This is a genomic window from Geodermatophilus sp. SYSU D01119 (genome assembly GCF_054049975.1).
In genome coordinates this window covers 1-87,478 of the sequence record NZ_JBJGYL010000025.1, presented here as the reverse complement: position 1 = coordinate 87,478, position 87,478 = coordinate 1, and the positions used below count along the sequence as shown (strand labels likewise).

Sequence of the window (87,478 nt, the reverse complement as noted above, 5' to 3'; positions counted from 1 at the left end):
GTGGTGGCGGTGACCGACGACGGCTCGCCGCGCCCCGGCGCGACCTTCGCGCTGTGGGAGCCGCCGCTGACCGAGCGCACCGGCGAGCACGGCGCCCCGCTGCGCCGCTCGGCCGCCGCGGACGGCGGGGGGGGGGGGGGCGGCCCCGGGGGGGGCGGGGGGGGGTGTGGCGAGCGCGGGCGCGCGCGCCCGCCCGCCGCACCCCGGCGCCCGCCCCCGCCCCCCCCCCCCCCCCCCCCCCCCCCCCCCCCCCCCCCCCCCCCCCCCCCCCCCCCCCCCCCCCGCGGATCACTTCCGGCCGTTGCCGTTGCCGTTGCCGTTGCCGTTGCCGTTGCCGTTGCCGTTGCCGTTGCCGCCGCCGTTGCCGTGACCGGTCCCGGCGGGGGCAGCGGGGGCCGGGGCGGCCTCCTGCGTGGTCACGGCCGGGGCGTCCTCCACCGGCGCCGGGGCCGGGGCCGGGGCCGGGGCCGGGGTGGTGGCGCGGGCGGCCTCGCGCGCGGCCTGGCGGGCGGCGTTGCGCTGGTGGGCCATGTCGCTCACGCGGCTGCCGGTCGCGTAGCCGAGGTGCGCGCCCTCGCTGACCCAGGCGCCGAAGGTCTGGCCGTCCCGCGGGCCCGCCAGCCACTCGGTCTCGCTCACCTCGGGCTCGGCGACCGGAGCGGTCTCCTCGGGGACCTCGGGCGTCTCGGTGACCTGCGGGTCGGTCACCTCGGGCGTCTCGGTGACCTGCGGGTCGGTGCCGACCGGGGTCTCGGTGACCTGCGGGCCGGTCGGCTCCGGCGTCTCCGTCGGCTCGGGCGACCCGGTGACCTCCGGGGCGGTGACCTCCGCGGTCTCGTCCGAGGCGGTGAACAGGCCGCCGTCCTGGCCGGGCAGCGCGCCGGCGGTGGCGCCCGCGGTCAGGGCGAGGGCGACGGCGCCGGTCGCGGCGGCGCACTTGGCGGCGATGCCCGCGGCGGCGAGCTTGGCGGTGATCGTGGTGAGGAGCATGCGGGGTCTCTTCCGTGAGGCCCGGGCGGGACGCCCGGTCGTCCGCGTGGACGGTTCCGACTGGTCGGTGATCAGACCGGTCGCCAGCAGCTCGGCCAGGGCCGCGTTCGGCCGGCCCTGCTCGGTGGCGCAGGCCCGGACCGCGTCGGTGAACGCGGCCAGGGACCGTGCGCCCTCGGGCACGGGACGGCCGGTGAGGCAGGCCTCGAGGGCCGCCTCCGCGGCGCGGTCGTCGGCTGGCGTGGTCATCTCGCCCCCGTCATCGCCGGACGGGCCCGGAGGGGTGCGCGCGGCACCGCCGTCTCCCCCGCCGGGGTGACCCGGGCGGGAGCGAGCTCCTCCTGCAGCCGCCGCAGCCCCCGCCGCTGCAGCGCCTTCACCGAGCCCACCGAGCGGCCCATCACCTCGGCCACCTGCTCGACGGTCAGGTCGGCGAGCACCCGCAGGAGCAGCACCGATCGCTGGTCGGCCGGCAGCCCCGCGCACAGGCGGTGCACGGTCTCGGTGCCCAGCCGGGCCAGCACGTCGTCCTCCACGTCCCCGCCGGGGAGCGCGGCGAGCGCGTCCGCGCCGTCGTCGGTGACCACCGGGCGGCGGCTGCGCCGCCGGTGCTCGTCGACCAGCCGGCGGTGGGCGATGGTGAACACCCACGACCGCAGCGCCGCCTCGTCGCCGCTGAACCCGGGCAGGCCGCGGAAGACGGCGAGGAACGTCTCGCTCGCCGTGTCGTCGGGGTCGGGCGCGCCGTGCAGGCGCAGGTAGCCGGTGACCACCGGGGACAGGTCCCGGTAGAGCACCTCGAACGCCCAGGCCGCCCCCGTGCGCGCGGCCGCGAGGACGTCGTCGAACGCCGGGCCCACCGCCATCCGCACCTCCGTCGCCGTCCCCCGTACGGGGACGACATCGGCAGGTCCGGGACGGAACTGGACCGTCCGTCACCCGGTCAGGGGGCGCTGGTGCCCCGCGCGGCCTCCTGCTCGACGACGAGGGGCAGGTCCCCCAGCCGGTCCAGGCCCTGCAGCGGACGGCGCATGCGCTGGTTGCCGGCCAGCCGCTCGCGGTTGCGCTCCAGGAACGCCCAGTAGCCCGCGGTGTACGGGCAGGCGTCCTCGCCGAGGCGGCGCCTCGGGTCGTAGGGGCAGCGGCCGCAGTAGTCGCTCATCCGGTCGATGTAGGCGCCACCGGCCGCGTAGGGCTTGGTGGCCAGCATCCCGCCGTCGGCGTGCTGGCTCATGCCGACGACGTTGGCCACCATCACCCAGTCGTAGCCGTCGACGAACGTGCGGTGGAACCAGTCGGTCATCTCGCGCGGGTCGATGCCGCGCTGCAGGGCGTAGTTGCCGAGCACCATCAGCCGCGGGATGTGGTGCACCCACCCGTCGCGGCGCAGGTCGCCGAGGACGCCGGACAGGCACGCGGCGTCGACGGCGGTGTCGTCGAGCTCGGCCATCCACCCCGGCACCGGCTCGAGGGCCCGCAGCGCGTTGGCGTGCCGGTAGTGGCGGCCGAAGTGCCAGTAGGTGTGCCAGATGTAGTCCCGCCAGCCCATGAGCTGCCGGATGAAGCCCTCGACGGAGTTGAGCGGCAGCGGCTCGCCGTCGGCGGCGCGGGCGCGGGCGGTGTCCTCGGCGGCGTGCACGACCTCCAGCGGGTCGAGCAGGCCGAGGTTGATCGCCGGGGACAGCAGCGAGTGGGCCATCCAGCGCTCGTCGGCCAGCATCGCGTCCTCGTGCGGGCCGAAGACGCGCAGCCGCGCGGTGAGGAAGTCGTGGAGCCGGGTCAGCGCCTCCTCCCGGGTGACCGGGAACCGCCGCGGGCCGTCGTCTCCGACGAAGGACACCGACCCCTCGGCTTCCCACCGGTCGAGGTCGGCGCGGACCTGCTCGTCGATCTCGTCCTCGGCCGGCCACCACGGCTCGGGCGCCGGCGAGCGGCCGTCGCGCGGGGCGGGCTCGCGGTTCTCGTGGTCCCGGTTCCACTGCCCGCCGAGCGGTTCAGCGCCGTCCATGAGGACCCCGAGGCGCCGGCGGGCGTCGCGGTAGAAGTCCTCCATCAGCAGCCGGCGCCGTCCGCGGCCCTCGGCCCAGCGGGCGAACTCGCCCTGGGAGCTGACGAAGCCGCGGGCGGCGAGCACCTCCACGCCGGGGCGCTGCAGGACGTAGTCGCGGCTGCTCCAGGTGGTGGGCGCGCAGACGCTGATCGGCTCGTCGTAGCGGTCGAGCGCCTCGGCGTAGGTGGTGACCTGGTGCAGGTCGGCCTGGTCGCCGAGCTCGGCGGCGCGGTGGCGCAGCGCGGAGAGCACCAGGTGCGCCTTCTGCCGGTGGAACCGGCGGCGGGCGAACACCGCCTTCGACTCGATCAGGAGGACCGGCTGGTCGGGCCGGTCGAGGAAGTGCGGGCCGAGCTGGTCGGCGAACAGCCAGCGCCGGGTGGCCGGGGACCGCTCGGGGAAGTCGGCGAGCGCGGGGTCGTGCTGCTCGGGACCGGGTCCGCCCGTCGCTGGGCGCTCCATCCGCCTCACCTCCCGGCGGACATGGTGGGTGGACCGTTACGCTCGGCGCATCTCGGGCCACCGGATCTCCGGTGGCCGGCACGTGTTCCCCCGCTGGAGGTCGACCGCTGTGAACCGCGCGAAGCGCGCCGCCGTTCTGGGTGCCCTCGTGGTCACCCCGGTCGCCCTCGGTGCGTGCAGCGCCGGGCAGGTCTCGCAGACCGGGACCCAGGACCGCGACAAGGTCGGCCCCCAGGCGCAGGTCGAGGACATCCTGCTGCGCCAGGTCCTCCTCGACGCCCCCGAGGGCGGCACCTACGAGGAGGGCGACGACGCCACCCTGGTGCTGACGATCGTCAACGCCTCCAACGAGGCCGACACGCTCACCGGCATCGAGGGCGAGGGCTTCTCGGGCCTGCGCGTGGCCGGCACCGGCCCGACGCCGTCGCCGTCCTCCCCCGCCGGCGACCAGCCCACCGGGACGCCGGCGCCGGGCACGACGGGCGCCACCCCGGGCGCGGTGCCGTCGGTGCCGGCCGCCCCCACATCTGCGGCGCCCACGGCCAGCTCCCGGGTCGACCTGGAGATCCCGGCCGACACCGCGCTCTACATCGGCCGCGGCGGTGACGCGACCATCACCCTGCAGGACCTCGAGCAGCCGCTGACCACGGGCCAGTACCTGCCCCTGACGCTGACCTTCGAGCAGGCCGGCGAGATCCAGGTGCAGGTCATGGTCGCCGCCCCGGGCGAGGTCGTCGAGCGCGGCGAGCCCTTCGACTTCCACCAGGGCGAGGCCGGCGAGGCCGAGAACCCGGAGAGCGAGGAGGACACGCAGTCCGAGTGAGGCCTGCCGCGTCCTCCCCGGGACTGTCGGCACCCGCACCTACCGTGGCGGCGTGCCCTCCGGAGTGAAGTCCGCCCGCCCCGCCCACCGCTGCACCGAGTGCGGCTTCTCGTCGGCGAAGTGGATGGGCAAGTGCCCGGAGTGCCAGGCCTGGGGCACCCTCCAGGAGGTCGGCCCGGCCGCGCCCGCGCTGCGTGCGGTCGCCGCGGGGCCGGTCACCGCGCCCGCCCGGCCGATCGCCCAGGTCCAGCTCGACGGCGCCCGCGCGGTGCCCACCGGCATCGCGGAGTTCGACCGCGTGTTGGGCGGCGGCCTGGTGCCCGGCGCCGTCGTGCTGGTGGCCGGCGAGCCCGGGGTGGGCAAGTCCACGCTGCTGCTCGAGGTCGCCCACCGGGTGGCCGAGGCGAACGGGCCCACGCTGGTGGTCTCCGGCGAGGAGTCCGCCGCGCAGGTGCGGCTGCGCGCCGAGCGGATCGGTGCCCTCCACGACCGGCTGTACCTGGCCGCCGAGACCGAGCTGTCGGCGGTCCTCGCGCACGTCGAGCAGGTGGCGCCCTCGCTGCTGGTGCTCGACAGCGTGCAGACCGTCCGCTCCTCCGCGGTCGACGGCACCGACGGCGGCGCCACCCAGGTCCGTTCGGTGGCCACCGCGCTCACCGCCGTCGCCAAGTCCCGCGGGATGACCACGATCCTGGTCGGCCACGTCACCAAGGACGGCGCCATCGCCGGGCCGCGGGCGCTGGAGCACCTGGTCGACGTCGTCATCTCCTTCGACGGCGAGCGGCACTCCACGCTGCGCCTGGTCCGGGCCACCAAGAACCGGTTCGGCCCGGCCGACGAGATCGGCTGCTTCGAGATCGGCGACGGCGGCGTGGTCGGGGTGCCCGACCCGTCGCACCTGTTCGTCTCGCGGCGCACCTCGTCGGTGCCCGGCAGTTGCGTCACGGTGACCATGGAGGGCAGCCGGCCGCTGCTGGCCGAGGTGCAGGCCCTCGTCGCCCAGAACACCGGCGGCGGCTCGCCGCGGCGGGCGGTCAGCGGGCTGGACTCCCAGCGCGTGGCGATGGTCAACGCCGTCGTCGAGCGGCGCGGCGGGGTCCGGCTGGCCGACGCCGACGTGTTCGCCGCCTCGGTCGGCGGCGTGAAGATCGCCGAGCCCGCGGCCGACCTGGCGCTGGCGCTGGCCATCGCCTCCGCGTCGCGGGACACCCCGCTCCCCGAGGGCCTCATCGCCCTGGGCGAGGTCGGGCTGTCGGGTGAGATCCGGCGGGTCGGCGGCACCGGACGGCGGCTGGCGGAGGCCGCGCGGCAGGGCTACCGGCTGGCGCTGGTGCCGCTCGACGCCGGCCCGGCGCCCAAGGGCATGCGGCTCATGGAGGTCCCCGACCTCGGCGCGGCGCTGACCCACCTGTTCCCCGGGTGAGCCGCGCGCCGGAGCGAGCCGGTCCCGTGCCCGCACCCCGCTCGCGACCGGCCGCGACGCGTGCCACGTAGACTCAGCCGCCGAACCGCGTCGACGTCAGGAGCGCCCGTGCCCCCCGCTGTGGACTCCGAGGTCGCCCTCCGCGAACTCCTCGGCCGCATCGCGCACCGGGGACGGCGCTGCGGGACGGCCTGGAGCGCATCCTGGCCGGGCGCACGGGTGCGCTGATCGTGCTCGGCTACGACCGGGTCGTGGAGTCCATCTGCACCGGCGGGTTCGCCCTCGACGTCGCCCTGTCGGCCACCCGGCTGCGCGAGCTGGCCAAGATGGACGGCGCGGTCATCCTGTCCTCCGACGGGCTGCGCATCGTCCGCGCCGGCGTGCACCTCATGCCCGACCCGACGGTCCCCACCGAGGAGTCGGGCACCCGGCACCGCACGGCCGAGCGGGTCGCGGTGCAGACCGGCTTCCCGGTGATCTCGGTCAGCCAGTCGATGCACATCATCAGCGTCTACGTGGCGGGCCGGCGCTACACGCTCGAGCACCCGACCACCATCCTCGCCCGCGCCAACCAGGCCCTCGCGGCGCTGGAGCGCTACAAGCTGCGCCTCGACGAGGTCGCGAGCACCCTGTCCGCGCTGGAGATCGAGGACCTGGTCACCGTCCGCGACGCGATGAGCGTCAGCCAGCGGCTGGAGATGGTCCGCCGGATCGCCGACGAGATCGAGGGCTTCGTCGTCGAGCTCGGCACCGACGGCCGGCTGCTGGCGCTGCAGCTCGACGAGATGCTCGCCGGCGTCGAGGAGGACCGCGCGCTGCTGGTGCGCGACTACCTCCCCGGCGGCGCCGCGCGGCGGCCGCGCACCATCGAGGACGTCCTCGCGGACCTGCGCACGCTGTCGGCCACCGAGCTGCTCGACCTCTCGGCCGTGTCGCGCTGCTACGGCCTGCCCACCTCGGCCGACGCGCTGGACTCCCCCGTCAGCCCACGCGGCTACCGCCTGCTGGCCCGCGTGCCGCGGCTCCCGGCGGCGATCATCGACCGGCTGGTGGAGCACTTCGGCGGGCTGCAGAAGCTGCTGGCGGCCACCATCGAGGACCTGCTGGCCGTCGAGGGCGTCGGCGAGGCGCGGGCCCGCGGCATCCGCGAGGGCCTGTCCCGGCTGGCCGAGACCTCGATCCTCGACCGCTACAGCTAGCGGATCCGCAGCGGCGCGTCCGGGCTGGTCTTCGCGTCCAGCCGCGCCCGCACCACGTAGTCCCCCGGCGCCACCGGCACCCGCGGGGCGGCGCAGGCCGGCTCGCTGGTCAGGCCCGTCCAGGTCAGCGGGAACACCACCTGCTCGCCGGGCTGCAGCGTGCGGGTGTCGCTGCTGCTGGCGGGCTGGCAGTCGTTGCTCCCCCACAGCCGGGCGCCGGCGCCGTCGACCAGCACCATCTCCTGCAGCTGGGCGTCCAGGGCCCGCGTGCACGGCACGGCGGAGGTGTTGGTGACCACGAGCTCCAGGGACACGGCGGCACCGGAGGGCGCCTCGCCGGGGGTGCGCACCTCCAGGGCGATCGAGCCGTCGCCGCACACCCCGCCGGCCTCCTGCTGCGGTGGCGTCGGGGACTGCGGCGCGGGCGGCGTCGTGCTCGGGGCGGGCGTGGGGGTCTGCACGCCCGCCAGCGACGGGACCACGCGGTCCAGCGCCGGGGGCCCGGCGTCGGGCTCGGGGGCCGTCGTGGAGCCGTCAGCGGCAGCGGAGGTGCCCGAGCCGGTCACCAGCGACACGAGGAGCCAGCCCCCGCCGCCGAGGACGGCCAGCAGGAGGGTCAGCACCATCAGCCGCCGCCGCCAGTAGACGGCGGCCGGCAGGGGTCCGACCGGGTGCAGCACGGAGCCGACGGTAGTGCGCCGCCGCGACGGCCCGGCACAGGGCACGCCGCACCCGGCGGGAGGCACACTGGACTCCCGTGAGCAGCACCGCCGGACTCGGGGACGCCCTGGTCGACTGGTACGACACCGCCGCCCGGGACCTGCCCTGGCGGCGTCCGGGCGTGGACCCGTGGGCGGTGCTGGTCAGCGAGGTCATGCTGCAGCAGACCCCGGTGGCGCGCGTGGAGCCGGTGTGGGCCGACTGGATGGCCCGCTGGCCCACGCCCGCCGACCTGGCCGCCGCCTCCCCGGCGGAGGTCATCCGCGCCTGGGGCAAGCTCGGCTACCCGCGGCGGGCGCTGAGGCTGCGCGAGACCGCGGTCGCGCTCGTGGAGCGGCACGGCGGCGCGGTCCCGGCCGACGTGCCGGCCCTCGAGGCCCTGCCCGGTGTCGGCACCTACACCGCCCGGGCGGTGGCCTGCTTCGGCCACGGGCAGCCGCAGCCGGTCGTGGACACCAACGTGCGGCGGGTGGTGGCCCGGTTGGTGCACGGCCGCGCGGAGGCGGGCACCGCGCGCGCCTCCGACCTCACCGACGTCGCGGCGCTGGCCCCGGCCGGCCGCGAGCGGGCCTGCCGGTTCTCCGTGGCCGCCATGGAGCTCGGGGCGCTGGTCTGCGTCGCCCGCACGCCGCGCTGCGCCGTCTGCCCGGTGCGGGACCGCTGCGCCTGGCGGCTGGCCGGCAGCCCGGCGCACGACGGCCCGGTCCGCAGGGTCCAGCGGTTCGCCGGCACCGACCGCCAGGTGCGCGGGCGGCTGCTGGACGTCCTGCGCGCCGCCGACGGCCCCGTGGCGGCCGCCCTGCTCGACGCCGCCTGGGACGACGCGGCCCAGCGCGCCCGCTGCCTGGACTCGCTGCTGGCCGACGGGCTGGTCGAGCAGACCCCCGATGGCCGCTTCACCCTGCCCGCCTGATCCGGCCTGTCCTGGCTCACCGCGACGCGTCCTGGCTCACCGTCGGCGGTGAGGCAGGACGCAGCACGATCAGGCCACCTGATCCCGGCCATCCCCGGACGCGGCGAGGGCCGCCCCCCGCGTGCGGGGGACGGCCCTCGTCGGTCGTGCTAGGCGCTCACTCCTTGGTGAGCGAGGTGGTGCCGCCGCCGTCCTCGTCGTCGCCGACGGTCAGCGCGACCGGGGGCGAGTCGGGCACGTCGATCGGCTTGGCCTCGCCGCGGAAGGTGAACTTCGCGGTCGGGCCCTCGCCCTCGACGTCCACCACGATGATCTGACCGGCGGTCAGCTCGCCGTAGAGGATCTTCTCCGACAGCGCGTCCTCGATCTCGCGCTGGATCGTCCGGCGCAGCGGCCGGGCACCCAGCACCGGGTCGAACCCGCGGGCCGCCAGCAGCTTCTTGGCGTCCTGCGTGATCTCCAGCGACATGTCCTTGTTGGCCAGCTGGCCCTCCACCCGGGCCACCATGAGGTCGACGATCTCGATGATCTCGTCCTCGGTGAGCTGGTGGAACACGACGATGTCGTCGATGCGGTTGAGGAACTCCGGCCGGAAGTGCTGCTTGAGCTCCTCGTTGACCTTGAGCTTCATCCGCTCGTAGTTCGACTGGTTGTCGTTGCCGACCTGGAAGCCCAGGCCCACGGCCTTGGAGATGTCCCGCGTACCGAGGTTGGTCGTGAGGATCAGGATCGTGTTCTTGAAGTCCACGATCCGGCCCTGACCGTCGGTGAGCCGGCCGTCCTCCAGCACCTGCAGGAGCGTGTTGAACACGTCCGCGTGCGCCTTCTCGATCTCGTCGAAGAGGACCACCGAGAACGGCTTGCGCCGCACCTTCTCGGTCAGCTGGCCACCCTCGTCGTACCCGACGTAGCCGGGAGGGGCACCGACGAGCCGCGACACGGTGAACCGATCGTGGAACTCGCCCATGTCGATCTGGATGAGGGCGTCGTCCTCGCCGAAGAGGAACTGCGCGAGCGCCTTGGCGAGCTCGGTCTTACCGACACCCGAGGGGCCGGCGAAGATGAACGAGCCACCCGGACGGCGCGGGTCCTTGAGCCCGGCCCGCGTGCGACGGATCGCCTGCGAGACGCTCTTGATGGCCTCTTCCTGGCCGATGATCCGCTTGTGGAGCTCGTCCTCCATGCGGAGCAGACGGGTCGTCTCCTCCTCGGTGAGCTTGAAGACGGGGATGCCGGTCCAGTTGGCCAGCACCTCGGCGATCTGCTCGTCGTCGACCTCGGCGACGACGTCCATGTCGCCGGCCTTCCACGCCTTCTCGCGCTCGGCCTTCTCCGACAGGAGGGTCTTCTCCTTGTCGCGCAGCGACGCGGCCTTCTCGAAGTCCTGCGCGTCGATCGCCGACTCCTTCTCGCGGCGGATGCCGGCGATCCGGTCGTCGAACTCGCGCAGGTCCGGGGGCGCGGTCATCCGCTTGATCCGCATCCGGGCGCCGGCCTCGTCGATCAGGTCGATCGCCTTGTCGGGCAGGAAGCGGTCGGAGATGTAGCGGTCGGCCAGCGTGGCGGCGGCGACGAGGGCGCCGTCGGTGATGCTGATCCGGTGGTGGGCCTCGTAGCGGTCCCGCAGGCCCTTGAGGATCTCGATCGTGTGCTGCAGCGTCGGCTCGCCGACCTGGATGGGCTGGAAGCGGCGCTCGAGGGCGGCGTCCTTCTCCAGGTGCTTGCGGTACTCGTCGAGCGTGGTGGCACCGATCGTCTGCAGCTCACCGCGGGCCAGCATCGGCTTGAGGATGCTGGCGGCGTCGATCGCGCCCTCGGCGGCACCGGCACCGACGAGCGTGTGGATCTCGTCGATGAACAGGATGATGTCGCCGCGGGTGCGGATCTCCTTGAGCACCTTCTTGAGGCGCTCCTCGAAGTCACCGCGGTAGCGCGACCCGGCGACGAGGGCGCCGAGGTCGAGGGTGTAGAGCTGCTTGTCCTTCAGCGTCTCGGGGACCTCGCCCTTGACGATGGCCTGCGCCAGGCCCTCGACGACGGCGGTCTTGCCGACGCCGGGCTCGCCGATGAGGACGGGGTTGTTCTTGGTCCGCCGCGAGAGGACCTGCATGACCCGCTCGATCTCCTTCGCCCGCCCGATGACCGGGTCGAGCTTGGAGTCGCGCGCGGCCTGGGTCAGGTTGCGGCCGAACTGGTCGAGCACCAGCGACGTGGACGGAGTGCCCTCGGAGGGGCCGCCGGCCGCGGCCGGCTCCTTGCCCTGGTAGCCCGACAGCAGCTGGATGACCTGCTGGCGGACGCGGTTGAGGTCGGCACCCAGCTTGACCAGGACCTGCGCGGCGACGCCTTCGCCCTCGCGGATCAGGCCGAGCAGGATGTGCTCGGTGCCGATGTAGTTGTGGCCGAGCTGCAGCGCCTCGCGCAGCGACAGCTCGAGGACCTTCTTGGCACGCGGGGTGAAGGGGATGTGACCGGACGGGGCCTGCTGGCCCTGGCCGATGATCTCCTCGACCTGCTGGCGGACCCCCTCGAGCGAGATGCCGAGGGACTCGAGGGCCTTGGCCGCGACACCCTCACCCTCGTGGATCAGGCCCAGGAGGATGTGCTCGGTGCCGATGTAGTTGTGGTTGAGCATCCGGGCCTCTTCCTGGGCCAGGACGACCACCCGACGGGCTCGGTCGGTGAACCGTTCGAACATCTGCTGCTTCTCCTCTGACCGGCTGGTCCGGCACTGTCCTCCCCGGAGATGGGGAGGAGCACCCGACGTCCGTCGGCGCGCTGGGGCACCGGTCTTTCCACTGTAGTCACGGACCACGCCGTCCCGTCGGCACTCGGCCGGGGGTCGGGAGGTGGCTGTCCGGTCCAACCGATGGTGGACGAACGGTGTTCCGGGAGGGTTACGCCGACAGCGGACGGCGCGTGGTCCCGGGGACGGCACCGGCCCGGCACCCCGCGGGGTACCGGGCCGGTGACCGCCGACTCCGCCGGCGTGCTGACCGAGACGTCAGTGCGCGGCCTCGTAGGCCTCGACGACGCTGGCCGGGATGCGGCCGCGGTCGCTGACGTCGTGGCCGTTCTTGCGGGCCCAGTCGCGGATGGCGCCGGCCTGCTCTCGGTCCATCCGGCCACCGCCGCCCGTGGCGCGGGAACGGCCGCCGCCGGAGGCGCGACCCCCGCTGCCGCGGCCGACCTTGCGGGCGGCCTGCACGTACCGGGAGAAGGCGTCGCGCATCTCCTTGGCGTTCTTGTCGGAGAGGTCGATCTCGTAGCTCGTGCCGTCGAGGGAGAAACTCACCGTCTCGTCGGCGGGGACGTCCTCGTCGAGGTCGTCACTGAGGATCACCTGCACCTTGCGCGCCATTCGTGTTGCCTTCCTCCTTCTCGGCCCCCGTGGCCGGACGAATTCCACCGCCCATTGTGGGCGGCGCGTCCATTCCACCACGGAACGGCACGCCCGCACCAATTCCGGTGCGGGCGGGTCGCTCTTTCCGGGGATGAATTCCGGCGGAACGAGAACGGCGGGTTTCAGGAAATGGGTCGCACGAGAGGGAAGAGGATGGTCTCGCGGATGCCGAGTCCGGTGAGCGTCATCATGAGGCGGTCGATGCCCATGCCCACGCCGCCGGTGGGCGGCATGCCGTACTCGAGCGCCTCGAGGAAGTCCTCGTCGAGCACCATGGCCTCGGGGTCGCCGGCGGCGGCGAGCAGCGCCTGCTGGGTGAACCGCTCGCGCTGCACGACCGGGTCGACGAGCTCGGAGTAGCCGGTCCCCCGCTCGATCCCGCCGATGTAGAGGTCCCACTTCTCCGCGAGCCCCGGCGTGGTGCGGTGGGCGCGGGTGAGCGGTGAGGTGTCCACCGGGTAGTCGACGACGAACGTCGGCGCCTGCAGCGAGTCCTGCACCAGCGCCTCGAACAGCTCCTCGACCACCTTGCCGGGCAGCCACGCCGGGTCGACGGAGACCTCGTGCCGCTCGGCGAGCGCGCGCAGGTGCTCCACCGGCGTCTCCGGGGTGACCTCCTCGCCGACGGCGTCGCTGACGAGCGAGTACAGCGGCACCTGCGGCCACTCCCCCGACAGGTCGACCTCGGTGCCGTCGTGGTGGCGGGCGGTGTGGTCGCCGAACAGCGCGGCGCAGCACTCCTGGATGAGCTCGCGGGTGGTGCGGGCGACGTCGTCGTAGTCGGCCCACGCCTCGTAGAACTCGAGCATCGCGAACTCCGGCGAGTGCGAGCTGTCGGCGCCCTCGTTGCGGAAGTTGCGGTTGATCTCGAAGACCTTCTCCAGGCCGCCCACGATGCACCGCTTGAGGAACAGCTCCGGCGCGATGCGCAGGTACAGGTCGAGGTCGAAGGCGTTCATGTGGGTGCGGAACGGGCGCGCGGCGGCCCCGCCGTGCACGGTCTGCAGCATCGGCGTCTCGACCTCGAGGAAGCCGCGGCCGGTGAGCCCGGCGCGCAGCGCGGCCATCACCTGGGCGCGCTGGCGCACCGTGCGGCGCGCCTCGTCGCGCACGATGAGGTCGACGTAGCGGCGGCGGACCCGCAGCTCCTCGCTCATCGGCTTGTGCGCCACCGGCAGCGGGCGCAGCGCCTTGGCCGCGAGCTGCCAGGAGTCGGCGAACACCGACAGCTCGCCGCGCCGCGACGTGCCGACCTCGCCCTCGACGAAGACGTGGTCGCCGAGGTCGACGTCGGCCTTCCACGCGTCGAGGGACTCCCCGCCCACCCGGTCGCGGGAGAGCATGACCTGCAGCTCGGCGTCGCCCTCGCGCAGCGTCGCGAAGCACAGCTTGCCGGTGTTACGGCTGAAGATGACCCGGCCGGTGACGCCGACCCGCTCGCCGGTCATGGTGTCCGGCTCGAGGTCGGGGAAGCGCTCGCGCACGCCGGCCAGCGACGCCGTCCGCCCCACCGCGACCGGGTAGGGGTCCGTGCCGGTCTCGCGCAGCCGGTCGAGCTTGGCCCGGCGGACCCGGAGCTGTTCGGGGAGCTCGTCGTCGGGAGGGCCGGGAGGCAGGTCGGTCACGGCGCCCGAGCCTACGGCGGTGGGCCGCGCCACCCCCGGCGTGCTCCTAGCGGCGGCCGGCCGCCTGCTGCCGCTCGAAGGCCAGCCGCAGCCCGTGCACGGTCAGGTCGGGCTCCCGCTCGGCGATGGTGCGGCAGCTGTCGGCCACCAGCGGCGCCAGCCCGCCGGTGGCGACGACGACCGGCGGGGTGCCGAACTGCGCCACCAGCTCGGCGGCGATCCGGCCGACCAGCCCGTCGACCAGGCCGGCGAACCCCAGCACGACGCCGGACTGCAGTGCCGCCACCGTGTTCTTGCCGATCGCCTGCGGGGGCACGGTCAGCTCCACCGAGCGCAGCTGGGCCGCGCGCGAGGCCAGCGCCTCCAGGCTGACCTCCACGCCGGGGGCGAGCGCGCCGCCGAGGAACTGCCCGTCGGGACCCACGGCGTCGACGTTGGTGGAGGTGCCGAAGTCGACCACCACGACCGGCCGGCCGCCGCCGCCGGGCGTGCGGCCGAACAGCTCGTGCGCGGCCAGGGCGGTGACCACCCGGTCGGCGCCGACCTCGCGGGGGTTGTCCACGTGCAGCGGGACCCCGGTGCGCACGCCCGGGCCGATGAGCACCACGGGCACCTCGAGGGAGTCCAGCAGCTGCCGCAGGGCCGGGAGCAGCGCCGGGACGGTGGAGCAGGCGGCGACGCCGGTGACCTCGGTGTCGCGCAGCAGCCCGCGCCACAGCATCCGGATCTCGTCGGAGGTGGCCCGCGGGTGCGTCGTCACGCGCCAGCACCCGACCCGCCGGGCGCCGTCGAAGGTGGCCAGCACGGTCTGGCTGTTGCCGACGTCGACGGTGAGCAGCACGTCAGGCCCGCAGGTCGAGCGCGAGGTCGAGGATCGGCGAGGAGTGGGTGAGCGCGCCGACCGACAGGAAGTCGACGCCGGTCCCCGCCACCTCGCGGGCGACGGCGAGGGTGAGCCCGCCGGTGGCCTCGAGCTCCGCGCGGCCCCCCACCAGCGCCACGACCTCGCGCAGCTGCGCGGGGGGCATGTTGTCCAGCAGCAGGAAGTCCGCGCCGGCCTCGACCGCCTCCACGGCCTGCGCGGGGGTGTCGGCCTCCACCTGCACCGGCACCCGCGGGGCCCGCTCGCGCACCGCGGCGACGGCGGCGGCCACGGAACCCGCGGCGGCGACGTGGTTGTCCTTCACCATCGCGACGTCGTAGAGGCCCATCCGCTTGTTCGACCCGCCGCCGCAGCGCACCGCGTACTTCTCCAGCGGGCGCAGGCCGGGCGTGGTCTTGCGGGTGTCGAGGACGACCGCGCCGGTGCCCTCGACGGCGTCCACCCAGGCGCGGGTGGCGGTGGCGATGCCGCTGGCCCGGCTGGCGATGTTCAGGGCGCTGCGCTCGGCGGCGAGCAGCGCGCGCACCGGCCCGCGGACGGTGAGCAGCACGTCGCCGGGGGTCACCCGGTCGCCGTCGGCGGCACCGGCGGTGAGGGTGGCGCCGGGGGCGAGGCGGGTGAAGACGCGCGCGGCCACGGGCAGCCCGGCGACGACGCCGTCGGCCCGGGCGACCAGGTCGGCGGTGCCGTACTGCGCCGGGGGCACGGTGGCGGCGCTGGTGACGTCGAGGGCGACGGCGAGGTCGGGGGCGCCGGGGAGGACGGCGCCGCCGGCGAGGTCCTCGGCCAGCGCGCGCTCGACGAGCTCGTCGACCCAGGCCTCCGACAGCCCCGTGCCCTCCAGGGACCGCGGGTCGGTACCGCTCACCAGGCCACCCCCACGGGCTCCCCGACCGGGCGGCGGGAGAGCCGCAGCCGGCCGTCGTCGTCCAGGCGGACGTCGAGGTGCACCCGCCACTCCTCCTCGCTGCCGGGGTGGTCCTCCCGCCAGTGGCAGCCGCGGGTCTCCTCGCGGGCCGCGGCGGCCGCGGTGAGTGCGCTCGCGACCGTCAGCAGGCCGGTGGCCTCCCAGCTCTCCACGCCGGGCGCGGCGCCCGGCCCCTCCACCAGCGACGCGGCGAGCGAGGCGAGCACGCCGGTGGCCTCGGCCAGCCCGGCGCCCGAGCGGAGCGCGGCGACGCGGCCGGACGTGGTGTCGGTGACCGTGCGGCGCCCGGCCGGGTCGAGCAGCCCGCCGGTGGCGGGTGCCCCGGCCAGCGCGGGGGCCGACGGCGGCAGGGAGGCGGCGAGGTCGGCGCCGATGCGCGCGGCGAAGACGAGGCCCTCCAGCAGCGAGTTCGACGCCAGCCGGTTGGCCCCGTGGACGCCGGTGCAGGCCACCTCGCCGCAGGCGTAGAGGCCGGGGACCGTCGTCCGCCCGGCCAGGTCGGTGGCCAGCCCGCCGGAGGCGTAGTGCGCCGCCGGGGTGACCGGCACGAGGTCGGTGACCGGGTCGATGCCCTCCTGGCGGCAGCGGGCGACGATCGTCGGGAACCGCTCGGCGAGGCCGGGGATGCCCCGCGCGTCGAGCCAGACGTGGTCGACGCCGTCGCGCAGCTGCACGCGGGTGATGCCCTTGGCGACGACGTCGCGCGGCGCGAGCTCGGCCAGCGGGTGCGCGCCGACCATGAACCGCTCGCCGGCGCCGTCGCGCAACACCGCGCCCTCACCGCGCAGCGCCTCGCTGACCAGCGGCTGCTGGCCGCGGGCGCCGGGGCCGAGGTAGAGCGCGGTCGGGTGGAACTGCACGAACTCCAGGTCGGTGGCGACCGCGCCGGCGCGCAGCCCGAGGGCCACGCCGTCGCCGGTGGACACCGACGGGTTCGTCGTCGAGGCGTAGACCTGCCCCATGCCGCCGGTGGCGAGCACGACGGCGCGGGCGCGCACCGCGCCGACGCCGTCCGCGGTGCCCTCCCCCAGCACGTGCAGGGTGACGCCGGCCGCCCGGCCCGCCGCGTCGGTGAGCAGGTCGAGCACCATCGCGTGCTCGACGAGGGTGACGCCGGGGTCGGCGAGGACGGCGGCGTGCAGCGCGCGCTGGACCTCCGAGCCGGTGGCGTCGCCGCCGGCGTGCACGATCCGGTCGGCCGAGTGCCCGCCCTCGCGGGTGAGCAGCAGCCGGCCGCCGGGGTCGCGATCGAAGGCCGCGCCCCAGTCGATGAGCTGGTACAGCCGCTGCGGCCCCTCGGTCACCAGCGCCTGCACGGCGGCGGGCTCGCACAGCCCGACGCCGGCCACCTCGGTGTCGCGGGCGTGCGCGTCAGGGGTGTCGGCCGGGTCGAGGACGGCGGCGATGCCGCCCTGCGCCCAGCGGGTCGACCCGTCGTCGACGCGCACCTTGGTGACGACGGCGACCGACAGGCCGGCCGCCCGCGCGTGCAGCGCGACGCACAGCCCGGCGACGCCGGAGCCGACGACGCAGACGTCGGCCGACAGCTCCCAGCCCGGCGCCGGGGCGGCCAGGCGGGTGGGCAGGCCGGTGACCGACGGCGTCGTCAGCGAGCTCACCGGACCGGCACGCCCAGGTCGCTGCGCCGCTGGTCGGTCGCGCCGGGCACCGGCGCCGAGGGGTCGCCGCCGAGCTCGACGACCCGGTTGTCGCCGTCGACGTGCACGACCTTCGGGATGTAGCTCTTCGCCTCGGTCTCGTCCATGAGGCCGTAGCTGATGAGGATGACCATGTCGCCGGGGTGCACGAGGTGGGCGGCGGCACCGTTGATGCCGATGACGCCGCTGCCGCGCTCACCGGGGATGACGTAGGTCTCCAGCCGCGCGCCGTTGGTGATGTCGACGATCGCGACCTGCTCCCCGGGGATGAGGTCGGCGGCGTCGAGGAGGTCCTCGTCGACCGTGACCGACCCGACGTAGTGCAGGTCGGCCTGGGTGACCGTCGCCCGGTGGATCTTGGACTTGAGCATCGTGCGCATCATCGGGGCTCTCCCAGCTGGACGGCGGTGTTGTCGAGGAGTCGGGTGCTGCCGGCGCGGGCGGCCAGCAGGAGGCGGGCGGGGCCGGCCGCGGGCGCGGGGCCGAGGTCGGGGTCGGTGAGCGCGAGGTAGTCGGCGACGAGCTCCGGCGCGCCGGCGAGGACCGCGCGCGCGGCGGCGAGGACGGCGTCGGCGCCGTCGGGGCCTGCGTCCGCACCGGACCGCAACGCCCTGTTCAACGTCGCGGCCCGGGCCCGCTCTTCCGGGGTCAGGTAGCGGTTGCGGCTCGACAGGGCCATGCCGTCGTCCTCGCGGACGGTGGGGACGCCGACGACCTCCACCGGCAGCGCCAGCTCGCGGACCATCGCCCGCACCAGCGTGAGCTGCTGGTAGTCCTTCTCGCCGAAGAACGCGAGGTCGGGCCGCGCCAGGCCGAACAGCTTGGCGACGACGGTGAGCACGCCCGCGAAGTGGCCGGGCCGCACCGCGCCCTCGAGGACCGACCCCAGCGGGCCGGGGTCGACGGTCACGCCGAGCGCCCCGGGCGGGTACACCTCCTCGACCGGCGGGTGGAAGACGACGTCCGCGCGCTCCTCGGTGAGGGCGGCGAGGTCGGCGTCCCAGGTGCGCGGGTAGCGGTCGAGGTCCTCGCCGGGACCGAACTGGGTCGGGTTGACGAACACCGAGACGACGACGCTGCCGGCGCGCTCGCGGGCGGCCCGGACCAGCGTGCGGTGCCCCTCGTGCAGCGCCCCCATGGTGGGCACCAGGGCGACCGGGCCGGGCAGGCCGGCGACCAGCTCGCGCAGCTCGGCGGAGGTCTCGGCGACGGCGGGGCGGGTGCTCGTGGTCACCGGGAGCCCGCCGGGTCGGTCGGGGTGGCGGGGTGGGCGGGAGGCACCGCCTCGTACAGCAGGTCGAGCAGCGGAGCGCCCTCGTGCCGCTTGAGCCGGCCCGCGGCCAGCGCCCGCTCGGTGGTGCGCTGCGCCATCGCCACGTAGGCGGCGACGGAGGCCGGCGCCCGCTCGGTGAGCGTGTGCAGGTGGTCGGCGACCGTGCCGACGTCGCCGCGGCTGACCGGGCCGGTGAGCCCGCGGTCGCCGCGGCGCAGGCCGTTGTCGAGGGCGGCGGTGAGCAGCGGGGCGAGCACGCGGGCGGGCGCGTCGACGCCGGCGGCGCGCAGCAGGTCGGCGGCCTCGGCGACGAGGGTGACCAGGTGGTTGGCGCCGGTGACCAGCGCGGCGTGGTACAGCCGCCGGTCGGCCTCGGCGACGAAGAACGGCTCGCCGCCCATCTCCAGCACGAGCGTCTCGGCGACGGGCCGGTGCTCCGGGCGGCTGGTGACGCCGAACGGCGCGCCGGCCAGGCGGTCGGCGTCCTCGGGGGCGCCGGTGAAGGTCATGGCCGGGTGCAGCGCCAGGGGCAGGACGCCGGCCTCCTCCGCGGGGGCCAGGGCGGCCAGGCCGTGCGCGCCGGAGGTGTGGAAGGCCAGCTGGCCGGGCCGCCAGGAGCCGGTGCCGGCGAGGCCGGCGACCAGGCCGGCGAGGATGTCGTCGGGCACGGCGAGGACGACGAGGTCCGCGGCGGCGACCACCTCGTCGGCGGGCAGCAGGGGGACGCCGGGCAGCAGCCGGGCGGCGCGCTCGGCGGAGGCGGCCGAGACGCCGGAGGCGGCGACCACGTCGTGGCCGGCGGCGGCGAGGGCGGCGCCCAGGACGGCGCCGACGCGGCCGGCGCCGACGACGCCGACGCGGAGCCGGGCGGGGGCGTGCGCGGCGGGCGGGAGCCCGGCGGCGCGGGGGTTCCTGCGGGCAGCAGGCATCGCGGTCACCTCTCGTTCCAGTCCCTCCCGGGTACCGGACTCGGTGGCCGGTGCGACGTCGTCGTCGCGCCGGGTGTGCAGGTGGTGCTCTGTGGTGCCGGCGGGGAACTCGCTGCGACCGGGTGTGTCACGCGGGCGACGCGCCGATGGCGAGTGTGTGACGCCCCGGGGCCACCTGCAACGCACCGGGCCTGTGGAGTGGGTCACTCCCCCGTCCGGGCGGCCCGGGGTGGCGGGGTACGGCCCGTCGCACCGGCCCTACGGTGAGCGGCGGCACCGGCGCCGACGCGGTCGCCGGCGGACACGAGGGAGTTCCGTGGAGACGTTCGAGGGACGCACCGCACTGGTCACCGGCGGCAGCCGGGGCATCGGGCTGGCGATCGCCCGCAGCCTGGTCGACCGGGGGGCGCGCGTGGTGCTCACCGCCCGCAAGCCCGAGGCGCTGGAGGAGGCCGTGGCGTCGCTGGGCGGGCCGGACGTCGCCGTCGGCGTCCCCGGCAACGCCGGGGACGCGGCGCACCGCGCGGAGGCGGTGCGCACCGCCGTCGAGCGGTTCGGCAGCCTCGACCACCTGGTCGGCAACGTCGGGATCAACCCGGTCTACGGGCCGATGGTCGACCTCGAGCTCGACGCCTTCCGCAAGATCCTGGACACCAACGTGGTCGGCACGCTCGGGCTGGTGCAGGAGGCCTGGCGGGCGTGGATGGCCGAGCACGGCGGGTCGGTGCTCGTCGTCGCCTCGGTGGCCGGGCTCAAGGCGTCGCCGGACATCGCGGGCTACGGCGTCAGCAAGGCCGCGCTGATCAACCTGGTCACCCAGCTCGCCGTCGAGCTCGGGCCGAAGGTGACGGTCAACGCGGTCGCCCCCGCGGTGGTGAAGACCCGCTTCGCCGGCGCCCTCTACGAGGGCCGCGAGGCCGAGGCCGCCCGCGCTTACCCGGCCGGGCGGCTCGGCGAGCCGGAGGACGTCGGGGAGGCCGCGGCCTACCTGCTCGGCGCCGGCTGGGTCACCGGCCAGACGCTCGTGCTCGACGGCGGCGCGCTCTCCCGCGGGCCGGCCTGACCGGTCGGTACGCCTAGCGGCCGAGGACGCGGGCGAGGACGTCCTCGCCCGCGTCGTCCTCGCGGTAGCGCCGGCGACGGCCGCCGGGCCGCACGCCGCTCTCGGCGAGGATCTGCGCCAGGCGGGCCGCGCCGGGGTCGTCGGCCGCCGGCTCGACGGGCGTGGGGGTGACGACCGGCGGCACCACGGGGACGGCGGTGGCGCCGTGGCCGGCCGCGGCGGCGTGCACCGCGGGCCGCTGCACGGTGGCCTGCTCGTAGGTGGCGGGCGCGGGCAGCGGCGGCGGGTCGGTGCGGCGGCGGTGCTGGGCCGGCGGAACGGGCGCCGCGGGGACGGCGACCGGCGGCACCGCGGCCGGAGGAACGGGAGCCGGCGGCACCGCGGGGCGGTCGTCGATCATGCCGCGGGCGGCCAGCCACTCGCGGGGCGAGCCGGCGGCCGGGCGGCCCGGCGGCGGCACGGGGACCGCGGGACGGGGACGGGGGGCGACCGCGGCCGGGACGGGCTCGGGGCGCGGCTCCGGGCGGACGGCGGGCAGCGGATCCAGGCGTGCCGCGGGACGCGGCTCCGGACGGACCGCCGCCGGCGGCTCGGGCCGGAGCTCGGTCAGCGGCTCGGGGCGGGACGCCTCGACCGCGACGGTGGCGGGCGCCGGGGCGGCCGGCCAGCCGCCGGACAGCCCGCGCGCCACGTCGGCCGACCAGGCGGAGGTGGCGGGCTCCAGCGCCTCGCGGCCGGGGCCGGTGCGCACCGACTGGGCGTGCATGACGACCCGCTCGACGCGCATCTCCCCCGACAGCTGACCCGACAGTTGCCCGGTCAGCTCGGCGCGCAGCCGCCCGACGTCGGCCCGCAGGCCCGTGAGCTCGGCCAGCTCGCCGCGCAGCTCCCCGGACAGGGCGCCGACGGCGGCGACCTCCTGGCGCAGCGCGCCCAGGCCGGACAGGCCCTCGCGCAGGCCGGCGAGCTCCCCGCGCAGCGCGTCGAGCTCGCGGCGCATGGCGTCCTCGGCGTCGCGGCGGACCCGGTCGGTGCGCTCGCGCTCGGAGTCGCGCACGTCGGCGAGCTCGCGGCGGTGGGCGGCCCGCAGGTCGGCCTCGGCCCGTGCTCCCGTGTCGTCGTCGCCGGCGGGCCGGGCGGTCGCGAAGGCGGCCAGCAGGCAGGCCCAGGCCACGGACACGACGGCGATCCGCAGGACCGTGGGGTCGTCGCTCAGGAAGACGACGGCGGTGGCGCCGACGGCGGCCAGGCAGCCGAGCGCCAGGCCGGCCGCCCGCCACGGCGAGGACCCGCTGGTACCGCGACGGGCCGACCCGTCCTCCCCCGTGGCGCGCATGGGTTCCAGCGTAACGCTGAGCGAGCCCCCGACTCCGGCACGGATACGTCCCGTGTGCCGGAGCCGAGGGCTCGCCGGGTGGTGCGGGGTGGTCCTCCTACTGCTGCGCGAGGGCGCCGTCGGAGCTGAAGACCAGGCCGATCGAGACCTCGCCCTGCTGGATGGCGGCCTTGGTGAGCGGGCCGCCGGCGTCGAACTCGCGGAACTCGGCGAAGGTGAGGCCGTAGGTCTCCTCGAGGCCGGGCTGGCAGAACGGCCGGGTCGGGCACTCGGCCGGCCCGCCCAGGACGAGCGAGCCGTCGCCGCAGGCGTCGGCCAGCTCCGACAGCGTCGTGACGCCCAGCTGGTCGGCGAACTCCTGCGTGACCGCGAAGGCGTTCTGGTCGGCGGCCTGCGACGGCGTGCCGAACGTCAGGCCCACCTGGTCGGCCAGCGGCTGCAGCGCGTCCCGGGTGGCCTGGGCGTCGCCGCTGGCGATCGGCGCGGCGTCGGGGCCGTTGACCTGCTTGTTGACCGCCTCGGTGACCGTGGCCAGGTACTCGGGGAAGACCTGCAGGTCGGTGCCGGAGATGAGCGCCGGCAGGTAGAGGTCGCGGTTGCCGACCTCGCGCACCGAGGCGTCGAAGCCGGCGGCGTCGAGGACCCCGGCGTAGACGTTGGCGAGGATCGTCGACTCGGTGAAGTTGCCGGCGCCGACGACGACCGGGCCGCTGCCCTGCTCGAGGCCGTCGGTCACGCCGCTGTCGGCGACCCAGGCCGCGGCGACGTCCTCGGCGCTCTGCCGCTCGACGTCGACGGCGGCGTTGAGCTCGATGAGCTGGTCGGTGGTCATCGCCTCGGAGACCGCGTCCAGCGCCGGCAGCAGGGCCGGGTTGGCCGCCGCGGTGGCCGAGGTGACCGCCGGGACGATGTTGTCGGCGTTCTGCAGCTCCTGGTCGTCCTCGAGGACGACGAGCTGGTCGCCGGCCACGGGGGCGCAGGCGTCGCCGCCGGCGGCCGAGCCGCTGGCACCCGTGGAGCCGCCGGTGCCCGAGGAGCCCGACTCGCCGCAGGCGGCGGTGAGCAGGAGTCCGGTGAGCAGGAGAGGAGCGAGAGCGCGTTGCTTGCGCATGTGTCCGCCTTCTGTGTCCCGTGCGGCGAGCGGCCGCGACGCGTGTCTGGCGGGGGTCCCCGCGGCGCACATGCAACCCCCGGCCGGCGACCGGCGGCAATCGGGGCGCAGATGTGTTGCGCGGTCGTTACACGGCCGCCGTCAGGTGGAGATCCGGCTCACAGCGGGACGCCGGATGCGGTCGGTTCCGGAACGGCGGCGGCGTCCTTCGACGTCCTGACCTGCAGGAACGGCAGACGGCGCGGTCCGGGGGTGACGAACCACGACACGAGCGCGAGCACCGCCTCGGTGAGCAGCGCCAGCCCCGCGACGGCGATGGCGCCGGCGATCATCACGCCGTAGTCCTGCTGGCCGAAGCCGAGGTTGATCAGCCGGCCCAGTCCCCCGCCGCCGACCAGCGCGGCCAGCCCCGCCGTCGCCACGACCTGGACGGTGGCCGTCCGGATGCCGGTCATCACCAGCGGCAGGGCCAGCGGCAGCTCCACCCCCGTGAGCACCTGCCCCCGGCTCATGCCCATGCCGCGGGCGGCCTCGCGGACCTCGGGGTCGACGCCGCGGAAGCCGACGAAGGTGTTGGTGAGGATCGGCGGGACGGCGAAGACGGCCAGCGCGATGGTGGTCGCGCGGTTGCCGAAGCCGATCGGGCTGACCGCGAAGAGGGTGAGCAGCGCCAGGGTGGGCACCGCGCGGCTCACGTTGGACAGCGCGACGACGAGCCCGCCGCCGTGGCGGGAGGCGCCCAGCGCCGTGCCGATCGGCAGGGCGACGACCATCGCGGCGAGGACGGCGACCAGCGAGATGGTCAGGTGCTCGACGGCGAGGTCGGCGATGCCGCCCGGCCGGGTCCAGTTGAAGGGGTCGTTGAGGTAGACGACCGCCCGCTCGAAGTCGTTCACCCGCCCTCCTCGCCGGCGCTCGTCGGACTCGTGCCCGGCGTTGCCCTGCTCATGTGTGAGCTCGCGAGCTCGCTCACGTCCGCGCCGCCCGCGACCAGGGGGTGAGCAGCCGTTCCACCCCGGCGAGCAGCGCGTCGGCGAGCAGCGCGAGCAGCACGCAGCCGACGGCGCCGGTGACGATCTCGGCCCGGTAGAAGTTCGAGGCGAAGCCGCCGGTGATCAACTGCCCCAGCCCGCCGTGCCCGACCAGCACCCCGACGGTGGTCAGCGCGACCGTGGACACCGTGGCGATCCGGAGGCCCGCCATGATCGCCGGCAGGGCCAGCGGCAGGTCCACCCGCCACAGCGTCTGGGCGCCGGACAGGCCCATGCCGCGGGCGGCCTCGCGCACGTCGGCCGGCACGCCCTGCAGGCCGGCGAGGAAGTTGCGCACCAGGATGACCAGCGAGTACGCCACCAGCCCGATGAGCACGGTGTTCGACGACAGCCCGGTGAAGGGCACCAGCAACGCGAACAGCGCCAGCGACGGGATCGTGTAGACGACCGTGGACAGGCCCAGGACCGGCGCCGACAGGTACCGGCTGCGGCGGGCCGCCAGCGCCAGCGGCAACGCGAGCGCCGCGCCGATGAGCACCGCGAGCACGGTCAGGCGCACGTGCTCGCCGGTGTAGGCGAGGATGCTGTCCCAGTTGTCGGTCACGTAGGAGGGGTCGAACCAGGGGTTCGGCGCCTCGTCCGCCGCGAGCAGCCCCGCCGGGGGGTCGCTCACCGCGTCCAGCAGAGGGCGCGCACCCAGGGAGGTCACCCCGTGGACGCTACTGCCGCGAGCGGTCCGGAGGGCCGCGTCCCCGACAGCGGGGCGCAGGAGATCCGGCTCGAGGGGGTGGGCAAGGTCTACCCCGACGGCACCGTCGGCGTGCAGGAGCTCGACCTGACCTTCGCCGCCGGGGAGCTGTCGGTGCTCGTGGGCCCGTCGGGCTGCGGCAAGACGACGACCATGAAGATGATCAACCGGGTCATCGAGCCCACCAGCGGGCGGATCCTGCTCGGCGGCGAGGACGTCACCCGCGTCGACCCCGACCGGCTGCGCCGCCGCATCGGCTACGTCATCCAGAACGTGGGGCTCTTCCCGCACCAGACGGTGCGCGCGAACGTCGCCACGGTGCCGCGGTTGCTCGGCTGGGACCGGCGGCGCACCCGTGCCCGGGTCGACGAGCTGCTGGCCACGGTGGGCCTCGACCCCGCCGTCCACGGCGACCGCTACCCCGCCCAGCTCTCCGGCGGGCAGCGGCAGCGGGCCGGGGTGGCGCGCGCGCTGGCCGCCGACCCCGCCGTCCTGCTCATGGACGAGCCGTTCTCCGCCGTCGACCCGGTGGTGCGCGAGCGGCTGCAGACCGAGTTCCTCCGGCTGCAGGAGACGGTGCGCAAGACGATCGTCTTCGTCACCCACGACATCGAGGAGGCCGTGCGCATCGGCGACCGCATCGCGGTGATGAGCACCGGCGGGCGGGTCGAGCAGTTCGCTCCCCCGGCCGACCTGCTCGGCCGTCCGGCCAACGCCTTCGTCGCGGACTTCGTCGGCGCCGACCGGGGCCTCAAGCGGCTGGCGGTCACCGGCATCTCCGTCGACGACCTCGAGCGGCCCCCGGTCGTGCACGTGGCCGACGGCCTGGCCGACGCGCGCACGTCCATGGTGGCCACCGGCGCGCGGTGGGCGGTCGTCCTCGACGACGACGGGCGGCTGCACGGCTGGCTGTCGGCCGAGCGGGCCACCGGCGCCGGCACGGTGGGCTCCGCGGCGCGGCGGATGGAGGCCTGGGTGCCGGTCGAGGCGACGCTCAAGACGGCGTTCTCCACGATGCTGCAGCACGAGGCCGGCTGGGTGGCCGTGCTCGACGGCGACATCTTCCTCGGGGTGCTGACGCCGGAGTCGCTGCACGCGGCGCTGCGCCGGTCGGTGGAGGGGACGGTGCCCGAGGTGGCCGGCGCGGCGCGCGCCTAGGCGCGGACGCCGCCGGGCGGGTCGTCCTCGTCCGGCGGCACCCGGCACACCGACTCCAGCCACAGCGCGGCGGCGGTGAGCGCGGCGGCGCAGCCGACGCCGACGACGGCCGTGACCGTGTCGCCCCCGGCCGCCTCCAGCCGGGACACCGCGGGCGCCACGTGCAGCAGGACGCCGGCCCAGACGCCGGCGAACACCGCGCCGACGTACGCGCTGGCCTGGGCGAGCACCGCCAGGCGGGCGACGAGCATCGGCTCGACCGGCCGGACCAGCGGCGCCCCGGGCTGGGGGCTGCCGCCGCGGCGGGCGGCGCGCTGGGCGGCCAGCCGGGTGCGCAGCGTCCGGGCGCCCAGCGCCTCGGCGACGGCGAGCGCGGCCAGCGGCACCGGCAACCACCAGCGCAGCGGCGGCAGGCTGCCGTAGGTGGCGCGCACGACCAGCCACGAGGCCAGCGCCAGCCCGACGGCGACGACGACCAGGTCGCGGCGGCTCACCGGTCTCAATGCAGGTGCTCCCAGCGCACGACCGCCGCGACGTCGTCGGGCGGCAGCGCGGCGACGAGGTCGGCGACCCGCCCGTGGCCCGGCAGCACGGCGGTGGGGTCCAGCGACAGCCACGGGACCAGCACGAAGGCCCGCTCGTGCGCGCGCGGGTGCGGCAGCGTGAGCACGGGGTCCTCGGAGAGCACGGGGGTGCCGTCGTCGGCGGTCACCGTGACGACGTCGACGTCGAGGGTGCGCGCACCCCAGCGCACCTCGCGGGTGCGGCCGGCGGCCTGCTCCAGCTCCTGCGCGCGGGCCAGCCACCCGGCGGCGTCCCGGTTCCCGCGGACGAACACGACCGCGTTGAGGTACGGGGGCTGCTCGACGGGCCCCCAGGGCGGCGTCTCGAACAGCGTCGACCGGGCGACCAGCCCGTCGGCCTTCAGCGCCTCGATCGCGGTGCGCAGGGTCCCCGCGCGGTCGCCGAGGTTGGCGCCCAGGGAGAGGACGGCGCGGGTCATCAGAGGTCCTCTTCGCGTTCCGTCGGTCGGCCCTCTCCGGAGGCTCCCCCGAGCGTGCGAGGGGAGAGGGGGAGAGGGTCCTTCGTGCGCCGGATGGTGACGGTGACGTCGTCGAAGGGGACGCCGAGGTCGGCCTGCGGCTTGTGCACGGTGATCTCGGCGGCCTGCACGAGCGGGTCGGCGAGGCAGACGTCGGCCAGCCTCCGGCACAGCGTCTCCAGCAGGTCCACCGGCTCGCCGGTGAGGACGGCGTGCAGCCGCTGGGCGAGCTCGGCGTAGTTGACCGTCAGCGCGAGGTCGTCGGTGGCGGCGGCGGGCGCGGTGTCGACCTCGAGGACGGCGTCGACGGAGAAGGTCTGCCCGTTCTCGCGCTCGAAGCCGTAGACGCCGTGGTGGGCGTGCGCGGTCAGGCCGCGGACGGCGATGCGGTCGGGGACGCGGTCGGGAACGCGGTCGGGGACGCGCCGCTCAGTCACGCCGGGCCTCCTCGCGGGCGCGGTGGACGGCGGCCACGGTGCGCACGGCGTCTGCCGAGGCGGCGGCGTCGTGCACCCGCACGCCCCAGGCGCCGGCCTCCGCGGCCAGGACGGTGGTGGCCAGGGTGGCGGAGTCGCGCCCGGCGGCCGGGCGCACGGCGCCGTCGGGCCCGGCCAGCAGCCGGCCGAGGAAGGTCTTGCGGGAGGCACCGACCAGCACCGGCAGGCCGAGGGCGACCACCCGGGGCAGCCCGGCGAGCAGCGCCCAGTTGTGCGCCGCCTGCTTGGCGAACCCGAGGCCGGGGTCGAGGACGAGCTGGGCGGGGTCGACGCCGGCCGACAGCGCGGCGTCGACCCGGGCGGTCAGCTCCGCGCACACCTCGGCGACGACGTCGCCGTACTCGGCGTGGGCGTACATCTCGCGGCTGTGGCCCCGCCAGTGCATGAGCACCCACGGGACCCCGGCGTCGGCCACCAGCCCGGCCATGCCGTCGTCGGCCAGCCCGCCGCTGATGTCGTTGACCAGCACCGCGCCGGCCTCCAGCGCGGCGGCGGCCACCTCGGTGCGGGTGGTGTCCACGCTGACCCGCACGCCCGCCGCGGCGAGCTCGGCGACCACCGGGACGACCCGGCGGCGCTCCTCCGCGGCGTCGACGCGGTCGGCACCGGGGCGGGTGGACTCCCCGCCGACGTCGACGTAGTCGGCGCCGGCCGCGGCCATCGCCAGCCCGTGCGCGACGGCGGAGTCCCGGTCGGCGAAGCACCCGCCGTCGGAGAAGGAGTCGGGCGTGACGTTGAGGACGCCCATCACCACGCACCGCCCCGGGTGCAGCAGCTGCGCCCCGGCGGCGCTCACCGGGCGCGCGTCATCGTCCGAGGACGAGGCTCATCGCCTCGGCGCGGGTGGCGGCGTTGTCGCGGAACATGCCGCGCACCGCGGAGGTGACCGTCGTCGAGCCGGGCTTGCGGATGCCGCGCATGCCCATGCACAGGTGCTCGGCCTCGATGACCACGATCACGCCGCGCGGCTTGAGGACGTCGGCCAGCGCGTCGGCGATCTGCCGGGTCATCCGCTCCTGCACCTGCGGCCGGCGGGCGTAGACGTCGACCAGCCGGGCGATCTTGGACAGCCCGGTGACCTTCCCGTCCTCGCCGGGGATGTAGCCGACGTGCGCGGCGCCGTGGAAGGGCACCAGGTGGTGCTCGCAGGTCGAGTACATCGGGATGTCCTTGACCAGCACCAGCTCGTCGTGGTCCTCGTCGAAGGTCGTCGCGAGGACCTCCGCCGGGTCCTGCCAGAGCCCGGCGAAGGTCTCCGAGTAGGCGCGGGCCACCCGGGCCGGCGTGTCACGCAGGCCCGGGCGGTCGGGGTCCTCCCCCACGGCGATCAGCAGCTCGCGGACGGCCGCCTCGGCCCGGGCGGAGTCGATCCGGGACAGGTCCGCGCGGACCTCGTCCTCCGGCTCCTCGGGGAGCTCACTCACCGCTGTGCGGGGGCGCCGACGTCGCCGACCGGGCTGCTGCCGCCCTTCACCAGGCCGACGCCGTTGCCGTTGGCCGCGGTGGCGCCGTGCCCGTTGCCGTTGGCCAGGGCGGCCTGCTCGGCGGGGGTGAGCACCGGCGGCTGGTCGGAGGGGGTGCGCTTGCCGAAGCCGTTGTAGGGGGCCATCGACGGGCGCTTGACGACCGGCGCGCAGATGCGGGCCATGTCCTCCTTGGAGAGGGTCTCCTTCTCCATCAGCTCGAGGACGAGCTGGTCGAGGACGGCCCGGTACTCCACGAGGATCTCCCACGCCTCGTCGTGCGCGGCCTCGATGAGGGCGCGGATCTCGCCGTCGATGTCGGCGGCGACGGCCTCGGAGTAGTCCGGCCGCGAGCCCATGTCCCGGCCGAGGAACGGCTCGGAGTCGGTGCTGCCGTACTTCACCGCGCCGAGCTTGGCGCTCATGCCGTACTGGGTCACCATCGCGCGGGCCATCGAGGTGGCCTTCTCGATGTCGTTGCCGGCGCCCGTCGTCGGCTCGTGGAAGACCAGCTCCTCGGCCGCGCGCCCGCCGAGGGCGTAGGCCAGGGTGTCGATCATCTCCGACCGGGTCTGGGTGTACTTGTCCTCGGTCGGCAGCACGAGCGTGTGCCCGAGCGAGCGGCCGCGCGGCAGGATCGTCACCTTGTGCACCGGGTCCAGGTTGGGCAGTGCGTGCGCCACCAGGGCGTGGCCGCCCTCGTGGTAGGCGGTGACCTTCTTCTCCTTCTCGCTCATCGCCCGCGTCTTGCGCTCGGGGCCGGCGATGACGCGGTCGATCGCCTCCTCGAGGGTGGCGTCGGTGATCTGCGTGCCGTTGCCGCGGGCGGTGAGCAGCGCGCCCTCGTTGAGGACGTTGGCGAGGTCGGCGCCGGTGAAGCCGGGGGTGCGGCGGGCGACGGTCTCGAGGTCGACGTCGGGGGCGAGCGGCTTGCCCTTCGCGTGCACCTCGAGGATCTGCTTGCGGCCCTCGAGGTCGGGCCGGTCGACGGCGATCTGCCGGTCGAAGCGGCCGGGGCGCAGCAGCGCCGGGTCGAGGATGTCCGGCCGGTTGGTGGCGGCGATCATGATGACGCCGCCCTTGACGTCGAAGCCGTCCATCTCGACGAGCATCTGGTTGAGCGTCTGCTCGCGCTCGTCGTGCCCGCCGCCCATGCCGGCGCCGCGGTGGCGGCCGACGGCGTCGATCTCGTCGACGAAGATGATCGCCGGGGCGTTGGTCTTGGCCTGCTCGAAGAGGTCGCGGACCCGGCTCGCGCCGACACCGACGAACATCTCGACGAAGTCCGAGCCGGAGATCGAGAAGAACGGGACGCCCGCCTCGCCGGCCACCGCACGCGCCAGCAGCGTCTTGCCGGTGCCGGGCGGGCCGAACAGCAGCACGCCCTTGGGGATCTTGGCGCCCACGGCCTGGAACTTGACCGGGTTGGCCAGGAAGTCCTTGATCTCCTGGAGCTCCTCGATCGCCTCGTCGGCCCCGGCGACGTCGGCGAACGTCGTCTTCGGGGTGTCCTTGGTGATCTGCTTGGCCTTGGACTTGCCGAAGGCCATGACCCCGCGGCCGCCGCCCTGCATGGAGTTGAACAGCCAGAACAGCAAGAGCAGGAGGATCAGGAACGGCAGGAAGCTGATCAGGACGCTGACGAAGACGCTGTCCTGGGTGACGTTCGTCGTGAAGTCGACGCCGTCGCCGGTGCTCCCACCGTCGGCACCGAGGCCGGAGACGAGCGCGAAGACGTCGTCGGAGGCGCCGATCGGGTAGGACGCGCTGATCTGGTCGTTGCCGTCGACGGGCTCGGTCAGGTCGAGGTCGAGCGTCTGTTCCTTGTCGTTGATCGTGACCTGTTCGACGTTGCCCGACTCGATCTGCTCGAGCGCGACCGACGTCCTCACCGGCTCGTAGGCCGAGCCGCCGCTGAACACGGCGGACAGACCCAGGGCGACCAGGACGACCAGGACGACCCAGAACCACACGGAGCGGAAGATCTTCTTGCGTTCCATACACCGATGCCGGGCGACCGGAGGGCTCCGGCCTGGCCCGTCGACCCTCCTGATCGTCCGGGTGACGCGCCGCGCGACCCGGGCGGGCACCCTGGCGCTCGGTGCAGCGTCGTTGCGACGACGGTACACCGGCGCAGCTGTGCGCCCCCTGTGCGCGAGCTGGGCGGAGGCCCCCCCGTCCCCCCTCCGGAGGACCCCGTCCGGAGGGGCCTACGTCTCGTAGACCTCGGGCTTGAGCGTGCCGATGTAGGGCAGGTCGCGGTAGCGCTCGGCGTAGTCGAGGCCGTAGCCGACGACGAACTCGTTGGGGATGTCGAACCCGACGTAGCGCACCGGCACCTCGACCTTGATCGCGTCGGGCTTGCGCAGCAGCGCGCAGACCTCGAGCGAGGCGGGCCGGCGGCCGCCGAGGTTCTTGAGCAGCCAGGACAGGGTCAGGCCCGAGTCGATGATGTCCTCGAGCACCAGCACGTGCCGGTCGCTGATGTCGCGGTCGAGGTCCTTGAGGATCCGGACGACGCCGGAGGAGCTGGTGGAGGAGCCGTAGGAGGAGACGGCCATGAACTCCATCTGCGTGGGCAGCCGCAGCGCGCGGGCGAAGTCGCTCATGAAGAGCACCGCGCCCTTGAGGACGCCGACCAGTAGGACCTCCCGGCCCTCGTAGTCCCGCGCGACCTGCTCGGCCAGCTCGGTGATCTTGGCCTGGATCTGCTCCTCGGACAGGAGGACGTGGTCGATGTCGGGGCCGTAGCCGTGGTCGGGCCCCAGCACGGTGGCAGGGGTCGACGCGGTCTCGCTCACGGGGCGTGTTCCTCCGGGTCGGGGGATGATCCGGCCCTCCCGCCCGGGGAGCCGGCGGGCCGCAGCACCAGCCTGCCAGACGCCCGGAACGCCTCCGCACCGCCCGGGAGGGCCACCGCCCCCTGCCCGCGCCAGGCCGAGACGAGCGCGTCGACGGCGCCCAGGTGGACCGCCTGGAGATCGGGGACGCCGGCCCCGCGCAGCCAGCCGCGCAGCACCCGGCGGCGCAGGGCCGCGGGCAGGCCGGCGAGGTCCGCGGCCGGCAGCCCGCCGTCGCCGGACATCCGGGCGAGCGCGGCGGCGGCGAGGTCGTCGAGCGCGTCGAGGTCCTCGCGCAGCAGGGCCGCGGTGCGGGCCAGCGCGGGGGCGACGCCGCCGCCGAGCACGTCCTCCAGCAGCGGCAGCACCTCGGCGCGCAGCCGGGCGCGGCGGTAGGCCGGGTCGGTGTTCCACGGGTCGTCCCACACCGGCAGCCCCTGCGCCGCGCAGGCCGCCCGCGTGGTCGCCCGCCGGACGCCGAGCAGGGGGCGCCAGAACGGCGGGCGCTCGGCCACCATCCCGGCCACCGAGCGGGGACCCGAGCCGCGGCCGAGGCCGAGCAGCACCGTCTCGGCCTGGTCGTCGAGGGTGTGGCCGAGCGCGACCCGCGCGCCGGACGCGGCGGCCTCCCGGGTGAGCGCCGTGTACCGCGCCGAGCGGGCCGCGCCCTCGGGGCCGCCGTCGGGACCGACGTCGACGGCGACGACGCGGACCGGGTCGAGCCCCAGCCCGCGCAGCAGGTCCGCCGTCGCGGCGGCGCGCCCGGCCGAGCCCGGCTGCAGCCGGTGGTCGACGGTGACCGCGCCCGCGGGCACCCCGGCGCGCGGGGCCTCGAAGGCCACGGCCGCGGCCAGGGCGAGGGAGTCCGCTCCCCCGCTGACGGCCACCAGCACCGGTGCGGCGGAGGCACGCAGGCCCGGCCGGACGGCGCTGCGGACGTGCGCGACCGCCGGGGGCGGGCCGCTCACCCGCGGCGGGTCAGGCGGTCACGGCCGGGCGGCCGTGCACCCGCTCGACCCAGCGGGCGGGGTCGGTGAGCTCCTCCACCAGCGGCAGGGTCTCCGGCCCGCTCCACACCCGGTTGAACCCGTCCATGCCGACGAGGTCGACGACGCCGCCGACGAAGTGCCGACCGTCGGCGTACTGCTTCATCTTCTGCTCGAGTCCCAGCAGCCGGCGCAGCACGCGGTCGAGCGGGCCGCGGCCCTTGCGCCGCTGGGCGAAGCGCTTGCGCAGCGTGCGCACCGAGGGCACGACGTCGGGGCCGACGCCGTCCATGACGAACTCGGCGTGCCCCTCGACCAGGCTCATCACCGCGGTGACGCGGTCGAGGACGGCGCGCTGCTCGGGGTCGCGGACCAGCGCCATGAGGCCCTGGCCGGCCTCGTCGCCCTCGCCGCCGCGGACGGCGTCGGTCAGGCCGCGCACCAGGTCCGACAGCCGGTCGCGCAGGGCGTCGGGGCTCAGGTCGGTGGCGTCGACGAACTCGGCGATCTGGGCCTCGAGGTGGTCGGCCAGCCACGGGAAGGCGGTGAACTGCAGCTGGTGGGTGACCTCGTGCAGGCAGACCCACAGGCGGAAGTCGCCCGGGTCGACGCCCAGCCGGCGCTCCGCGTCGACGATGTTGGGCGCCACGAGCAGCAGCCGGCCGCCGGTGCCGAAGATCTCGTACTGCCCGAGCACCCGCGAGGACAGGAAGGCGAGCAGGCCGCCGGCCTGCACGCCGGTGGCGCGGGAGCCGATGGCGGTGGCCAGCGGGCCGGGGCGGCTGTCCTGCCGCTCGGCGAGCGCGGTGACCAGTGGGTCCATGAGCGCGGCCATGCCGGCGGTGTTGGCGTCGATCCAGCCGGGCCGGTCGACGACGGCGACCTCGGGCACGGGCCCGCCCGCGACCGGGTGCAGGCCGGTGAGGCCCTCGACGTGCGCGACGGCGGCCGCGGCGGCCTCGTGCAGCTCCCGGACGACGGCGGCGGCCTCCTCGCGGGTGGTCCCGGGCCCCTGCCCGGACAGCCGGCGGGCCGTGCGACCGGCGAGCTCCCAGTCGACCAGTGCGCTGCTCGTCATCGCCTCACCGTACGCGGGCGACCGGGCACCCGACCCGGTTCAGCGGCAGCCGCAGGCGGCGAGGGTGGCGGCCATCCCGTCCAGGGCGGCCTCCTCCGGCCCGCCCCCGCCGACGGTGCCGTTGGCCACGAGCGCGTAGGCCAGCAGCCGGCCGTCGGCGGTCACGACGGTGCCGGCGAGCCCGTGCACGCCGAGCAGCGTGCCGGTCTTGCCGCGCACCGCGCCGGGGGCGGTGACCGGGTCGTCGTCGCCGCGGTCGGCCAGCGTGCCGTCCCAGCCGGCGACGGCCAGGCCGGACACGATCGCCGAGGCCCCCTCGAGGGAGCCGTCGGCGGCGCCGGCGAGGACGTCGGTGAGCAGGTCGGGGGTGACCAGGTCCAGCCGGGACAGGCCGCTCCCGTCGCGCAGGTCGACGTCGGCGACGTCGAACCCGGCGTCGGAGAGCGCGGCGGTGACCGCCTCGGCGGAGCCCTCGAAGCTGGCCGGCAGGTCGCGGGCGAGGGCCACCTGGCGGGCGAGGGACTCGGCCAGCAGGTTGTCCGACAGCGACAGCGCCTGCTCGACCAGCCGCGCGACCGGCGCGGAGCGGACCGAGCCCAGTTCCTGGGCGCCCTCGGGGGCCTCCCCCAGCTCCACGGTGGCGCCGGGGACGCCGAGCGCCTCGGCCAGGGCGCGGCCGGCGTCGGTTCCGGGGGCGCCGCTGCGGGCGTTCTCCCCCGGGGTCACCCGGGCGCCGTCGACGGCGGTGGCGGTGACCGGTGAGGCGTAGCTCGACGGCGCGTCCTCCGGGCCCCAGCCCTCGGCGGTGAGCGGCCCCTCGAACAGCGAGTTGTCCACGACCACCCGGCCGACCGTGGTGCCGGGCGGCAGGGCGGCGCGCACCTGCGCGGCGAGGTCGGCGACGGTGGCCGCGCCCGGGTAGGTCAGCGAGGGCGTGGTGGTCGACAGCGTGGGGTCGCCGCCGCCGACGAGCACCACCTCGTCGGGCGCCGCGCCGGCGACCACGGTGGTCTCGAGGGTGGCCTCGGGGTCGAGCGTGGTGAGCGCGGCGACGGCGGTGAGCAGCTTGGCGGTGGACGCCGGCGTCACCGGGTCGCCCGCGCCGTCGTCGAGGAGCACCTCGCCGGTGGCGACGTCGACCACCTCGGCCGACACCCCGCCGGCGAGGGCGGGGGTGGCCAGCAGCGGTGCGAGGGCGTCGGCGAGCGCGGCCGGGTCGGGCACCGGCGCGTCGGAGGCCAGCGACGCGAGCACCGGCGCGGGCTCCCGGAGCTCGGGCAGCTCGGCGGCGGGCAGCGCCGGGTCGGCGGCGGGGGAGCCGCCGCCGCGGCCCAGCCACAGCACCGCCCCGACGGCGAGCGCGGCCACCACGACCAGCGCGACCAGGGCCGAGACGAGGCGTCTGCGCAGCCGCCTGTAGCTCGGCGTGACGGTCGTCGACGAGCTCGGCTCGATGGTGCCCACCCCCCGGGAAGGCCCTCCCGGACGGACCTGCGCCGGTGGACCTGACAGCAGTGGTCCACACTACGTGCCGTGCAGTTCGACGTGACGGTAGAGATCCCCAAGGGCCAGCGGAACAAGTACGAGCTGGACCACGCCACCGGGCGCATCCGGCTCGACCGGATGCTGTTCACCTCCACGCGGTACCCGGCCGACTACGGGTACATCGAGAACACCCTGGGGCAGGACGGCGACCCGCTGGACGCCCTGGTGCTCCTGGAGGAGCCCACCTTCCCCGGGTGCCTGATCACCTGCCGGGCGATCGGCATGTTCCGGATGACCGACGAGGCCGGTGGCGACGACAAGGTCCTCACCGTCCCGGCCACCGACCCGCGGATGGCCCACCTCCAGGACATCACCGACGTGTCGGAGTTCGACCGCCTGGAGATCCAGCACTTCTTCGAGACCTACAAGGACCTCGAGCCGGGCAAGTCGGTCGAGGGTGCCGAGTGGGTCGGCCGCGCCGAGGCCGAGGCCGAGATCGAGGCCTCGATCAAGCGGGCCCAGGAGGCCGGCGGCCACTGAGCCGCACTCCCCCACGCCGGCCCGGCCGGACCCGAGAGCGCACGACGGACGACGGACGGCGGCGCACCCCGATGCGGGTGTGCCGCCGTCGTCGTCTCAGGCCCTGACGTCGTGCAGCACCGCGGTGAGGAAGCCCAGCTCGCGGCGGTAGCCCTCGAGCCACTGCCGCCGGTGGGTGCGGGCGGCCTCGAGCGCCTCCTCGCGCTCGCCCGGGCCGGCCTCGGTGAGCGCCCACTCGGTGAGCGCCCCGGTCCAGCACCACTCGTACTCGTCCCACTCGGCGGTCGTGCTCAGGTGCGCGTAGCCGGGCTCGAACCCGCAGCGGGCGACCTCGGCCAGCAGGCCCGGCAGGTCCGGCAGCTCGCCGGGCTCGGCGCCGAGACCGGCCAGCGCGCGCTCGCTCGGGCCCGCCTCCCAGAAGCCGTCGCCGAACAGCACCCGCCCGCCGGGCCGCAGGTGCCGCCGGGCCGCCCCGAGGGCGCCGGCCGTCCCGCCGAAGGCGTGCGCGGCGCCGATGCACAGCACGACGTCGGCCGGCTCGCCGCGCCAGGTGGCGGCGTCGGCCTGCACGAACACCGCGCGGCCCACCATCCCGGCCAGCGCGGCGCGGTCGCGGGCGGCGTCGAGGGCGGGGCCGGAGGTGTCCACCCCGACGCCGGACAGTCCCGGGCGGGCGGCCAGCATCGTCAGCAGCCACGCGCCGGAGCCGCAGCCGAGGTCGAGGGCGGTGCCGCGGCCGGGCGGCGCCGCCCGCTCCACCAGCCGGGCGAGGGCGTCGTCGGAGACGGGGGCGGCGACGGGGTGCCAGCGGTGGGCGATCGCGCTGAGCCGGGCTCGGTCCACGGGCGCAGTCTGGCGCACCCGCCGGCGGGAGCTAGATCAGGCCGCGCGAGCGGAGGTCCCGCAGCTCGGCGAAGACCCGGCGGCGGACGTCGTCCTCGTCCCGCTCGGGCAGGCCGATGAAGCGCAGCGAGAGCTCGGGGCGCTTGTCCTCGCGCGGGTGGCGGCGGACGACCTCGGCCTTGGTCGAGAGGCTGCGCCCGTCGAGGTCGAGCGCGACGTGGACGACGGAGCCGACCTCGAGCGCGCCGGTGCGGTCGGGGTCGCCGTCGAGCAGGCAGTGGGTGCCGCCCTCGCTGAGGTCGAACGTCGTGCCGGTCCGGGTCTCCCCGCCGGCGCGGACCGACAGCGCCAGCGTCAGTGGCGCCCGCACCGCGGCACGGCGCTGCCCGCGCGAGGACGGACCGGAGATGCGGACGCGCCAGGTGGGCGCCTCGCCGCCGTGCACGTCCAGGAGCACCGCGGGGACCGACCGCAGCTCCTCGGGGCCCCGCCAGACCAGTTCGAGCACCTCGCCGGGCTCCAGGCGGACGCGGCGGCGCGAGGCGTCCTCGCCGACGCTGATCACCAGCTCACCGCCGGTGGCTTCCTCGACGAAGCTGGTCAGCACGTCCTCACGGCTGACCGCCTTGACGTCGAGCACCGCTCTCTCCTCGGGGTGGTCGATCCCGGGCGTGGCCATGCTCGTCCCTCCTGTCGCGACGGGTCCTCCGGTGAGGACATCGGCAGGTCCGGCGGGAACTGGAGCCGGGCGCGGTCAGCCGTGCAGCGTGGGCCGGTAGAGGAGCTCCTGGATGCGGCCGTCGAAGGTGGTGCTGCCGACCATCTCGAGGTCGAAGTCGGCGGCCCCGGCGAACACCGGGTCGGTGCCGGTGCGGCCGGTGATGACGGGGAAGACGGTGACCTGGACGAGGTCGACCAGCCCGGCGGCCATGAGCGCGCGGTTCACCGCCAGGCTGCCGTGCGAGCGCAGCGGCACCGGTGACTCCTCCTTGAGCCGGGCCACGACGTCGACGGCGTCCCCGGGCTCGACGGTGGCGTCGGGCCAGTCGAGCGGGGCCCGCAGCGTCGTCGACACGACCGTCGTCGGCATGTCCCGCATCCGGGCGTTCAGCGGATCGAGGGTGCCGGCGGCACCGGGGGCGGCGAGGAAGGAGTGGAACTCCCGCCAGGTGCTGGCGCCGAGGACCAGCCGCTGGTCGGCGAGGTACTGCGCGAGGCGGTGCTCGAGGAACTCCGGCCCCTCCTTGCCCCAGTAGCCGCCCCAGTCGCCGTCCTCGCCGAAGGAGCCGAAGCCGTCGAGGGTGGTGAAGACGTCGAAGGTGTAGGTGGTGCTCACGGTGCCCTCCCCGGTCCGGTGGTCGCGTCCAGGGGCAGACCGGCGGCGGGGACCGGACTCATCGCGGAACGGCCGCGGCCCCTTCCTCCGGGAGGACGGGGCCGCGGGGTGGAGCCGCCTGTCGGAATCGAACCGACGACCTTCTCATTACGAGTGAGATGCTCTACCGACTGAGCTAAGGCGGCGTGCGTGCGGGGAACAGCGTACGTCACGGCCTCCCCCGCCCGGCGCAGGCCCGGGGTCAGGTCGCCGGGAGCCGCAGGGCCACGGTGAGCGCCTCGACGGCGATCTGCGGCTTGACGTTCTGCTCCAGCGCGGTGCGGCAGGCGAGGACGGCGTCGATGCGGCGCAGCGCCCCCTCCGCGCCGATCCGGCGGCCCAGTTCCTCGGCGTCGGCCCGGCGGTCGGGGTGGTTGAGCGGCAGCACCTCGCCGGGCGCGGCGTCGAGGACGAGCGCGTCGCGGTAGAGGCCGGCGAGGTCCACCAGTGCCCGGTCCAGCGAGTCGCGGCCGATGCGGGTGGCCCGGCTCTTCTGCCGCTTCTCCAGGTCCTTGAGCACGCCGGCGCCGCGGCTGGCGGCGGCGACGCCCGGGCCGCGGGCGCCGACGCCGAGGCTCGCCTTGACCGCCTCGGTCTCGGCGCCGTCGAGGGCGGCGGTGGTGCGGTCGGACTCCTCCTTCGCGGCGCCCACCAGGTCGTCGGCGGCGTTGAGGCAGGCGGCCAGCGAGACCAGCGACAGCGGGATGTCGAGCACGGCCTTGCGGGCCAGCCGGGCGCTCTCGTCGCGCGCGAGGTGCCGGGCCCGCCCGACGTGGCCGCCGGCGGCGCCGGCCGACCAGGCGGCCAGCGCCGGGTCGACGCCGTCGCGGCGGACCAGGACGTCGGCGACGGCGTCGACCGGCGGCGTCCGCAGCCCGACCACCCGGCACCGCGAGCGGATGGTGACCGGCACGTCCTCGGGGTGCAGGCTCGGCGCGCACAGCAGGAACACCGTGCGCGGCGGCGGCTCCTCGATCATCTTGAGGACGGCGTTGGCGGCCTGCTCGGTCATCCGGTCGGCGTCCTCGACCACGACGACCTGCCAGCGCCCCTGCGACGGCGCGCGGCCGGCCACGCGCACGAGCTCGCGGGCCTCCGTGACGCCGATCGACAGGCCCTCGGGGACGACGGTCTGCACGTCGGCGTGGGTGCCGGCCAGCACGGTGCGGCAGGAGTGGCAGGTGCCGTCGCCGCCGTCGGGGCACTGCAGCGCCGCGGCGAACGCGCGGGCGGCGACCGAGCGGCCCGACCCCGGCGGGCCGGTGAACAGCCAGGCGTGGGTCATGGCGGTGGGCTGGGCGACGGCGGCCTGCAGTTCGGCGACGAGGGCCGGCTGGCCGATCACCTCCGACCAGACGCTCACGCGATCCGCCCGGGCAGCAGCGCCGCGACCCGCTCGCGGACCGCTGCGGCGATCTCCTCGGCGGGCCCGCCGGCGTCGAGGACGAGGTAGCGGTGCGGCTCGGCACCGGCCAGCGCGCGGAAGGTGGCGCGCACCCGCTCGTGGAAGTCCAGCGACTCGCTCTCGAGGCGGTCGGCGGCGGCGCGGCCGAGCGCGCGGGCGAGGCCGGCCTCGGGCGGCAGGTCGAGCAGCACGGTGAGGTCGGGGACCAGGCCGCCGGTGGCCCAGGACGACAGCCGGCGGACCTCGTCGAGCTCCAGGGCCCGGCCGGCGCCCTGGTAGGCCAGCGAGCTGTCGACGTAGCGGTCGGTGAGCACGACCTCGCCGGCGTCGAGCGCGGGCAGCACCACGGTGGCCACGTGGTGGGCGCGGTCGGCGGCGTAGAGCAGCGCCTCGGCGCGCGGGGCGAGCGCGCCGGTGGCGGGGTCGAGCAGCAGCGCGCGGATGCGGGCGCCGGGCGGGGTGCCGCCGGGCTCGGAGGTGAGCCGGGCGGGCACCTCGTGCAGGCCCAGCCAGTCGAACAGCAGCCGGGCCTGGGTGGACTTGCCGGTGCCCTCCCCGCCCTCGAAGGCGACGAACAGCCCGCGGCCGGGCACGCGCGGCGAGGCGTCGATCGGTTGCTCCCGGGAGGTGCGAGGGGCGGGTGGGCGGCCGGTCCACGGTACCGGCCGGGGCCGACGTCCCCGGGCCCGCGGCGGCCCTACGGTGCAGGTCGTGGACGCACGCTGGGACCCCGCCACCTACCTGCGGCACGTCGGGGAGCGGGCCCGCCCGTTCGCCGACCTGCTGGCCCGCGTGGACGCCGACGACCCGCGGGTGGTGGTCGACCTCGGCTGCGGCGGGGGCGCCCTGACCGCCTCGCTGTCCGCGCGCTGGCCGGCGGCGCGGGTCACCGGCGTCGACTCCTCGCCGGAGATGCTGGCCGCGGCCGCCGCCCACGCCGTCGACGGGCGGGTGGCGTTCGAGCGCGGCGACGTGCGGGACTGGCGCCCGGACGGGCCGGTCGACGTCGTGGTGTCCAACGCGGTGCTGCACTGGGTGCCCGGGCACGCGGCGCTGCTGGAGCGCTGGGCCGGCTGGCTGGCGCCGGGCGGCCGGCTGGCCGTGCAGGTGCCGGGCAACCACCGCGCGCCGACCCACCGGCTGCTGGCCGACCTGTGCACCTCGCCGTCGTGGTCCTCCCGGCTGGCGGCGGCCGCTCCCCCGGCGGACCCCGTGCTCGACCCGGCCGGCTACCTCGACGTGCTCACCGGCGCGGGCCTGGCCGCGGACGTCTGGGAGACGACGTACCTGCACGTGCTGCGCGGTCCCGACCCGGTGCTGTCGTGGGTGCGCGGCACGGTGCTGCTGCCGGTGCTCGCCCGGCTCGGCGAGGAGGCGGGCGCCGACCTGACCGCCGAGTACGCGGCGGCGCTGCGCGCGGCCTACCCGCCCCGCCCGGACGGCACGACCGTGCTGCCCTTCCGCCGCGTCTTCCTGGTCGGTGGATCAACTACTTGACCACCTGGAAAGTACTTGCCACTCTGTCGCACACCCCGACCGAGGAGGCACCCGATGACCGTCCCCACGCCCGAGTCCGCCGCCGCGCTGCTGGCCGAGGCGGACGCCGCCGGGGTCCGCGTCCGGCGGGAGGCGAGCCCCGCGGCGTCGACGTTCCTCGTGACCCTGGGGTGCGCGAGCGCAGGCTTCTTCCTCGCCCAGCCGGTGGCCGACAGCGAGCGGGCGGTGGGCGCGACCGCGCTGGTCTTCGCACTGGCGGTGCTGGGCGCGGCCGCGGCGCTGGTGGCCGGGCGCGGCTCGGTGCGCGCCGGGTTCTCGCAGCGCTTCGGGACGGCGATGGGCGCGTGGGGGGCCGTCCTGGCCGTCGGGCTCGCGGTGGGGACGACGGTGCCCGGGCTGGCGCACGAGTGGGCTTGGTGGGCCCCGCTGGCGGTCGCCGTCGCCGCGCCGTGCCTGGTCGGCGCGTGGCGGGAGCGGCCGCGGTGACCGGAGCGCACCCCCGGCACGCGCTCGACGAGGTCATCCACGCGCCGGTGCGCTTCTCGGTGGTGGCGACGCTGGCCGCGGCGGAGGAGGCGGAGTTCGGCTTCGTCCGCGACGGGGTGCAGGTGAGCGACTCGGTGCTGTCGAAGACGGTGGCGACGCTGGAGCGCGCCGGCTACGTGGAGGTCCGCAAGGGCTACGTGGGCAAGCGCCCGCGCACCTGGCTGCGCCTGTCCCCCGCCGGGCGCGAGGCGTTCCGGGCGCACGTGGCGGCGCTGCGGGCGATCGCCGACGGCCCGGTCAGCGCGGGGTGAGCCGGTAGGAGTCGGTGCGGTACGGCAGGTCGAGGACGGCGCGGCCGGCCGTGTCGGGGTGGCCGGCCAGCAGCCGCCGGATGCCGCCGAGGAACTCCTCGCGCGCCGCGGCGGCCATGGTCGCGGCGTAGCTGCGGGTGCCGATGCCTGCGACCACCTGCTCGGGGGTCATCCGCTGCACCACCGACGAGCGGGCGGTCGCGACGTCGGCCGGCAGGGCGCGGGCGAAGTCGTCGACCACGCCCTGGTCGGCCTCGTGCCCGCGGGCCTCGGCGGCCAGCGCGGCGCCGAGCGCGGCGACCCACGGGACGGTCTCGTCGCGGGTGTTCCACACGAACCCCACGACGCCGCCGGGGCGCAGCACCCGGCGCAGCTCGGCGGCGGCCGGCCCGGGGTCGAACCAGTGGGCGGCCTGGCCGGCGACGACGGCGTCGACGTCCGCGTCCGGCAGCGGCACGGCCTCCGCGCCGCCGACGTGCGCGGGGACACCGGGGTGGCGGGCGCGGAGCTGGCCGAGCATTTCCGGTGACGGGTCCACGGCGACCACCTCGTGTCCGGCGGCGACGAGGGCGTCGGTGAGCAGGCCGGTGCCGGCGCCGAGGTCGAGGACCCGCAGCGGCCGGTCGCCGAGCAGGAAGGCGACGGCGTCGGCCGGGTAGCCCGGGCGCAGGGCGGCGTACTCGGCCGCGACCGACCCGAACGACGTGCGCCGCTGCTGCCAGGCGGCGGGGTCGATCGAGCCGGTCACGGCCGGGTCAGCTCGCGGGCACCGCGTCGGACGCGGCGGCCTTCTTCGCCGTCGTCTTCTTCGCGGTGGTCTTCTTCGCGGTGGTCTTCTTCGCCGCGGTCGCCTTCTTGGCCGCCGTCGTCGTGGTGGCCTTCCTGGCCGCCTTCTTCTTGGTGGCGGCCGGGCGGCTGCGGCGGTCGGCGAGCAGCTCGGCGGCACGGTCGAGGGAGATGGTCTCGACGTCGTCGCCCTTGCGGAGGCTGGCGTTGGTCTCGCCGTCGGTGACGTAGGGACCGAACCGGCCCTCGCGGACGGTGATCTGGCCCTGCGTCACCGGGTCGGCGCCGAGCTCCTTGAGCGGGGCGGCCGCGGCCCGGCGCCCGCGCTGCTTGGGCTGGGCGAAGATCGCCAGCGCCTCGTCGAGGGTGACGGTGAACAGCCGCTGCTCGTTCTCCAGCGACCGGGAGTCGGTGCCCTTCTTGATGTAGGGCCCGTAGCGCCCGTTGAGCGCCTGGATCTCCTCGCCGTCGGGCGCGGTGCCCACGGTGCGCGGGAGGGTCAGCAGCTGCAGCGCCTGCTCCAGCGTCACCGTCTCCGGCGACATGGAGGAGAACAGGCTCGCCGTCCGCGGGGCCTCCTTGCTGCCCTCGGGGACGACGGTGGTGACGTAGGGGCCGTAGCGGCCGGCCTTGACCACCACGGGGTGCCCGGACCCGGGGTCGGTGCCGAGCTCGCGGTCGCCCGAGGGGGCGGCGAGCAGCTCGGCGACCTTCTCGCTGGTCAGCTCGTCGGGCGCGAGGTCCTCGGGGAGGCTGACGCGGGCGCCGTCCTCGCCGCCGGCCTGCAGGTAGGGCCCGTAGCGGCCGACCCGGACGACGACCGGCTCCCCGTTCGGCCCGGTGGCGCGCAGCGGGATGGAGTTGACCCCGCGGGCGTCGATCTCCTCGAGCTGCTGGCCGATGACGGTCTTGAGCCCGCCGGAGGCCGCGATGCCGCCGGCGTGCCGGCCCTCGCCCCCGAAGTAGAACTCGGTCAGCCAGTCGACCCGGCCGAGCGACCCGCTGGCGATCTCGTCGAGCTCGTTCTCCAGCGAGGCGGTGAAGTCGTAGTCGACGAGCGCGGCGAAGTGCTGCTCGAGAAGGTTGACGACGGCGAACGCGACGAAGGAGGGCACCAGCGCGGAGCCCTTCTTCCACACGTACCCGCGGTCCTGGATCGTCTGCATGATCGACGCGTAGGTCGACGGGCGGCCGATCCCGAGCTCCTCGAGCCGGGCCACCAGGCTCGGCTCGGTGTAGCGCGAGGGCGGGCTGGTCGTGTGGCCCTTGGGCTCGAGCTCCCGGGTGTCGAGGCGCTGGCCGCGCTCGACCCGGGGCAGCCGGCGCTCGGCGTCGTCGCTGCCGTGGTCGTCGTCGCCGGCGGTGCTGCCCTCGTCGCGGGACTCGACGTAGGCGCGCAGGAAGCCGGGGAAGGTGATGGTGCGCCCCGACGCGGTGAACTCGACGCGCTCGTCGATGGTGCTGGTGCCGGCGAGCCGGATGCTCACCGTCTGGCCCACGGCGTCGGCCATCTGCGAGGCGACCGTGCGCTGCCAGATCAGCTCGTAGAGCCGGAACTCGTCGCGGGCGAGCTGCCCGGCGAGCTGGCCCGGGGTGCGGAAGGAGTCACCGGCGGGGCGGATCGCCTCGTGCGCCTCCTGCGCGCCCTTGGCCTTCTTGCTGTAGCGGCGCGCCTCGGCGGGCACGTAGGCGTCGCCGTAGAGCTCGCGGGCCTGGGTGCGGGCGGCGTTGATCGCCTCGTTCGACAGGTTCGTCGAGTCGGTCCGCATGTAGGTGATGTGGCCGTTCTCGTACAGCCGCTGCGCCACCCGCATGACCTGCGCCGAGGACCAGCCGAGCTTGCGGCCGGCCTCCATCTGGAGCGTCGAGGTGGTGAACGGCGCGTAGGGACGGCGCCGGTAGGGCTTCTCGTCGACGCGGCTGACGGTGACCTGCCGGCCCTCGAGGCGGGCCGCGAGCCCGCGGGCGCCGGCCTCGTCGAGGTGCACGACGTCGCCGGTGACCTGCCCGGTCGCGGGGTCGAAGTCGCGACCGGTGGCGACGCGGCTGTCGTCGACGCTGACGAGGCGGGCGCGCAGGGTGGTCGGCTCGCCCGCGTCGGCGCCGGCCTTGCCGGGGACGGCGAAGACGCCGTCGAGGGACCAGTAGTCGGCGGCGGTGAATGCCATCCGCTCGCGCTCCCGCTCGACGACGATGCGGGTGGCCACCGACTGCACGCGGCCGGCCGAGAGCTTCGGCAGGACCTTCTTCCACAGCACGGGGCTGACCTCGTAGCCGTAGAGCCGGTCGAGGATGCGGCGGGTCTCCTGCGCGTCGACCAGCGCGGTGTCGAGCTCGCGCGGGTTGGCGACGGCGCGGGCGATCGCCTCGGGGGTGATCTCGTGGAAGACCATCCGGCGCACGGGCACCCGCGGCTTGAGCGTGTCGACCAGGTGCCAGGCGATGGCCTCGCCCTCGCGGTCCTCGTCCGTCGCGAGGAAGACCTCACTGGCGTCCTTCACCAGCTGCTTGAGCCGGGTCACCTGCTGCTTGCGGTCGGGGCTGACGACGTAAAGCGGCTCGAAGGAGTTGTCGACGTCGACGCCGAGCCGGGCCCACGGGGCGCCCTTGTGCTCGGCCGGGACGTCGGCGGCGTTGCGCGGCAGGTCGCGGATGTGCCCGACGCTCGCCTCGACGACGTAGCCGTTGCCCAGGTAGCCGGCGATCTTCCCGGCCTTGGTCGGGGACTCCACGATGACCAGCGGACGCCCGCCCCCGTTGGCGGCGGTCCGGCGGCGGGCGGGCGTGCTGGTGCCACCGGCCGTGCGGCCGGCGCTCTCGCCGTTCTTCGCGGTCTTCGTGGGCACGGTGCTCCTGTCGGTGGTGCTCGGTCGTGGCGGCGCGGCGCGGGGTGGTCGGCACCCGCCACGCCCCCTCGGCGGGCCACGGTAGGCCACGCCGACGGAACGCGACCGGCCGGCGACCCCGGGTGGGCGCGCCGTCACCCGGTCCAACGGCGCCGCCGCGCGACTGTTCCCGGGCTCCCCCGCGCTGGTCAGTCGGCCTCCCACACCCCCGCGACCACCTCCCCCGCGGCGGCCGGCGTCGGCCGGTCGGCGTCGAGGTACTCCCAGTGGAGGGTGTCCCAGTCGGCGGCCAGCGACGTGGCCCCGAACCGGTCGCCGGCCGTCTCCCAGCCGTGCACGTCGAGCGCCCACGGGACGGGGTCGAGGAGGGACGAGGCCTCGAACACCTCCGGCGCCTCGAGCTGTGCCGCGGTGTTGTCCATCCCGGGGCTGCCGAGGAGGACCAGCGCGTCGGCCTCCAGCACGCCCGGCTCCTCCGCCGCCCGGTCGACCACGACGGTGCCGTAGCTGTGCGCCACGACCGTGGTGCGCAGCGGGTCGTCGCCGCGGACCGGGTCGCCGGCCCGGGCGGCGCGCAGCCCGGCGAGGTCGCCGGCGAGGGCGGCGCCGCCCGTGGCCGCGCGCCCCTCGAGCAGCGCGGCGGGGTGCGCGACCGAGGCCGGTGGCCGGTAGCCCAGCCACGCGACCGCCGCCACGGCCGCGCCCGGCACGGCGTCCCGCGCGGCGTCGGCGACGGCCCGCGCGTCGTCCCCGAGGTCGTCGAGGTCGCCGACGTCGTTGCCGACACCGGGCACGAGCAGCGCGACGTCGTCGGCGGCGTCCAGGTCGCCGTAGGAGATCGCCGCGAGGTGGTCGTCGAGGTCGAGCGACCACAGCTGCGCGGTCCGGCCGGCCGCCTCCTCGCGGTCCAGCTCCGCCGCCACCGCCTCCGCGGTCTCCCGCGTGGACGGTGACGGGTCGCTCAGCGCCCGGTCCAGCAGCAGCCGGTTCGCCTGGTCCCGGGCCCAGGCGGGCAGGCCGTCGAGGCTGCCGACGAGCCGGGGCTCGACGTGCACGAGCAGGTCGCGGGCCGGCGTCGACAGTCCCGCCCACCACGCGGCCACGTCCTCCGGGGAGGTCCCGGGCACCGGCAGGCAGGACCGCACCCACGCCCCGTCGGCGGTCACGGTCCGGGCGAGCGCGGCCCAGCCGGCCGGGCGGAAGGCGCCGGTGCCGCCGAGGGCGGCCAGGGGCCCGCCGGAGTCGGCGGCCGCGGCACCGGCCCGCGCGGCCGCCCGGAGGGCGTCGGCGGCGAGCCCGGCGATCCGCTCGGCCGCTGCCGCCTGCTCGGCCAGGGCGTCGTAGGAGACGGCGGGGGTCCCGGCCGCGGCGTCCGGGAGGGGCGCGGGCGCCGGGACGACGGCCCGGCCCGCCTGGTCGAGCGCCATCCCCGCGGCCGCCGCCCGGGCCAGCGCCTGCCCGGCCAGGTCGGCGGCCGTGCGCGCCTCGCGGGCGGCGTCGTGCAGCCGGTCGAGCGAGTCCCCGAACGCGGTCGCCATCGCCGTCGCCACCGCGGACACCTCGCCGAGGGCGGAGGTGGCCGCCGTGGCGGCCGGGCCGGACCAGCAGGACGGGTCGGTGAGCGAGCGCGCGACGCCGTCGGTGCGGGCACGCCAGGCGGGGAGCCGCCCGGTCACCGCCTCGAGCGTGGCGACGGCACCCTCGAGGAGGGCGGTGTCCCAGGCGGCGACGGCGGTCAGCCCCGGCGCGCTCACGCCGCCGCCCCGGAGGTCGCCGCGGCGCGGGCGGCGAGCAGCCGGTCGGAGACCGCCGCGTCCTGCAGGCGGTAGGCCCGGACCGCGGCCAGCAGGGTCGCAGCGACGGTGGCGGCACCGTCGGCGAGGTCGGCCACGTACGCCGCCCACGCGCGGCCGGTGGCACCGGCCGCCTCGGACACCTCACCGGGTGCCGCCGCGGCCAGGGACACCGCGGTGGAGGCACAGCGGTCGGCCTCGGCGGACAGCTCGGCGGACAGCGCCGCGAGCTCCTCGGCCAGGGCCTGGGCGCTGTCGAGCTGGATGGCGATCGGTGCGGACACGGCCCCTCCCGGCGTCGGGCCGGCCTCGGTCGGGACCGGCGGGGCGGACGCTAGGGCGGGGTGCCGGCGCGGCCCGGATCCGGATCCACAGGGCCGTCGCCGTCCACAGGTCCCGCCGCGGGCCCCGCCCGGCCGGGACCGGGCGGAGGCTCGCGGCGTGTGCTCAGGGTGCGGTGGTGGTGAGGCTGGTCCCGGTGGGCTGGTCGGTGGCGCCGCCGACCACGACCGAGCGCCGCTTGGACACCACGACCGCGGCGACGATGACGAGGGTCGCGGCCCCTGCGATCAGCAGGCGCACCGTGGTGTTGGCGTCCTCGCCCACCTGCAGGCCGACCACCGCGGGCGCGATGAGCAGGGCCACCAGGTTCATCACCTTGATCAGCGGGTTGATGGCCGGGCCGGCGGTGTCCTTGAACGGGTCGCCCACCGTGTCGCCGATGACCGTGGCCGCGTGCGCCTCGCTGCCCTTCCCGCCGAACGCGCCGTCCTCGACCATCTTCTTGGCGTTGTCCCACGCGCCGCCGGAGTTGGCGAGGAAGACGGCCATGAGCGTGCCGGTGGCGATCGCGCCGACGAGGTAGGCCGCCAGCGGGCCGAAGCCCAGTCCGAAGCCGACGGCGACCGGCGCGAGGACGGCGAGCAGGCCGGGGGTGGCGAGCTCGCGCAGCGAGTCCTTCGTGCAGATGTCGACGACGGCGGAGTAGTCGGGCCGCTCGGAGAAGTCCATGATCCCGGGCCGGGTGCGGAACTGCTCCCGGACCTCGAAGACCACGCGGCCGGCCGCCCGGGAGACGGCGCTGATCGCCAGCCCGGAGAAGAGGAAGACGACGGCGGCGCCGATCACCGCACCGACGACGTTGTCCGGCTCGACGAGGCTGAACGCCTCCCCGAGGTCGACGTCGTCCAGGGCCAGGAGGACCTGCTGGTTGTAGGAGCCGAACAGCGCCGTCGCGGCGAGCACCGCGGTGGCGATGGCGATGCCCTTGGTGATGGCCTTGGTGGTGTTGCCGACGGCGTCGAGGTCGGTCAGCACGCGGGCGCCGTCGTCGTCGATGTCCTGCGACATCTCGGCGATGCCCTGGGCGTTGTCGCTGACCGGGCCGAACGTGTCCATGGAGACGATGACCCCGGCGGTGGTGAGCAGGCCGCAGCCGGCCAGCGCGACGGCGTAGAGGGCCGCGCCGCCACCGACGAGGAAGGCGCCGTAGACCGCGCCGCCGATGAGCAGGGCGGCGTAGACCGCCGACTCGAGGCCGAGCGAGATGCCCGAGAGCACGACGGTCGCCGGGCCGGTCAGCGAGCTGCGGCCCACGTCGCGGACCGGCTTGCGGCTGGTCTCGGTGAAGTAGCCGGTCAGCAGCTGGATGGCCGCGGCCAGCACGATGCCGACGAGCACGGCGACGAAGCCGAGGACCTGCGGGTTGACCACCGAGTCGGGGATGTCGGCGACGCTGGGCAGCACGGTGAAGGCGGCGACGGCGACGAGCACGAGGGAGACCACCGCGGAGGTGAAGAAGCCGCGGTTGATGGGGGCCAGGCCGCTGCTGTCGGACTTGCCGGGGTTGCTGGCGAGGATGCCGACGACGGACGCGAGCACGCCGATCGCGGCGACGACCAGCGGGAAGACCATGCCCACCGAGCCGAAGAAGACCTGGCCGAGGATGAGCGCGGCCACCAGCGTGACGGCGTAGGACTCGAACAGGTCGGCGGCCATGCCGGCGCAGTCGCCGACGTTGTCTCCCACGTTGTCGGCGATCGTGGCGGCGTTGCGGGGGTCGTCCTCGGGGATGCCCGCTTCGACCTTGCCGACGAGGTCGGCGCCGACGTCGGCGGCCTTGGTGAAGATGCCCCCGCCGACGCGCATGAACATCGCCAGCAGCGCGCCGCCGAAGCCGAAGCCCTCGAGGACCACCGGCGCGGTGTCGTCGAAGAGCAGGAGCGCGAGGGAGGCGCCGAACAGGCCCAGACCCACGGTGATCATCCCGCAGACGCCGCCGGTGCGGTACGCGATGCGGAAGGCGGGCCGGTAGCCGCCGGTGCGCGCGGCCGCGGCGACGCGGACGTTGCCCCGGGTGGCCAGCGTCATGCCGATGAAGCCGACGGCCGCGGAGAACAGCGCGCCGACGAGGAAGAACACCGCCCGGCCGATCCGGGTGCCCCAGCCGCCCTCGGCGACCGGCAGCACGAGCAGCAGCAGGAACACGATGACGGCGAAGACGCCGAGGGTCCTGAACTGGCGCCGCAGGTAGGCGCCGGCTCCTTCCTGCACCGCCCGCGCGATGTCGCGCATGCGCGCCGTGCCCTGGTCGGCGGCCATGACGGCGCGGACCAGGGTCGCGGCGAAGAGCAGTGCGGCGAGCGAGACGACGAGGGCTGCCGTCACGAGGACGACGTCCCCGCCGGAGAGATGACTGTCCGGCATCGGTACCTCCCAGCGGTGGGCTGCCGCCGGGCGGCCCCGCGTCCCCGGTCGGCGGAGAGCACGCTCGCGGGCGGAGAGCCCGTGGACGCCGCGCCAATGTAACGGAGATCACACTTCTCGGGACCTCCTCCTCCGCGCTCGCCCGGTCGCGCACGGTGGCGGGACGCGGGCGGGAGGTTGCCCCGGGGTGTGAGAGTGGTGGGGTGACCACGCTCCACCCGGTCCGGCCGGCTGCTCCCCCATCCGGCCGTGAGGGGCTGTCAGGGGGCGAGCCGCCGGAGGACGAGGAGCGCACCGCCGCGCCGGAGTTGCACGGCGCCGCAGCGGGCCACGGGTCGGCGCCGCGGCCCGGCACCGTGCCGCCCGGCGCCGAGCTCCTCGAGGACCTGCTCGCCGGCACGCCCGAGGAGGAGCACCCGGTCACCCACGTGCACCACCTGCCGGTGCGCAGCCCGCGCACGCTGCCGTGGCCGGAGTGGGTGGACCCGGCGCTGCGCGCCCGGCTGGAGGAGCAGGGCGTCGCCGAGCCCTGGCGGCACCAGGTCGAGGCCGCGCAGCTGGCCCACGACGGCACCTCGGTGGTGGTGGCCACGGGCACCGCGTCGGGCAAGTCGCTGGCCTACCAGCTCCCCGCGCTGACCCGGCTGGCCGAGGACCAGCGGGCGTGCGTCCTCTACCTGGCGCCGACCAAGGCGCTGGCGCGCGACCAGCTCGCCTCGGTGGCGGCGCTGGCCGACCCCTCGGTGCGGCCGGCCGCCTACGACGGGGACACCCCGGCCGAGGAGCGGGACTGGGTGCGCCGGCACTCGCGGTGGATCGTCACCAACCCGGACATGCTGCACCGCGGCGTCCTGCCGGCCCACCAGCGCTGGAGCTCGACGCTGCGCCGGCTGGCCTACGTCGTCATCGACGAGTGCCACGCCTACCGGGGCGTCTTCGGCTCGCACGTCGGCCACGTGCTGCGCCGGCTGCGCCGCATCTGCCGCCGCTACGGGGCGGACCCGGTGTTCGTGCTCGCCTCGGCGACGGTGGCCGAGCCCGCGGTGGCCGCCGCCCGTCTGGTCGGCGGGCCCGTGGTGGCGGTGACCGACGACGGCTCGCCGCGCCCCGGCGCGACCTTCGCGCTGTGGGAGCCGCCGCTGACCGAGCGCACCGGCGAGCACGGCGCCCCGCTGCGCCGCTCGGCCGCCGCGGACGCCGCCGGGCTGCTCGCCGACCTCGTCGAGCGCGGCGCCCGGACGCTCGCGTTCGTGCGCTCCCGGCGCAGCGCGGAGTCGGTGGCCGAGCAGGCCCGGCGGCTGCTGCTCGACCGCGGCCGCGGCGATCTGGTGCGGATGGTCGACTCCTACCGCGGCGGCTACCTGCCCGAGGAGCGCCGGGAGCTGGAGCGGGCGCTGTCCTCCGGCGAGCTGCTCGGGGTGGCGACCACCAACGCCCTCGAGCTCGGCATCGACATCGCCGGGCTCGACGCGGTGGTGCTCGCGGGGTACCCCGGCACGCTGGCGTCGCTCTGGCAGCAGGCGGGCCGGGCCGGGCGCGCCCAGCGCGAGTCGCTGGTCGTGTTCGTCGCCCGCGACGACCCGCTGGACCACTACCTCGCCCACCACCCGCGCGCGGTCTTCGGCCGGCCGGTGGAGGCGACCGTGACCGACCCGGCCAACCCCTACGTGCTCGGGCCGCAGTTGTGCAGCGCCGCGGCCGAGCTGCCGCTGACCCCCGACGACCTGCCCGACTTCGGCGGTCCGGTGGCCGAGGCGCAGCTCGAGGAGCTCGTGGCGGCGGGCTCGCTGCGCCGCCGCCCGGCCGGCTGGTACTGGGCCGGGCGCGGGCGGCCCGACGTCGACATCCGCGGCAGCGGCGGGGAGCCGGTGGCGATCATCGAGTCCGGCACCGGCCGGCTGCTCGGCACCGTCGACGGCGGCGCCGCGCACTCGACGGTGCACGCCGGCGCGCTGTACGTGCACCGCGGCGAGACCTACGTCGTCGACGAGCTCGACCTCGACGACGCCTGCGCGGTCGTGCACGCCGACAGCCCCGAGTGGACCACCGTCGCCCGCGACGTCACCGACCTCGGCATCGTCCGCACCGACCGCACCCGCCGCCTCGGCACGGTCACCGCGCACACCGGCGTCGTCGACGTCACCAACCAGGTCGTGGCCTACCAGCGGCGGCGGGCGGGCACCGGCGAGGTGCTGGCCGAGTTCCCGCTCGACCTGCCGGCCCGCCAGCTGCGCACCCGCGCGGTGTGGCTGACCCTGGACGCCGACGCGGTCGCCCGCGCCGACCTCGACGACCTGGCGCTGCCCGGATCGCTGCACGCCGCCGAGCACGCCGCGATCGGCATCCTGCCGCTGCTGGCGACCTGCGACCGCTGGGACCTGGGCGGGCTGTCGACCGCGCTGCACCCCGACACCGGGACCGCCACGGTGTTCGTCTACGACGGGCACCCCGGCGGGGCCGGCTTCGCCGAGCGGGGCTTCGCGGCGCTGCGGCGCTGGCTGCGCGCCACCCGGGCGACCGTGGCCAGCTGCGAGTGCGAGAGCGGCTGCCCGTCGTGCGTGCAGTCGCCCAAGTGCGGCAACGGCAACGACCCGCTGGACAAGGCCGGTGCGGTGCGCGTGCTCGACGTCGTGCTCGACGAGCTGGCCGCGGCCGAGGGGGCCGGCGACGAGCCGGAGGACGAGCCGACCGGCGGGGAGAACGCGCCGACCCCGGCCGGCCCGGTGCGCGGCCTGCTGCGGCGGCCCTCTCCCGGACGGGCCACGGCACCCCGGGTGGCCGGGGACGGGGAGGCGCCCGCCGAGGACGGCGACGCCGCCCCGGACAGCGGCGGCCACGTCGAGGACGACCTGGTCTTCTGACGCCTCCGGCGGCGCGGGGCCGGCACGGGCGGCCGCCCCGGCCCGCCGGGTGCCCAGCGGGCCGAGGTCGACGGTGACGGTGGCGGTCACCTCGACCACCCCGCCGCCGTCCGCCGCGCAGGCGGTGAGCACCGCGCCGTTGTCGCGGGCCACCCCGGCGGCGACGTCGCAGGGGGCCGGGTCGCCGGACACCGCCGCCGCGGCTCCGGCGAGGGCGGCGAGGTCGGCCGCAGCCCCGGCCCGGTGACGGGCCACCGTCGCGGCACCGAGCAGCACCGCGGCTAGCCCGACGAGCGCGAGCACCGCGGCGAGCGCCACCGTCCAGACGGTCGCCGACCCGCGCTCGGCCTCGCTCACCCGCCGGCCACCCCGGGCTCGAGCCGGGCGACCGCCGTCGCCGTGACGTCGACGCCCAGGTCGACCGGCCCCAGCGGGGACACCTCCGCCCGGACGGTGACCCGCACCCCGCCGTCGCCGACGGCGACCTCGGTCCGCGCGCCGTCGGGGGCCACCCGGGCGACGAGCGCGCGGACGGCGTCCGGGGCCTCGCCGCGGGCGGCGGCACGGGCGCCCTCGCGGGCGGCGTCCACGCAGCGCAGCTGGGCGCCCACCACCACGACCGCTGCGACCACGGCGGCGAGCACCAGCAGGAGGACCGGCAGCACCACCGCGGTCTCCGCGGTGACCATCCCCGCCTCCCGGTCGCGGCGCGGGGTCAGGACAGCACCTGCAGCGCGGAGGACACGAGGTCGCCGAGGGCGGTGACCACCGAGCCGCCGGTGACCACGCGGTAGAGGACGGCGGCGAAGGCGCAGGCCGCGACGGTGCCGACGGCGTACTCGGCGGTGCTCATGCCCGCCTCCGCCTCGGCCCGCAGCCGCGCCCACCGGGCGGCGAGGCGTCCGCGCGGCGGGGCGGGAGGGCCGGCGTCGCCGGTCGAGGACGCGGTCTCCGGTGCGGTCTCGGGCGCGGTGTGGGACATGGGCTCCTCCTCGGGTCGGCGGCCCCGTGCGCGGGGCGCGCCCGACCCTCGCCGCGTCGACCCCGCCGCGGCGGACCGGTCGCCGACCTGGGGACGGAGCGCGGGCCTGTGGACGGCGCGCGCGTCGCTGTCGGCGTCGCCGCTTCCACTTCAGGACGACAGCGCGGTTGCCGATCCAGCCATGAGGTGGCGCAGCCGCACCACCGCACCCGGGCCGGGAGGAGGAACCGTGGCGGCACACGGCACCGACCGCCCCGAGGGCCGCCCCCTGGTCCTCGTCGCCTACCTGCTCGGGCTGGCGGGCGCGATCGCCGCCTTCGGCGTCGGCCCCACGCTCGGGGTCGTCGCCGGCGCGCTCAACGTCGTCTTCGGCGTCTACTTCTGCCGGCACCTGGCCTTCGCCGTCGCCGCCGCCCGCTGGGCCGAGCGCGACCTGCTCGCCGCCGACGTCGGCCTGGACAGCTACACGCCGCCGGTCGCCGTCCTCGTCGGGTGCAAGAACGAGGAGCTGGTCGTCGACGGGATGGTCGCGGCGCTGCTGGCCCTCGACTACCCGACGGACCGGCTGACCCTCGTCGTGGTCGACGACGGCTCCGACGACGCGACCGGCGCCAAACTGGACGCCTGGGCGCTGCGCGACCCCCGGCTGCGCGTCCTGCACCGGCCGGCCGGCGCCGGCGGCGGCAAGTCCGGCGCCCTGAACGAGGCGCTGGCGCTGGTCGACGCGGAGATCGTGCTGGTCTTCGACGCCGACCACGAGCCGGAGCCCACCGCCCTGCGCCGGCTGGTGCGCCACTTCCGCGACCCCTCCGTCGGCGCGGTGATGGGGCGCTGCGTCATCCGCAACGGCCGGGACTCGACGATGGCCAACACCGTCTTCGTCGACTACCTGTCGGGCTACCTCGTCAACGAGTACGGCCGCCAGGCGCTGTTCGAGCTGCCCGCCTACGGCGGCGCGAACTGCGCCGTGCGCGCCTCGACGCTGCGCGCGCTCGGCGGCTGGAACCCCGAGACGGTCACCGAGGACACCGACCTGACGCTGCGGATCCTGCTCATGGGTCAGCGGGTGCGTTACGACGTCTCGGCCATCGACTTCGAGGAGGCGGTGGTCAGCGCCCAGCGCTTCTGGAAGCAGCGGTACCGCTGGGCGCGGGGCCACCAGAAGTGCCTGCGCGACTACTGGCGGCCGTTGATGCGCTCGCCGCACCTGTCGGTGCTGGAGAAGGCCGAGACGACGCTGTTCCTCGGCGTCTACCACGTGCCGGTGCTCAGCGGCCTGGGCCTGCTGCTCACCGTGCTGCGCGCCTTCGGCATCGGCGACCTGCCGGTCATCGGGCTGCTGCCGCTGTCGATGCTGCTGTTCATCGGCCCGCTGGCCGAGCTGTGCGTCGGGCTGCTGGTGGGCCGGGTGGAGCGGCGGTCGGCCTGGCGGCTGCTGGGCTTCCTGCCCGCCTTCGCGCTGTCGATCTGGATCACCTCGCGCGCCTACGTCGACGGGATGCTGGGCCGCCCCTACAGCTGGGTGAAGACCTCCCGCTCGGGCGCCACCTCGACGGTGCGCACGACGGCCCCGCCGGTCGCCGCCGTCGCGGCGCAGGCGCCTGCCCGGCCCCGCTCCTTCGCGTCCCCCGGGGAGGACCGGTGACCACCGCACCCGCCCAGGCCCTCGGCCGGCGCAGGACCCCGCGCGGCACGAGGCGGCGGCTGCTGCCCGTCGTCGCCGACCTCCTCCTGGCCGCGATCATCTGCGTCGCCGGCTTCGCCACGCTGTCGTACCCGCTGCAGGTGCTGGAGGCCGGCGCGGTCGCGATCGTCCTGGAGCTGCTGGACCCGGAGTGGTCCTCGGGCGTGCTGCCCGGCCACATCCTGCTGTTCCGCGACGACGGCGGGATCATCGACGCGGTCGTCACGGCGTCCTGCTCGTCGATCCTGTCGGTGCTCGGGCTGGTCGCGCTGACCGCGGTGATCCTGCGCGGCCGCAAGCTGCACGCGCTCGGTGGCCTGCTGGTGGCCGTCGTCGCGGTCGTCGTGCTCAACCACGGGCGGCTGCTGCTGTCGGCGCTCGCCGGCCTGTACTGGGGCGAGGGCGCGCTGGTGCTCTTCCACGACTGGGTGGGCACCGTCTGGAACCTCGTCGCCACCCTCGGCGGCTTCCTCGTCATGGTGTGGGTGACGCTGCCGGCCGCGGAGCGCGCGGAGCAGGACGTCGACGGCCGGCACACCGCCCGGCGCCCCGACTCCTGGGCCCGGCCGGGCCTCGGCTACCGGACGCCCGCCGTCGAGGACGACGCCGACGCGCACCGCCGCCGGACGACGCTCACCGGGCTGATGCACCGCTACGTCCTCCCCCGCCGCGTCTCGGCCCGGCTGGCCGCCCGCCGCGAGGCCGCCCGGGTCGACTACCGCCTGGGGCACCTGCCGCCCCACCGGCGCGTCGAGCGCATCCGCGAGCTCGCCGCCGACGGCCTGGGCGCGCACAGCGCCTCGCTGGTCGCCGTCGCCACCTACGAGCGCGAGCACCTGGTCCTCGACGCCCTCGCGGAGGCGGTCGCCGCCCGCCAGTGGGAGCCGGTCACCGACTCCCGGGTCACCGCCCTGCGGCTGTGGGCCCGCGGCTGGCTGCTCGCCCGCCCGGTCCCCGACGGGACCGCTGCCGGCACCCGGACACCGGGCGGCCCCGCCGCCGGTGCGGAGCCGGTGCCCGTCGCCCGCATCCCGGTGCCCCCGCCGGCCCCGGCCACGCCGCCCGCCGCCGAACCGGGCCGCCGGTCGCACGCCGCCGGCTCCGCGGCCCCCCGCAGCTTCGCCCGCCCGCCCGACCACCCGCACCCCCCGGAGACGCCCCGGTGACCTCGACCCTGCCGACCCCGGCCGCTCCACTGTCCGCGGGCCGCCCCGCCTCCGGCTCCGCCGCCCCCGCCGTCCTGGTCACCGGGGCGGGCGGGCCGGCCGGGGTCGCGGTGGTCCGGCGGCTCGTGGCCCTGGGCCACCGCGTCGTCGGCGTGGACGCCGACGCGACCGCCGCCGGTGCCGCGCTGGCCACCGTCGGCGCCGTCGTCCCGCGGGCCGACCACGTGCGCTTCGTCGACGCCCTGGTCGCGCTCGCCACGGCCCACGGTGCCGACGCGCTCATCGCCACCGTGGCCGAGGAGCTGCCCGCCCTCGCCGCGGGCGCGGACCGGCTCGCCGCCGCCGGCGTGGCCACCTGGCTGCCGGACCCGGAGGCGGTCGGGATCTGCTGCGACAAGGCCGCCTTCGCCCGGGCCCTGCGGGCCGCCGGCGTGCCGCACCCGGCCACCACCGACACCTCCGCCGGGCTCGCCGCCGTCCCCGGCCCCTGGGTCGTCAAGCCGCGCGCCGGGCGCGGCAGCCGCGGCGTGCGGCTGCTCGACACCCGCGCCGAGGTGGTCGAGGCCCTGCACGGCGACGCGTCGCTGATCGCCCAGACACGGCTGACCGGCCGGGAGTTCACCGCCGACGCCCTCGTCGACCGCCACGGCGAGCTGGTCACCGTGGTGCCCCGGTGGCGCGACGACACCCGAGCCGGCATCTCGGTCAAGGGCACGACGTTCGACTCCCCCGAGGTCACCGCGGTGGTCGCCGCGGCGCTCTTGGCGGTGCAGCTGAGCGGCCCGGCCAACGTGCAGGGCTTCGTCGCCGACGACGGCCGGGCGAGCGTCGTGGAGATCAACCCGCGCTTCTCCGGCGGCCTGCCGCTGACCCTCGCCGCGGGCGCCGACGTCGTCAGCGCGCACCTGGCCGGCATCCGCGACCCCCACGCACGCCTGCCCCACCTGTGGTTCACCCCCGGCGTCCGGATGAGCCGCTACTTCGCCGAGACCTACACCGCCGACGACGGCAGCCCCGTCGCCGACCCGTGCGAGGCGACGGCGGTGCGCGCGTGAGCCGCAGCCGGCACGTCCTCGTCCCCTTCGGCACCCGTCCGGAGGTCGTCAAGCTCGCGCCGGTGGTGACCACGCTGGTCGCCGCGGGCCACCGGGTCGACGTCGTCGACACCGGCCAGCACACCGACCCCGACCTCTCCACCCGGCTGCAGGAGACCCTCGGGCTGGCGCCCACCTGCCGGTTCACCCTGCCGGCCGACGACCCGGCCGCCCGGTACGGCGCGCTGCACGCCGACGCGGCGCGCGCGGTGGCCCGGTTCCGCCCCGACCTCGTGCTGGCCCTCGGCGACACCAACACCGTCCCGGCCTACGCGCTGGCCGCGCGCGGTGCGGGGATCCCGTTCGCGCACCTCGAGGCGGGGCTGCGCAGCCTCAACGCGCGCAGCGTCGAGGAGGTCAACCGCCGGGTGGCGGCGGCCGTCGCCGCGCTGCACCTGGCCCCGACCCGGCGCGCGGCGGCGTTCCTCGCCGCCGAGGGCGTCCCCGCCGAGCGGGTGTTCGTGGTCGGCAACCCGGTCGTCGACACGCTGGTGGCCCGCGGCGTCCGCCCGGTGCCGGTGCCGGAGCGGTCCGGGGTGCTGGTGACGGCGCACCGGCCGACCAACGTCGACGACCCGGTGCGCCTGAAGCGCCTGGTGGGCGTCGTGCGCTCGCTGGCCGACGGCGTCGGCCCGGTGACCTTCCCCGTGCACCCGCGGACGGCGGCCCGGCTGGCCGCGACCGGCCTCGACGCGGAGCTCGAGCACCCGGCCATCACGCTGAGCGGGCCGGTCGGCTACGACGCGCTGCTCGCGGCGCTGGCCTCGGCGCGCCTGGCGGTCACCGACTCCGGCGGCATCCAGGAGGAGGCGGCCTACCTCGGCGTGCCCGTCGTCGTGCTCCGCGGGTCCACGCCCCGGTGGGAGGGCGTCGAGGCCGGCACCACCACCCTGGCGGGCCTCGCCGACGACGGCGCCGCCGACGCGGTCCTCGCCGCCGCGGCGCGGCACACCTCCCCGGAGGGCCAGGCGCACGCCGCGGCCCTCCCCTGCCCCTACGGCGACGGCACCACCGGGCCGCAGGTCGCGGCGCTGCTGGCCGACGAGGCCACCGACGCGCTCCTGGCGATCACCGAGCCCGACTTCACCGACGGGCGCCTGCCGTGGTGACCGGCCCGCGCCCCTGGGACGGCCCGCCGCCGCTGGCGGTCGTGGTCGACCTCGACGACACGCTCTACCCGCAGGCCGCCTACCTGGCGGGCGCGGCCGAGGCGGTCGGGTCCGCCGCCGCGGACGCCGGGCTCGACGGCGCCCGGGTGCACGCGGCGCTGGTCCGGGAGCTCGCGGCCGGCTCCGACCGCGGCGGCACGATCGACCGCGCGCTGCTCGCCGCGGGCGTCCCGGACGCGGACCTGCCGGCGCTGGTCCCGCCGCTGGTGGCCGCCTTCACCGCGCACGAGCCGGCCTCGCTGACCCCCTACCCCGGCGCGGCCGCGGCGCTGGCCGCGCTCGCCCGCGAGGTGCCGGTGGGCTGCCTGACCGACGGCAACCCGGTGATCCAGGCGGCGAAGCTCACCGCCACCGGCCTGCTCCCGCTGCTGGCGGAGGTCCTGGTCACCGACACCCTCGGCGGGCGCGCCGCCCGCAAGCCCACGCCCGAGGGCCTGCGCGTCCTCGCCGGCCGGCTGGGCGTCCCCGCCGACCGGGTGCTGGTGGTCGGCGACCGGCCCGGCAAGGACGTGGCCGTCGCCGCGGCGGTCGGTGCGCGGGCGATCCGCGTGCGCCAGGGCGAGTACGCGGCCGCACCGGACGTGCCCGAGGCGTGGGCCGTCACCGGCGACTTCCCCGCCGCCGCGGCGCTCGCGCTCGGCGTCCTGACCGGCTCCCCGGTGGCCGCCGCGCACTGAGCGCGACCGTCCTCCCTCCTCCGGGGGACCCCCGTCCCGGTGGCGTGGAGACCGGGCTGACCGCCTCCGATCTCCCCTGGGAGGGGCCGGGTGCGCCCCGGTCCGGAAGGGGGCCACATGAGAGGCAACACGCGGCGCGCGTCGCTGGGGGCCCGGCTGGCGGTCGTCGCCGGCGTGGGCGCGGCGGCAGTGCTGGTCACGCCGGGTGTCGCGAGCGCCCACTACGGGGAGACGTCGGTCACCTGCGTCATCCCGGTGCAGAACGGCACCTGGACCGCGGTGTTCGGCTACCGCAACGACACCGGGTACACCGGCTCGCTGCCGGTCGGCCGCTACAACGACATGAGCCCGGACCAGTTCGACGGCCGGCAGGTCACGACCTTCGAGCGCGGCAACCACCCGGGCGCGTTCTCCGTCCAGGTGCCCGCGTCGATGTCCTCGGTGAGCTGGACCGTCCTCGGGACGACGGCCACCGCCCGCCGCGACAGCGGCACCCGCTGCCCGTCGGGCACGCCGCTGCCGGCCGACGGCAACGGCCTGGGCATGGTCATCGCGCTCGCCGCCTCCGGCGCGGTCGCCGGTGGCTCCATGTGGGCGGCGCAGCGTCGCCGCGCGCGGGTCGCCGAAGCGCCCGCGGACTGATACATCGCGCACGACCGGTTCTCCCCCCATCGAGGGGGGAGCCGGTCGGCCCGGTGGACCCGGCGGCCGCGGCCGCCGATGGATGGGTGACGGGCGGGACCACCGCCCCCGCACGGACAGGACGGCGGCCATGGACGGCGCAGGCACGCAGAGCACGGGACGCAGCGTCCTGGCCATCGGGGCCCACCCCGACGACATCGAGCTGGGCTGCGGCGGTGCCCTGCTGGCGCACGTCGCCGCCGGCGACCGCGTGACGATGCTGGTGATGACCGGCGGCGAGAACGGCCCCGGCGACGACGCCCAGGTGACCGGCCGCCGCGCCGAGCAGGAGCGGGCCGCGGCCGCCATCGGCGCCCGGCTGGTGTGGGGCGGGCTGGTCGACTGCCAGGTCGTCGCCGACTCCGCCGCCATCCGCCGCGTCGAGCAGGTCCTGCAGGCCACCGCCGCCGACCTGGTCTACGTGCACGCCCCCGACGACAGCCACCAGGACCACCGCGCCGTCGCCGCCGCCACCCTCGGCGCGGCCCGCCGGCTGCCGCGGGTCCTGCACTACCAGAGCCCCTCGACGCTGACCTTCACCCCGACCGTGTACGTCGACGTCACCGCCCACCTGACCGGCAAGCTCGCCGCGCTGGCCGCGCACGCCTCGCAGGTGGAGCGCTCGGCCATGGTGGAGCCCGACGCGATCGTCGCCTCCGCCCGCCACTGGGGTGCGCAGGCCCGGATCGGCTACGCCGAGGCCTTCCAACCGACGCGCATGGTGCTCGACCTCGCCCCCGCCGGCGCCACCGTGCCCGCAGCGGTCCCGGCGGCGTGGTCGCTCGCGCCGTCGTTCACCACCCACGCGACGTCGTCGTTCGCCGGAGCGTCGCCCGTCACCCGGACCCGCTGACCGCTCACCCGAAGACCTGCCCGGCGATGCCGATGACCATCGGCGCGATGCCGAGGCAGACGAACGCCGGCAGGAAGCAGGCGCCCAGCGGCGCCAGCACCCACACGCCGGCCCGCCGGACCGCAGCCTCGGTGTCACTGCGCGCGGCCTGACGCGTCTCGGTGGCCAGCACCCGCAGCGCCTCGACCGCCCGGGTCCCCGACTCCCCGGCCCGCACCAGCACCCGGCCGAGGCCCGCGAGCGGTGCCGGGGTGCCGGCCCAGGCCGCGAGCGGGGCCGCGCCCAGCCGCAGCCGGCCGGCGACGACCTCGAGCACCTCGCCCGTGGGGCCCGGCAGCGCCGTGGCGACCGCGGCCAGCGCCGCGCCGACCGGCGCCCCGGCCGCCAGGCACACCGCGAGCAGGTCGCAGGCCACCGGCAGGTCCGCGCCCGCCCCGGCGCCCGTCGGGTCCGGGCCGGCCGACCGCCGCAGCAGGCGGTGCGCGAGCACGCCGGCCCCCGCGCCGAGCAGTGCCCCCGGCATCCCGCCCACCAGCAGCGCCACGGCCACCCCGGCGGCTCCCGGCAGCGCGAGACGCCGACCCGCGCCCGGCAGGCCCGCCGCGGCCGGTGCGGCCGCGGCTGGCCGCGGCGCCGTCGCCACGACCGCCCGCACCCGCGCGACGCGGCGGGCCGCCGCCGACGGCCAGGCGAGCAGCGCCCCCGCCAGCAGCACCAGGACCGCGCTCACGCCGCCGTCCCCGGTCCCGCGACCGCCCGGCGGACCAGCCGCGCCGACCAGGACAGCCCCGCGGCCTCCAGCGCCACCCCGAGGACCAGCAGCACCTGCCCGGCGCCGGTGGTGGTGAGCACGGCCCACGGATCGGCGCCTATGCCGCTGCCCATGGCCAGCGCCAGCAGCGGCAGACCGGCGAGCAGAGCGGCGCTGGCCCGCGGGCCGGCGGTCACCGACCGCAGCTCCTGGCGCTGCCGGCGGCGGGCGCGCAGGTCGTCCTCCACCGCCGCCACCACCGCCGCCAGCGAGCAGCCGGTCCGCCCGCTGAGCAGCACCGCCGCGGCCACCCGGGCCAGCGCCCGGTCCAGGTCCGTGGCGCCCGGCCCGACGGCCGCCGGTGCCCGGAGCGCCCGGGCGAGCCCGTCGGCCACCGCGCCGTCGCTGCAGCCGGCCACCGCCGCCGCGGCCGCGTCCGCGGACGGCCGACCGCCGCGCAGCTCGGCGGACAGCGCCGCGAGCGCGTCGGTCAGCCCGTCCAGGCGGGCCTCCGCGGCGCGCCGGTCCCGGGAGCGGACCAGCCCTCGGACGGCGGCCGCCGCTCCCCCGGCCGCGAGGACCCCGACCAGCGGCGTCGCGGCCAGGGCGCCGGCCGCCCCCGCCAGGACCGCCCCCGCCGGCACCGCCCCGGCCGGCACCGCGGCCGGCAGCGGCCAGGCGGCGGGCGGCGGCGCGGCGGCGGGCGGTGGCGCGGCGGCGGGCGGCGGCGCGGCCGCGCGGGACCCCGCCGGCCGACCGGAACGCGTCACGTGCCGCAGCCGGGACCTCCGCCGGGTGGCCGCGCCGGGCCACAGCAGCAGCGCCGAGGCGGCCAGCAGCAGCGCCGCGCTCACCCGGCCCCACCGCCGTCGAGCAGCGCGCCCAGCCGCCCGGCGCCCGGGCAGGGGCGGCCGTCGGCCCGCCAGCCGGCGTCGACCGCCACCCAGTCCCCGTCGCGGCGGACGACGCCGATCTCCTCCACCCGCCGGCCGGCCGGGGTGCGCCGCAGGTGCACGACGACGGCGAGCGCCGCCGCGGCCTGGCTGTGCACCGCCCGCCGGTCGAGCCCGGCGGCCACCCCCAGCGCCTCCAGCCGGGCGGGCACCTCCCCGGGCCGGTTGGCGTGCAGGGTGCCGCAGCCGCCGTCGTGACCGGTGTTGAGGGCGGCGAGCAGGTCGGTGACCTCCGCGCCGCGCACCTCGCCGACGACGAGCCGGTCGGGCCGCATGCGCAGGGCCTGGCGGACCAGGTCGCGCAGCGTCACCTGGCCGACGCCCTCCACGTTGGCCGGGCGGGTGAGCAGCCGGACGACGTGCGGGTGGACCGGCGCGAGCTCCGGTGCGTCCTCGCACAGCACCAGCCGCTCCCCCGCCGGCAGCTCGCCCAGCAGCGCCGCGAGCAGCGTCGTCTTCCCCGACCCGGTGCCCCCGGTGACGAGGAAGGCCAGCCGCGCCCGCAGCACCGCGCGCAGCAGCCGGGCCGACTCCCCGGGCAGCGTCCCGCGGGCGGCGAGGTCACCGAGGCCCAGGCTGGCGCGGCGCAGCACCCGCAGCGACAGGCAGGTGCCCCCGGCCGACACCGGCGGCAGCACCGCGTGCAGGCGGGTGCCGTCGGGCAGCCCGGCATCGACCCAGGGCGCGGCGTCGTCGAGCCGCCGCCCGGCGCTGGCGGCCAGCCGCACGGCGAGCCGGCGGACGGCGTCCTCGTCGGGGAAGCGGACGGCGGAGCGCTCGAGGCCGCTCCCCCGGTCCACCCACACGTGCGCGGGCCCGTTGACCAGCACGTCGGTGACCCCCGGCTCGCGCAGCAGCGCCTCCAGCGGACCGGCGCCGGCCAGCTCGGCGACCGCGTCCCGCACGGCGTCGAGCACCTCGGCGTCGCCGAGCAGCCCCGCCTCGTCACGGACGAGCGCGGCCACGGCGGCGCGGCTCGGCGGCCCCGGCTCGAGGGCCAGCCGCGCGCGGACCCGCTCGACCAGCGGCAGCGCGCTCACGCCGCCCGCTCCGGCCGGGGGAGCCCGCCGAGCAGCCGGCGGGTGACCGCCCCGAGCGGGCTGCGCGGCGTCACCGCCGGTGGCTCGCCGCGCTCGCCGCGGTCGACGGCGCCGCGGTCGTGGCCGAGCACGGCGAGCACCGGGGCCCCGGTGGCCGACGCCACCTCCGCCGCCGGCAGGCCCGCCGGGACCTCGCGGACCACCACCCCGGCCGTGCGCCACGGGGACGGCTCCGCGGGCGACCCCGCCAGCAGCAGGCGGGCGGCGGTGACCGCGCGCAGCCGCGCCGGCACGACGAGGACCGCGAGGTCGGCCTCGGCGAGGACCGCGGCCGCCGCGGCGTCGCCGGGTCCGGCCGGGCGCGGCAGGTCGACCACCACCGGCCGGCCGCACCCGCGCGCGGCGTCGACGACGGCCGTCAGCGCCTCGACCGGCACCGGGCCCGCGTCCTCGCGGGCGGCGGGGAGCACGGTGACGCCGCCGGCCTGCGGCAGGGCGGCCAGCAGCGCGTCGCCGGCGACCCGGCCGCGCACCCCGGCCAGCGCGGGCCAGCGCAGCCCCTCGGCGTCCTCGGCGCCCAGCAGCAGGTCCAGCCCGCCGCCCCACGGGTCCGCGTCGACCAGCAGCGCCCCTCCGGCGTCCTCCGCGGCGGTGAGCGCGAGGGCGGTGGCCAGCGTGCTGGCCCCCGCGCCGCCGCAGCTGCCGCCCACGACCAGCAGCGGGCCGCGCTCCACCGGCGCGCGCACCGCGTCCGCGGCACGGGCGGCCAGCCACGCCTCGTCGTCGGGCAGGACGGCGACCCGCTCGGCGCCGAGCTCGACCGCGGCGGCCCAGGCCGGCGCGGGGAGCGGGCCGAGAGCGACCACGACCACCCCGGGCCGGCGCGGCAGCGCCCGCACGGCGGGGGCGCCGAGGACGTCGGCGCCGAGCAGCACCAGCCCGGCCCCGCGGGCGGCCCGCCGCAGTGCCGGGCCGCCGGTGGCGACCTCGGGCTCGGTGCCCGCGGCGGCGAGGACCCGCAGGACGTCGTCGAGGAGGTCCTCGTCGGCACTGACGACGAGCGGGCGGGGCGGCGGGGACGGGGCGGGACGCGGGGACACGCGCCCGACCCCAGCGGAGCCGGGCGGGCCGGAACGGGCGGGCGGGAGACCTGTGGATGACCCGGACGGGTGTGGACGGCGCGCGGCGGCCCGTCAGCCCCCTCCCGTCCGCTTACAGTCGTGAGCTGTGACCCGCGCTGCGGCGTTCTTCGACCTGGACAAGACGGTCATCGCCAAGTCCAGCACGCTGGCCTTCGGCCGCCCCTTCTTCGCGGGCGGGCTGATCAACCGGCGCGCCGTGCTCAAGGGCGCCTACGCGCAGTTCGTCTTCTCCCTCGCCGGCGCCGACGCGCAGCAGATGGAGCGGATGCGCGCCCAGATCACCCGGATGGCCACCGGGTGGGACGTCGCGACGGTGCACGAGATCGTCAGCGAGACGCTGCACGAGGTCGTCGACCCCCTCGTCTACGCCGAGGCCGCCGACCTCATCGAGTTCCACCGGGCCGCCGGCCGGGAGATCGTCATCGTCTCCAGCAGCGGCGCGGAGATGGTCGAGCCGATCGGCGCGATGCTCGGCGCCGACCGGGTGGTGGCCACCCGCATGGTGCGGGCCGAGGGCCGCTACACCGGGGAGATCGAGTTCTACGCCTACGGCGAGAACAAGGCCGAGGCCATGCGGCAGGTGGCCGCCGAGAGCGGTTACGACCTCGCCGACTGCTACGCCTACAGCGACTCGGTGACCGACCTGCCGATGCTCGCCGCCGTCGGCCACCCCACCGCGGTCAACCCCGACCGGGCCCTGCGCAAGGCGGCCGCCGAGCGCGGCTGGCCGGTGCTGGAGTTCACCCGGCCGGTCTCGATGCGCAGCCGCTTCGCCGTGCCGCCGGTGCCGGTGGTCACGGGCGCGGCGATGGGCGTGGGCGCCGCGGTCGCGGGGATCGCCTGGTACGCCCGCCGGCGGGCGCTGCGCGTCGTCGAGGGCGCGGCGGCCGTGGCCGCCCCGGTGGCGGCCGGTCGCCGGCGCCGCCGCGGCGCCTGAGGTCAGACGCCCAGCCGCTCCCGCACGCCGTCGACGAGGGTCCGCACCCCCGACACGGGCGTGAACGCCCGCGCCGCGGCCGTGAGCGCCTCGCGCTCGTCCGCGCGCAGCTCGATCTCGCCGGCCGCCGCGTTCGCCTCCACCTGCTCCACGCTCGACGCCCCCGGGATCACCACGACCTGCGGCAGGGACACCAGCCAGGCCAGCGCGATCGTCCCGGGCCGCACGCCGTGGGCGCCGGCCACCTCGCGCAGCACGTCGAGCAGTGGCTGCACGCGGCGCAGGTTCTCGGTGCCGAACAGCGGGTTGGCCGCCCGCACGCCGCCGGGCCGGTGGTCGGGGCCGTAGCGGCCGCCGAGCAGCCCCTGCGCGAGCGGGCTGTAGGCGATCACCACGCGCCCCTCGCGCTCGGCGAAGGGCACGAGGTCGTCGAGGGCGGCGGGCCTGGCCAGCGAGAAGTGCACCTGGTTGCTGATGACCGGGCGGCCCAGCGCCGCGTCGGCGGCCCGCCAGCGGTCCAGGGAGTAGTTGGAGACGCCGACGGCGCCGATCCGGCCCTCGTCGAGCAGCGCCCGCAGGCCCGGCATGGTGACGGTGTCGGGGACCAGCGGGTTGGGCTGGTGCACCTGGTACAGCGGCACCCGCTCCAGCCCGAGCCGCCGGGCGCTGCCGGCCAGCCGGTTGCGGACCACCGGCGGGAACGGCGCGACGGGGAAGAGCTTGGAGGCGACGACGACGTCGCCGCGCCGGTCGCCCAGCGCCTCGCCGAGGATCCGCTCGCTGCGGCCGAAGCCGTAGACCTCCGCGGTGTCGAACAGCGTGACGCCCAGGTCCAGGGCCCGGCGCACGATCTCCCCCGCCGCGCGCGAGGCGTAGCCCTCGCCGTAGCCCCACTCGCGGGAGCCGAACTGCCAGGTGCCCAGGCCGATGCGGCCGACCCGGCCCAGCCCGTCGACGTCGAGGGTGCGCATGCGGCCACTGTCCCCCGGCGCCGCGGCGGGCGCAGGCGGAGCTCAGCCGCGCAGGATCGCCTCGGCGATGGCCAGGCCCTCGCGGGCGCCGAGCTCGGTGGCGCGGCAGCAGTGCACCAGCCACGCGGCGACGCCGTCGGGCCCGCCGGAGGCGTAGCCGGTCACCGCGTCGCGGTAGGCCTCCACGCCGAGCTCGAGGAAGCCGACCTCGGGCACCGACACCGCCTTGGGGTCCAGGCCCCGGCCGATGGTGGTGAGCCGCCCGGCCGCGCGGGCGACGACACCGTCGGCCGTGCCGAAGGGGGCGAGCGCCGCCAGCTCCCCGTGCACCAGCCCGGCGACGAGGACGGCGGGCACCGTCGAGGTGCCGGTGACGAGCTGGAACAGCCCGTTGAGCCGCGGCCCCGCGTGCGGGGCCGGCCGGCCCAGGGCGGCGCGGTCGGCGAGGTCGGCGGCGGCGAGCACGTGCAGCCGGGCGAGGACCTGCCCGGGCGCCCTCGCCCAGGTGTCGACCATCGCGCCGAGACCCACCGACACCCGCAGCGACCCCTGCACCACCGGGTCCTCGACGGAGCCCGCGCGCAGCTCGGCCAGCGGCACGTCCACGCCGTCGAGGGCGGCCGAGGCGCGGGCGCCGCGCAGCGCGGACTCGGTGCTCACCTCGGCCGACCGGTTGCGCATGAGCCGGTGCGCCAGCAGCCGGTCGATGCCCGCGCGCGCGGCGTCGGCGGCCTCCCGGACGCCGGGCAGGTCGAGCAGCGGGGCCAGCGGGTCGGGACCGGCGGGCCGGGCGGTGGGTCGGCCGGCGCCGGGACGGACGGGGATGGTCACCACCCGACGGTACGAGCACCGGCGCGGGCACCCGCCGCCGCCTGCCCTACGCTCGGCGACCACCATGGCGCGCCCGCTCACCCTCCTCCTCGTCCGTCACGGCCAGAGCGAGTGGAACGCCGCCGGGCTCATGCAGGGCCAGACCGCCCACGTGCCGCTCACCGCGCTCGGGCACCGGCAGGCGGCCGCGGCCGCCCGCGAGCTGGCCGTGCTCCGGCCCGGGGCGATGCTCTCGAGCGACCTGCGCCGCGCCGTGCAGACGGCCGAGCACTGCGCCCGGGCCACCGGCCTGGCCTTCGCCACCACCCCGGCGCTGCGCGAGCAGGGCTACGGCGTGCTCGAGGGCCGCCCCTCGCGCGAGCTGTGGGACGTCGTCGACTGGACCGACCCGCACTGGTCGGCCGAGGGCGGGGAGAGCCTGACCCAGCTGCACGCGCGGGTCGGCGGGCTGCTCACCCAGCTGGCCGCCCGGCCGCCGGCCGACGTCGTCGCGCTGGTGACGCACGGGGACACCATCCGGGCCGCGCAGGCGGTGGCGGCGGGACTGGGCCCGGCGGAGATGCCCGCGGTGACCCCGCACAACGGCACGGTGACGCGCCTGGAGCTGTCCGTGGTGCCGGCCGCGTGAGCAGGGTGCTGGTGCTCGGCGGCTCGCGGTCGGGCAAGTCCGCGCACGCGGAGTCGCTGGTGGCCGGCCGGGCCGACGTCGTCTACCTGGCCACCTCCGCGCCCGTCCCCGACGACGAGGAGTGGGCGCGGCGGGTCGCCGCGCACCGGGCCCGCCGGCCGGCCGGCTGGGCCACGCTGGAGACCACCGCGCCGAGCGACCTGCTGCGCGGCGGCACGCTGCTCGTCGACAGCGTGACCACCTGGGTGGCCGCGCTCATGGACGAGACCGGCGTGTGGACCGACGAGCCCGGCGCCCTCGACCGGCTGGCCGGGCGGGTCGACGCGCTGGTCAACGCCTGGGCGATGACGCCGGCGCACGTGGTGGCGGTGAGCGACGAGGTGGGCCTCGGCGTGGTGCCCGAGTCGCGCGCCGGCCGCCTGTTCCGCGACACGCTCGGCGAGGTCAACCAGCGGCTGGCCGGCACCGCCGACGAGGTGTGGTTCGTCGTCGCCGGACTGCCGCAGCGGCTGCGGTGACCGGGCCGCCGGAGGAGCAGCCGGGCGGGCGGCCGCGCTGGGCCGGCCCGCTGGAGTCGGCCGCGCTGCTCACCGTGCTGCGGGTGCCCGCGGCGGGGACGACGTCGACGCGCGGGGTGCTGCCGTGGGCGCCGCTGGTCGGGCTGGCGCTCGGCGCGGCCGCCGCCGGCGTCGGCGTGCTCGGCGCGCACCTGGTGTCCCCGCTCGCCGGTGCGGTGGCGGCGCTCGCCGTCCTCGCCTGGCTCACCCGGGCGCTGCACCTCGACGGCCTGGCCGACACCGCCGACGGCCTCGGCCCGCTGCGCGGCCGGGAGCGGGCGCTGCAGGTGATGCACCGGGGCGACGTCGGCCCGTTCGGCGTGGTGACGCTGGTCCTCGTGCTGCTGCTGCAGGCCGCGGCCGGCGCGGTGCTGCTCGCGGAGGACGGCGGCTGGGTGGCGCTCGCGACGGCGGTGGTCGCGGCGCGGCTGGCGATGACGCGCACGGGCCTGCCCGGGGTGGCGACCGCTGAGGGGTCGTCGCTGGGCCGGGCGGTCGCCGGCACGGTGTCGGTGCCCTGGTTCGCCGGCTGGGTCGTGGTGGTGCTCGCCGGCGCGGCCGCGGCGGGGTGGGCCGCCGGCGGTCCGGGGAGCGCGGCGGCGCTGGCCGGCGCGACGGTGGCGGGGCTGCTCGCGGCCGAGGCGGTGCGCGCCCGCGCGACGGCCCGCCTCGGCGGGGTCACCGGGGACGTGATGGGGGCGATGGGCGAGGCGGCGGCGACCGTCGTGCTGCTGGTCGCCGCCGCCTCGGTGTCCTAGCGGGGGCCCGCCCGGGGCGGGCCCTCCGTCAGCGCCGGCCGGTCAGCGAGCCGAGCAGCCGGCCCAGCCCGCCCGACGCGGCGGTGGTCGGCGCGCCGCGGCCCATCCGGCGGGTCGGCGTGCCGGCCGCCATGCGGGTGCGGCCCATGCCCCGGCCGGAGGCCATGCCCCGGCCGGTCATCCCGCGTCCGGTCGTCGCGCGGCCCGCGGCGGCGCGACCTCCGGCGGCTCCGCGACGAGCCGTGGTCTCAGCAGTGCCCAGGAGTCGGTTCAGGATGCCCATGAGATCCCGGTACCCGGCCGCGGCACCGGACCGCACCGTTTCCGATCCCGCACCGCGCGCCGTCACGCTGCGTGCCGGAAGACGCTCAGGCGGATGCCCCCGACTGCGCCGGCGTCTCCCCGCCCTCGAGGTCGCCCTCGGTGTCCAGGTAGGCCTGCCGCAGCCCGGCCAGCAGCTCCGGGTCCGGCTCGGCCCACATGCCCCGGTCGACGGCCTCCAGCAGCCGCTCGGCGATCCCGTGCAGCGCCCACGGGTTCGAGCGCTCCATGAACTCGCGGTTCTCCGGGTCGAGCACGTAGGTCTCGGTGAGCTTCTCGTACATCCAGTCGGCCACCACGCCGGTCGTGGCGTCGTAGCCGAACAGGTAGTCGACCGTGGCCGCCAGCTCGAAGGCGCCCTTGTAGCCGTGCCGGCGCATCGCCGACAGCCACTTCGGGTTGACCACCCGCGCCCGGAACACCCGCGAGGTCTCCTCGGTGAGCGACCGGGTGCGCACCTGCTCCGGCCGGGTCGAGTCGCCGATGTAGGCCGCCGGCGCACGCCCGGTCAGCGCGCGGACCGTCGCGACCATCCCGCCGTGGTACTGGAAGTAGTCGTCGGAGTCGGCGATGTCGTGCTCGCGGGTGTCGACGTTCTTCGCCGCCACGGCGATCCGCCGGTACGCCGCCTCCATGTCCGGCCGGGCCTGCACGCCGTCGAGGTCGCGGCCGTACGCGTAGCCGCCCCACACCGCGTACACCTCGGCGAGGTCGGCGTCGCCGCGCCAGTCGCGCGAGTCGATGAGCGAGAGCAGGCCCGCCCCGTAGGCGCCGGGCTTGGAGCCGAACACCCGGGCGGTGGCCCGCCGCCGGTCGCCGTGCCCGGCGACGTCGGCCTCGACGTGCGCCCGCACGAAGTTGTCGGCGTCGGGCTCGTCGAGGCCGGCGACCAGCGTGACGGCGTCGTCGAGCATGGTCACCACATGCGGGAAGGCGTCCCGGAAGAAGCCCGAGATGCGCACGGTGACGTCGATCCGGGGCCGGCCGAGCTCGTCGAGCGGCACCGGCTCCAGCGACGTCACCCGCCGCGAGGCGTCGTCCCACACCGGGCGGACGCCGAGCAGCGCCAGCACCTCGGCGACGTCGTCGCCGGAGGTCCGCATCGCCGAGGTCCCCCACACCGACAGCCCCACCGAGCGCGGCCACTCCCCCGTGTCGGCGCGGTAGCGCTCGAGCAGCGAGTCGGCCATCGCCTGGCCGGTTTCCCACGCCAGCCGCGAGGGCACCGCGCGCGGGTCGACCGAGTAGAAGTTGCGGCCGGTCGGCAGCACGTTGACCAGCCCGCGCAGCGGCGAGCCCGACGGCCCGGCCGGCACGTAGCCGCCGTCGAGGGCGTGCAGCGTGGCGTCGAGCTCGTCGGTGGTGCGCTCCAGCCGCGGCACCACCTCGTCGACGGCGAAGCGCAGCACGGCGGCCACGCCCTCGTCCTCGCGCCCGAGCACCTCGCGCACGACCGGGCCGACGGCACCGATCGTCCAGCCGGCGTCCTCCATACCCGCGACCAGCGCGTGCGCCTGCGACTCGACCAGATCGGTGGCCACGCGCCCGGCCGAGCCGTCCTCGGTCAGCCCCAGCGCCTCGCGCAGCCCCGGCAGCGCCACGGCACCGCCCCAGATCTGCCGCGCGCGCAGCATCGCGAGCACCAGGTCCACCCGGTCGGAGCCCGACGGCGGGACGCCGAGCACGTGCAGGCCGTCGCGGATCTGCGAGTCCTTGATCTCACAGAGCCAGCCGTCGACGTGCAGGATCATCTCGTCGAAGTGGTCGTCCTCCGGCCGCTCGGCCAGGCCCAGGTCGTGGTCGAGCTTCGCGGCCTGCAGCAGCGTCCAGATCTGCGCCCGGACGGCGGGCAGCTTCGCCGGGTCCATCGCGGCCACGTTGGCGTGCTCGTCGAGCAGCTGCTCCAGCCGCGCGATGTCGCCGTAGGAGTCGGCGCGCGCCATCGGCGGCACCATGTGGTCGACCAGCGTGGCGTGGGCGCGGCGCTTGGCCTGCGACCCCTCGCCCGGGTCGTTGACGAGGAACGGGTAGACCAGCGGCAGGTCGCCGATCGCGGCGTCGGGGCCGCAGGAGGCCGACAGCCCCACGGTCTTGCCCGGCAGCCACTCCATGTTGCCGTGCTTGCCGACGTGCACCAGCGCGTGCGCGCCGAACACCGACCGCAGCCACCAGTAGGCGGCGAGGTAGTGGTGCGAGGGCGGCAGGTCGGGGTCGTGGTAGATCGCGATCGGGTTCTCGCCGAAGCCGCGCGGCGGCTGCACCATCACGACGACGTTCCCGGCCCGCAGCGCGGCGAAGACGATGGCCCGGTCGTCCCCGGAGCCGTCCACGAACAGGGAGCCGGGCGCCTCGCCCCAGTGCGACACCATCGCCTCGCGGAGGTCCTCCGGCAGGGTGTCGAAGAAGCGCCGGTACTCCGCGGCCGGGATGCGCACCGGGTTGCCCGACAGCTGCTCCTCGGTCAGCCAGTCGGCGTCCTGCCCGCCCGCGGCGATGAGCGCGTGGAACAGCGCGTCGCCGTCGAGGTCGGCCACGCCGGGCAGCGCGTCGGGCCCGTCGAACGGGCCGATGTCGTAGCCCTGCCCCTGCATGGCGGCCAGCAGCCGCACCACCGACGCCGGGGTGTCCAGGCCGACGGCGTTGCCGATCCTCGCGTGCTTGGTCGGGTAGGCCGACAGCATCAGCACGATGCGGCGCTGGGCGGGCGGGGTGTGCCGCAGCCGGGCGTGGGCCACCGCGGTGCCGGCCACCCGCGCCGCCCGCTCGGGGTCGGCGACGTAGTGGGTGAGGCCGTCGGCGTCGGTCTCCTTGAAGGAGAACGGCACGCTGATCAGCCGGCCGTCGAACTCGGGGATGGCCACCTGGTTGCCGACGTCGAGCGGCGAGAGGCCGTCGTCGTCGGCGAGCCACTCCGCGCGCGGGCGGGTCAGGCACAGCCCCTGCACCACCGGCACGTCGAGCGCGGCGAGCTGGCCGACGTCCCAGGCGCCGTCGTCGCCACCGGCCTGCGCGGTCGCCGGCCGCGAGCCGCCGGCGGCGAGCACCGTGACGACGAGCGCGTCGGCGGTGCGCAGCACGTCGAGCAGGTCGTCGGGGACGCTGCGCAGCGAGCTCACGAACACCGGCAGCGCCTGCCCGCCGGCGTCCTCGACGGCGCCGCAGAGCGCCTCGACGAACGCGGTGTTCCCGGCCAGGTGGTGGGCCCGGTAGTAGAGGACGGCGATCCGCGGGCCGCCGGTCGTGCGCGCCGCCCGCTCCAGCACGCCCCAGTCCGGGGCCACCGACGGCGGCTCGAAGCCCTCGCCGGTGAGCAGCACGGTGTCGGAGAGGAAGCGGTGCAGCTGGACGAGGTTGTCCGGCCCGCCCTGCGCCAGGTAGCCGTGCGCCTCGGTGGCCACGCCCATCGGGACGGTGGACAGCTCCATCAGCTCGGCGTCGGGCACCTGCTCCCCGCCGAGGACGACGACCGGCGCGGGCCCGGCCAGCAGCGGGGCGAGCATCTCCTCGTACTGCCGCCGCACGCCCAGGATCCGGACGACGACGAGCTCCGCCCCCTCGGTCAGCGCCGCGATGCCGTCGGGGCCGAGCCGGACGGGGTTGCCCAGCCGCCAGCCGCCGCCGCTGGCGCGGGCGGAGAGCAGGTCGGTGTCACTGGTGGAGAGCAGGACGAACACGATGGGTCCTCACTCGGGGTCCGCGCCCCGGGTCGTCGGGCACGGCAGCCGGAGTGTCTGGCTCCCCCGGTCGCCCGGGGTCACAGTGGCGGGACCGCGCCGGTCTCCCACCGGCTTCCTGCACGCACTGCCGTGAACGAGCCGACCGTACCGCCCGCCCCGCCGGGCGCCCGGCACCTCTAGCCGGGCACCTCGCCCAGCCGCGTGAGCACCGCCGCGCGCAGCCGCAGGTACTGGTCGGCGGCGTAGCGGGGCAGCCCGGGCGGCCGGGCGACGACGCGCGGCGGCTGGACCGTCTCGGTGGCCGTGAACTGCTCCAGCGTGAGGTCGACCTCCCGCCCGTCGGGCAGCCGGTTCCACCAGTGCACGCCCTGCCGCGAGCCGTCGGGGTGCAACACCTCGGCCAGCAGCAGCTCCCCGCCGAACAGGTCGTGCACCAGCAGGGCGGTGGGGCCGCACTGCCCGCGCGCGGGGTTCACCGGCGTCCAGTCGGCCAGGTCGGCCGGGTCGCAGGTCTCCCGGCACCAGGCGGCGCGGACGGCGGCGGTCACCTCGTCGAGCGTGGGCACGGGCGGCACCCTGCCAGCCGGGGACGACGCGGGGACGACGCGGGGACGACGCGGGGACGACGCGGTCAGCGCAGCAGCAGCCGCTCGACCGCGCCGGGGAGCCAGTCGGCGTAGCGCTGCGGCGGCCAGCCGCAACCGCGGATGAGCCGGGACTGGGTCTGCGGGGAGAAGACCGACCAGAAGACGTCGACGGCGGACTCCAGGTCGAGGTCCTCGCGCAGGTCGTCGGCGAGGGCCCGCACCAGCACGGTCATGTCGGCGCGCCGCCGCCGCTCGTACTCGGCGTAGGGCCCGGCCACCTCGGGGTCGGCCGCGGCCGCCGCCGCGAAGGCGTCCTGCACGGCGAGCGTGCCGGCCGCGGTCTCCGAGGCCAGCCGGTGCAGGGCGGCCAGCCGCCCGGCCCGGTCGGGGGCGGCCAGCAGGTCGGCGAACGGGCCGAGCTCGCGGACCGCCCGCTCCTCGTCGCTGCCGACCAGCGCCCGGTCGACGCAGGCCAGCAGCAGCGCGGCCTTCCCGCCCTGGGCGAAGACCGTGGGCACCGAGACCCCGGCCGCCTCGGCGACCTCCCGCATGGTCGTGGCCGCGTAGCCCCGCTCGAGGAAGCAGCGGGTGGCCGCCTCCAGCACCTGCACACGGGTGCGCCGCGCCTGCTCCTGCCGAAGATCGGAGCGGTAGACCCTCTTGCCCTCGGTCACCGGTTCACCATACCGTTCCGCTGTTCGTCTGACCGCGACTCAAGTGAAAGGACGACCGGTGACCACCACACACCCCGTGCAGATCCGTCTCGAGGGCCAGGCCGCGGCCCCCGACGGCCCCATCGACCTCGTGGGCATGTTCGTCATGCACCGCGGCTTCCGGCGCGACCTCGAGGCGTTCGCCGCGGTCGTCCCGACGGTCCCGGTGTCCGACCGGGCCCGCTGGCGGAGGCTGTCCCGCCGCTTCGCGCGCTTCGCCCGCTACCTGCACGCCCACCACTCCGGCGAGGACGCCGGGCTGTGGCCGCTGCTCGCCGAGCGGGGTGCCGACCCGGCCGTGCTCGACGCCCTGGAGGCCGAGCACGCGGGCATCGACCCGGCACTGGCCGCCGTCGCCGCGGGCCTGCGGGAGCTGGCCGCCGGCCACGGGGACGCCGCCACCCGCGCCGAGCTCGCCGCCCAGGCGGTCGCCCTCCGCGACGGGCTGGCCGCCCACCTCGCGCACGAGGAGGGCGACGGCATGGAGCAGGTGCAGCGGCACCTCACCCCCGAGGACTGGGACCGGCTCGAGCGCGAGGTGTTCTCGGAGGAGTACCGCGCGCACGAGATGCTCGGCGCGCTGGGCTGGACCGTGTCGGCGATCCCCGACGAGGTGGTCGACCGGCTGCCCGTGCCGCACCCGGCGATGCTCGCCGTCGCCCGGTTCCTCGGCCGCCGCGCCGCCCGCGCCGACGCCCGGACCTTCGGGACCGCCCGGTGACCGCCACCCTGTCGGCCGGCGACCGCGCCCTGACGGTCGTGTCCCGCCGGGTCGCCGCGCTGCACACCGCGCTGCTGCGCCGCACCGGCGGCCGCCTCGGCAACCGGTTCCGCGGCGGCGACGTCGTCCTGGTGACCTGCCGCGGCCGCGTGTCCGGGCAGCCGCGCACCACCCCGCTGCTGCACGTGCGCGACGGGGAGGACGTCGTCGTCGCCGCGTCCAACGGCGGCATCGACGCCGAGCCGCAGTGGTGGCGCAACCTGCAGGCCGACCCGCGCGGGGAGGTCGAGGTGCGCGGCCGGCGCTGGGCGGTCACCGCGAGCGAGGTCGACGACGCCGACCGCCCCCGGCTCTGGGCCGCGCTGAGCGCCCGGTTCGACGGGTACGACGGCTACCAGGCGAGGGTGTCCCGCCGGATCGCCGTGGTGCGGCTGTCCCCCGCGGGCTGAGCGGTCAGGCGGGCACCGGCTGCCCGAACTGGGTGCGGTACAGCTCGGCGTAGCGGCCGCCGAGGGCGAGCAGTTCCTCGTGCCGGCCGCGCTCCACCACCCGGCCGCGCTCGAGCACGAGGATCTGGTCGGCGGCGCGCACGGTGGACAGGCGGTGGGCGATGACGATCGCCGTCCGGCCCTCCAGCGCCTCGTCCAGCGCCTCCTGAACGGCCGCCTCGCTGGTGGCGTCGAGGTGCGCCGTCGCCTCGTCGAGCAGCACCACCCGCGGGCGGGCGAGCAGCAGCCGGGCGATGGTCAGCCGCTGCCGCTCGCCGCCGGAGAAGCGGTAGCCGCGCTCGCCGACGACGGTGTCCAGGCCCTCGGGCAGCGCCCGCACCAGGTCACCCAGCCGCGCCCGGTCGAGGGCGTCGAGGAGCTCGGCATCGGTCGCGTCAGGGGCGGCGAGCCGCAGGTTGTCCCGCAGCGACTCGTGGAACAGGTGCCCGTCCTGGGTGACCAGGCCGATCGTGGCGCGGATCGAGTCGGCGGTCAGGTCGCGCACGTCGACCCCGCCGAGCCGCACGGCGCCCGCGTCGACGTCGTACAACCGCGGCAACAGCGAGGCGATCGTGGACTTGCCGGCGCCGGAGGACCCGACGATCGCCAGCACCTCGCCCGGCCGCACGGTGAACGAGACGTCGTGCAGCACGTCGACGCCGCCGCGGCCGTCGAGCCGGGCGACGTCCTCCAGCGAGGCCAGCGAGACGCGGTCGGCGGCCGGGTAGGCGAAGGTGACGCCGTCGAGCTCCACCGCGACCGGTCCGTCGGGGACGGCGACCGCGCCGGGCCGCTCGCGCACCAGCGGGACCAGGTCGAGCACCTCGAACACCCGCTCGAAGCTGACCAGCGCCGAGGCGACGTCGACCCGCGCGCTGGCCAGCGCGGTCAGCGGCGCGTAGAGCCGGGTGAGCAGCAGCGCCAGCGCGACGACGGCGCCCGGGTCGAGGTCGCCGCGCAGCGCGGAGGCGCCCCCGACGCCGTAGACCAGCGCGAGCGCGAGCGCCGACACCAGCGTCAGCGCGCTGATGAACGCCCACTGCACCATCGCCGTCCGGACGCCGACGTCGCGCACCGCCCGGGCCCGCGCGGCGAACCGCGCCGACTCCGCCGCGGGCCGGCCGTACAGCTTGACCAGCGTGGCGCCGGGCGCGGAGAAGCGCTCCGTCGTCTGGCCGGTCATGGCCGCGTTGGCCTCGGCGGCCACCCGGCGCAGGTCGGCCAGCTGCCGGCCGATGCGTCGCGCGGGCAGCAGGAACACCGGCAGCAGGAGCAGCGCCGGCACCGTGACCTGCCACGACAGCGTGAGCATCGCGACGAGCGCGAGCAGCAGCGTCACGGTGTTGCTGACGATCCCGGACAGGGTGTCGCTGAAGGCGCGCTGGGCCCCGAGCACGTCGTTGTCGAGCCGGGACACCAGCGCGCCGGTGCGCGTGCGGGTGAAGAAGGCCACCGGCATCCGCTGCACGTGGTCGAAGACGGTGGTGCGCAGGTCGAGGATCAGCCCCTCGCCGAGCGTCGCCGACAGCCACCGGCCCAGCAGGCCCAGCGCCGTCCCCGCCAGGGCGAGGACGGCGATGAGCAGGGCCAGCCGGACGACGGTGCCGGTGTCGCCGCCGTCGACGATCGCGTCGACCACCCGCCCGGCCAGCAGCGGCGTGGCGATGGCGAGCACCGCCTCGACGACGCCGACCGCCACGTAGGCGGTGATCCGCGCGCGGTGCGGCCGGGCGTGGGTCAGCACGCGCCGCAGGGTCGCCCGGCTGATCGCCCGCCGGTCGGACCGCGCGTGGGACGCCCGCGAGAGCGCCGACCACGCCGTCATCTCCATGCTCACGCGGCGACGCTAGGACCTCAGGTCGACTTCAGGTCAACCTGTTTCGCCGGAACGGCAAGGACGGTCGGGCGCCGGTCCGGTGAGGACGGTCAGGCGGCGCCGAGGGCGTCGGCCATCCGGTGGTGCGGCACGGCCTCGTCGCCGCGGCTCTGCCGCTCGAGGGTGCGGGCCAGCGCGCGGCGGGCCCACCCGTTGGCGGGGGCCAGCTCGACCAGCCGGTGCAGCGCGTCCTCGGCCCGCTGCAGCTGCGCCGAGCCGAAGTAGCTGCGCGCCAGGAGCTCCAGCGCCGCCTCGTTGCCCGGCTCGGCCGCCACGAGCGGCTCCAGGATCCGCGCGGCCTCGACCGGCTGTCCCATCGAGAAGAACAGGTCGGCGCGCAGGTAGTCGGAGTGCAGGTCGGTCTCGAACGGCTGGGTCACGCCGACGGAACGGCGCGGGGCCCTCCGCTCTTCCCGGGACCGCGACACGCCCGGCGGACGAACGGACGAGGAAGGACGGAACCAACTGCATCCAGGCGCCATCCGGTTGGGAACAACCGGTGTCAGCAGTCCTCCACCCCGAGGGAGCACGACCATGGCCCTGTCGCTGCACCGCCACCGGACCGCCGACCGCGCATCGGCGAGCACGCGCCCGCAGACCCCGCCGCGCGCCCCGGAGGAACCCGGCAATCGCGTCCTCGTGGTGCACCGCACCGGCGCGTTCGTCGTCGCCGGCGTCATCGCCGTCTTCGGCGTCCTCGGGCTCGCCAACGGCCTGGACTTCTTCTCCACCGACGGCGAGCGGATCCTGGGGCTGTCCTCCAACGGCCTGCTGTCGACGATCTCGCTGGTCACCGCCGCGGTGCTGGTCTTCTCCGCGTTCCGCAGCCCGCGCACCGCCTCGACGGTGATGATCGTCATCGGCGTGCTGTTCCTGGTGTCGGCGCTGGCCAACCTGGCCGTGCTCAACACCCAGCTCAACGTCCTGGCCTTCGGCCTGAGCAACGTCGGCTTCTCCGTCGTCGCCGGGCTCGTGCTGCTGTTCGTCGGTGCCTACGGCCGGGTCAGCGGCAACCTGCCGCCCGACAGCCCCTACGCCCGCGAGCGAAACGACGACGTGTCGCCGGTCTCGCCCGACGAGTACCCCTCGACGCCGGCCGAGTTCGCCGCCGAGCGGGCCATGCGCGAGGCCGAGGTCGCCGTCGTCCAGCACGTCGCCTCCTTCGAGCAGCGCCGCCGGGTCGACGCGATGGCCAAGGTGCAGACCCGCAGGGAGCGCCGCGAGGTCTGGATGTCCTTCGACCGCGCCCGCCGCGACGCCTGACCCCGCGGGGACCGGCACGATGCCCGCGTGACGGTCCCCCTCTCGTCCTGGCCCACCCCCCTGCACCCGGCGCCGCGGCTGTCCGCGGCGCTGGGTCTCGGGACCGGCGACCTCGTCGTCAAGCGCGACGACCTCACCGACCTCGGCGGCGGCAACAAGGTGCGCAAGCTCGAGCACCTCGCCGCCGAGGCGCTGGCCGCGGGCGCCACCGTCCTGGTCACCTCGGGCGGCGTGCAGAGCAACCACGCCCGGATGACCGCCGGGGCCGCCGCCCGGCTCGGCCTGCGGTCGGTGCTCGTGCTCGGCGGCGCCCCGTCGGCGCAGCGGCCGGGGAACCTCGCGCTCGACGCGGCGCTCGGCGCCCGCGTCGTCGTGGTGCCGGACCCCGCCGGCGTGGAGGAGCGGGTGGCGGCGGTGGCCGAGGAGCTGCGGGCCGACGGCGAGGTGCCCGCCGTCCTCCCGCTCGGCGGCTCGTCGGCCACCGGCGCCCGCGGCTACCTCGCCTGCGCCGCGGAGCTCGAGGAGCAGGCGCCCGGCGCCCGGCACGTGGTGGTGGCCGTCGGGTCGGGCGGCACGATGGCCGGCCTGGTCGCCGGGCTCGGCGCGGACCGCGTGCTCGGCGTCGACGTCGGCGCGGTGCCCGACCCGGCCGAGCGGGTGGCCGGCCTGGTGACGGCGCTCGGCGCGTCCCCGGACGGGCTGCGCCTGCGCCGGGACCAGGTGGGCGACGGCTACGGCGCCCGCACCGACGCCGCCGTCCGGGCGCTGCGCACCGCCGCCCGCACCGAGGGCCTGCTGCTCGACCCCGTCTACACCGCGAAGGCACTGGCGGGGCTGGCCGCCGCGGTGGCCGACGGCTCGGTCCGGCCCGGCGAGCCGACGGTGTTCGTGCACACCGGCGGGCTGCCGGGGCTGTTCGGGCACCCGGTCGCCGCCGAGCTCGCCGGGGAGGCGCTCGGGGCGTCCTGACCCGCGCGCGACGTAGCCTCGCGGGCGCGATGTCCTCCCCGACGACGACCCCCCGCTCCCGCGCCGACGCCTGCCCCGGCGCGCTCCAGACGCACCCCGCCGCCGACGGCGAACTCGCCCGCGTGCGCGTCCCCGGCGGCCTGCTGACCGCTGCGCAGCTGCGCGCCCTCGCCGCCGCCGCCCGCGGCCTCGGCTCCGGCGCGCTGGAGATGACCAGCCGCGGCAACCTGCAGCTGCGCGGCCTGGCCCCGGCCGACGTCCCCCGGCTGGGCGAGTCGCTCGCCGCCGCGGGCCTGCTGCCGAGCGAGACGCACGAGCGGGTGCGCAACGTGCTGGCCAGCGTGCTCACCGGCCGCGCCGGCGGGCTGCTCGACGCCCGGCTGTGGGTGGCCGCCCTCGACGACGGGCTCCGGGCCGACCCGTCGCTGGCGGACCTGCCCGGCCGGTACCTGGCCACCCTGGACGACGGCCGCGGCGACGTCAGCGGCCTCGGTGGCGACGTCGGCCTGCTGGCGCTCCCGGACGGCGGGGTCGCCCTGCTGCTCGGCGGCGCCGACAGCGGGCTGCGCGCCCGCCCGGACGACGCCGTGGGCCTGCTGCTGACCGCCACCCGCGCCCTCCTCGCCGAGCGCGCGGCGCAGGGCGGCACCGCCTGGCGGCTGGCCGAGCTCGACGACGGCCCGGCCCGGGTGGCCGCCCGGCTGCCCGGGCCGCGGGTCGCGCCGGTCGCCGTCCCCGCCGCGCCGGAGACCGGGCCGGTCGGCGCGGAGACCCAGGCCGACGGGCGCACCGCGCTCATCGGCGCCGTCCCGCTCGGCCTGCTGTCCGCGGACCAGGCGGAGCTGCTGGCCTCGCTGACCGACGAGGTGCAGCTGACCCCGTGGCGCAGCGTCGTCGTGCCCGACCTCGCCGAGGACCGGGTGGACGACGCCGCCGTCGACCTGTTCCGCACCGGGATGGTCTTCGACGCCGAGAGCCCGTGGGCGCGGGTGACCGCCTGCGCCGGCCGGCCCGGCTGCGCGCGGTCGCTCGCCGACGTGCGCGCCGACGCCGCGGCCGCGGTCGCCGCCGGGACGGTGCCCGGCGACGTCCGCGTGCACTGGGCCGGCTGCGAGCGACGCTGCGGCCGGCCGCGCGGCGAGGTGCTCGACGTCGTCGCGACCCCGGAGGGCTACCGCGTCGGCTGAGGGGCCGATAGCGCTACGAAGGCTCCTCAGTCCTCGTCCGGGTCGGGGTAACGGGCGCCGGCCGGGACCTCCACGCCCTCGGGCACCTCGACCCGGCGGCCGAGCAGCGTGATCCCGCCGTCGCCGCCCACCGTGGCGCCGCCGCCGACGACGACCCCGTCGTCGACCACCGAGCGGGTCACCGTGGCGCCCGAGCGCACGCGCGCGCCGGGCAGCAGCACCGAGTCGACGACGGTCGCGCCGGCCTCGACCACGACGCCCGGTGAGAGCACCGAGCCGCGCACGTCGCCCGAGATCCGGGTGCCGCCGGACAGCAGGCTGTTCTCGATCTGGCCGTCGTCGAGGACCCGTGCGGCGCTGTGCCGGCCGCCGCGGGTGTGGATCGGCCAGCGCGGGGCGTCGAGGTCGATCGGCGGCTCGTCGGTGAGGAACTCCTGGTGCGCCGACCAGTACGAGTCCACCGTGCCGACGTCGCGCCAGTAGCCGCGCAGCGGGTACGCCCGCGCGCCGCCGTCGCGGGTCTGCGCCGGGAGCAGGTGGGTGCCGAGGTCCTCGAGCCCCTCCTCGCCGACCTCGGACTGCAGCTGCTCGAGCCGGTCGAGGGTCGGGCCCGGGTCGAAGACGAAGACCTCGTTGGTGGCGGTGGTGGTGGCCGGCTCGTCGGGCTTGTAGGCGTAGCCGGTGACCCGCTCGCCGTCGACCTCGACGATCCCGTAGCGCGCGGCGTCGTCGGCGGCGACCTCGGTGGTCACCATCGTCACCTCCGCGCCCGACTGCAGGTGCGCCTCGGCGACCTCGCGGTAGTCCAGCTCGTAGACGGCGTCGGCGCTGACGACGACGAGCGCGTCGGCGCCGAAGGCCCGGATCAGCTCGGCCTGCCGCCACAGCGAGTTCGCCGTCCCGGTGTTCCAGCCCCCGCGCTCGGTGCCCTGGAACGGCGGCAGCGTCATCAGCCCGCCGGTGGTGCGGTCGAGGTCCCAGGGCCGGCCGTTGGCGAGGTGGTCGGCCAGCGACGTCGGGTGCTGCTGGATGGACACCCAGACGTCGGGGATGCCCGAGTGCTGGCAGTTGCTCAGCGGGAAGTCGATGAGCCGGTAGACGCCCGCGAACGGGACGGCGGGCTTGGCGCGGTGCTCGGTCAGCAGCTGCAGGCGGCCGCCGGCGCCACCGGCGAGCACGAGGACGAGCAGTCGGGGGAGGGCCATGCCCCCGGGCTACCCGCCATGCCCCCGGCTACCCGGCCGGCGCGCGACGTAGCCTCCTGCCCGATGTACGAGTACGAGAAGGACGGCGCCGAGATCTACCGGCAGTCGTTCGCGACCATCCGCGCCGAGGCGGACCTGACCGGCCTGCCGGAGGACCTCGCCCGGGTGGTCGTGCGCATGATCCACGCCTGCGGCCAGGTCGATCTCGTGGCCGACGTGCTCGCCAGCGACGGCGTGGTGGCCGGCGCCCGCGCGGCCCTCGACGCCGGCGCGCCGGTGCTGTGCGACGCGCAGATGGTGGCCTCCGGCGTCACCCGGCGGCGCCTGCCGAAGGACAACGACGTCGTCTGCACCCTGAACGACCCGCGGGTGCCGGCGCTGGCCGCCGACCTCGGCACCACCCGCACCGCGGCGGCGCTGGAGCTGTGGCGCGACCGGCTCGACGGCGCCGTCGTCGCCATCGGCAACGCGCCCACCGCGCTGTTCCACCTGCTGGAGATGGTCGCCGCCGGCGCGCCCCGCCCGGCCGCCGTCCTCGGCGTCCCGGTCGGCTTCATCGGCGCCGCGGAGTCCAAGGAGGCGCTGGCCGCCTCCGACCTGCCCTCGCTCGTCGTACGGGGCCGGCGCGGCGGCAGCGCCATGACCGCCGCCGCGGTCAACGCGATCGCGAGCGACGTCGAGTGACGGGGCGCCTGTACGGCGTCGGGCTCGGCCCCGGCGACCCCGAACTGGTCACCGTCAAGGCGGCCCGGCTGATCGGCGCGGCCGACGTCGTCGCCTTCCACGCCGCCCGGCACGGCCGCTCGGTGGCCCGCGCGCTCGCCGAGCCCTACCTGCGCGCGGGGCAGGTCGAGGAGCTGCTGGTCTACCCGGTGACCACCGAGGGCACCGACCACCCCGGCGGTTACCAGGGCGCGATCGACGAGTTCTACGAGGCCGCCGCCGCCCGGCTGGCCGCCCACCTCGACGCCGGGCGCGACGTCGTCGTGCTCGCCGAGGGCGACCCGTTCTTCTACGGCTCCTACATGCACATGCACAAGCGGCTCGCGCACCGGTACCCGACCGAGGTGGTGCCGGGCGTGACCAGCGTCAGCGGCGCCGCCGCGGTCGTCGGGCGGCCGCTGGTCGAGCGCGACGAGGTGCTCACCGTGCTGCCCGGCACGCTGCCCGCCGACGAGCTGGCCGAGTGGCTGGCCACCACCGACTCCGCCGCGGTGATGAAGCTCGGCCGCACGTTCGGCCAGGTGCGCGAGGCGTTCGAGGCCGCGGGCGTGCTCGACCGGGCGGTCTACGTCGAGCGGGCCACCACCGACCGGCAGCGCACGATGCCGCTGGCCGACGTCGACCCGGGGACGGTCCCCTACTTCTCCCTCGCCCTGCTGCCCAGCCCGCTCACCGGGCCCGGCAACGCCCCGGCCGCCCCGGACGACGACGCGGACGACGACGCCGTGCGCGCCGGCGAGGTGGTCGTCGTGGGCCTGGGGCCGGGCGCCCGCGGCTGGACGACGCCGGAGGCCGCCGACGCGGTCGCCGCCGCCGACGACCTGGTCGGCTACGGCCCCTACCTCGACCGCGTGCCGGCCAACCCGCGGCAGGTGCGCCACGCCAGCGACAACCGGGTCGAGGCGCAGCGGGCCGCGCACGCGCTCGAGCTGGCCCGCGCCGGCCGCCGGGTGGCCGTGGTCTCCAGCGGCGACCCGGGCGTGTTCGCCATGGCCGCCGCGGTGCTGGAGGTGGCGGCGCAGCCCGAGCACGCCGGGGTCCGGGTGCGGGTGCTGCCCGGGCTGACCGCCGCGCAGGCGGTGGCCTCGCGCGTGGGGGCGCCGCTGGGCCACGACTTCGCCGTCGTCAGCCTCTCCGACGTCCTCAAGCCCCTCGACGTCGTCCTCGACCGGCTGCGCGCGGCCGCCGCGGCGGATCTGGTGATCGCGGTCTACAACCCGCGGTCGAAGGCGCGCCCCGACCAGCTCGGCAAGGCCCGGGAGACGCTGCTCGAGGTGCGCGACCCGGAGACCGTGGTGGTGGTCGGCCGCGACGTCGGCGGGCCGGAGGAGCGGGTCACGGTGACGACGCTCGGCGAGCTCGACCCGGAGACGGTCGACATGCGCTGCCTGGTCATCGTCGGCTCGTCCCAGACGCGGGTGACGCCGTCCGGGCAGGTGTACACCTCGCGCCGCTACCCCGGCTGACGGGAATGCCGGGAGGGTCGATGGCCTTGGCAACCGTCGTGCCCCACCTGCCGCGTCCCGCCGCCTTCTGGTCGGTGGCCGGGCTGCTCGTGGCGGTGCTGGCCGCCTCGGGCGTCCCGTCCCCGCTCTACCGCGTCTACCAGGAGGAGTTCGGCTTCGGCGCCGGCCTGCTCACGCTGGTGTTCGGCATCTACGCGTTCGCGCTGCTCGCCGCGCTGCTCGTCGTCGGGAGCCTGTCCGACCACGTGGGACGGCGGCCGGTGCTCGCCGCCGGCCTGCTGCTGCAGGCGGCCGCGATGGCGGTGTTCCTCGCGGCCGACGGCGTCGGCTGGCTGCTGACCGCGCGCACGCTGCAGGGCCTGTCGACCGGGGCGCTGACCGGGGCGCTCGGCGCGACGCTGCTGGACCTGCAGCGGCCCTCGGCCCGGCCGCTCGGCGCGCTGCTCAACAGCGTCTCCCCCGGCCTCGGGCTGGCGCTCGGCGCGATGGGCGCGGGGCTGGCCATCGAGGGCCTGGCCGAGCCGACGCCGTGGGTGTTCGGGGTGCTGACCGTGGTCTTCGTGCTCGGCGCCGGCCTGGCCTGGCTGCTGCCGGAGACCTCGCCGCGGGTGCCCGGCGCGCTCGCCTCGCTGCGCCCGCGGGTGGAGGTGCCGCGCCCGCAGCGTCGGGCGTTCGCCGTCGCGGTGCCCGCCCTGGTGGCGCTGTGGGCGATGGGCGGGCTGGTGCTCTCCCTCGGCCCGTCGCTGACCGCCGGCGTCTTCGGCGCGAGCGGCCACCTCGCCGGCAGCCTGCTCATCCTCTGCATGCAGGGCGCGGCCGCGGTCGGCGGCGTGCTCGCCCGCGACCTGGCGCCACGCCGGGCGATGGGCGGGGGCTGCCTGCTGTTCGCCGTCGCGGTCGGCGGGCTGCTCCTCGCGCTGGCCACGGGCGCGCTGTGGCTGTTCTTCGTCTCCTCGACGGTCGCCGGCCTGGGCTTCGGCGCCACCTTCCTCGGCGCGGTGGCCACGGTGACCGCCGGCGTCGCGCCCGGCCACCGCGCGGGCCTGCTGTCCAGCGTCTTCGTCGTCGGCTACCTGGCCTTCAGCATCCCGGCGATCGTCGCCGGGATCGTGTCCGGCTCGGTGGGCCTGCGGGCGACCGCGGAGGTCTACGGCGCGGTGGTGGTCCTGCTGGCGGTGGGCGCCGCGGTCGGGCTGCGGCTGTCGCACCGGCGGGCGCCCGCCGCGGCTCCCGCCGACGAGCCGTCGGAGCCGCTGGCCGCCTGAGGCCGGGAGGTCACCGGGCCACGTGGCCGGGTGGTGTGGCGTCCTCGTCGGGGGTGACGCACCGCGCCTCGAGTGCCGGCTCTGCGAGGACGCGGTCCACGAGCTCGGCCGGTCCGCCCAGGCAGCGCCAGTCGTCGTCCCACAGCCACGACAGGACCCACGAGCGGTCGGCCGGGAAGACCAGGTCGGGGCCGGGCGCGCGCCAGGACCACAGGTCGCGGCGCCACGCGGCCGCCTGGGCCGGGCCGGCGTGCACGAGGACGTAGGGCCAGGAGGAGTAGAGGCCCACCCGGGGCGCGTCGGGGAAGACCACGTCATCCGCGCCGGTGTCGAGGTAGCCCAGCCACCACGGACCCGGCGACCGTGCGGCCAGCAGGCGCAGCAGGAGGGCGACGTCCTCCTCCCGGCCCTGCCCCTTGTCCGGGACGACGACGGTCGCGTACGCCTCGAAGACCGGCGGGACGGCCGACGTGATGGTCCGGCCGATCGGCGTCGCCTCACGGATCCAGGCGACGTCCGAGTCCGTGCCGATCCGCCACTCCCGGCCGTCCTTGCGGCGGGTGACCGGAGCGCTGCCGGAGAGGTCCACCGGAGCAGGATGCCCCGTCCGACCCCCTGTTGACTTGCCGTTCCTGTCGTACCCCGGCTCTAGGTTGGGGTCATGTCGGCGGGCGCGGAACACGTGTCGCCGGTCGAGCGCGGCCTGGCCGGGCTGCTGATCGAGCGGCCGGTGCGGATCGGGCGGTTGCCGGTGGCGGTGCTCTCCGACGCCCAGGCCGCCGCGGAGCTGGCGCGGGTGCAGGCGCGCAAGGCGATGGACGCCGCCTACGAGGCGGAGCTGGTGCTGCGGCTGGCCCAGACCCGCCCCGCCGACCTCGACCCGCCGCCCGGCAGCCCGGGTGCGCGGTCGGGGTCGTGGGCGCCGGATCCCGAGCTGCCCGGGGTGTCGGAGTTCTTCACCGCCGAGCTGGCAGTGGTCCTCAACGTCGGCCGGCCCACCGCCGCCACGCTGGCGAAGCGGGCGTGGACCTACCGGGAGAGCCTGCCCGCCACCTGGGCCGCGCTGGCCGCCGGGGAGCTGGACGAGCGCCGGGCGATGGTGCTGGTCGACGTGCTGCAGTGGACCAACCCCGTACTGGCCCGACAGGTCGAGGCCCGCCTGCTGCCGCACGCCACCGGCTGGACGACGCGCACCCTGCGCCGACGGGCGACGGAGCTGCTGCTGGACCTCGACCCCGACGCCGTGGAGCGCAAGAAGGACGACGCGAAGCAGACCGCCGACGTCCGCGTCGTCCCCTCCGCGCAGGACGGCATGGCGACGATGACCGCCGAGCACCCCGCGGAGGTCGCCGCCGCCTGCATGGAGGTCATCGAACGGCTGGCGCGGCTGGCCAAGGACGCCGGCGACCCCCGGCCCATCAGCGAGATCCGCACCGAGGTCCACGCCGCCCTCATCCTGCGGCCCGGCGACCCGGACCGGCCGGCGGTCACCGCACACCTGCAGATCATCGCCACCCTCGCCGCGCTCACCGGCCAGACCACCGAACCGGGCGAGGTGAACGGGCAGCCGATCACCGCCGCCCACCTGCGCGAGCTGCTCGCCCAGCTCGACGCCC

Annotated in this window: 84 protein-coding genes, 1 tRNA gene, 1 pseudogene and 1 riboswitch; of the genes and pseudogenes, 31 read left to right on the top strand and 55 right to left on the bottom strand. The window is 76.8% G+C overall.

Annotation, left to right across the window (positions count from 1 at the left end; all coding sequences use genetic code 11):
* Positions 1 to 288 precede the first annotated feature (288 nt).
* The 3 genes from ACI79X_RS18180 to ACI79X_RS18170 form a co-directional block, all read right to left on the bottom strand.
* The gene (locus ACI79X_RS18180) at positions 289 to 1,239 is read right to left on the bottom strand and encodes a hypothetical protein (RefSeq protein WP_457026817.1); all 951 of its coding nucleotides are present in this window, start codon (positions 1,237 to 1,239) and stop codon (positions 289 to 291) included.
* Entirely contained in the window at positions 1,236 to 1,856 is a 621-nt protein-coding gene (locus ACI79X_RS18175; RefSeq protein ID WP_457026816.1) for an RNA polymerase sigma factor, read from the bottom strand. The genes ACI79X_RS18180 and ACI79X_RS18175 overlap by 4 nt, the downstream gene beginning before the upstream one ends.
* A gap of 77 nt (positions 1,857 to 1,933) precedes the next feature.
* Positions 1,934 to 3,502, bottom strand: a complete 1,569-nt coding sequence (locus ACI79X_RS18170; protein WP_457026815.1) for a cryptochrome/photolyase family protein — start codon at positions 3,500 to 3,502, stop codon at positions 1,934 to 1,936.
* 109 nt (positions 3,503 to 3,611) lie between these two features.
* Between ACI79X_RS18170 and ACI79X_RS18165 the strand changes: the two genes are divergently transcribed.
* From ACI79X_RS18165 to disA, 3 genes are all read left to right on the top strand, one after another.
* Entirely contained in the window at positions 3,612 to 4,325 is a 714-nt protein-coding gene (locus tag ACI79X_RS18165) for a hypothetical protein (RefSeq protein ID WP_457026814.1), read from the top strand.
* Positions 4,326 to 4,377: 52 nt separating this feature from the next.
* Complete coding sequence (gene radA, locus ACI79X_RS18160) at positions 4,378 to 5,748, top strand: DNA repair protein RadA (protein WP_457026813.1); 1,371 nt, start codon at positions 4,378 to 4,380, stop codon at positions 5,746 to 5,748.
* Positions 5,749 to 5,927: 179 nt separating this feature from the next.
* Positions 5,928 to 6,947 (top strand): DNA integrity scanning diadenylate cyclase DisA, encoded by a 1,020-nt coding sequence (disA, locus tag ACI79X_RS18155; RefSeq protein WP_457026819.1) that lies wholly within the window; start codon positions 5,928 to 5,930, stop codon positions 6,945 to 6,947.
* Here disA and ACI79X_RS18150 read toward each other — a convergent pair.
* A complete protein-coding gene (locus ACI79X_RS18150; RefSeq protein ID WP_457026812.1) occupies positions 6,944 to 7,627 on the bottom strand; it encodes a DUF4232 domain-containing protein in 684 nt (227 codons plus the stop codon). The genes disA and ACI79X_RS18150 overlap by 4 nt on opposite strands.
* A gap of 77 nt (positions 7,628 to 7,704) precedes the next feature.
* On the opposite strand from ACI79X_RS18150, the gene ACI79X_RS18145 reads away from it, so the two are divergent.
* On the top strand, positions 7,705 to 8,580 hold the full coding sequence (locus ACI79X_RS18145; RefSeq protein ID WP_457026811.1) for an A/G-specific adenine glycosylase: 876 nt from the start codon (positions 7,705 to 7,707) through the stop codon (positions 8,578 to 8,580).
* A gap of 157 nt (positions 8,581 to 8,737) precedes the next feature.
* On the opposite strand, the gene ACI79X_RS18140 is transcribed toward ACI79X_RS18145, so the two are convergent.
* From ACI79X_RS18140 to ACI79X_RS18100, 9 genes are all read right to left on the bottom strand, one after another.
* Entirely contained in the window at positions 8,738 to 11,278 is a 2,541-nt protein-coding gene (locus tag ACI79X_RS18140) for an ATP-dependent Clp protease ATP-binding subunit (protein ID WP_457026810.1), read from the bottom strand.
* 306 nt (positions 11,279 to 11,584) lie between these two features.
* Positions 11,585 to 11,941, bottom strand: a complete 357-nt coding sequence (locus ACI79X_RS18135; RefSeq protein ID WP_073418367.1) for a histone-like nucleoid-structuring protein Lsr2 — start codon at positions 11,939 to 11,941, stop codon at positions 11,585 to 11,587.
* Positions 11,942 to 12,105: 164 nt separating this feature from the next.
* Positions 12,106 to 13,608: a lysine--tRNA ligase gene (lysS, locus tag ACI79X_RS18130; RefSeq protein ID WP_457026809.1), complete on the bottom strand. Its 1,503-nt coding sequence runs from the start codon at positions 13,606 to 13,608 to the stop codon at positions 12,106 to 12,108.
* A gap of 46 nt (positions 13,609 to 13,654) precedes the next feature.
* On the bottom strand, positions 13,655 to 14,449 hold the full coding sequence (locus ACI79X_RS18125; RefSeq protein WP_457026808.1) for a type III pantothenate kinase: 795 nt from the start codon (positions 14,447 to 14,449) through the stop codon (positions 13,655 to 13,657).
* 1 nt (position 14,450) lies between these two features.
* Positions 14,451 to 15,359, bottom strand: a complete 909-nt coding sequence (gene nadC / locus ACI79X_RS18120; RefSeq protein ID WP_457026807.1) for a carboxylating nicotinate-nucleotide diphosphorylase — start codon at positions 15,357 to 15,359, stop codon at positions 14,451 to 14,453.
* Positions 15,356 to 17,038, bottom strand: coding sequence for an L-aspartate oxidase (locus ACI79X_RS18115; protein ID WP_457026806.1), 1,683 nt, complete (start codon positions 17,036 to 17,038; stop codon positions 15,356 to 15,358). Before ACI79X_RS18115 ends, nadC begins: the two co-directional genes overlap by 4 nt.
* Positions 17,035 to 17,460 (bottom strand): aspartate 1-decarboxylase, encoded by a 426-nt coding sequence (gene panD / locus ACI79X_RS18110; RefSeq protein WP_073418362.1) that lies wholly within the window; start codon positions 17,458 to 17,460, stop codon positions 17,035 to 17,037. The genes ACI79X_RS18115 and panD overlap by 4 nt, the downstream gene beginning before the upstream one ends.
* Positions 17,457 to 18,311 (bottom strand): pantoate--beta-alanine ligase, encoded by an 855-nt coding sequence (gene panC, locus ACI79X_RS18105; protein WP_457026805.1) that lies wholly within the window; start codon positions 18,309 to 18,311, stop codon positions 17,457 to 17,459. Before panC ends, panD begins: the two co-directional genes overlap by 4 nt.
* Complete coding sequence (locus ACI79X_RS18100; RefSeq protein WP_457026804.1) at positions 18,308 to 19,279, bottom strand: Rossmann-like and DUF2520 domain-containing protein; 972 nt, start codon at positions 19,277 to 19,279, stop codon at positions 18,308 to 18,310. The genes panC and ACI79X_RS18100 overlap by 4 nt, the downstream gene beginning before the upstream one ends.
* Before the next feature lie 316 nt (positions 19,280 to 19,595).
* Between ACI79X_RS18100 and ACI79X_RS18095 the strand changes: the two genes are divergently transcribed.
* Positions 19,596 to 20,342 (top strand): SDR family oxidoreductase, encoded by a 747-nt coding sequence (locus tag ACI79X_RS18095; RefSeq protein ID WP_457026803.1) that lies wholly within the window; start codon positions 19,596 to 19,598, stop codon positions 20,340 to 20,342.
* Between the two features lie 13 nt (positions 20,343 to 20,355).
* On the opposite strand, the gene ACI79X_RS18090 is transcribed toward ACI79X_RS18095, so the two are convergent.
* The 4 genes from ACI79X_RS18090 to ACI79X_RS18075 all read right to left on the bottom strand — a co-directional run bounded on the left by ACI79X_RS18090 (position 20,356) and on the right by ACI79X_RS18075 (position 24,454).
* Positions 20,356 to 21,678, bottom strand: coding sequence for a DUF6779 domain-containing protein (locus ACI79X_RS18090; protein WP_457026802.1), 1,323 nt, complete (start codon positions 21,676 to 21,678; stop codon positions 20,356 to 20,358).
* A 97-nt stretch (positions 21,679 to 21,775) separates the two neighbouring features.
* A complete protein-coding gene (locus ACI79X_RS18085; protein WP_457026801.1) occupies positions 21,776 to 22,789 on the bottom strand; it encodes a glycine betaine ABC transporter substrate-binding protein in 1,014 nt (337 codons plus the stop codon).
* A 158-nt stretch (positions 22,790 to 22,947) separates the two neighbouring features.
* Positions 22,948 to 23,685, bottom strand: a complete 738-nt coding sequence (locus tag ACI79X_RS18080; RefSeq protein WP_457026800.1) for an ABC transporter permease — start codon at positions 23,683 to 23,685, stop codon at positions 22,948 to 22,950.
* Between the two features lie 73 nt (positions 23,686 to 23,758).
* Positions 23,759 to 24,454, bottom strand: coding sequence for an ABC transporter permease (locus ACI79X_RS18075; protein ID WP_457026799.1), 696 nt, complete (start codon positions 24,452 to 24,454; stop codon positions 23,759 to 23,761).
* A gap of 39 nt (positions 24,455 to 24,493) precedes the next feature.
* Here ACI79X_RS18075 and ACI79X_RS18070 point away from each other — a divergent pair, with 39 nt between their 5' ends.
* Positions 24,494 to 25,687 carry an ABC transporter ATP-binding protein gene (locus ACI79X_RS18070; protein WP_457026798.1) on the top strand — a complete coding sequence of 398 codons (1,194 nt, stop codon included), beginning with the start codon at positions 24,494 to 24,496 and terminating at the stop codon, positions 25,685 to 25,687.
* Here ACI79X_RS18070 and ACI79X_RS18065 read toward each other — a convergent pair.
* The 10 genes from ACI79X_RS18065 to dacB all read right to left on the bottom strand — a co-directional run bounded on the left by ACI79X_RS18065 (position 25,684) and on the right by dacB (position 35,057).
* A complete protein-coding gene (locus ACI79X_RS18065) occupies positions 25,684 to 26,181 on the bottom strand; it encodes a DUF3180 domain-containing protein (protein ID WP_457026797.1) in 498 nt (165 codons plus the stop codon). The two genes, ACI79X_RS18070 and ACI79X_RS18065, sit on opposite strands and share 4 nt — an antisense overlap.
* A gap of 5 nt (positions 26,182 to 26,186) precedes the next feature.
* Positions 26,187 to 26,690 carry a 2-amino-4-hydroxy-6-hydroxymethyldihydropteridine diphosphokinase gene (gene folK, locus ACI79X_RS18060; protein WP_457026796.1) on the bottom strand — a complete coding sequence of 168 codons (504 nt, stop codon included), beginning with the start codon at positions 26,688 to 26,690 and terminating at the stop codon, positions 26,187 to 26,189.
* Positions 26,690 to 27,166, bottom strand: coding sequence for a dihydroneopterin aldolase (gene folB / locus ACI79X_RS18055; RefSeq protein ID WP_457026795.1), 477 nt, complete (start codon positions 27,164 to 27,166; stop codon positions 26,690 to 26,692). The genes folK and folB overlap by 1 nt, the downstream gene beginning before the upstream one ends.
* Entirely contained in the window at positions 27,159 to 28,022 is an 864-nt protein-coding gene (folP, locus tag ACI79X_RS18050) for a dihydropteroate synthase (protein ID WP_457026794.1), read from the bottom strand. Before folP ends, folB begins: the two co-directional genes overlap by 8 nt.
* 10 nt (positions 28,023 to 28,032) lie before the next feature.
* Positions 28,033 to 28,650, bottom strand: coding sequence for a GTP cyclohydrolase I FolE (folE, locus tag ACI79X_RS18045; RefSeq protein WP_457026793.1), 618 nt, complete (start codon positions 28,648 to 28,650; stop codon positions 28,033 to 28,035).
* Positions 28,647 to 30,689, bottom strand: coding sequence for an ATP-dependent zinc metalloprotease FtsH (ftsH, locus tag ACI79X_RS18040; protein ID WP_457026792.1), 2,043 nt, complete (start codon positions 30,687 to 30,689; stop codon positions 28,647 to 28,649). Before ftsH ends, folE begins: the two co-directional genes overlap by 4 nt.
* A gap of 210 nt (positions 30,690 to 30,899) precedes the next feature.
* On the bottom strand, positions 30,900 to 31,490 hold the full coding sequence (gene hpt / locus ACI79X_RS18035) for a hypoxanthine phosphoribosyltransferase (protein WP_457026791.1): 591 nt from the start codon (positions 31,488 to 31,490) through the stop codon (positions 30,900 to 30,902).
* Positions 31,487 to 32,497 (bottom strand): tRNA lysidine(34) synthetase TilS, encoded by a 1,011-nt coding sequence (gene tilS, locus ACI79X_RS18030; RefSeq protein ID WP_457026790.1) that lies wholly within the window; start codon positions 32,495 to 32,497, stop codon positions 31,487 to 31,489. The genes hpt and tilS overlap by 4 nt, the downstream gene beginning before the upstream one ends.
* Positions 32,498 to 32,507: 10 nt before the next feature.
* Complete coding sequence (locus ACI79X_RS18025) at positions 32,508 to 33,593, bottom strand: zinc-dependent metalloprotease (RefSeq protein ID WP_457026789.1); 1,086 nt, start codon at positions 33,591 to 33,593, stop codon at positions 32,508 to 32,510.
* A 39-nt stretch (positions 33,594 to 33,632) separates the two neighbouring features.
* Positions 33,633 to 35,057 carry a D-alanyl-D-alanine carboxypeptidase/D-alanyl-D-alanine endopeptidase gene (gene dacB / locus ACI79X_RS18020; RefSeq protein ID WP_457026788.1) on the bottom strand — a complete coding sequence of 475 codons (1,425 nt, stop codon included), beginning with the start codon at positions 35,055 to 35,057 and terminating at the stop codon, positions 33,633 to 33,635.
* Between the two features lie 69 nt (positions 35,058 to 35,126).
* On the opposite strand from dacB, the gene ACI79X_RS18015 reads away from it, so the two are divergent.
* A complete protein-coding gene (locus ACI79X_RS18015; RefSeq protein ID WP_073418345.1) occupies positions 35,127 to 35,618 on the top strand; it encodes an inorganic diphosphatase in 492 nt (163 codons plus the stop codon).
* A 96-nt stretch (positions 35,619 to 35,714) separates the two neighbouring features.
* On the opposite strand, the gene ACI79X_RS18010 is transcribed toward ACI79X_RS18015, so the two are convergent.
* The 6 genes from ACI79X_RS18010 to tmk all read right to left on the bottom strand — a co-directional run bounded on the left by ACI79X_RS18010 (position 35,715) and on the right by tmk (position 39,834).
* Positions 35,715 to 36,461 carry an SAM-dependent methyltransferase gene (locus ACI79X_RS18010; RefSeq protein WP_457026787.1) on the bottom strand — a complete coding sequence of 249 codons (747 nt, stop codon included), beginning with the start codon at positions 36,459 to 36,461 and terminating at the stop codon, positions 35,715 to 35,717.
* Between the two features lie 31 nt (positions 36,462 to 36,492).
* On the bottom strand, positions 36,493 to 37,140 hold the full coding sequence (locus ACI79X_RS18005) for a flagellar brake protein (protein ID WP_457026786.1): 648 nt from the start codon (positions 37,138 to 37,140) through the stop codon (positions 36,493 to 36,495).
* Positions 37,141 to 37,215: 75 nt separating this feature from the next.
* Positions 37,216 to 37,797, bottom strand: a complete 582-nt coding sequence (locus tag ACI79X_RS18000; protein WP_457026785.1) for a dihydrofolate reductase family protein — start codon at positions 37,795 to 37,797, stop codon at positions 37,216 to 37,218.
* 109 nt (positions 37,798 to 37,906) lie between these two features.
* Positions 37,907 to 37,982, bottom strand: a tRNA-Thr gene (locus tag ACI79X_RS17995).
* A gap of 56 nt (positions 37,983 to 38,038) precedes the next feature.
* Positions 38,039 to 39,199: a DNA polymerase III subunit delta' gene (locus tag ACI79X_RS17990; protein WP_457026784.1), complete on the bottom strand. Its 1,161-nt coding sequence runs from the start codon at positions 39,197 to 39,199 to the stop codon at positions 38,039 to 38,041.
* Positions 39,196 to 39,834: a dTMP kinase gene (gene tmk, locus ACI79X_RS17985; protein ID WP_457026783.1), complete on the bottom strand. Its 639-nt coding sequence runs from the start codon at positions 39,832 to 39,834 to the stop codon at positions 39,196 to 39,198. The genes ACI79X_RS17990 and tmk overlap by 4 nt, the downstream gene beginning before the upstream one ends.
* 118 nt (positions 39,835 to 39,952) lie before the next feature.
* Between tmk and ACI79X_RS17980 the strand changes: the two genes are divergently transcribed.
* Genes ACI79X_RS17980 through ACI79X_RS17970 form a run of 3 tightly spaced genes read left to right on the top strand, consistent with a single transcriptional unit; the run spans position 39,953 to position 41,535 of the window.
* Positions 39,953 to 40,738 carry a trans-aconitate 2-methyltransferase gene (locus ACI79X_RS17980; protein WP_457026782.1) on the top strand — a complete coding sequence of 262 codons (786 nt, stop codon included), beginning with the start codon at positions 39,953 to 39,955 and terminating at the stop codon, positions 40,736 to 40,738.
* Positions 40,739 to 40,792: 54 nt separating this feature from the next.
* Positions 40,793 to 41,224 (top strand): hypothetical protein, encoded by a 432-nt coding sequence (locus ACI79X_RS17975; protein WP_457026781.1) that lies wholly within the window; start codon positions 40,793 to 40,795, stop codon positions 41,222 to 41,224.
* Positions 41,221 to 41,535, top strand: coding sequence for a winged helix-turn-helix domain-containing protein (locus ACI79X_RS17970; protein ID WP_457026780.1), 315 nt, complete (start codon positions 41,221 to 41,223; stop codon positions 41,533 to 41,535). Before ACI79X_RS17975 ends, ACI79X_RS17970 begins: the two co-directional genes overlap by 4 nt.
* On the opposite strand, the gene ACI79X_RS17965 is transcribed toward ACI79X_RS17970, so the two are convergent.
* From ACI79X_RS17965 to ACI79X_RS17945, 5 genes are all read right to left on the bottom strand, one after another.
* Positions 41,522 to 42,283: a class I SAM-dependent methyltransferase gene (locus tag ACI79X_RS17965; protein WP_457026779.1), complete on the bottom strand. Its 762-nt coding sequence runs from the start codon at positions 42,281 to 42,283 to the stop codon at positions 41,522 to 41,524. The genes ACI79X_RS17970 and ACI79X_RS17965 overlap by 14 nt on opposite strands.
* A 7-nt stretch (positions 42,284 to 42,290) precedes the next feature.
* Positions 42,291 to 45,167, bottom strand: coding sequence for a type I DNA topoisomerase (topA, locus tag ACI79X_RS17960; protein WP_457026778.1), 2,877 nt, complete (start codon positions 45,165 to 45,167; stop codon positions 42,291 to 42,293).
* Between the two features lie 188 nt (positions 45,168 to 45,355).
* The gene (locus ACI79X_RS17955; protein WP_457026777.1) at positions 45,356 to 46,921 is read right to left on the bottom strand and encodes an alpha/beta hydrolase; all 1,566 of its coding nucleotides are present in this window, start codon (positions 46,919 to 46,921) and stop codon (positions 45,356 to 45,358) included.
* A complete protein-coding gene (locus tag ACI79X_RS17950; protein ID WP_457026776.1) occupies positions 46,918 to 47,244 on the bottom strand; it encodes a hypothetical protein in 327 nt (108 codons plus the stop codon). Before ACI79X_RS17950 ends, ACI79X_RS17955 begins: the two co-directional genes overlap by 4 nt.
* A 163-nt stretch (positions 47,245 to 47,407) precedes the next feature.
* Positions 47,408 to 49,666 (bottom strand): sodium-translocating pyrophosphatase, encoded by a 2,259-nt coding sequence (locus ACI79X_RS17945; RefSeq protein WP_457026775.1) that lies wholly within the window; start codon positions 49,664 to 49,666, stop codon positions 47,408 to 47,410.
* A 203-nt stretch (positions 49,667 to 49,869) separates the two neighbouring features.
* On the opposite strand from ACI79X_RS17945, the gene ACI79X_RS17940 reads away from it, so the two are divergent.
* Positions 49,870 to 52,527 (top strand): DEAD/DEAH box helicase, encoded by a 2,658-nt coding sequence (locus ACI79X_RS17940; protein WP_457026774.1) that lies wholly within the window; start codon positions 49,870 to 49,872, stop codon positions 52,525 to 52,527.
* 27 nt (positions 52,528 to 52,554) lie between these two features.
* Here the strand turns inward: ACI79X_RS17940 and ACI79X_RS17935 are convergent.
* From ACI79X_RS17935 to ACI79X_RS17925, 3 genes and pseudogenes are all read right to left on the bottom strand, one after another.
* Positions 52,555 to 52,884: pseudogene (locus tag ACI79X_RS17935) on the bottom strand (Rv3654c family TadE-like protein); the annotation flags it as partial.
* Positions 52,881 to 53,216, bottom strand: a complete 336-nt coding sequence (locus tag ACI79X_RS17930) for a TadE family type IV pilus minor pilin (protein ID WP_457026773.1) — start codon at positions 53,214 to 53,216, stop codon at positions 52,881 to 52,883. The pseudogene ACI79X_RS17935 and the gene ACI79X_RS17930, both read right to left, overlap by 4 nt.
* 26 nt (positions 53,217 to 53,242) lie before the next feature.
* On the bottom strand, positions 53,243 to 53,509 hold the full coding sequence (locus ACI79X_RS17925; RefSeq protein ID WP_457026772.1) for a DUF4244 domain-containing protein: 267 nt from the start codon (positions 53,507 to 53,509) through the stop codon (positions 53,243 to 53,245).
* A 229-nt stretch (positions 53,510 to 53,738) separates the two neighbouring features.
* Between ACI79X_RS17925 and ACI79X_RS17920 the strand changes: the two genes are divergently transcribed.
* The 7 genes from ACI79X_RS17920 (at position 53,739) to ACI79X_RS17890 (ending at position 60,833) form a co-directional block, all read left to right on the top strand.
* Positions 53,739 to 55,154 (top strand): glycosyltransferase, encoded by a 1,416-nt coding sequence (locus ACI79X_RS17920; protein WP_457026771.1) that lies wholly within the window; start codon positions 53,739 to 53,741, stop codon positions 55,152 to 55,154.
* On the top strand, positions 55,151 to 56,359 hold the full coding sequence (locus ACI79X_RS17915; protein ID WP_457026770.1) for an exosortase/archaeosortase family protein: 1,209 nt from the start codon (positions 55,151 to 55,153) through the stop codon (positions 56,357 to 56,359). The genes ACI79X_RS17920 and ACI79X_RS17915 overlap by 4 nt, the downstream gene beginning before the upstream one ends.
* Positions 56,356 to 57,414 (top strand): ATP-grasp domain-containing protein, encoded by a 1,059-nt coding sequence (locus ACI79X_RS17910; RefSeq protein WP_457026769.1) that lies wholly within the window; start codon positions 56,356 to 56,358, stop codon positions 57,412 to 57,414. Before ACI79X_RS17915 ends, ACI79X_RS17910 begins: the two co-directional genes overlap by 4 nt.
* Positions 57,411 to 58,562, top strand: coding sequence for a non-hydrolyzing UDP-N-acetylglucosamine 2-epimerase (gene wecB / locus ACI79X_RS17905; protein WP_457026768.1), 1,152 nt, complete (start codon positions 57,411 to 57,413; stop codon positions 58,560 to 58,562). Before ACI79X_RS17910 ends, wecB begins: the two co-directional genes overlap by 4 nt.
* Complete coding sequence (locus ACI79X_RS17900; protein ID WP_457026767.1) at positions 58,559 to 59,299, top strand: HAD family hydrolase; 741 nt, start codon at positions 58,559 to 58,561, stop codon at positions 59,297 to 59,299. The genes wecB and ACI79X_RS17900 overlap by 4 nt, the downstream gene beginning before the upstream one ends.
* A gap of 117 nt (positions 59,300 to 59,416) precedes the next feature.
* Positions 59,417 to 59,941, top strand: a complete 525-nt coding sequence (locus ACI79X_RS17895; protein ID WP_457026766.1) for a hypothetical protein — start codon at positions 59,417 to 59,419, stop codon at positions 59,939 to 59,941.
* A gap of 130 nt (positions 59,942 to 60,071) precedes the next feature.
* Positions 60,072 to 60,833 carry a PIG-L deacetylase family protein gene (locus ACI79X_RS17890; RefSeq protein ID WP_457026765.1) on the top strand — a complete coding sequence of 254 codons (762 nt, stop codon included), beginning with the start codon at positions 60,072 to 60,074 and terminating at the stop codon, positions 60,831 to 60,833.
* A gap of 4 nt (positions 60,834 to 60,837) precedes the next feature.
* Here the strand turns inward: ACI79X_RS17890 and ACI79X_RS17885 are convergent, their stop codons facing one another.
* The 4 genes from ACI79X_RS17885 to ssd are packed head-to-tail and all read right to left on the bottom strand — an operon-like array spanning position 60,838 to position 64,677.
* A complete protein-coding gene (locus tag ACI79X_RS17885) occupies positions 60,838 to 61,563 on the bottom strand; it encodes a type II secretion system F family protein (RefSeq protein ID WP_457026764.1) in 726 nt (241 codons plus the stop codon).
* The gene (locus ACI79X_RS17880) at positions 61,560 to 62,438 is read right to left on the bottom strand and encodes a type II secretion system F family protein (protein ID WP_457026763.1); all 879 of its coding nucleotides are present in this window, start codon (positions 62,436 to 62,438) and stop codon (positions 61,560 to 61,562) included. The genes ACI79X_RS17885 and ACI79X_RS17880 overlap by 4 nt, the downstream gene beginning before the upstream one ends.
* Entirely contained in the window at positions 62,435 to 63,577 is a 1,143-nt protein-coding gene (locus ACI79X_RS17875) for a TadA family conjugal transfer-associated ATPase (RefSeq protein WP_457026762.1), read from the bottom strand. Before ACI79X_RS17875 ends, ACI79X_RS17880 begins: the two co-directional genes overlap by 4 nt.
* Positions 63,574 to 64,677 (bottom strand): septum site-determining protein Ssd, encoded by a 1,104-nt coding sequence (gene ssd / locus ACI79X_RS17870; protein ID WP_457026761.1) that lies wholly within the window; start codon positions 64,675 to 64,677, stop codon positions 63,574 to 63,576. Before ssd ends, ACI79X_RS17875 begins: the two co-directional genes overlap by 4 nt.
* 127 nt (positions 64,678 to 64,804) lie before the next feature.
* On the opposite strand from ssd, the gene ACI79X_RS17865 reads away from it, so the two are divergent.
* Positions 64,805 to 65,656 carry an HAD family hydrolase gene (locus tag ACI79X_RS17865; RefSeq protein ID WP_457026760.1) on the top strand — a complete coding sequence of 284 codons (852 nt, stop codon included), beginning with the start codon at positions 64,805 to 64,807 and terminating at the stop codon, positions 65,654 to 65,656.
* A gap of 2 nt (positions 65,657 to 65,658) precedes the next feature.
* On the opposite strand, the gene ACI79X_RS17860 is transcribed toward ACI79X_RS17865, so the two are convergent.
* Together ACI79X_RS17860 and ACI79X_RS17855 are read right to left on the bottom strand one after the other, a co-directional pair.
* Positions 65,659 to 66,627: an aldo/keto reductase gene (locus tag ACI79X_RS17860; protein ID WP_457026759.1), complete on the bottom strand. Its 969-nt coding sequence runs from the start codon at positions 66,625 to 66,627 to the stop codon at positions 65,659 to 65,661.
* Positions 66,628 to 66,669: 42 nt separating this feature from the next.
* Complete coding sequence (locus ACI79X_RS17855; protein WP_457026758.1) at positions 66,670 to 67,458, bottom strand: oxidoreductase; 789 nt, start codon at positions 67,456 to 67,458, stop codon at positions 66,670 to 66,672.
* Positions 67,459 to 67,522: 64 nt separating this feature from the next.
* Between ACI79X_RS17855 and ACI79X_RS17850 the strand changes: the two genes are divergently transcribed.
* The 3 genes from ACI79X_RS17850 to ACI79X_RS17840 are packed head-to-tail and all read left to right on the top strand — an operon-like array spanning position 67,523 to position 69,401.
* Positions 67,523 to 68,086 carry a histidine phosphatase family protein gene (locus ACI79X_RS17850; RefSeq protein WP_457026757.1) on the top strand — a complete coding sequence of 188 codons (564 nt, stop codon included), beginning with the start codon at positions 67,523 to 67,525 and terminating at the stop codon, positions 68,084 to 68,086.
* On the top strand, positions 68,083 to 68,604 hold the full coding sequence (cobU, locus tag ACI79X_RS17845) for a bifunctional adenosylcobinamide kinase/adenosylcobinamide-phosphate guanylyltransferase (protein ID WP_457026756.1): 522 nt from the start codon (positions 68,083 to 68,085) through the stop codon (positions 68,602 to 68,604). Before ACI79X_RS17850 ends, cobU begins: the two co-directional genes overlap by 4 nt.
* The gene (locus ACI79X_RS17840; RefSeq protein WP_457026755.1) at positions 68,601 to 69,401 is read left to right on the top strand and encodes an adenosylcobinamide-GDP ribazoletransferase; all 801 of its coding nucleotides are present in this window, start codon (positions 68,601 to 68,603) and stop codon (positions 69,399 to 69,401) included. Before cobU ends, ACI79X_RS17840 begins: the two co-directional genes overlap by 4 nt.
* 28 nt (positions 69,402 to 69,429) lie before the next feature.
* Here ACI79X_RS17840 and ACI79X_RS17835 read toward each other — a convergent pair whose 3' ends face one another.
* From ACI79X_RS17835 to ACI79X_RS17820, 4 genes are all read right to left on the bottom strand, one after another.
* Positions 69,430 to 69,582, bottom strand: coding sequence for a hypothetical protein (locus ACI79X_RS17835; RefSeq protein ID WP_457026754.1), 153 nt, complete (start codon positions 69,580 to 69,582; stop codon positions 69,430 to 69,432).
* A 187-nt stretch (positions 69,583 to 69,769) separates the two neighbouring features.
* A complete protein-coding gene (gene cobN, locus ACI79X_RS17830; RefSeq protein ID WP_457026753.1) occupies positions 69,770 to 73,396 on the bottom strand; it encodes a cobaltochelatase subunit CobN in 3,627 nt (1,208 codons plus the stop codon).
* 52 nt (positions 73,397 to 73,448) lie between these two features.
* Positions 73,449 to 73,516: riboswitch (cobalamin riboswitch) on the bottom strand.
* 59 nt (positions 73,517 to 73,575) lie between these two features.
* Entirely contained in the window at positions 73,576 to 73,965 is a 390-nt protein-coding gene (locus ACI79X_RS17825) for a YunG family protein (RefSeq protein ID WP_457026752.1), read from the bottom strand.
* A gap of 65 nt (positions 73,966 to 74,030) precedes the next feature.
* Complete coding sequence (locus ACI79X_RS17820; RefSeq protein WP_457026751.1) at positions 74,031 to 74,660, bottom strand: TetR/AcrR family transcriptional regulator; 630 nt, start codon at positions 74,658 to 74,660, stop codon at positions 74,031 to 74,033.
* 58 nt (positions 74,661 to 74,718) lie between these two features.
* Here ACI79X_RS17820 and ACI79X_RS17815 point away from each other — a divergent pair, with 58 nt between their 5' ends.
* Positions 74,719 to 75,420, top strand: coding sequence for a hemerythrin domain-containing protein (locus ACI79X_RS17815; protein WP_457026750.1), 702 nt, complete (start codon positions 74,719 to 74,721; stop codon positions 75,418 to 75,420).
* On the top strand, positions 75,417 to 75,869 hold the full coding sequence (locus ACI79X_RS17810; RefSeq protein WP_457026749.1) for a nitroreductase family deazaflavin-dependent oxidoreductase: 453 nt from the start codon (positions 75,417 to 75,419) through the stop codon (positions 75,867 to 75,869). Before ACI79X_RS17815 ends, ACI79X_RS17810 begins: the two co-directional genes overlap by 4 nt.
* A gap of 4 nt (positions 75,870 to 75,873) precedes the next feature.
* On the opposite strand, the gene ACI79X_RS17805 is transcribed toward ACI79X_RS17810, so the two are convergent.
* Positions 75,874 to 77,739: an ABC transporter ATP-binding protein gene (locus tag ACI79X_RS17805; RefSeq protein ID WP_457026818.1), complete on the bottom strand. Its 1,866-nt coding sequence runs from the start codon at positions 77,737 to 77,739 to the stop codon at positions 75,874 to 75,876.
* Positions 77,740 to 77,834: 95 nt separating this feature from the next.
* A complete protein-coding gene (locus tag ACI79X_RS17800) occupies positions 77,835 to 78,164 on the bottom strand; it encodes a tetratricopeptide repeat protein (RefSeq protein WP_457026748.1) in 330 nt (109 codons plus the stop codon).
* A 154-nt stretch (positions 78,165 to 78,318) separates the two neighbouring features.
* On the opposite strand from ACI79X_RS17800, the gene ACI79X_RS17795 reads away from it, so the two are divergent.
* The 3 genes from ACI79X_RS17795 to cobG are packed head-to-tail and all read left to right on the top strand — an operon-like array spanning position 78,319 to position 81,203.
* Entirely contained in the window at positions 78,319 to 79,047 is a 729-nt protein-coding gene (locus ACI79X_RS17795) for a DUF4383 domain-containing protein (RefSeq protein WP_457026747.1), read from the top strand.
* Positions 79,048 to 79,074: 27 nt separating this feature from the next.
* Positions 79,075 to 80,016 carry a pyridoxal-phosphate dependent enzyme gene (locus ACI79X_RS17790; protein WP_457026746.1) on the top strand — a complete coding sequence of 314 codons (942 nt, stop codon included), beginning with the start codon at positions 79,075 to 79,077 and terminating at the stop codon, positions 80,014 to 80,016.
* Between the two features lie 29 nt (positions 80,017 to 80,045).
* A complete protein-coding gene (gene cobG / locus ACI79X_RS17785; protein ID WP_457026745.1) occupies positions 80,046 to 81,203 on the top strand; it encodes a precorrin-3B synthase in 1,158 nt (385 codons plus the stop codon).
* 26 nt (positions 81,204 to 81,229) lie between these two features.
* On the opposite strand, the gene ACI79X_RS17780 is transcribed toward cobG, so the two are convergent.
* A complete protein-coding gene (locus tag ACI79X_RS17780) occupies positions 81,230 to 82,408 on the bottom strand; it encodes a glucose-1-phosphate adenylyltransferase family protein (RefSeq protein WP_457026744.1) in 1,179 nt (392 codons plus the stop codon).
* 63 nt (positions 82,409 to 82,471) lie between these two features.
* Here ACI79X_RS17780 and ACI79X_RS17775 point away from each other — a divergent pair, with 63 nt between their 5' ends.
* Genes ACI79X_RS17775 through ACI79X_RS17765 form a run of 3 tightly spaced genes read left to right on the top strand, consistent with a single transcriptional unit; the run spans position 82,472 to position 85,862 of the window.
* Entirely contained in the window at positions 82,472 to 83,092 is a 621-nt protein-coding gene (locus ACI79X_RS17775) for a precorrin-8X methylmutase (protein ID WP_457026743.1), read from the top strand.
* Entirely contained in the window at positions 83,089 to 84,597 is a 1,509-nt protein-coding gene (locus ACI79X_RS17770; protein ID WP_457026742.1) for a precorrin-2 C(20)-methyltransferase, read from the top strand. Before ACI79X_RS17775 ends, ACI79X_RS17770 begins: the two co-directional genes overlap by 4 nt.
* 20 nt (positions 84,598 to 84,617) lie before the next feature.
* Complete coding sequence (locus tag ACI79X_RS17765; RefSeq protein ID WP_457026741.1) at positions 84,618 to 85,862, top strand: MFS transporter; 1,245 nt, start codon at positions 84,618 to 84,620, stop codon at positions 85,860 to 85,862.
* Positions 85,863 to 85,872: 10 nt separating this feature from the next.
* Here the strand turns inward: ACI79X_RS17765 and ACI79X_RS17760 are convergent, their stop codons facing one another.
* Positions 85,873 to 86,451 carry a hypothetical protein gene (locus ACI79X_RS17760; protein WP_457026740.1) on the bottom strand — a complete coding sequence of 193 codons (579 nt, stop codon included), beginning with the start codon at positions 86,449 to 86,451 and terminating at the stop codon, positions 85,873 to 85,875.
* Positions 86,452 to 86,523: 72 nt separating this feature from the next.
* Between ACI79X_RS17760 and ACI79X_RS17755 the strand changes: the two genes are divergently transcribed.
* Positions 86,524 to 87,478, top strand: a 955-nt coding sequence (locus tag ACI79X_RS17755) for a DUF222 domain-containing protein (protein WP_457026739.1), incomplete at its 3' end; no start/stop codon positions are given.

Coding starts and splice junctions, on each gene's coding strand:
- ACI79X_RS18100 (WP_457026804.1), bottom strand. CDS start 19,279: ATGCCTGCTGCCCGCAGGAACCCCCGCGCCGCCGGGCTCCCGCCCGCC.
- panD (WP_073418362.1), bottom strand. CDS start 17,460: ATGATGCGCACGATGCTCAAGTCCAAGATCCACCGGGCGACGGTCACC.
- ACI79X_RS18090 (WP_457026802.1), bottom strand. CDS start 21,678: ATGCGCGCCACGGGGGAGGACGGGTCGGCCCGTCGCGGTACCAGCGGG.
- ACI79X_RS18025 (WP_457026789.1), bottom strand. CDS start 33,593: ATGACGAGCAGCGCACTGGTCGACTGGGAGCTCGCCGGTCGCACGGCC.
- ACI79X_RS17795 (WP_457026747.1), top strand. CDS start 78,319: ATGGCCCTGTCGCTGCACCGCCACCGGACCGCCGACCGCGCATCGGCG.
- ACI79X_RS17895 (WP_457026766.1), top strand. CDS start 59,417: ATGAGAGGCAACACGCGGCGCGCGTCGCTGGGGGCCCGGCTGGCGGTC.
- ACI79X_RS18175 (WP_457026816.1), bottom strand. CDS start 1,856: ATGGCGGTGGGCCCGGCGTTCGACGACGTCCTCGCGGCCGCGCGCACG.
- ACI79X_RS17930 (WP_457026773.1), bottom strand. CDS start 53,216: ATGGTCACCGCGGAGACCGCGGTGGTGCTGCCGGTCCTCCTGCTGGTG.
- ACI79X_RS18140 (WP_457026810.1), bottom strand. CDS start 11,278: ATGTTCGAACGGTTCACCGACCGAGCCCGTCGGGTGGTCGTCCTGGCC.
- ACI79X_RS17945 (WP_457026775.1), bottom strand. CDS start 49,666: ATGCCGGACAGTCATCTCTCCGGCGGGGACGTCGTCCTCGTGACGGCA.
- ACI79X_RS17975 (WP_457026781.1), top strand. CDS start 40,793: ATGACCGTCCCCACGCCCGAGTCCGCCGCCGCGCTGCTGGCCGAGGCG.
- ACI79X_RS17775 (WP_457026743.1), top strand. CDS start 82,472: ATGTACGAGTACGAGAAGGACGGCGCCGAGATCTACCGGCAGTCGTTC.
- ACI79X_RS17780 (WP_457026744.1), bottom strand. CDS start 82,408: ATGGCCCTCCCCCGACTGCTCGTCCTCGTGCTCGCCGGTGGCGCCGGC.
- cobG (WP_457026745.1), top strand. CDS start 80,046: ATGTCCTCCCCGACGACGACCCCCCGCTCCCGCGCCGACGCCTGCCCC.
- ACI79X_RS18170 (WP_457026815.1), bottom strand. CDS start 3,502: ATGGAGCGCCCAGCGACGGGCGGACCCGGTCCCGAGCAGCACGACCCC.
- ACI79X_RS17835 (WP_457026754.1), bottom strand. CDS start 69,582: ATGACCGGCCGGGGCATGGCCTCCGGCCGGGGCATGGGCCGCACCCGC.
- ACI79X_RS18085 (WP_457026801.1), bottom strand. CDS start 22,789: ATGCGCAAGCAACGCGCTCTCGCTCCTCTCCTGCTCACCGGACTCCTG.
- ftsH (WP_457026792.1), bottom strand. CDS start 30,689: ATGGAACGCAAGAAGATCTTCCGCTCCGTGTGGTTCTGGGTCGTCCTG.
- ACI79X_RS17860 (WP_457026759.1), bottom strand. CDS start 66,627: ATGCGCACCCTCGACGTCGACGGGCTGGGCCGGGTCGGCCGCATCGGC.
- ACI79X_RS17850 (WP_457026757.1), top strand. CDS start 67,523: ATGGCGCGCCCGCTCACCCTCCTCCTCGTCCGTCACGGCCAGAGCGAG.
- folK (WP_457026796.1), bottom strand. CDS start 26,690: ATGACCCGCGCCGTCCTCTCCCTGGGCGCCAACCTCGGCGACCGCGCG.
- ACI79X_RS18135 (WP_073418367.1), bottom strand. CDS start 11,941: ATGGCGCGCAAGGTGCAGGTGATCCTCAGTGACGACCTCGACGAGGAC.
- ACI79X_RS17765 (WP_457026741.1), top strand. CDS start 84,618: ATGGCCTTGGCAACCGTCGTGCCCCACCTGCCGCGTCCCGCCGCCTTC.
- ACI79X_RS17925 (WP_457026772.1), bottom strand. CDS start 53,509: ATGTCCCACACCGCGCCCGAGACCGCACCGGAGACCGCGTCCTCGACC.
- ACI79X_RS17805 (WP_457026818.1), bottom strand. CDS start 77,739: ATGGAGATGACGGCGTGGTCGGCGCTCTCGCGGGCGTCCCACGCGCGG.
- ACI79X_RS17890 (WP_457026765.1), top strand. CDS start 60,072: ATGGACGGCGCAGGCACGCAGAGCACGGGACGCAGCGTCCTGGCCATC.
- ACI79X_RS18180 (WP_457026817.1), bottom strand. CDS start 1,239: ATGACCACGCCAGCCGACGACCGCGCCGCGGAGGCGGCCCTCGAGGCC.
- ACI79X_RS18005 (WP_457026786.1), bottom strand. CDS start 37,140: ATGGCCACGCCCGGGATCGACCACCCCGAGGAGAGAGCGGTGCTCGAC.